This is a genomic window from [Mycobacterium] fortunisiensis, assembly GCF_019050325.1.
GTDB classification, from domain to species: Bacteria; Actinomycetota; Actinomycetes; order Mycobacteriales; family Mycobacteriaceae; genus Mycobacterium; species Mycobacterium fortunisiensis.
This window is the reverse complement of the sequence record NZ_VOMB01000002.1, coordinates 1-114,217: the sequence shown is the minus strand read 5'-3', so window position 1 is coordinate 114,217 and position 114,217 is coordinate 1. Positions and strand designations below refer to the sequence as shown.

Below are 114,217 nucleotides of genomic sequence, written 5' to 3'. Positions count from 1 at the left end.
TCGCAGCCAGCCCGGCCGCCGGGACGACGCCGCGAGCCAGTGCCTTCAGCGTCGCCGCGAAGGCCAGATAACCGCCCGCGGAATCACCGGCTATCACCACCCGGTCCGGGCCATAACCTCGCTGCCGCAACCACGACAAGCCGGCCAGCGCATCGTCAACGGCGTCGGCCAGGCCGCAGGCGGGCAACATCCGATAGCCGACGTTGAGCACCGCGGCGTCGGCCGTGGCCGACAATCGCGCCGCCAGCGCGCGATGCGTGTTGAGCCCACAGGTCAGAAACGCCCCGCCGTGCAGGTACAGAATCGCGGTGCGCGCTGAAGCGCCCTGGGCCCGCACCACTTCGGCGGGACAGTTCGGCAACCTCACCGGGCGCACCGACGCGGTGAGACGACCGGGAACAAGTCCGACGATCCGGTCGATCGAGCCCAGCGGCCAGGCCAGCCCCGGCTGTAATGCCCACGCCCGCACCACGTTCTTCACAGCCACTCGACAGCCGGCTCCCAGTGCCACGGCTTCCACGCTTCGTCTGCGGTGCAGTATCCGCTTGCCTACGACCTGTTCCCCGGTCATGTCAACCATCTCCTGTTGTACGAGAACCGAATACCCGTCACAGGCGTGGCGAAACGCCGCACCGGGTATTCCGGACCCATGGGTGGAGCCCAGGAGTTCGTCCCCGCCACGCATGATCTGGGGGAGCTGGCCGCGGCGGCCCGGCACTGTGAAAGGTGCTCGCTGTACCGCGATGCCACCCAGACCGTGTTCGGGGCCGGGCCGGCGTCGGCTCGAGTCGTCCTGATCGGCGAGCAGCCCGGCGACCGCGAGGACCGCGCCGGGGCGCCGTTCGTCGGTCCGGCCGGCCGGGTGCTGGACAAAGCGCTGGCCACCGCACAGATCGAGCGGGACGAGCTGTATCTGACCAACGCGGTCAAACATTTCAAGTTCACCGCCGCCGAACGCGGCAAGCGACGCATCCACAAGACCCCCCAGCCGTACCGAAGTGGTGGCCTGCCGCCCGTGGATTCTTGCTGAATTGGACTCGGTGGCACCGCAAGCCGTGGTGCTGCTCGGTGCCACCGCGGCCAAGTCCCTGCTGGGCAACGACTTTCGTCTCACTCACCATCGCAGCGAGATCCTGCACGCCGACGGGCTGGAATCGTGCGGGGATCCGGCGCTGGTGGCGACGATTCACCCGTCCGCAGTGCTGCGCGGGCCCGCGGAAACTCGAGAGCAGGCCTTCGACGGGCTGGTCGCCGACCTTCGGCTGGCCTATGCGGTGACCCGAACGGTGCGCAACTCCGGATCGGCCGGATCCGGCAAATTCATCCCCGCCGCCAGCCCGGTACACAGGTAATCCAACACGGCCTGGTTGAGCCGTTCACCGGGGACCACCGCCGGGATGCCCGGCGGATACGGGGTGATCTGCTCAGCAGAATTCCGGCCGACGGCCTGCTGCACCGGAACGTCCTCGACCGGGCCGAAGAATGCGTCGCGCGGCGCCATCACCGATTCCAGTTCCAGCTCTTCGGGAGTGGGCAGATCGATCCGGGGTGGCGGATCGAAATCATGTGCGGCCTTGCGCCACAGTTTGAGTGCCTCGACCAGCCGGCCCGCGGTGTCGGGCCCGTCGGCCAGCGACATGGTGGCCAGCACCCGGCGGTGGTCGGACATCCCCAGATCGAGCTGGCAGTACTCCCGCAGCCAGTCGGCCGCCTGATACCCGGAGCATCCGGTGCCCGAGACGTCGATCAACACCTGCAACCGGTCCAGATCATGAGACGCCTGCTCCCCCAGCAACTCGTCGTCCAGCACCTCGATGTCGTCGATCTCCTCGATCTCGCGTCGGGTATCGCGCGCCAATTCCAGTGCGGCGCCCATCAATTCGTGACCATACTGCACCATTTGGCGACGCCATCCGTCGATCGCGCTGTACACCAGGACATTCGGGCTCGTCGTCATCAACAGGTCGGCGCAGGCCGACAACCGGTTCTGGTCCACCAGGTCGCCCTGCAGGTGGAAAACCGAACCCGGACCTTATCAGGCGTTAAATTCTCAAAACACGCCTTAAAGGTGTGTTGAAGTGCAGTTTTATCCACGCATACATGTAACCTATTAGGTATGAGCAGCCAAAATTTTGCCGACCGGCAGCGGCGTGGCGCGAGGTTGAGTGTGGGATACCGGGGTAAATGTTTACCCCATGGAACTACACGACGATCCTCAGCAGTTGGTGGAGGAACTCGTCCGGCAGCATGCTCAGGTTTTGGGCGAGGCGCATGGGGATCTGGCTGCGCGGCATCCGGAAGTCCCAGATCGTTTTGTCGATCAGGGCAGCAATGTGCGACCGATCACGGTGTCGTGCTCGGTGTTGGAAACGTTTCTGCTATCGCGGTTACGGCGGGAGACTCCCGATTCGACTCTAAAAGTCAAGGCGGGCAACGGGATGGGAGTTCTTCTGCTCGACGGGAAGGGCTCGCGGATTTATGTGCGCAAGCATCCGCGCAATCGGCGGACTGGTCAGCTGATCGAGACTGTGCCGTTTGTGCCGGGTGGGGAGCAGTACAGCATCGAGGAGGTGCTGGGTCACCCGATCGGTGGCGAAGAGGGTATTCCCGAGCCGCAGAAGTATCGGGAATACCTGTTGTGGTGGCCGGACGGTCGCGGGTTTTTCGGCGGCGCGGTCCTCGCGGCGGGACTACTCCTCGACAATGTGGAGGTTCTTTACGGTCGGACACCGTTGCCGCCGCCGATCATGGAGGACCGCTCATTCAATGTTGGTCTCGGCGGGAGCCGTCGGGAGGGCGCGGGACCGGGGACTTTCGGGACACGGCGCCGCGACGACGACTTCGCCGAGGTCGACGAGGACGCTGCGAGCGATCAGGACGAGGAGGACGGTCCGCCGAAATCGTCGTAGCCATCGTGCACAGTGTTGGGTGCATGTGGGTTTCCCAACCCGGTGACGTTGAATTGAGCGCACGATGATTGAGGTTTTTGGTGCACGGGTCCGGCAGGCCCGGTTGTTGAGGCGGATGACGGCACGGTCGGTGGTGGAAGCCACAGGCTGGAGTACGTCACGGCAGTCCCAGATTGAGAAGTCGCTGACGGTGCGGCTCGACGACGGCGATGTTGCGTTGCTGGCGGGGTTGTTCCGGTTTCCTGCAGCGTTTTTCAGCTCGGAGCCGCGGACACGGATCACCGCGAACGAGTTGCTGTTTCGGGCGCCGAAGTCAATGACGTTGGGTGAGCAGGAGTTTCTGGCGACGTTCGCGTCGTTGGCAGGCGATTTTCTCGGTGAGCTCGATGGCCGGTCGAAGCTGCCTCCGGTGAAGGTTCCGACGGTCAGTCCCGATGAGCTGGCACACAGTTCGATCACGGTGGCCGCAGCACGTCTGCGTGAGGCGATGGGACTGGAACCCGATGAGCCGCTTGACGATTTGATGTATGAGGCCGAGCGGCTGGGTGCTCCGGTGATTGTCCGGCGCCGGGTCGCCGGTGAATGGGAAAGCGAATTCGCCGCTACCGGTGGGCGTTCTCGTGATGAGCGGCATTTGGGGTATTCGAGTTGGGTGGGCCGGTTACGGGACCGGCCGCTGCTGGTGTTGAGGGATAGCGACTCGTGGGAGCGGACCCGGTTCACGGTCGCCCATGAGCTCGGTCATTTGGTGTTGCACAGTCACGCCTATTGCTCGGTCAGTGCCGCCGACGAGTTGGAGGCAAACCGGTTCGCGACCGAGTTGTTGGCCCCGGCAGGGGTCATCGCCGGTGAGTTGCCGCGGGTGATGTCGCTGTTGAATCTGCGTCCGCTCAAAGCCAAGTGGGGTCTGTCGTTGGGGTCGTTGATCATGCATCTGCGGGATTCGGGGCTGATCGCGCCGGATCGGGCGAAAATGTTGACCACCCAGCTGCATTCACGGATCAACCCGGATACCGGGCACACGTGGGGTATGACGGAACCGGGGTGGGCTGACCGCGTCCCGGAGCGGCCCCGGCTGCTGCGTAAGTGGGTGGAGCGCTGCTACGGCGGCGCGTCGGTGCGGATGCTGAGCGCCCGGGATTCGATGATCTATCCCGCTGATGTGCTGGATTGGTTTTTGGCCACGCAGCGGCCGGCGCCGGCGGCCGAGCATAATCCGGTCGCGGCCAGTGTCGGCCATGGCCGCACCGCGGCCCCACCGGCCGATGGCGGCTCCCAGGTGATCCGGTTGGACGATTTCCGTAAGGGCAGGCCATCGTGAATGTGGTGGGGTGCGGCTGACGGTGGCACAGGTGCAGCGGGTGCGCTTTGAGGACCGGCCACCCACCTACACGGTGGTCGGCGTCGACAAGCTGCCCGTGGCCCCGGCGCGCGAGTACCTGACGTTTCTGCGCAACCAAGGGGGCTCACCGAACACGCTGCGCGCCTATGCCTATGGGCTGGCGGCGTGGTGGACGGTGCTGGAGGGTACCGGTACCGCGTGGGATGACTTCCCCACCAGTCTGTTTGGCCAGTTCCTGGCTTATCTGCGCACCGGGGATCTGCCTGGGGTGGCCCGTATCGGTGAACCGGAGCAGAGATTGGCCGAATCCTCGCTGCTGCCGCGCAGTGCGGCGGTGTTGTCGATGTACCGGTATTTCGCCAATGCCCATGACCTGGTGCGCCCCTACCGGCGGTTGTACGCCAGTCATGCTCGTACGTCCCGGCGGGGCCGCTATGCACCGTTTCTGGCCGGGGTCGGCCCGAAACGCGAGCAGGACGGGCCGATTCACCGGCTCCGCGGCCTGCAGCGCGCCGAAACACCGGTGCTGCTGCCGGTGCAGGTCAACGCCATCTTGGATGCGTGCAGTGTCCAGACGGTCTCGGGTGAATGGTCGGGCGGCGGGGCGGGGCTGCGTGACCGGTTGTTCTTCGCGGTGTTGGCCGAAACCGGGATGCGGCTCGGTGAGGCGTTGTCGTTGCGCCACAGTGATTTTGATATTGCCGGTGGCGGTACCCCATCGGTGATGGTGGCGGGCCGTGATGATCATCCGCACGGGGTGCGCGCGAAATCGGGCCCGCGCCGGATTTACATCGGCGACGATCTGGTCGCCCTCTACACCGAGTACGTGTGGCAGTTGGTGGCCGCCGGCGCGGATGTCACGGTCGGCGATCTGGCGTCGTGTTTCGTGTTTGTCAACCTGGTGCGAGGCGTGCGCTATGCCCCGCTGCGACCGGAAACCATCTACGACAAGGTGGATCTGATCACCGCGCGCCGAACCGGCGTGCTGCCTGAGCAGTGGACGCCGCACTGGCTGCGCCACACCCACGCCACCGCGTTGTTGCTGGCTGGGGTGGATGTGCATGTGGTGATGCGTCGTCTCGGTCACGCCGACGTGCAGACCACGTTGTCGACCTACGGGTGGGTGACCGCCGACGCCGAGATGCGCACGCTGGCCGAATGGAAGAACTATGTCGCTGGGTGGAAGGTGAACCGTGACGGGCAATGACAGTCCTGCACCAGCGCATACCCCACCGACGCGCGGTGCCGCCGGGGATCGGTGGACACAGCAGTGGCAACAAGTGCCGCCGCAGTGGCGCAGGCTGGTCTATCACCTGGATACCGGCCCGGCCAACACGGTCTTTCAGCGCAACCCGCGCTACCGGCCCACCCCGGACGGCCACGACTTCACCCCGCAGGGTGTGCCGCAACGGTTGTGCGAGGAGCTCGCGTGGTGGGTGTGGCTGTGTGGACACGAAGAACGTCGCAAGATCGAACCGTCGCTGCTGAAATGGACCAGCGGTGCACTGAGCATCGCCGCCGCCGACTACCACCAACGGCACCGGCGTTACCCGGTCAGTGTCGCTGATCTGAGCGCCGAGGCCATCGTGCGTCACGGGGTACGCGAGTTCGAGCGCCGCACCGGTCGGCTGCCCTCGGCCGGGTTTCGGCGCAACGTGGCCAGTTTCATCGAGCACCTGCACCTGTACGTGTCGGTCCGCTGCACCGACCGGCCATGGTGGGCTCATGACATCTGGGATCTGGACGCTGATCCCCGCATCCCGCAGCGTGAGCACGAACCCTGCCATGACCAGGTTGCCCGCCTCGGAGGGATCGAACCGGTCTGGCTGCGTGAAGGGGTGCGGTTCTGGCTGCGCACCTGTTTGACGGCTGAACTGCTGCGCTGGTCGTCGGTGATCGGCCGCACCCGCGGCATCACCCGCCATCTGGGTCCATTCTTGGTCGAACGCGGGATCGATGATCCGGTGATCAGCACCGACCGGGCGGCGCTGCGGCTGGTGTTCACCGAGTTCACCGAATACCTCAAATCACCTGCCGCGCGGGCCAAACCGGAGCGTCCGCTGTCGGCGGCGACGATCGCGGTCGTCCAGTCCAAGATTCAGATGTTCTACACGTTCATGGTGGACCATGCCGAGGAAGCCGCGGCAGCGACCGGAGATCCTCGCTGGAGCCGGTTGACCGACACCCATACCCGGTTGTGGGGTGCGGCGTTTCGCAGCCGACGCCCTACCGGCGGCCGGGAGCTGACCTGGTTTTCGACCGCCGAGCTGCAGCGGATGCTGTGCTATCTCGACGTGCTGGCCGCCGATGCGGGCAAACCGGTGGTCATCACCCATCCCGATTCCACCATCTCGGTCGTGGCTGGTCTCGGCGATCCGCAAGCGGCCCGGATCTGGCTGCTGCAAGCGTTGACCGGGCGCCGGGCCTCGGAGATTCTGATGCTCGATTTCGACCCGCTGCAGCCGATCCCGGGGCATGACCGCCCCGCGGGAGCCACCGACGTTCCCGATGGGTTCGTGGCCAAACTGCGTTACCAGCAGACCAAAGTCGACGGGGTGGTGCCCACCATTCTGGTCGAGCAGGCCGTGGTCAACGTGATCAGCGAACAGCAAGACTGGATCCGGCGGCGTTACCCGGATTTGGAGACGAAGTACCTGTTCCTCGGGGTGCGCTACCAGCACCAGGGCCAACGACCACGCAGCTATGACTCCTACAGCCGGATCCTCAATCGGCTCGACAACATCCACGGTCTCACCGACACCGCCGGCCACCCGCTGCGGTTCTCCCAGACCCACCGGCTGCGCCACACCCGGGCCACCGAGCTGCTCAACGACGGCGTCCCGATCCATGTGGTGCAGCGCTATCTCGGACACGCCTCCCCGGCGATGACCCTGCGCTATGCCGCCACCCTGCAAGCGACCGCCGAAGCGGAGTTCCTGCGGCACAAAAAGATCGGCGCCCATGGCACCGATATCACCATCAGCCCGTCCGACATCTACGACATGACCCAGCTCTCGGCCCGCACCGACCGGGTGCTGCCCAACGGGGTATGCCTGCTGCCACCGGTAGCCACCTGCGACAAAGGCAACGCCTGCTTGTCATGCGGGCATTTCGCCACCGACGCCACCCACCTCGACGAACTGGTCGACCAACGCGCCAGGACCCTGAAACTGATCGACGTCCGCCGCGAACAGTACCGTGCCCGCACCGGGCGCGAGCTCACCGACGACAACGTGTGGATCCATGAGCGTCGACGCGAAATCGCCTCCCTGGACGCCATCCTCGACCGGCTCCACCGCGACGACGTGACCGATGACGGCGCAAACAGCGTCGCCGGTGCGGGTACCGCCAACCGGGCACCCACGATGCAGACTGCTGCCCGCGGAAGCCACGAATCAGTGTTGCGCAAGGCTGACCCGGACACGCCGCGATGAGTCGCCCCAAGCCGCCGCCACCCACCCAGAAAGCACTGAATGCGCTGGCCGAATACCGCGACGGCCGCAGCGATGAGAAGCGGCGTGCCGTCGAAAAAGCGATCGCCTACCTGCGCAAGACCAACGCCGACATCAACTTCTCCACCGTGTCCCGCCGCGCCAAGGTGTCCCGCAAGACCATCTACAAACACGACGACCTGGTGGCCCTCATCAAGCAGTACCGCGACCGCCCCGCCGCCCGCCAGCCAGCACCGGCCGGCCGCGAAACCAGCATCGACGCTGCGCTGCGCCACCGGCTCGCCGCCAAAGACAAAGAGATCGCCGCACTCAAAGCCACCGTGGCAGAACAACAATCAACGATCGAGCTGCTCTACGGCCAACTCGACACCCTTCACGAACAGATCACCTGATCATCTCACCGTGGGGCGGTCATTCCGGAGCATCCCAGCTGACCCGCGCGCGCGGCGACGGTGTCCAGCTCACCTGTCGGCTAAGTGCAGCAGTCGGGGTCGAGCACCACGCAGAGTGCTTGGAGCGCTTCGGGTTTGACGCGGTGAAAGACGTTCATGCCGCGACGGTCGGAGATCACCAGCCCGGCTTTGCGGAGTTGGCCCAGGTGGTGGCTGACGGTGGATTCGCTCAAGTCGAGCGCCCCGGCCAGTTCCCCGCTGGTCTCCTCGCCGGGGCGCGAACTGAACAGTAGAGACATGATTTTGACCCGCATCGGGTCGGCGAGCGCCTTCAGGCGCATCGCCACCGCCAGGGCGTCGTCGTCGCTGATCGGGCCCGCGGCTACCGGGGCGCAGCATACCGGCGCGGACATGTCGATCACGGGCAGCGCTTTGGGCATGACCCCATCCTGCCACCAATCTTGACATATATCAAAAAGGTGGCATCCTGAGGTCGACGCGTCAATTCGATATATGTCTCAGCCCTAGAGGAGGCGGATTATGTCCCGTGTTCAACTCGCCCTCAATGTTGATGATCTCGATGAGGCGATCACGTTCTACTCCAAGCTGTTCAACACCACTCCGGCGAAGGTGAAGCCGGGCTATGCCAACTTCGCCGTCACCGAGCCGCCGCTGAAGCTGGTGCTGCTGGAAAACCCCGGTAAGGGCGGCACCATCAACCACCTCGGCGTCGAGGTGGAGTCCAGGGAAGCCGTCCATGCCGAGATCGCCCGGCTGACCGGCGAGGGGCTGTTCACCGACGAGGAGATCGGCACCACCTGTTGCTTCGCCACCCAGGACAAGGTCTGGGTGACCGGCCCGGCCGGGGAGAAATGGGAGGTCTACACCGTGCTGGCCGACTCCGACACATTCGGCGCCAGCCCACAGCACCTCGACGAATCCAGTGAGGGTGACGGTGATGTGTGCTGCGGCGGCGCATCCAAGGAGTCAGATCAAGCCGCAGCATCCTGCTGCTAGCCGACCGTTCGCGACCTGCCGCGGCCGTGGCCACACGGGCCGCGGTAGGCGCATGATCGGGGCATGGACCGCGACGCCATCGCTGCCGATCTGGAGCGCGCGCGTGTCACGTTTCACCAGCTACTGGCGGCCGCCGGTCCCGACGACTGGGGCGCCCCGACGCGCGGAACCCGTTGGACCAACGAGCAATTGCTGTTCCACATGGTGTTCGGCTACATGGTCGTGCAGCGACTGCTGCCCCTGGTGCGGGTGATGGGCCGACTGCCTGACCGCGTCAGCGTCACCTACGCCCGGGTGCTCAACGCCGCGACCACGCCGTTTCATCACGTCAACTACTACGGATCGTGTGCCGCCGCCCTGGTTTACAACCGGGTCAGGATGGGCGCCAAACTCGACCGGGTCATCGCCGCGCTGCAACAACGACTCGCCCGAGAAACCGACGACTCCCTGCGCCGCGGCATGCACTTCCCGCCGGGATGGGATCCGTTCTTCTCCGATTACATGACGCTCGAAGACGTCTACCGCTACCCAGGGCGCCATTTCGACTTCCACGCGGCCCAGCTCATCTTCACCTGACGTTCATTTGCCATCTGATTCGATAGCTGTCAATATCGATGTATGTCGAAGTCCCGGGAGATGTTGGCCGATCAAGTGTGTTGCCCTCCGGGCGCCCTGCTGCACGAACCCATATCGGCGGCGGTGGCGGCGGATATGGCGGTCAAGCTCAAGGCGCTGGCCGATCCGGTGCGGCTGCAGCTGTTCTCGGCGATCGCCAGCCACGCCGGCAGCGAGGCCTGCGTCTGTGACATCTCACCCGGGCTGGAAGTCTCCCAGCCGACCATCAGCCATCACCTCAAAGTGCTGCGGGACGCTGGATTGCTGACCTCGCAGCGCCGGGCGTCGTGGGTGTATTACGCCGTGGTGCCCGAAGCGCTGGCCAGCCTGGCCGTGCTCCTCGGCGCGACCACCGCCCACACCGTGGCGGGAGTATCGGCATGACCGACACCACCACATCCCCTCCAGCGGTCGTCGGCAAGCTCTCCACCCTCGACCGGTTCCTGCCCTTATGGATCGGCGCGGCCATGGTCGCAGGGCTGCTGCTGGGCCGCTGGATCCCCGGCCTGAACACCGCTCTGGAAAAGGTTCAGATCGACGGGATTTCGCTGCCGATCGCCCTGGGCCTGTTGATCATGATGTATCCGGTGCTGGCGAAAGTCCGCTACGACCGCCTCGACACCGTCACCGGCGACCGCAAACTCCTGCTCTCCTCACTGGTCCTGAACTGGGTGCTCGGACCCGCGCTGATGTTCGCACTCGCCTGGCTGCTACTGCCCGACCTGCCCGAATACCGCACCGGCCTGATCATCGTCGGACTGGCCCGCTGCATCGCCATGGTCATCATCTGGAACGACCTGGCCTGCGGAGACCGCGAAGCCGCCGCCGTCCTCGTCGCGCTCAACTCGATCTTCCAAGTCATCATGTTCGCCGTGCTGGGCTGGTTCTACTTGTCGGTGTTGCCCGGCTGGCTCGGCCTGGAACAAACCACCATCGACACCTCACCGTGGCAGATCGCCAAATCCGTACTCATCTTCCTCGGCATCCCGCTATTGGCCGGCTACCTGTCCCGCCGCATCGGCGAGAAAACCAAGGGCCGCGACTGGTATGAGGCCAAGTTCCTACCGACGATCGGCCCATGGGCCCTCTACGGTCTGCTGTTCACCATCGTGATTCTCTTTGCCCTGCAAGGCGATCAGATCACCCACCAACCCTGGGACGTCGCCCGCATCGCCCTACCTCTGTTGGCGTACTTCGCCGTCATGTGGGGCGGGGGCTACCTGCTCGGCACGCTGTTGGATCTGGGTTATGAGCGCACCACCACCCTGGCGTTCACCGCCGCCGGCAACAACTTCGAACTGGCCATCGCCGTGGCGATCGCCACCTACGGCGCCACCTCCGGCCAAGCGCTGGCCGGGGTCGTCGGCCCGCTCATCGAAGTCCCGGTCCTGGTCGGATTGGTCTACGTCTCGCTGGCGCTACGTAATCGGTTCAGCCACCACACCTCCCAACACCTGCCCACCGGCTCGACGACGAGAACGGAACCAGCCGATGACTGACAGCCCCGTCACCCACCAACTGCGCCACGACCTCTCCATCGACCAACAACTCGCCCTGAAAACCGCGGCGAGCCGTCTGCACGGCGAGTTCGACGGCACCTTCGGCACCGAAACCATCGAACGGTTCCTCTGCTCGTCCTACGACCAGTTCGCCGGCCGCGCCACCATTCCCAACTTCCTGCCGCTGCTGGCCGAACGGTTCGCCCGCCAGCGCCTCCACGCCCTGGCCCGGGTGGAAGGCAAGATCAGCGACGGCAAACCGACCGTCCTGTTCCTATGCACCCACAACGCCGGCCGCTCCCAGATGGCCCTCGGCTTCTTCACCCACCTGGCCGGCGACAACGCGATCGCCTGGTCCGGAGGGTCAGAACCCGGCAACGAGATCAACCCCGCCGCCATCGAGGCCATGCACGAAGTCGGGATCGACATCACCGGCGAATACCCCAAACCCTGGACCGACGAAATCGTGCAAGCCGCCGACGTCGTCATCACCATGGGCTGCGGCGACGCCTGCCCCATCTTCCCCGGAAAACGCTACGAAAACTGGGAACTCCCCGACCCCGCCGGCCAAGGCCTCGACGCGGTCCGCCCGATCCGCGACGACATCGAAGAACGCATCCACCGACTCCTGACCGATCTGAACGTGCCCATCACCCGCTAATCGCGAAAACCCAAGGAAAACACCGATATGGCCGACAGATCCGTGTTGTTCGTCTGCGTCAGTAACGCCGGCAAGTCGGTGATGGCCGCCGGGCTCATGCGGCAGATCGCCGGCCCGCACATCCGCGTGACCTCGGCGGGCACCCACGCCAAGGGTGCAGTCAACCAACAATCGGTGCAGGCATTGGCCGAAGTCGGCGTCGACATCAGCGACCATCAGCCCACCCAACTCACCGAGCAGATGCTCGACGAGGCCGATCTGGTCGTCATCGTCGGCACCCAAGCCCAACTCGAGGACCATCCCGGCACCACCATCCAACGGTGGGACACCGACGAACCCTCCCTGCGCGGCATCGACGGCATCGACCGCATGCGAATCATCCGCGACGACATCACCACGCGCGTCCAGGCCCTGGCCGCCAACTTGTCCACCGCGGCCGCACCACCCGCCGGCCAGTCAACACAATCCGACCGCCGAGACGGTTGAGGGCCACCCCGCTGCCGTTCGCCACCGATTGAGGGTTGCATTCCGTACCTAGGTACGGGTTTATCGTCGACGTATGGCCAGCGAGGAAACTACGGGTTGGGTGCCCGATTCGTGCTCGTTACCCACGGTTGATCGGCCGTTGCGGGTGGCCGAGTTCGACGGGCTATTCGGTCAATCGGTGCTGCGGTCGGTACGGGTGAGTGCCACACGGTTGGATCTTGTGCTGGCCGCCGACGCCGAGGCCGCTGCCCGCGACCTGGCGGCACGCGAAGTCGGCTGCTGCTCGTTTTTCCGCTTCGACTTCGACACGGCCGGTTCGGATGTGGTGATAAGCATCGGCGTTCCCCCGTCGCACACCGACGTGCTCGACGCCCTCGCACAGCGGATCGGTGACATGACGACGGGGCAGACGCGGTGAGCGACAGCGGATTGCGCAGCGGGCAGGTCGCGGCCGCAGCCGGGGTCAACACCGAGACGCTGCGCTACTACGAGCGACGCGGCCTGCTGCGCCAGCCGCAGCGATCACTGGGTGGACACCGCCTATACCCACCGGAAACCGTGACCATGATGCGGGTGATCAAGGCCGCGCAACGGTTGGGCTTCACCCTCGACGAAGTCGCCGACCTGTTGGCCGCCACCCGACTCGGTAGCCGCTCCGAGGCCGGACTACACACCCGGGCGGCCACCAAACTGGCCGAGGTCGACCAGAAGCTCGCCGAACTTACCGCCGTGCGCGACACGCTGCGTGCTGCGCTCGCCGCGGGCTGTGACGACCTCCTCGCCTGCGCCGAAAGCCCCTGCTGCCCACTACCATTCACCGCAGAACCCGACAACGAGACGAAAGGCGGCACCGGTGGCTGCTGCTGACGACCGCGCCCGCAAGGCGTGGTGGGCATCGATCGGCGTCGGGGCGCTGGCATGTGTGGGCTGCTGTGTGGTCGTGCCACTGCTGGCCGCGGCCGGCATCGCCGGCGGTGGCATGCTGCTCGTCGGTTCCCGGTGGCTAGAGCCACTCGGATTCGCGCTCATCGCCGTCGGAGTCGTCGGGGTGGTCGTGTCACAGATCCGCGCCTACCGCCGACGCGGAGCCGACACCTGCCAGTGCACTCGTCCGAACACGAACACCAGTTGCCGGTGCCGACGATCACAGCCGGCAGCGGCCCCAGTGCCCGGCCAGGTCTCCTAGGGTCATCACCATGGTGATCCGTTCAATCCTGTTGTTCGTGTTGGCCGCGGTCGCCGAAATCGGAGGCGCGTGGCTGATCTGGCAAGGTGTGCGCGAGCAACGCGGCTGGCTATGGGCCGGGCTCGGCGTCATCGCACTCGGAATCTACGGGTTTGTCGCCACCCTGCAGCCGGATGCGCATTTCGGCCGGATCCTGGCCGCCTACGGCGGCGTGTTCGTCGCCGGCTCACTGGCCTGGGGCATGGCGCTGGACGGGTTTCGACCCGACCGCTGGGACATCATCGGCGCCCTGGTCTGCCTGGCCGGCGTCGCCGTGATCATGTACGGCCCACGCGCGCACTGACACTTCCCCAGGAGGGGCATGCTGTGATCGAGTTCCTGTCCTGCAGCACCGGCAATGTCGTCGGAATCCGGTTCAGCGGCAAGCTGAACCGGCAAACCTACCGCGACGTGCTCGGCCCACGAATCGACTCCCTTCTGGAGCAGTACACCACGTTGCGGGTGCTGATCCTGATCGACGAATCCTTTGAAGGCTGGACCCTTCCCGCGGCCTGGGCCAACACGATCTTCGACCTCAAACATCGACGTCACTTCGACAAGATCGCCATGCTGGGCGCCCCGAAATGGGAAGAATGGTGCGTCAAAATACCCGCGGCACTGCTCATCCGCGGTCAACTGAAGACGTTTCCACGCGATCAACTCGAACCCGCATGGGACTGGCTTCGCGCATAGCGCCCGCTGAGCGGTCAGGCCAGCGTCAGCCAGCAGCGCCACCACTGGTGGTGGGCCTATGTGTGCGTTGCAGCCGCCGTCGGCGCTTCGGTCGTGGCACCAGCGGCCAGTGGTGTGGTGCGTCCGGCGCGCACACCGTTGGCGATGACGACGATTTCGTGCACCGTGCCTATGTCAACCTAAATTGGCTCCGCCTGGGCGGTGTCAGTTGGCCCCGCCTGGAGGCGTGCAGAACTCGCGCGGGTTGAGCGAAGCTGGATGTATGCGTGTGGAGCTTCTCACGAGCCCGGGGTGTCCGAATGCGGCGGCGGCTCGGCGCTTGCTCGCCGAGTGTCTGTCTGAGGTGGGTATCGCTGACGATGTGGTGGTGGAAAGGGTCGGTGCATATCCATCGCCGACGGTGCTCGTTGATGGTGTGGATATCATGAAGCCGGGCACTGAGTTGGCAGCTGATGCATGCCGATTGGACCTTCCGACCAGGGATCGCGTGCTGGCGGCGCTGCGGAGTGCGACACCGTTGACCTGATCGATCCGGGGTTTCACCCCGTTGCTCGGCCGACCCCTCTTGGCTGTGACGTGATCCTGTTGCGCCCCGAGTTCAACTGGCTGTCGTGGTTTCCTGGGTGCGGGTGTGTGCCAGCCGGTGGGAGTCGGTTCCGGTTTCGATGATGGCGCCCCGGAGGGGTTTGGTGCGTCCGGCGCGGACCCCGTTGGCGATGACGACGATTTCGGCGAGTTCGTGCACGGCGACGACCGCGGCCAACCCCAGCATCCCGGTGAGGGCGAGCGGAATGAGTACCGTGATCAGGCCCAGTGAGAGGCCGACGTTTTGCAGCATGATGCGCCGGGCACGGCGGGCGTGGGCGAAGGCTTGGGTGAGGTGGCGCAGGTCTTCACCCATGAGGGCGACGTCGGCGGTTTCGATCGCCACGTCGGTGCCCATTGCGCCCATGGCGATGCCGAGGTCTGCGGTGGCCAGGGCGGGGGCGTCGTTGACGCCGTCACCGACCATGGCCGTCGAGGAATGTTGGCGCAGTTGACTAATCAGCGCGGCCTTGTCTTCGGGCCGCAGATCAGCATGCACCGTATCGATCCCCACCTGCTTGGCCAGGGCGGTCGCGGTCGCTTGGTTGTCACCGGTCAGCATCGCCACCTGATAACCCCCACGGCGTAACGCCTCGACGACCCGGGCGGCTTCGGGCCGTAGTTCGTCACGCACCGCGACCGCCCCAATGACCTGACCGTTGTCTTCGACCAGCACCGCGGTCGCCCCGGCGGCCTGCATCTTGGCGACCTGTTCGGCCAGCGGGCCGGGATCGAGCCAGCCGGGCCGACCGAGCCGCAACCGGCGGCCGTCGCGATACCCGGTGAGGCCGGCGCCGGTGACCGCCTCCACCTCCTCGGCGGGTCGGACCGGGCCCTCGGCGGCGGCGAGGATCGCTGCAGCCAGGGGGTGTTCGCTGCGGGCCTCCAACGCCGCCGCGACCTCCAGCACATGCTCGCGGGTGGCGCCGTTGGTGGTGGCGACGTCGATGACGGTGGGCTTGTTGGCAGTCAATGTGCCGGTCTTATCCAGCGCCACGGTGCGGACCGCGCCCAGGGCTTCCAGCGCCGCGCCGCCCTTGACCAGGACGCCGAGCTTGCTGGCCGCGCCGATCGCGGCGACCACGGTGACCGGCACCGAGATCGCCAGCGCGCATGGGGAGGCCGCCACCAGCACCACCAGGGCGCGTTCGATCCACACCAGCGGATCACCCAACACGCTGCCGATGGCCGCGATGAGGACGCCGGCGATCATGATCGTCGGGACCAGGGGTTTGGCGATGCGGTCGGCCAGGCGCTGGGCTTCGCCCTTGCGGGACTGCTCGGCCTCCACGATGGCCACAATGCGGGCCAGCGAGTTGTCGGCGGCGCTGCTGGTGACCTCGACCTCGAGCACCCCGGTGCCGTTGATCGACCCGGCGAACACCTCATCACCGGGCCCGGCCTCCACCGGCACGGATTCGCCGGTGATCGCCGAAACATCCAGCGCGGTACGGCCTGAGACGATGACCCCGTCGGTGGCGACGCGTTCACCGGGTTTGACCAGCATCCGGTCACCCACCCGCAATTCGCTTGGCGGGATGATGGTTTCGGCGCCGTCGCGCAGGACGGTGGCCTCATCGGGCACCAGCGACAACAGGGCGCGCAGGCCGCGGCGGGTGCGGGCCAGCGAGTATTCTTCGAGACCTTCGCTGATGGAGAACAGGAACGCCAGCATGGCGGCCTCGCCGACCTCGCCGAGGATCACTGCGCCGACCGCGGCGATCGTCATCAGCGTGCCGACCCCGATCTTGCCTTGGGTCAGCCGGCGCAGCGTCGAGGGCACGAACGTGTAGGCCCCGATCGCCAACGCCAGCGCATACAACCCGATTTCGACCGGGCGGGGCCCGCCGGCCCCGCCGACCACATACCCGGCCAGCAGCACCACACCCGCCACCGCGGCGGCGCGCAGTTCGGTGATCTCCCAGAGCCGTTCGGGTTCGTGCTCGTCGTCGCTACGTTCGTCGCTGCCGCAGCCACACGCCTCACTCATCGAGCAACCTTCTTCCGCTGATCGGGGAGGCCGTAGTTGGGGCACAACGCCACCGCGTTGCCGGTGGCCTCCAGCACCGCCTCGGCCGCGCGCAACATCTCCAGCAGCTCCGGGCGGGCCAGCCGATACACCGAGGCGCGGCCCTGCGGCCGGAAATCCACCAACCCGCAGTCACGCAGGCAGGCCAGATGCGCCGACACCGTCGACTGCGCCAACCCCAACTCGCCCGTCAGATCCACCACCCGGGCCTCACCACCCGCCAGGCGGCGCAGGATCGCCAACCGGGTCGCATCCGAGAGGCTGTGAAACAACGCCGTCGCCGCATCCACATTCCCGCACACCGCGGGATCGACCGAACCACTTTTCATCGCCACATAACGATGATAGCGTCCAATGCTATTGATCGGTCAACCTCGCCAACATCGATGCCATGCGATATAGCCGCCGATCCCACGAAAGAGGTATCTGAATGGCGCGCGCCAGCCGCATGTTGCTCACCGCGTTCGTCATCGCCGCGATGGCGATCGGTGCGCTGGTCTACCTGTCGGTGCGCGACCGTGACTCGACCGCCCCAGCGCAGTCCGATACCAGCGAGATCGGGCAGGTGGTGCGGGAGAACAGTCACCGGCTCAACTCGGTGCCTGAGAGCAAGGTGACGTTCGTGGAGTTTCTCGACTTCGAATGTGAGGGTTGCCGCGCGGTTTACCCGGAGATCGAAAAGTTGCGGGCTGAATACGGGGACCGGGTGAATTTCGTGATCCGCCACTTCCCGCTGCCAGCGCACGTCAACGCCGAGCGGGCCGCCCGGGCCGTGGAAGCCGCCGCCCAGCAGGGCCAGCTGGAGGCGGTGTATCGCAAAATGTATGACACCCAGGCTCAGTGGGGTGAAAAGCAAACCCCGGCCGATGACGTATTCCGTGGATTCGCAGCAGAACTCGGCCTGGATATGGCCGCTTTCGACGCGGCCTACGCCGATCCCGCCACGCTGGAGCGCATCCGGCTCGACATGGCCGACGGCCGGGCCTTGGGGGTGCAGGGCACGCCGACGTTTTTCCTCAACGGCACCCGCATCCAACCGCACAGCTATGAAGACCTCGCCAAGGCCCTTGATCAAGCGCTCGCCGAGAACTAACCGCGCCGTCCCACGTCCATCGGCTTTAACGCCCATCTCCACATCGGCACCTATCCCAGTCCCGGCCAGGAGGTTTCACCCATGCCCGCCACCGCGCTCATCTTCTACGTGATCTTTGCCGTCTTAGGGTTCGGCTGGCGCAGTTGGACCCAATACCGCCACACCGGATCCACCGGATTCCGCGGCATCCACGGTCGGCCCGGGTCGCTGCAATGGTTGGCCGGTGTCGGATTCATCGCCGCCATCCTCGCCGGGGCGGCCGCGCCCCTGCTGCAACTGCTCGACATCCTCACCCCGATGGCCGTGCTTGATGCGCCGTGGATCCAGACCACCGGCATAGTGCTGGCCGTCGCCGGGATCGCCGCCACCGTCCACGCCCAACGCGACATGGGCCCATCGTGGCGCATCGGAGTGGACCCCAGCGAAACAACCACATTGGTGCGCCACGGCGTGTTCGCGCTGGTACGCAACCCCATCTTCACCGCCATGCTGATCTTCGCCGCCGGCATCACCCTGATCACCCCAAACCCGCTTGCCCTGGCCGCCTTCGCCGTCTTGTGGGCCACGATCGAACTGCAGGTACGAGTGGTCGAAGAGCCCTACCTCAACACCATCCACGGCCAGGCCTACCGGGACTACTGTGGGGCTGTCGGCCGGTTCGTTCCCTACATCGGACGCCGCCTGACCGTCTGACCGCCGACGCGAGGTGAACCATGCCCACCGATGATCGCACCGCCCGCTGGAACCGGTACTGGGACAAGAAATCTCGCACCTATGACCGTGAGATCGGGTTCTTCGACCGCCACCTGTTCGGCGACTCCCGCCAATGGGTCTGCAGCCAAGCCACCGGCGACGTCCTGGAGGTCGCGATCGGCACCGGACTCAACCTTGCCTTCTACCCCGAGAACGTCACCCTGACCGGGATCGACTGGAGCCAGCAGATGCTCGACATCGCCCGCCAACGCGCCGCCGACCTCGGTCACCCCGCCACCCTGCAACAAGCCGACGCGCATCACCTGCCGTTCGACGATGCCAGCTTCGACACCGTCGTCTGCACCTTCGGGCTCTGCGCCATCCCCGACCACACCCAAGCCCTCACCGAAATGACCCGAGTCCTGCGCCCCGGCGGAAAACTCATCCTCGTCGACCACATCCGCAGCAGCACCGCCCCAGTCCGAGCCGTGCAGCGGGGCCTCGAACTATTCACCATTCCCCTCGGCGGCGAACACTTCCTACGTCGCCCCCTAGAGCACCTGCGGGCCGCGACCGACCTCGCGATCGACCATCGTGAGCGGTTCACACTCGGCCTCGTCGAACGCGTCGTCGCCCACAAAACCCCTGCCACCTGACCTGCCCTGCAGCCAAGGGGTCCGAGCGGGACACCATCACGAAAGCAGCCGCACATGACCGAATTCACCAGACGCGCCGCACTTGCCCTACTCAGTGGGGCAGGGGCGATCGCCGCACTGGGATACCTGTTGCGCACCAACAGTATTCGCATGCCCACCGGGAACGCCAACGGTCCCGGCATGATGGGCGGAGTCTCCGGCACCGACATGGATCGCTACATGACCATGTTCGCCCGCCACACCGAACTGCGCCGCACCGTGGAAAACATCCCCGGAGGCATCCGTACCACCACCGAATCCGACGCCCCCGATCTCGTCGCGCAACTGCACGCCCACGTCTCCTCGATGTATCAGCATCTCGACCAAGGCGCCGAAGTGAGCTGCATGAGTCAAAGCCTGCCCACCCTGTTCCGCCATGCAACCGACTACCAGCGGCGAATCACACTGACACCTAACGGAGTTATCGCCACCGAGACCTCCTCCGACCCCGAGCTCACCAACACCATCCGCGCCCACGCACACGAAGTCACCGGCTTCGTCACCGACGGCATGCCCGCCATGATGGGCCCGATGATGGGCGGCCGCGGAATGATGGGCTCCTGAATCGTCGCGTCAACCAGAACGCACCAACCAACCCCTAACCGGAAACACCAACAGCCTAACCTGTTTCCGATCAGGCCCGACTAGATCAGATCGCCTCAGCGGGAACAACAGTAAACATCAGAATCTGACCCCAGATAACTGCTCAAATCCGGCGCCCATCTTGTGCACGCTCACCACGCACACGTCGGCGCCGGCGTTCATCGCCCAGGTCGGCAGGTCCTCGTGGAACGGCAGATGCGCGCCCCAGGCCTCGTCGACGATCAGCGGCTTGCCCCGGACGTGGCAGACGTCCGCGATGCCCTCGATGTCGGCACAGGTGCCGTAGGGGCTGGGGCTGACGATCAACGCTGCCGCGGCATCCGGGTGTCGTCGCCAGCCCTCCTCCACCTGCTGCGGCGACGGCGGGTGCGACAGGTGCCGGTCGGCATCCCACTGCGGAGTTATCCAGCGCGGCCGCAGGCCCGAGAAGATCAACCCGGCCACCACCGACTTGTGGCTGTCCCGGCTCAGCAGCAGGCTGCCGTCGCACCCGGCCACGGCCATCATCGCCGCCTTCACCGACAACGAACTGCCGCAGGTCGAGAACCAGGCCGCCTCGGCTCCCACCGCCTCGGCCATCAGATCCTCGGCCTGCTGCAGGTAGCCGTTGCGCATCCGGCGGTCGTCGAGACCACCGCTGGCCAGCAGATCACTGAAGAACGGTTCGCGACCCAGAACGTTCAACACCCGCTGATCGACCCCGCGCCCCTGGCGATGCCCGGGCGGTGAAAAGCCGTACCGGTTGGAATGGTGGTAGTCGTACAGCGCGTCGAGCAGCGGCGCCGCGCTCTGGTCCATGCGCGTCATGGCGCAGATATACCCACATCGGGGCGGTCCCCACACCCGCCCGCCGTCAGCGCTCGAACACCACCGTCCCGCCGACGATGGTGGCGGCCACCAGATCGGCGTCCAGTGCCTCAAGTACCCGCTGTGGCGAGGCCGCCAACAGGCACAGGTCGCCGAGTTCTCCGGCGGCGACGCGCCGCGGCCGGGCCGGAGCAGTGGCGCTCCCGAAGAACAGCTGCAACGCACGGTCCCCGGATATCTGCTCGGCGGGGCCCAGCACCACCCCGCGCGGGCTGCGGCGGTGCACCGCGGCGCGCATCGCCGCCCACGGATCGGCCGCACCGAACGGCGCGTCGGTGGACAGCGCCACCGGGACCCCGGCTTCCAGCAGCGAGGCCACCCGCCACAACTGGTCCTGTTCGGCGGGGGGCACATCGGTGCGGTACTCGTCGCCGCGCTCGGCCACGAAGTTGGGTTGGGTCACCACCGTGACCCCGAGCGCGACCAGGTCGCCGATGACGTCCGCCGGCACCATCGCGGCGTGTTCGATCCGGTCGCCGGGGTGGGTGCCGACGGCACGCAGGGCGGCGACGGTGACGACGAGTTGCGCGGCGGTCACGCAGTGCACGGCCACCGGGCTGCCGGCCCGGTGCCGCTGCGCGATCCACGCCGACAGCCCGTCGAGGTCGAGCCCGTCGTCGTGCAGGATTCGCTTGCCCGGCGCCAGGTAGTGCACGCGTTGCCGCAGCCCGACCGGCCGGTCTTCGGACTGCAGGTCCGGCGTGGCATCCGTGATGCCAGTGACGCCGTAACCGGCGAGCCGGGCACTGAACTGTGCGACTGCCGCGGGCCGCCGCTGCACCGCGTCCGACCAGGTGTGGTCCGCGCTACGCAGAATCCCGTCCGGGTGGTCGGCCAACCCCAGCGCGACGAGCCCCGCCGAGTTCAGTGTCCACACCACCCCGCTGCGATGTTGCACCCGCACCGGGACATCGGGAGACAACCGGTCCAGCAGTCGTCGGTCCAGCGGACCGGCCACCGCATTGTGATAGGCCACGGCGCGGATCCAGCCATCCGGGCCCACCGCCGCGGTGCCCAGCGCCCGCGCCAGCCCGGCCTCATCACGCACCTCGGCCGGGCCGACCCGAATCGAATCCTGTTCAGCGGCAGCGGAGTACACGTGCAGATGGTGATCGTGCAAGCCCGGGATGACGGTACCGAACGCGGCGTCGAGGACGCGTTCGCCCGGGCGGCCGGCGAGCTCTGCGGCCACCTGCTCGATGGTCTCGCCGACCCGGATGTCGTGCACTGTCCCGTCCAACAGCGTCGCGCGGCGAATCAGCATGAGTCGGCACTCCGCTGCGCCACCAATCGGCGCACGGCGGCATTGTCGGCGCCGAGTTCCCGACCGGCCGACGTGACTGAGGGCGGCACGGCAGAAACCTCGACCTCGTCACCCGGTGAGCGGTAGCCGGCGGCCACCGCCGCCATCGAGAACTCGATCAGTTCGCCGCCGCCACGGGCGCGGGCGGCCACCGCGGTGGCCGCCGCCTGCAACCCGGTGAGCGGATCGGCGATCGCGTCACCGACGAATACCGGTGTGCCATCGCGGTATCCGACCAGTCCACCCGACACCGCGGCGTCGTCGCCGAACGCCACCCACTCGGCCCGCTGTCCTTCGGTGCCGTGCCCGGTGATGCGCAGCCAGATCCGCCCGGGCCGCACCGCAACGGTGTCGGGTCCCAGACCGCGCCGGGCCAGTGCGGCCGGGCGGGATGCCTCGATCACGACATCGGCCACGTCCAGCAACGCGGCCAGGTCAGCGGGCTCATCGAAATCCGTGGCGTAGGAAAGTTTTCCACCGTTCATCCAGTCGAAGAACACCCGCTCGCCGGCTCGGGTACCGTCCGGGCGGGAGCGGCTCTCCACTTTCACCACCGTGGCCCCGGCCCGGGCCAGCAGATGCCCGCACAGCGGCCCGGCCCACATCGACGACAGGTCGGCAACCAACAACCCGGCCATCGGGCCCGGCCGCGTTGGGCCCGAAGGCCGCACCACCGGGGGCGCGGGTGCGGTCTCACCGACAACGGCCACCGGCAGTCCCAGCAGCCGCGCCCGGTCGGCCAGCTGCCCGGCAGTGCTGTCCGCCGCCCAGGCGCCGATCTCCGGCCAAGGGTCGGTGTCCACCGAATCCGACTGCAACAACGCCGGAATCATCGCGACGTCGTCGGGACGCGACAGGGTCAGGGCACACCATCGGTCGCGGGTGGGCAGCAACCGGGTCGCCCCGCCCGCCGACACCCACCCGGCGGGCGCGATGTCCAACAGCGCGGCACGGCCGGTCAGCAGTTCGGTGGCGTCGACCGCGACACCGGTGTGGGCGGCGAAGTCGTCGGCGACCGCCTGCGCCTGCCTCAGCAGGGCCCGCGGAATCGCCAACGCGTTCATCAGAACTGCAGTGCGCTGAACCGCCAGTCCAACACCTGGCGGTCAGAGCCGTCGGGTCCACCCGCCGCATACACGAGGGAACGCAACCTCAGCACCCCGGCCTCGGCCGAGTCGATGTGCAACTCGCTGAACAACGTATCGCCTTCGTGCACCGGGCCGGTGTGATCACAGGACTCCCACCCCAGCACGGTCACCAGGTTCGGTAGCAACCGACTGGCCTGGGCCAGCGCGAGCCCGATCGTGTGGCCGCCGTACACCAGACGCTGCCCGCCGGCACGCCAGTCATGATGGGTGGCAGCGATGTTCAAGGACAGCCGGGCCAGTTCGGGGGCGCTGCTCACGACGTCGGCGGTGCTGTGCAACACCGTGCCGGCCAGGGCCGGGTCGAAATGCGGGCCGGGCACCCGGGCCCGGAACACCTCGCCGTCCCAGCCGGCAGTGGGGTCTGGGGCTGCGGCGTCGGCGCCGATCGCCGACAGGTCGTCGGCGTGGCCGGTATCGCCGGCACCGTCGGACAGCGGCAGCATCGCGCAGCGGTAGAAATCGAGGACCTTGCGCTCCTGCTGGTCGACCGTGGTCATCCGCAGGGCGGCGAGCCCCGTCGGAGCCCGGCCCGGTTTACTCGAATTCTGCTTGAGGCCAACGACTTCGGTTCGGGTGTACAGGGTGTCACCGATCCGCGGACACCGATGGAACGCCAACCCGCGATAGAAAAGGTTGGCCTTGACCCGCTGGGTCACCAACGTGCTCTGCCCGATCGCGACATCACAGACCAGGGCCGGGTGCGCCAGCAGACCCGGTTCACCGGTGACCGCGGCGGCGAGTTCGGCATCCAGCGCCAACCGCAACCGATCGCCGAGGATCGACTGATGGACGGCGGCGGCGCCGTCGGTCAGCGTCATCGATGGCGCGGTGTCAAAAACCTGTCCGACCTGCAGGTCGTCGAAATAGGGGCCACCGAATGACCGAGGAGGCGCTGTCATGGAGTGCATGCTAGTCGTGGCGCAAACCCGTGCGGTCCTCACACCATCGTGGCCAGGTTGTGCCAGAAATTTCGGAGGCTTTCGGTGCCACCGAACAGCGTGGTGAAGTTGGTGGAGTCGACCAGGACGATGTTGCCTGCCCGCGCTCCGGCGGGCGGCATCCAGATCAGGGCGTTGAGCTCGGTTTCGCCGGCCGCGGTGAACGGATGAGGCCGGTTCGGGTCGACGCGCTGGCGACCGAGGACGTGCAGCTCATGACCTTCGGGCGCCGTGAGCTCATAGTGCGGCAGGTGCGGGTGGAAGTTGAACGTGGTGACGTTGTCCAGCAACCGCAGCCGGTCGAGATCTCGCGACATGGTCAACGGCGCGATCTCGCCGGTGCCGGGCGCCACCGCCGGTCGCAGGCCCCAGATGTTGCGTACCGGTACGTCGAGCGCCGCCATCAGGGATCGGGTGTAACCGCCGAACCGTTGCCGGCGCGGCACCAACGGATCACCGTGGTGCTCGTACTCGACTTGGCGTTGGGCGAGATCGTCGGTGAACCCGACGTCGTGGTGCGGGGCCAGCACCAGGCAGGTGCCCTCACGTTGCAGCCAGGCCCGTAGCGCGGCGATCTCCGCTGTCGCGGCTTCCTGCCCGGACGGCAGGTGGTCGAGGCCGAACACCATCAGGGTGTCAGTGTCGTCCAGGATTCGTTCGTCGATACCGAGCCGGTAACCCGCCTGGTCGATGCGCTGGAAGACCGCGACCGGGTGTCCGGTGACCTCCTCGGCGAGTTCCTGGAACGCCAGGGTGGAGCGGTGGAACAGCTCCAACGTTCCCGCCACGCCCTGCAGGAAGTTCGCTGCGTCATAGTCGGGCGTCTCGTACGCCGGCCACAACGCGTTGCGCACTTCGGTCATGGTGGAGAACCGGTTGTACATCTCGGCAGAGCTGCGTTGGGATTCCCAGGGATAGCTCCACGTCCAGTAGATGCTGATCCGTCGCCCACCGGAATGCGGTCGTGCCACGTGGCTCTGGTTGTAGGTACGCGCCCGTCTGAGGATGCTCATGCCTGGCCGTCCGCAAGGTGTCGCAGCGCGTTGATTCCGGGGAGGAAGAAGTAGGCACCGCCCAACACCGTGGTGAACGCGGGCAGGCCTTTGAACACCTTGCGGATCGGCCGACGCGGCACCGTGAAGTCGAGGGTGCCGTCTTGCGTTCCGCAGATCGGGTCATGCTCGTTGCCCAGCTCGTGGAACGACGCATCGTTGATCCACACGTTCTGGGCGAACTCGAATTGCCGAACCAGGCTGGCACAGATGATGAATGCGGCGATGCCGCGATCCAGACCGTCATCTGACTCATCGTCCGGCAGGGCCGGGCCGTAGGTCGCGCCACGGCGGATCATCCTGTGGCGGTTCATGTTGTGCGCGGTATCGCGTGGATTCAGCCGCCGCGCGTGGGAACCGAGCGGGACAGCGTAGCCGTGCGGGTCCATTTCCTTGTAGTTGAAGTCGTTGTTGCGCATCGGATCTGCACCCAGCTGGGGGTCATCCCGTTGCGGTGCCAGCACCAGCGGAGCCCCGCTGCGCCAGCGGCCCATTAGTTTCGCGGCAAGCAGCTCCTGAGCGTCGGCCGTGTCGGCGTTGGCGCGCAAGAAATCACGGAACGCCCCGACGTGCTCACGCAGCCGCCGGTAGGCCAGATAGCTTCCGTTGTGCGACAACACCTCCGGCTGGGGTAGGCCGGTGGGGGGACCGTTCTCGTCGGGATAACCCAGAATGAACTCCCCCGGCTCCAGCGCCGGACCGGAACCCGGCGTGGGCTCCTCACCGGCGCCCTTGACTGCCGGCTGTGACAGCCGATCCCGGAAGCCGAAGTGATCGTGTGCGTAGTTGAAGGGTGGATTCGCGTTGAGATCAAGATGGGAAAGGCTCCGAACACCCGGGAAACGGGCCAGGTGCTTGTCATGTTCGCCGACACAGCGGGCATGTTCGTCCGCGTCACGCGCGAAGAGTATGGCGATGGCATGCACGTCGGCGCCGGAGAGACCGCCCACCCAGTGGTCCGGGCTGTTCATCCCGGTATCGCCCAAGATGTCAGCCCGCGCTGCCATGCCTTCACGGAACTCATCGGGAAAGGTCGCCAGTGATTCGTCGGACACGCCCAGCGCGCGCAGCCCAGTCCACGTGAACGCCAGGCTGATCCAGCGGCGGGTTCCGTCCATCGAATCGCGGGCTTCGGTTACCGACGCGACCCGATCCAGCAGCCCACGTAACCAGCCGCAGCCGTCGGCGGCATCGTCGAACGACAGAAATTCGTAACGGCCCGTCAAGGCCGGTGTTCGGGTCAACACGATGTGCTGAATGTCGTCGAGCTCCAGGCCGGCCTGCATCCGACGGCCTATTGCATCTGGTCGAGCGCGGTGGAGAAGGCCGCCTTCAACCGCAGCGCCTTTTTGATCTCTTCGGCAGTGACATAAGGGTATTCGCCGTACTCGAGAAAGCTGGGGCACTGATGTGCGCGGACGAACTCCACGAACGCCTGCGGGTTCTCCTTCCAGTCCTCCGGAAAACCCTCCAGGTTGGTGAACACCGTGGTGATTCCGGTCTGGCTGAACAGCGCCACCGCATCCTCGGTGTACTTGTCGAAGTCGGTGTCGAAGATGCCCTGGTACTGGAAATGCAGTCCGGACCCCACATCGAAAAGCTGCCATCGTAAGTAGTGGAGCCGAAGCGGGGCGAGAACATCGGGACTGGCGGCGATCGCCTCTTCGATCTGCTTGCCGTAGGCGCGGATCGCTTCCTCACGCCCCTCCTTCACCTTGGCGATGATGGAGAATCCATAGCAGGCCGGGGTCTTGGGATAGATCGGTCCATACCGACCACGCTCTAGCTCGAAATAGCCCTCTTTCGGAATGGCCTTGGCTGCCGGCGTGGTCCATGCATGCTCACTCGACGACATCAGACCTCCCGTGGCGAAACCGGACGCCAGATAGTTGGTGGCTTCATCCAAGCACACACCAGTCCGGTTGGACGGCCCGTCACTTGTTTTCGAAGCCAAATACATTGCGGCTCCGCTGTTCAGCTTGCCGGAAGAACCTGCGAATTTTCTGTTCACGTCCTTTACGCTCACAAGCGTCAAGGAGTACCGGCGGAAGGCGGGCAATGTCAGTCCTGTACCGTTTCTTGCTCGCAGCCCTGGGCACCACGGCCGTGCCGATCGCCATCGCCGGCGCACCCCCCGCCGCCGCCGAATGCACCAATGCCAATGGCGTCACCGTGTGCGCGCAAGGGGAAGTCCGTGGCGCCGACGGCGGAAGCGGGCCCGGATTTTCCGGGCCAGTCGTGCCCTACCCCTGCGAATACGACTGGTATTGCGACTCCGACTGGGATCTCGACATCGGGATCGACCCAGGGCCACCGCCCGGCGGCGGCATCGACATCGGACGTCCGGGCCGGCCCGGGATCGGCCCGCGTTGAGTAACCCGCTGTCCCCGACAGGTATTTGTTCAATGCCGTTCAGGTCGCACACGTATCGGTGAGGAGCCGCACATGACAACACCCTTTTCCCTGCACCTCCCCCTGCACCGACTGACGGCCGGGATTGCCGGTGCCGCGATCGCCGGCGCCGCACTGGTGGGCACCGCCGCAGGCGCAGCCGCCGACCCGCCACCGGACTGCACGTCCGCCGACCTGGCCAGGGTCATGTCGGGCGTGTCGGCGGCCACGTCGGACTATTTGTTCGCCCACCCCGAGGTGAACACTTTCATGACTGGCCTCAAGGGCCTACCCAAGGACCAGATCCGAGAGAAGATCCGAGCCTACGGTGACGAGAATCCCCAGGTACGTGCCGACTTGCAGGGGATCCGCCAACCCGCCGTCGAATTCCGTGACCGCTGCGGCTGATCAGGTCGCGGGCACCGCGGCGATCTCGTCGACCAGGCCCCAGGCCAGCGCCGTGGCTGCGTCGATCGTCTGCCCCGACAGCACGAGATAGGCGGTGCGCCACCGCCCGATCCGTCGGGTGATGCTCACCGTGCCGCCGGCTCCGGGGATCAATCCCAGTGCCAGTTCGGGCAGCCCGATGACCGCGTCCGGGTGGCAACTGACCCAGCCGCAGTAACACGCCATCTCCAGCCCGCTGCCGAGCACCTGGCCGTGCACCTCGGCGCGGCAACGTCGTCCCAGCCTGGCCGTCAGTTCGTCGAGGGCCAGGGCCGGGCTGTGCCGGGTGCGGGCCAGATGGGCGCTGGCCGGATCGGCGAACGAACCGAACTCGGCCAGATCTCCACCGCTGCAAAAGGATCGGCCGTTGCCGCCGAGCACCACCTCGTCCACCGAGGGATCCAGCCGGGCCACCTCGAGCGCCTCCAGCAGCGCCCCCCGGGCGTCGGTGGAGAACGCATTGTGCCGCTGCGGCCGGTTGAACCGCACGTGCAGGGTGTTGCCGTCGCGGTGGGCCTGCACCGGTTCGGGCAGCTGCGGCACGGTGGCCGGGCCGCGCTCGGACAACCACCGGGCGAACTCGTTCCCGGACTGCAGCGTCGAGTACGCCAGCGATTCGGTGACGATCCCACCGAACGCCGGGGCGCTCACGTCGACGCTGCGCAGCACGTCGACGCAGATCGCGGCGGCCTGCGGCCACATCTGGCAGCGCTCGGTCAGCGCGGCCACCGCCAGGTCGACGGAGCCCACGGTGACCGCCCGCCGATCCTCGGTCGGGCGTGTGGTCAACGTGAACGTCGCGGGATCGGTCGGGGTCTCGACCCCGACCCGGATCCCTGCCGGCAGCTCCAGGACGGTCACGAGTACTTGTTTATCAGCCCCTGCTTGAACAGCTTGCCGGTGTCGGTGCGGGGCAACTCGGCCTCGAACGAGATCGACCGCGGGCACTTGTAGTGCGTCAGGCGCTCACGCAGCCAGTTGAGGAGCTCACGCTCGAATTCTGGGGTGGCGTCGGCCGGATCCACCGTCTGCACCACGCCCTTGACGCTCTGCCCCATCTCTTCATCAGGGATGCCGAACACCGCGGCGTCCATCACCTTGGGGTGGACGACGAGCATGTTCTCGGCTTCCTGCGGGTAGATGTTCACCCCGCCCGAGATGATCATGTGATGGCGACGGTCGGTCAGGTAGAGGTAGCCCTCCTCGTCGACATATCCGATGTCGCCCACCGTCTTCCAGCCGTGCGAGTCCCTCGAAGAGGCGGTCTTCTCGGCGTCGTTGAGGTACTCGAAATCGGCACCGCCCTCGAAGAAGATCTCACCGGCCTGACCGGGTGGCAGTTCCTTGCCGTCCTCATCGAGGATGTGCACCACACCGTTCATCGGCTTGCCCACCGAGCCCGGGTGGGTCAACCAGTCCTCGGCGAAGATCACCGTCGCGCCGATGGCCTCCGATGAGGCGTAGTACTCGTCGACGATCGGCCCCCACCAGTCGATCATCTGCTTCTTGATCTCCACCGGGCACGGTGCGGCGGCGTGCATCACCCGCTCCAGGCTGGAGATGTCATACGAATTACGCACGCTCTCAGGCAATTTCAGCATCCGGGTGAACATCACCGGGACGAACTGGCCGTGCGTCACACCGTGCTTCTGGATGGCATCCAGGGTGCCCTCGGCGTCGAAGCGCTCCAGCACCACCGTGGTGATCCCGGCGGCCAGGGTCTGCATGGACCACACCGACGGTGCGGTGTGGTACAGCGGGGCGGGGCTCAGGTAGACGGCGTCGGGATGCATCCAGAAACCGACGAGTGGGGCCATCATGCCGGGAGTTTCCGACGGTGGCACATGCGGCAACTCACGCTTGATGCCCTTGGGCCGACCCGTCGTTCCCGACGAGTACTGCAGCAGATCGCCGTCCAGCTCATCGTCGATCGGGGTGACCGGCAGGTCCGCGACCGCCTCCGGGTAGCGCTGCCAGCCGGCCAGGTCGCCGGAGGCGCTGGTCGCCGACGATTCGGCTCCGTCGGCGATCAGCAGGGTGTCGGGCAGGCCGTGCGGCAGTTCCTTTTCCAGGCCGCTCAGGACGTCCTTGAGCGCCGCCGAGCCGATGATCGCCTTGGCCCCGCTGTTGTCGATGATGTAGGCCGCCTCGGCCGCGGTCAGGTGCGTGTTGATCGGCACGTAGTACAGCCCGCTGCGCCGCGCCGCCCACATCGCGGCATGGATGTGCTGGTTGTTCTCCATGAGGATCGCGACCACGTCGCCCTCCCGCAGCCCCTGTCGGCGGAAGTAGTGGGCCAGCTGATTAGCGCGGGCTTCGAGCTCCCCGAAGGTGACGACGGTGCCGGACGGGTGAAGGATGATCGCCGGCTTTTCGGGCTTGGCTTCAGCATGCTCGCGAATCTGCATGAGGGCACTGTAACCGGCGCCACTTGACAGGTGTCAATTGCGGGTTGGTTACGTCGGCCGGAATTGACGTGGGCGGGTGCTTGAATTCAGAAACACCCAGGTCACCCGCACCGCCAATCCCCTGTCCGGGCGCCTCGGTCAGACCTACGATGTCCGAACGCAGCGGATCGAGCGTGGGGAGCGCCGATGCGATTCACCGAAACGCGCTGAGAACGGCGTCGACATGCCGCCGGGCATCGCCACGTTTCTGTTCACCGACGTCGAAGGTTCCACCCGACGGTGGGAGACCGATACCGAGGCGATGCGCGACGCGTTGGCGGTCCACGACGAGGTGCTGCGCCGGGCGGTGGCCGAGCACGCCGGCGCGCTGTTCAAGCACACCGGCGACGGCATCTGCGCGGTGTTCTCCTCACCCTCGGCCGCCGTCAACGCCGCGGTGGCCGCGCAACGGCACCTGTCCCTGCCAGTGCGCATGGGCCTGGCCACCGGGGAAGCCGAACTGCGCGACGGCGACTACTTCGGGCCCGTGCTCAACCGGGCCGCCCGCATCATGGCCGCCGGGCACGGCGGACAGATCCTGCTCGACGGCGTGACAGCCGAGCTGATGAGTGGCGTCGAGCTGCTCGGCCACGGCCCGCGTCAACTTCGCGATATCGCCAAACCTGTTGAGTTGTATCAAGTCCAGGCGACAGGCTTGCGCACCGAATTCCCACCGCTGAAAACCGAGGATTCGGCGCCGGGAAATCTCCGAGCGCCCACAAACAGCTTTGTTGGCCGTGAAGCGGTGTTATCCGACCTCGTAGAAGCCGTGACGACACACCGGTTGGTGACCCTGACCGGGGTGGGCGGCGTGGGAAAGACTCGGCTGGCCCACGAAGTCGGCGTCCGGACGGCGGATCTGTTCAGTGACGGTGTGTGGCTCATCGAGCTTGCAGCAGTCACCGATCCTCGCGCGCTACCAGACGTCGTGGCCGCCACGCTCGGCATCATGCAGCAGCCGGGACTCAGCGTGGCCCAGAGCGTCGCGGCAGCTCTGACCGGACGCCGACGACTATTGATCTTCGACAACTGCGAACACCTGTTGGATGCCGTGGCCGAAATGGTCGACGCCATCCTCGCCACTTCGCCAACCGTGAAAATCCTTGCCACGAGCCGGGAAGGACTGCTCGCGGTCGGTGAACAGCTGTGGCCGGTCCCCTCGCTGACCACCGGTGCCGGTTCGGCGGCGGTACGCCTGTTCTGCGATCGCGCTTTGGCCATCGCGCCCGGAGTCCCGCTCGACTCACCCGCCCAGGCGTCTGCTGTGGTGGAGATCTGTGAACGTCTCGACGGGATCCCACTGGCCATCGAACTGGCTGCCTCCCGCATGCAATCAATGACCGTGGCGGAGATCCGCGACCGGCTCGACCACCGGTTCCGGTTGTTGGTCGGATCCAGACGGGGCCTGGAGCGCCATCAGACGTTGCATCAGACGGTCGCGTGGTCCTACGAATTGCTCAGCGCGGCAGAACAGGTCGTCCTGGAGCGATGCTCGGTGTTCGCCGGCGGCTTCGGCCTGGCCGACGCTGCGGCAGTAGCCACGGACGGCGACGAGTTCACGGCGCTCGATGTGCTCGACGCTCTGGTTCGCAAGTCCCTGGTGGTGGCCGACCGCGCCGGTGGACGGACCAGGTACTCGATGCTCGAAACGATCCGCCAGTTCGCCGAGGAACTGCTCGCCGCGCGCGGCAGCGCCGAGGAGTGCCGCGCGGCGCACGCCGCTCACTACGCAGCGATGGAGACCGACGTGATGGCGTTGTGGGACAGCCCGCGCCAGCGCGAAGCTTACGAATGGTTCGCGGCGAACCTGGCCAATCTGCGTGCCGCCTTCCGGTGGGCGACCGACGAACAGGATCTCGACACTGCCGCAGCGATCGCCTTCTACACTTCGATGCTCGGCTGCCTGACCGAGCAGTCCGAGCCGACCGGCTGGGCCGCCGAACTCATCGAGCCGGCACTTGAGGTCGGGCACCCGCGCCTGGCTCAACTCTTCGTCGGAGCCGCACAGTGTTACGCCACCGGCCGCCTCGACGACGCGATGCGCTATGCGGTGACGGGTGAGGCGATCATCGAGAGCGGTGACTTCGACCCGGTCCCGTTCGGCTTCGAAGCCGCCTTGTACGCCGGACACAGCATGGCGGGCCGGCCACTGGAAGCCGCGCGCTACGTGCACAACGTGATCGCGCGCCGCCCGCATACCCTGGCGCAGGTATGCCTGGTTCTGGCGTTGGCCAACGCGAGCGCCTACGACGAGGCCCGAACCGCCGCCGACGGGCTACTCGAAGCCGCCGAAACCACAGGTAATCCCAACACCAAGGTGCTCGCTCTGACTGCCTACGGCTGGAGCCATTTCGCCACCGATCCGGCCGTCGCCTACGACATGCAAAAGCGCGCACTCGCGCTCGCCCAAGACAGCGGAAATCGCTTCAACGAAGCCACCGCGATCATCGGGCTGTCCCGCCTCGCGGTCATCGGCGGCCGCGCCGCGGAGGCGCTCGAACTGCTGACGCACGTCCTCCACTCGTTCTACGATTCCGGCGGCTACGAGCTGATCCGTGGACCGCTGACCTTGCTCGCCATCGCCTTCGACCGCCTCGGGCGCTACGAGCCCGCCGCCGTCCTGCTAGGTTTCGCCGCCGATCCGGTCCCCATCACCACCTTCGTCGAGGCCGAGAGTGTCGTCGCACATGTTCGCGACAGCCTCGGCGAGTCCGCGTATCGGTCGTTACTGCGCCGCGGCAAGGGCATGGCGCACGCCGAGGCCGTGACCTACGCATTCGATCAAATCTGCTACGCCCGTTCAGCTTTGACGGCTGACAAGGGCGACGCGGATGGCTGAGAGCCTTCGATGTCGGTGAACAGGAATGTGACGACCCCCGAGGGAGGATCGCTGCGTGACGAGCGGCATCGTCCGGGGGTTCGGCAGCACGGGCAGCGTGATCACCACGGCCGGTGTGGCTTTCGCGGTCACGATGTTCGCGTTGACGAGTGGGACCGTGCTCAACCTCGTCCAGATCGGCTCGACCGTCGGCATCGGCCTGCTGCTCGACATCACGGTGGTGCGGACCTACCTGGTTCCCGCCGCGATGAGTCTGCTGGGTGAACGGACGTGGTGGCCGGCCCGCGCGTAATGCCTTGGGCCACTATGCAAACGCGCACCCTCGTCGTTGACGAGGGTGCGCGTAATGCTTACGCGTGGCGGCGTGGCTACGGGCAGACACGCACGCTCGCGGTGCTAGGCCTCGGACAGGCGGTGCTTGAGAGCATCGAACTCGTCCTTGATACCGGTCGGCAGCTTCTCGCCGACGAATTCGAACCACTCCTCGATCAGCGGGAGCTCGGCCTTCCACTCCTCGACATCGACGGCCAGGGCCTCGTCCACGTCGGCGGGATCCACGTCGAGACCGGACAGGTCCAGGTCGGCCGCAGTGGGAACAATACCGATCGGGGTGCTCTTGCCGTCGGCCTTGTGCTCGATGCGCTCGATCGCCCACTTCAGCACGCGGCTGTTCTCACCGAAGCCCGGCCACAGGAACCGGCCGTCGTCGCCGCGACGGAACCAGTTCACGAAGAACACCGCGGGCATCTTCGACTCGTCGGCGTTCTTGCCGATGTTGATCCAGTGCTGGAAGTAGTCGCCGACGTTGTAGCCCAGGAACGGCAGCATGGCCATCGGGTCGCGGCGCACGGTGCCGACCTTGCCCTCGGCGGCGGCGGTCTGCTCGGAACCCAGGGTGGCGCCGATGAACACGCCGTGCTGCCAGTCGCGGGCCTGCGTCACCAGCGGGACCGTGGTCTTGCGACGGCCGCCGAACAGGATCGCCGAGATCGGCACGCCCTGCGGGTCGTCCCACTCCGGGGCCAGGGTCGGGCACTGGGAGATCGGGGTGCAGTAGCGCGAGTTCGGGTGTGCTGCTTTGGTTTCCGCCTCGCGCAGGTTCCAGTCCTGACCCTTCCAGTCGATCAGGTGATCGGGCTCGCCCTCCAGGCCTTCCCACCACACGTCGTTGTCGTCGGTCTTGGCCACGTTGGTGAAGACGGTGTTGCCGGCCTCGATGGTCTTCATCGCGTTCGGGTTGGAATCCCAGTTGGTGCCGGGCGCGACGCCGAAGAAACCGAACTCGGGATTGACGGCGTACAGCCGGCCGTCCTTGCCGAACCGCATCCACGCGATGTCGTCACCCACGGTCTCGGCGCGCCAGCCTTCGATGGTGGGCTGCAGCATGGCGAGGTTGGTCTTGCCACAGGCCGACGGGAACGCCGCCGCGATGAAGTACGCCTTGTTCTCCGGGGAGATCAGCTTGACGATCAGCATGTGCTCGGCGAGCCAGCCCTCGTCGTGGGCCATGGCCGAGGCGATACGCAGCGAGTAGCACTTCTTGCCCAGCAGCGCGTTGCCCCCGTAGCCGGAGCCGAAGCTCCAGATCTCGCGGGTCTCGGGGAAGTGGGTGATGTACTTGGTGTCGTTGCACGGCCACGGCACGTCCTTCTGGCCGGGCTCCAGCGGCGCACCGATCGAGTGCAGCGCCTTGACGAAGAAGCCGTCGTCGCCGATCTTCTCCAGTGCCTTGGCGCCCATCCGCGTCATGGTGCGCATCGAGACCACGACGTACTCGGAGTCGGTGATCTCCACGCCCAGCTTGGGGTCCTCGGCGTCCAGCGGCCCCATGCAGAAGGGCACCACGTACATGGTGCGGCCACGCATCGATCCGCGGTACAGGTCGGTCATGATGCCGCGCATCTCGACCGGGTCCATCCAGTTGTTGGTGGGGCCGGCGTCGATCTCACGCTCGGAGCAGATGAAGGTGCGTGACTCGACCCGGGCGACGTCCGAGGGGTCAGAGAGCGCCAGGTACGAATTCGGCTGCTTCTCTTGGTTCAGCTTCTGGAAGGTGCCGGCCTCGACCAGCTGCGCGGCCAGCCGGTCGTACTCCTCAACGGACCCGTCGGCGAACACCACCCGATCCGGCTGAGTCAGCTCTGCGACCTCCTGGACCCAGGTCAGCAGTCCCTGATGCTTCGTCGGTGCGGTGTCCAGACCCGGAATGGTCGCTGAGGTCATGAAATTCTCCTGCGTAGGTTTGCGGAACCCAAGCCACGTAACAACGCGGTCACGGCTACCCCTTGGGTAGAGGTTAACGCGGGTGACATACCCGCGGTAAACCAGTGGTATGTCCGATTGTTCACAGGAACGATTCAGTTGACCGCTATCGGCTGGTTACTCGCCAGTAGCGATGCCGTTTCCGTACAAATCGGCCCGGACCGCGGTCAGCGCCCGCTGTAGCGGCGGCGTGCGCCGGTCCCGCTGAGCGGCCGCCCGCGCCGTGGCGATGGCATGTTCACGCAGCTCCGCGTCGATCTCGGCGATCTTGTCCGCCGCCACCAGGCTCTCGGCCTCTTCCCGGGCCGCCAACTCCGTGGTGAGCGCGGTCTCGGCGGCCAGCACCCGCGTCGCGACGAGCTCCTCGACCGTCGAGCGCAAGGTCGCGGTGATCTCACCGACCCAACGGTCCAGTACCGCCCGGTCGTGCAACAGGCCCCGGGTGCCCACCACCCAGACCGCCAGCAGCAGGCCCACCACCGCGCCGACCACCAGCCCGGCAACCGCCAGCCGCGGCGCGGCCCCGGTCAGCAGCCGGCTGACCGCCACCGCGACACCCAGGCCGAAACCCGACCCCAGCACCAGCATCAGCCGGGTCTCCAGCACCCGCGACTTCAACGGTGGCGAGGGCAGGTCGGGGCCGCCGGACGTCAGGGCCCGGCCCGCGGGCATCGACAGTTCCAGTTCGGCCGCGACCCCACCCAGGTGTTCCGTGACGCCGGCATCGACCTCGTCGACCACCTCGTCGGCACGCCGGCGGGTGTAGTCCTCGAACGCCGCGATCCGGCGACGGGTGATACCGGCGACGTCCTCCTGCAGTTCGGTGCGCACCGAGTTGCACCGGTTGCGGGCGAAGTAACCCAGTTGGACCCGCGCCTGCTGCAGTTGGCTGCGCAACGCGATGCTGCGCTCGGTCCGGGTGATCCGACGCGCCCGGGACAGCTCGGTGCGGCGTTCCCGCAGCACCTCGACCCGGGCCGCACGGTCTGCACCCGACCCGTCGGCCTCGTATCTGCCGATCACCGCTTCCAGTCGAGTTTCCCAGGCGCGCAATCTGTTTCGACGAGCAACATCGGGGTTGGCAAGTCGGTCGTGCAGCAGTTCGATGAGCTCGTCAAGTTGCGGCTCACCGAGGTCGGGGGCGGCCGCCACACCAACCCAGGGCATGCGCTCGTACCGTGGATCGCGTTCGGCCAGGATCGCGGCGTCGGCATCGCGAACCTCCCGCCAGTCGCAGTGCGCATCGATCTTCGACACCACCCCGACCACCAAATCGGTGTAACGCGACGCCAAATCGGCCAGGGCGCAATCAGATTCCGTGATCACCGCCGCGGCCGACACCACGAACAGCACCGCCGCGGGTGCCTCGCCGGCCACCAACTCGGTGGATTCGACGAACACGGTCTGCGGCATCCGCTCCCGCAGGACCGCCAGCACGCTGGTCGAACCGGCCAGCCACGGCCCGGCCACCAGCACCACATCGCGGGTCTGGACACCCGGCGAGTTCAACCCGGGATCGATCGCCGCCACCACGGCGTCCGCGGCGGCGATCGGGTCGTCGTCCACTGTGTCGCCACGCACCGCGTCCACGTCGGTCATCGGTGCTCCCCCGCCGCCGCCAATCGCAGCGACCCCCGCACGATGTCGTTCCCGCAGCTGCGGTGCAGGGCGTTCACCGGCCCGTCACGATAACGCCGCCACTGCCGGGCCCGGCACAGATGCGCCTGCCGGCCGGTACCCGGATCCACGGCCAGGCCGGCCGCCTGCACCACCTCGACCGCCGCGGCCATCACCGCGATCACGGTGCCGTCAGCTGCCAGGAAGCGCCCTACCGCCGAGCCACCGACCGCCCGCAGCTCGGCCAGTGCCCGCCGCAGCCGCCGGTAGCGCACCGGCGCGGCGGCGGCCTCGATCGCCGCCTGCACCCCGTCGAGCCCACTGAGCCGACGCCACAGCGCCGGCAAGGCCTCGACATCTGCACCGCGGCTCAACGCCAACGTGGCATGGGCGATGCCAAACCGGTCCAGACGTTCCAGCAGGTCGGTTCGCACCGACACCGACAGCCGGTGCGAACCGGTCACGAAGGCGTCGGCGGAGGTCAGATCGGCAGGCTCGGCCACCAAAAGCTGCAGTGCCGAGACCAAGGGCGCGGGCAGCGCCGCAACGGCCGGCACAGCCAGTAGGGCGATCATCGGCACCACCGGTACGCCGGCCAACTCCTGCAACCGCCGCGCCCTGCGGTGTGCGGTGGCCACCGGTCCACCCGGCCCCGACCCGGCCAGATCGGCCTTGTTCAACACCACCACGACGGGCCGGCCGGCCCGCTCCAGCTCCGCGAGCAGCGCTTCGTCCTCGGGTTTGAGCACCTCGGCGATCACCACCACCGCCACGTCACCACACGCGGCGGTCTCGACACCGGCGGCGTCCAGCGCGGCAGCCACCGTGCCCACTCCGACCCCGCGCCGCCCGTGCACCTCGACGCTGAGCGGCGCCGACAATCGCGCAGCGATCTGAGCCAACCGCGCATCACCGTCACGGTCGGCAAAGCGTGTGAGCTCGTCTGCGAAAATCTGGCGGCCTTCCCTGTGCTGACGGGGGTGCTGACGGGCACGGTCGGTTGCCTCACGAAAAATCGTGACATGGCCCGGATGGACTCGCGCACGGATGTTTGAGCACCAACAGTTAGAGGCAACTGTTGAGTATCAATCTCTACCACGATGCGGGCGCAATGCCGGAGATAAGAGACGATGGACGGATGCACCCGTCCAGGTCCGATGTCGATGGGCCGGCCTCGGCCGATGAAGCGGCCGCCGGGCCGCCCGCCCAGCCGCACCGTTTTCCGCGGGTGACCAGCTTCCGCACCCGGCGGTCGACACTGTCACCGGCCCAGCAACAAACCTGGGACCGGCTGTGGCCTGAGCTGGGCATCCAGGCGCGGGACGAGAATTCCCACCCGGTGGTCGACCTCGACACCGCGGCCTGGTTCGGCCGCTCGGCGCCGCTGATTCTGGAGATCGGTTCGGGGACCGGTACCTCCACCCTGGCGATGGCCCAGGCCGAGCCCGACTTCGACGTCATCGCGGTGGAGGTCTACCGCAAAGGCCTGGCCCAGCTGCTCAGCGCGATCGACCGCACCGCGCAGACGTCGTCCCCGGTGACCAACATCCGAATGGTGCGCGGCGACGGTGTCGACGTGCTGGAGCACATGTTCGGAAGCGAAACGCTGACCGGGGTGCGGGTGTTCTTCCCCGATCCCTGGCCCAAGTCGCGGCACCACAAGCGCCGACTGCTGCAGCCGGCCACGGTGGCGCTGATCGCCGACCGGTTACGGCCCGGCGGCATCCTGCACGCGGCGACCGACCACGCCGGATACGCCGAGCACATCGCCGAGGTGGGCGACGCCGAACCGCTGCTGCGCCGGGTCGAGCCGGGCGCGACGCTGCCGATCTCGGTGCACCGCCCCGTCACCAAATACGAGCGCAAAGCCCTGGCCGGCCCCGATGTCACCGAGCTGGTCTGGGAGAAACGGCCATGAGTGTGACCGAAGACATGCGCGACGAAAGCGCGCAGGTGGCAGGCCAGGTCGGCACGGAAACCGAATCCGTGGCCGCCATCCCGGCCCGCCGGGTTCTGCTGGTGTGGGACGCCCCCAATCTCGACATGGGACTCGGCGCGATCCTCGGCGGACGCCCGACTGCCGCGCACCGTCCACGCTTCGACGCACTGGGCCGCTGGCTGCTGGGATACACCTCGGAGCTGGCCGCCCAGGCCGGCGATGCGGGCGACGACACCGACGTGTCCCTGGAGCCCGAGGCCACCGTGTTCACCAATATCGCCCCAGGTAGCGCCGATGTGGTACGGCCGTGGGTGGAAGCGTTGCGTAACGTGGGATTCGCCGTCTTCGCCAAGCCGAAGATCGACGAGGACAGCGATGTCGACAGCGACATGCTGGCGCACATCGCCCTGCGTCGCAGCGAAGGGTTGGCGGCGGTCCTGGTGGCTTCCGCCGACGGACAGGCGTTCCGGCAACCGCTGGAAGAAATCGCCCGTGAGGGTACTCCCGTGCACGTGCTTGGATTTCGCGAACATGCGAGCTGGGCGCTAGCGTCGGATACCTTGGAGTTTATCGATCTGGAGGATATTCCCGGTGTGTTCCGGGAACCGCTGCCACGGATCGGCCTGGACTCGCTACCTGAGCAGGGCGCATGGCTGCAGCCGTTCCGGCCGTTGTCGTCGTTACTGACCGCGCGTGTGTAACAACTGAAGACCCTCGTCCAGTCGCAGCGCGGGTCACCACAAGTTTTAGAGCGAAGTATCAAAGCGTTAGGAGCCTAAGTGTTCGCCTGGTGGGGTCGAACGGTGTACCAGTTCAGGTACATCGTCATCGGTGTCATGACGGCGCTGTGCCTAGGTGGCGGCGTCTACGGAGCCAGTCTCGGAGAGCACGTCACCCAGAGTGGCTTCTACGACGAGGGCAGCCAGTCGGTCCACGCTTCGCTGTTGGGCGACGAGGTCTACGGCCGTGACCGGACCAGCCACATCGTCGCCATCCTGACACCACCGGACGACAAAAAGGTCACCGACAAGGCCTGGCAGAAGAGCGTCACCAAAGAGCTGGATCAGGTCGTCAGTGACAACCCCGACCAGATCCAGGGCTGGGTGGGCTGGCTGAAGGCGCCGGATGTCGCCTCCCTGGCCGCGATGAAGACCGAAGACGAGCGGCACACGTTCATCAGCGTGCCCCTCAAGGGCGACGACGACGACGCGATCCTCAAGAACTATCAGGCCATCGAGCCGGCTCTGCAGCAGGTCAACGGCGGCGACATCAAGCTGGCCGGCCTGAACCCGCTGGCCAGCGAACTCACCGGCACCATCGGAACGGATCAGAAACGCGCCGAGTTGGCGATCGTGCCGCTGGTGGCCGTGGTGCTGTTCTTCGTGTTCGGCGGTGCCGTCGCCGCGGCTCTGCCGGCCATCATCGGTGGTCTGACCATCGGCGGAGCGTTGGGCATCCTGCGGTTCACCGCCGAGTTCGGGCCCGTGCACTTCTTCGCCCAACCGGTGGTCACCATGATGGGCTTCGGTATCGCGATCGACTACGGCCTGTTCATCGTGAGCCGGTTCCGAGAAGAGCTCGCGGAAGGTTATGACGTAGAAGCTGCAGTGCGCCGCTCCGTCATGACCTCCGGCCGGACCGTGGCGTTCTCGGCAGTGATCATCGTGGCCTCCTCGCTGCCCCTGCTGCTGATCCCGCTCGGGTTCCTCAAATCGATCACCTACGCGATCATCGCGTCGGTGATGCTGGCGGCGTTCCTGTCCATCACAGTGCTGCCGGCTGTCCTGGCCATCCTCGGCCCCCGGGTCGATGCCCTCGGCGTGACCACACTGCTGAAAGTGCCGTTCCTGGCCAACTGGCCGTTCTCACGGAAGATCATCGACTGGTTCGCCGAGAAGACGCAGAAGACCAAGACCCGCGAAGAAGTCGAGCGGGGCTTCTGGGGCAAGCTGGTCAACGTCGTGATGAAGCGGCCGATCGCGTTCGCCACGCCGATCCTGGTCGTCATGACGCTGCTCGTCATCCCGATCGGCTCACTCACGCTCGCGGGTATCAGCGAGAAATACCTGCCCCCGGACAACGCGGTGCGCCAGTCCCAGGAAGAGTTCGACAAGCTGTTCCCCGGGTTCCGCACCGAGCAGATCACCGTGGTGATGCAGCGCGAGGACGGCGAGCCGATCACCGACGCGCAGATCGCCGACATGCGGGCCAAGGCCCTGACCGTGCCCGGGTTCACCAATCCGGACAACGATCCCGACGCCATGTGGAAGGAACGCCCGGCCACCGACAGCGGGTCGAAGGACCCGTCGGTACGGGTGATCCAGAACGGCCTGACAAACCGCGGCGACGCCGCCCAGAACATCGCCGGGCTCCGGGCGCTGCAACCACCGCACGGCATCGATGTGTTCGTCGGCGGTACCCCGGCCCTGGAACAGGACTCGATCCACAGCCTGTTCTCCAGGCTGCCGCTGATGGTGACGATCCTGGTGATCACCACCACGGTCCTGATGTTCCTGGCCTTCGGCTCGATCGTGCTGCCGGTCAAGGCCGCGTTGATGAGCGCGCTCACCCTCGGTTCGACGATGGGCATCCTGACCTGGATGTTCGTCGACGGCCACGGGTCCGGGATACTCAACTACACGCCTCAGCCACTGATGGCACCCATGATCGGCCTGATCATCGCGGTGATCTGGGGCCTGTCCACCGACTACGAGGTGTTCCTGGTCTCCCGCATGGTGGAGGCCCGCGAACGCGGCATGTCCACCGCCGAGGCCATCCGGATCGGCACCGCGACCACCGGTCGTCTGATCACCGGCGCGGCCCTGGTGCTCGCGGTGGTGGCCGGGGCGTTCGCGTTCTCCGATCTGGTGATGATGAAGTACCTGGCCTTCGGCCTGCTGATCGCCCTGCTGTTGGACGCCACCGTGATCCGGATGTTCCTGGTGCCGGCCATCATGAAGCTGCTCGGCGACGATTGCTGGTGGGCGCCACGCTGGATGAAGAACATCCAGGAGAAGATGGGCCTCGGCGAGACCGAACTGCCCGACGAACGCAAGCGTCCGATGGCTCGGGATTCCGGTGAAGACGAGCGCGCCCTGGCCGGTGTCGGCGCCCTGCCGCCGGCGCCGCCGCGGCCACACGATCCGACCCATCCCGCGGTCGAGCCCATGCGCCCGCAGATGCCGCGCGCCAATGCTCCGTCGGCGGCTGGTACGGCACGGATCGCCCCGCCTGCCAAGCAGGCGCCGCAGCCGCCGGCCCCGCAGCCGCCGGCCCCGCCCGCGCCGGAGCCGGCCACCACCCGGTTCGCGATGGCCCGCAACGCCGTGCGCAACGCCGTCAACACCGCGGTGAACACGGTCAACACCGCGACCGGAAACACCAACGCCCCCACCGAGCGCACCGCACGACCCACCGGCGCACCGGCGGCTCCCCCGCAACGCGAAGATCGGGAGATCGAGTCGTGGCTGGGCGCGCTGCGCGGCGGACCGGCCCAACCGGGGCCGTCCAACGGGACTCCCCCGCCCCCGCCGCCGCGTCCGTCCACCGACGCCACCCGGGCGATGCCGCAACCGCCGCAGCGTCCGCCCGCCGGCGCCGAGAACGCCCCCACGACGGCGTTCCGGGCGCAGCGGCCCGAACCGGGCCCGAACCCGGCGCCGCGTCAGCGGGATTCGGACCCGGCCACCCAGAAGTTCAGTCCCCGTGACGCGCGTGACGACGAGCCACCGCGTCGCGGCGGCGGGATGAGCGCCCAGGATCTGCTGCGCCGCGAGGGCCGACTCTAAGGTCCCTCGGGCTCGCCGGTCACTCGTCCTCGGCGGACAGATCGTCGGAGGGGGCTTGGATGAGCACCTCGTCCGCCGCCTCCTGCCGAGCTTCCTCGGCGTCCGGGTCCTCGGCCAGCAGGACCCGTGCCGCGCTGTTGATGAACGCCACCGTGGGCACCGCCAGCAGCGCGCCCACGATGCCGGCCAGCACGCCACCGCCGGCGATGGCCAACACGACCGCCAGCGGGTGAATCGACACCGCCCGCCCCATCACCAGCGGTTGCAGCACGTGGCCTTCCAGTTGCTGCACCGCGATGATCAAGCCGAGGGTGATCAGGGCGTAGACGAACCCCTTGGCCAACAGCGCCACCACGACCGCCAGAAAACCGGCGACGACCGCACCGACCAGTGGGATGAACGCACCGAGAAACACCAGCGAGGCCAGCGGAAGGGCCAGCGGGATACCCATGATGGCCAGGCCGGTACCGATGCCGACCGCGTCGACCAGGGCCACCAGGAACGTCGCCCGCATGTAACCGCCCAGCGAGTGGAATCCGGCGCGCCCGGCGTCACGTACCCGCTCACGCACGTGACCGGGAAACATCGTGGTGACGAACGTGAAGATGCTGCGGCCGCCCTGCAGCAGAAAGATCAACGTGAACAGCACCAGTAACGCCCCGGTGACCAGCTCGGTGAGGGTGCCCGCGGTGGACAGTGCCCCCGAGGTCAGCTTCTCCTGATTGCGCTGCAGCGCCTCGATCGCGGTGTTGCCCGCCTGGTCGATCTGCTCACGGCTCAAGTGCAGTGGCCCGCTGATCAGCCAGTTGCGCACCCCGTCGATGCTTCGTGTCACCTGTTCGACGAGTTGCGGTGTGCCCTCGATGAATTGGGAGATGACAAAGCTCAGGATGCCGCCCACCACCGCGATGCTGGACAGCAACACCAGCGCCACCGAGGCCCCGCGCGGCGCGCCGCGACGGTCCAGGAAATCGACCGCAGGTAGCAGCAACGCCGCCAGCATGGTGGCCAGCGCCACTGGCACCACGATCACTTCCAGACGCTTGACCAGCCAGAGCAACGCCACGATCGTGGTGCCGATGATCAGCAGACGCCATGACCAGGCCGCGACCTTGCGGACAAATGGCGTGACGGCCTCGTCGGCAACGGAATCCGGTGACATGTCGGTAGCCTAATCCGGCGCGCCGCCGGCAACGGTGATGTCGATGCGACCTGCGCGGCTACCCTGTAGTGCGTGTCACAGGACGCGCTGGCCGACACGAGCCGGGGCCGGGCCGGATCGACGCGCGGTAGGTACTGGTGGGTGCGCTGGGTGGTCATCGCCCTCGCGGTCACCGTGCTGGCCGTCGAGATCGTCCTGGTCCGGGACCAGTTGGCCAAGGCCTGGCAGAGCCTGCTCACCGCCAACGGCTGGTGGGTGCTGGCCTCGGTGGGCGCCGCGCTGGCCTCGATGCACAGCTTCGCCCAGATCCAGCGGACCCTGCTGCGTTCGGCCGGGGTGGCGGTCAAGCAGTGGCGTTCGGAGGCCGCCTTCTACGCCGGTAACGCCTTGTCGACGACCATGCCCGGCGGTCCGGTGCTCTCGGCGACGTTCGTCTACCGGCAGCAACGCATCTGGGGTGCCTCACCGCTGGTGGCGTCCTGGCAGCTGGTGATGTCGGGCGTGTTGCAGATCGTCGGTCTGGCGCTGCTCGGGCTCGGCGGGGCCCTGTTGATCGGGGCGAGCAAGAACCCCCTGTCGCTGATCTTCTCGCTCGGCGCGTTCCTGGCCATCATCGTGTTGGCCCAGGCGGTGGCGACCAAACCGGAATTGATCGACGGCATCGGGGTCCGGGTGCTGTCGTCGGTGAATTCGTTGCGCGGCAAGCCTTCCGATGCCGGGCTGGGGAAGTGGCGCAAGATCCTGCAACAGCTGGAATCGGTCAGCCTGGGCCGCCGCGATCTGACGACGGCGTTCAGCTGGTCGATGTTCAACTGGGTTGCCGACGTGGCGTGTCTGGCGTTCGCCTGCTATGCCGCCGGCGGACACCCGTCGCTGGCCGGTGTCACGGTGGCCTATGCGGCCGCGCGGGCAGTCGGGTCGATCCCGTTGATGCCCGGCGGGCTGCTGGTGGTGGAGGCGGTGCTGGTTCCGGGGCTGGTGTCCTCGGGAATGACGCTCGCGGCGGCCATCTCGGCCATGCTCATCTACCGGCTGTCCAGCTGGATCTTCATCTCGGCGATCGGCTGGGTGGTGTTCTTTTTCATGTTTCGTACTGAGAAGGACATCGATCCCGACGCCGGCGAGCCGGCAATCCAACAAGGGGTCGGCGAGCCGGCAATTCAACGCGGGGCCGGCGAGCCGGCAATTCAACAAGACGCCGGCGAGCCGGCAACCGATATTCCGAAACCCGAGCACTAGGAGACCGCCATGCGCATCTGGACCCTGATCGCTGTGCTCGTCCTGACGCTGGCCGGATGTTCGTCGAAATCCGCCCCCGAGTCTGAGTCCACCACGACCAGCACTCCGCCGGCGGCGGTCACGCCGGTGGTGGGATCTGTTCTGGCAGCACCGATCCCGGTGGCCGCCACGGATGGACGCACCCATCTGGCCTATGAGCTGATGCTGACGAACACCTCACCGGGCAACGTCACGCTCGACTCGCTCAGTGCCACCACCGGTGACCGCAAACTGCTGACCCTGTCCGGCGACAACCTCCGCTACTGGACCAGGGCGGTCGGCAACACCGCCGCCGGCACCAACGTGCTGGGCGCCGGTCAGAGCGCCTACGTCTGGCTGGACGTGGTCGCCGACGATCCGTCGCAGGTGCCCACCGAGCTCACCCATGAGCTGGGGATCACGGTGGCCCGGCCGATGCCGCCGCTGGTCGGACCGAAGCTGACGGAGTCGGTGGCGCCGGTCTCGGTGCAGACGCGCAAGCCGGTGTCCATCGCACCGCCGCTGGTCGGCGACAACTGGGTAGACGCCAACGGTTGCTGCGATATGACACCGCACCGGATGGCGCTCAATCCGATCAACGGAAAGCTCTGGGCGGCCGAGCGGTTCGCGATCGACTACGTGCAGCTCGGCGCCGGCGGCCGGATATTCAGCGGGGACCGGGCCAAGGTCGAGAGCTATCCATATTTCGGCTCCGAAGTCCACGCCGTCGCCGACGGTCCGGTGGTGGCGGTGCTCGACGGTCTGGACGAGCAGGTGCCCGGTGTCGCACCGCGCGGCCTCACCCTGCAGCAGTACGGCGGCAACCACATCGTGCAGGACATCGGCGACGGCAACTACGCCTTCTACGCTCATCTGCAACCGAACAGCCTCAAGGTCAAGCCGGGCGACAGCCTCAGCGCCGGGCAGGTCATCGGCGCCCTGGGCAATTCTGGCAACTCCGACGCACCGCACCTGCACTTCCACGTCATGGACGGGCCGGATCCGTTGGCGTCCAATGGTTTACCATTTACCTTTGGGTCGTTCCGGCTGGATTCCCGGCTCACCTCGCTGGCTGCCGCCGACGCCCTCTTCGACAACAAGCCGGCCGCGCGGCAACCGGGCTTCGCCGTGCGCGACCAACACGACGTCAGCCCACTGGTATTGGATGTGATGACCTATGCGACGAGCTAGCGCCGCCGCCCTGCTGACCGACCTGGTCTGCGTCGTGGTGTTCTGCACCCTCGGCCGACGCAGCCACGCCGAGGGCCTGACGGTGGCCGGCGTGGCGGAGACGGCGTGGCCGTTCCTGACCGGGACGCTGGTGGGCTGGGCGCTCTCGCGCGGCTGGCAGCGGCCGACGTCGTTGGCGCCCACCGGAATCGTGGTGTGGATCAGCACCGTGGTGGTCGGCATGCTGCTGCGCAAGCTGACCTCGGCCGGGGTTGCGGTCAGCTTCATCGTGGTGGCTTCACTGGTCACCGCGGTGCTGTTGCTGGGGTGGCGCGCCGTGGCCGCCGGGCTGCGGCGCCGTCAGTCCGCCTGAGCCGCATCCGCTGTCGGCGACATCGCTATCGTCAATGTGGCACGCAGACCACCGAGCGGGCCATCGGACAACCTGATCTCGCCGCCGTGCAACCGGGCCTGCTGGGCCACCAGCGCCAAACCCAGCCCGGAACCACCGGCCACCGCGGTGCTGCCCCGGCGGAACCGGCCCAGCACGGTCTCGTGCTCCTCGGCCGGTAGTCCGCGCCCGTCGTCATCGACGACGATGGTCAGAAACCCCTCGCTGCGGTGCGCGGTCAACACGACCCGGGTCGCCTCACCGTGGATGATCGCGTTGCGTACCAGGTTGTCCACCGCGATGCGCAACCCGCCGGGCCAGCCCAGCACCGGCCCGAGATCCTCGGCGACCTGCACCTCGATCCGGACGTTGCCGCTGCGGCTGTTCTCCCGCACCACCCGGTCGAGCAGATCGGTGATGTCGATCAGTTCACGGTCTTGTTCCTGGGCCAGTTGGCCCGAGGCCAGTTGACCCAGGGCGGTGATGGTGGCCTCGACGCGGCGTTGCGCCCGGGACAGGTCGGCAACCACTTCCTCGCGTTCATCCTCGGGCAGGTCGTGTATCCGCAGGGTGTCCAGATCGGCGCGCATCGCGGTCAGCGGGGTGCGCAGTTCGTGGGCGGCGTTGGCAGCGAAATCCTGGGCCGCCTGAAGGGAATTCGTGGTGGCGCGCTGCGCGGCGGCCAGCCGGGTGAGCATGCCGGCCATCGCCTCGGACAGGTCCTCGGCTTCGCGCACCCCCCGCACCTGCGGCATCGTCTCGGTGCCGCTGTCCAGCTTCGAGGTGTGTTCGGTGAGTTTGCGCAGCGGACGGATGGCCGGCCCGGCCAGCAGCCAGCCCAGTCCCCCGGCCACCAGCACGGTGGCCACCCCGATGCCGATGTACAACGGAATCCTGTTGGGGCTCAACAAGATACCGTCGGCACGGATTCCGATGGACATCAGCACCCCGCCCTGCTGGTGCATCTGAATGGTGCGTACTCGGTAATCGACCCCGTTGACCTCCACGGTCTCGGTGCCCGGCGGAAGCTCGGGCAACTGGAAACCGCGCTGGAACACCACCTGTCCGCTGGCGCCCGAGCGGCCGGTGGTCAGCACCCCGCGGTGCGGATCGCCCAGGTGCTCCGGGTTCATGCTGGCGTCGACGATCGCATCGAGCCGGCGGTCCAACTGCGCAGAGTCATTGTTGGCCAACACCACCGAGGTCAGCATCGTGAACACCGCGACCACCGCCGCGGCCGCCAGTGCCGCGGCCACCGCCACCCTGGTCCGCAACGATGCCGAACGGACGAACCCGAAGAACCGCACCTATCGCTTGTCCCTCACCGAGCCCATCAGGGCGCCCTCACCCGTCTTCTCGCAACACGTATCCGATCCCACGGACAGTATGGATGACGCGTGGCACGTCGGGTTTCTCGAGCTTGCGCCGCAGGTACGAGATGAACACATCGGCCACGTTGGTGTCGACGTCGAAGTCGTACCCCCAGACCAGTTCCAGCAGCCGCTGCCGGGACAACACCACACCGGCGTTCTCGGCGAGCACGGCCAGCAGATCGAACTCCCGCTTGGTCAGATCGACGCGGTCGCCGGCGACGAACACCAGGCGGCGGGCGGTGTCGATGGTCAACGGCCCGACCGTCATGGTGTCCGGCGGTCGCTCGGTGTGAGCGGTCCGGCGCAACAGGGCATTCAGCCGGGCCACCAGCTCGCCGAGGTCGAACGGTTTGGTGAGGTAATCGTCGGCGCCGGCCTCCAGTCCCGCGATGCGGTCGTTGACCGTGTCGCGCGCCGAGAGCACACAGATCGGAATGTCGTTACCCAGCGCCCGCAGCGCGGTGACCACGGCGACGCCGTCGAGTTCGGGCATCTGGACGTCGAGGACGAGCGCGTCGTGCGACTCGCTCGACAGCAGGCGCAGCGCCTCTTTGCCGGACGCCGCGACCCGGACGTCGAACCCGGAATGCCGCAATCCGCGGGCAACCGAAGTCCGCACATCCGGGTCGTCGTCGACCATCAGCACCGTGCGATTCACGGTCTCAGGCGTGGAGGGTTCTGCGCCGCCGGCGGGGGTTACTTCCACCCGCACGCGGTTACGGGACTTCGGGAGCCGGTGCGCCGCAGCGGTTCTTCAGGTCGACCAACGGCTGGCGGATGCCCGTCAGTTCGGCCTTCGTCTGCGGATTCGCCTCCAGGTAGTCGTGCACCTTGGTCTTGACCTCTTCGCGGGGCAGGCCTTCCAGGCTGGTGAAGAAGTAGTTCACATCCGGGTGCGTGAACAGGTAGGCCGACGTGGAGGCCGACACACCCGAGGCCACACCGGCCAGGTCGGCGGCGCTGCAGTTGGGCGGGTTGTCCGCCGGGTCGGCCAGCGCCGACGGGATGGCGCCGAACAACATCGCACCGGCTACCGCGCCGGCACCGGCCACACCAGCTACCACGCGGCGCGCATTTCGGGCCGAGAGCAACATGGTCACGCTCCTTCAATCGGATGGGGACGGCCGTAACCCCAAACGGTTAGCGGCTCAAGAAAGCTAAGCAGAATCCGGCACGAGTTTCCTGCCTTGTGCGCAAACTGTCACGCCGAGCGACGAACCCGCAGTTCAGCGGCGCCACCACCGACGGCGCGAAACTGGCGAGATCAGCGCGTCGAGGCAGCGCCGGGCCCGGGCAGCGGGCCGGCACCGGAACTCACCGCCGAGGCCGGCGCACGCTCCGCCGGCGCCGCGGCACCGGGGATCCCGACGTTCTGCGCCGACGGCAGACCGGCCGGCAAACCGGCACCACCCTGCTGTGTGGCCTGCACCAGGCCCAACAACTGCGGCAGGCTGATCGGCAGCTTGCACCTGGAGCCCAGAGTGGCCAGCGGCTGCTGCAGCCGTTGGATGTCCTTGGCGGCCTGCGGGTTGGCATCGAAGTAGGTCTTGAGCGCCGCGAGCGATTGCGCCCCGCCCTGCTGCTGGCTGATCGCGGTCAGCGCCTGGTTGGTCTGCGGGTGGGTGTCCAGATAGTTGCCGATGTTGGTGGCCACTCCGCCCGCCGTGCGGGCGACCTCGCTGGCCGCGCACGGATCGGTGGCGGCCGTGGCCGACGGCACCATCAGTGCGGCCACCGCCGCACCGGCCGCTCCGGTCACCGCGAGGGCGACCGTCAGGCCGCCCCGAAAACCACCGCGCCGTAATCCGGCGTTGCGGCGCAACGCACCGTCGGTCGGTTGCATGGAGAACTCCTTAGGACGTGGGCCCCGGCCCATCCACCGGCCGGGGTCGTTCCTCAGCTATGTCGTCGCGCCGGGCCGAGGCGTTAGCCGGACACCGATGAAACGGTACGGATGTTGGCTGTGGATGTCGCTGTGAACATCTCAGAGGCATCTCAGAAACCCGAAGTCAGCGGGCCGCGTCACACCGTTGCGGGTACGCTCTCGCTCACTGGGAGCACACTCCCGGCCATGGCGGACGGAGAAAGCGGGGACCTCGCATCCAGCAGTTCATGATGCGCTTGAGCAGCTATCTGCGCAGATTCCGCTGGGCGGTTTTCGCGACGTGGTTGTTGCTTCTGGTGCCCTCGATCTACCTCGCGATCAACCAGTCGTCGAACCTGACCGGCGGCGGTTTCGATGTCGAAGGTTCGCAGTCGCTCCACGTCCAGCGGCAACTCGAGGAACATTTCCCAGACCAGGGCGCGTCCCCCCTTGCCCTGATCGCCTCGCCCCGCGCCGACGCCTCGTTCGAGGACATGAACGCGGCGGTGGCGTGGCTGGAGAAGGTGGCCGGCGAGGTACCGAGCGTCAAGATCGTGCCGAACCCGCAGCAGCCGGCGCCGCAGCCGGACCGGCCCTACGTGCTCACGTTGCAGCTGGACTTCAACAACACCGGCGCGGTCGACGTCGCCAAACAACTGCGTCAGAAGGTAGGGATCCACGGCGAGGATCCCGGCGAGAGCGAGAACGGCAAGGTCAAGTTCTACGTCATCGGGCAGGGCGCCCTGGGCGCGGCCGCCACCCAGGCCACCAAGCACGACATCGCCGCGGCCGAGAAGTGGAACCTGCCGATCGTGCTGGTGGTGCTGCTGGCCGTGTTCGGTTCGCTGGCCGCCGCGGCCCTGCCGCTGGTGCTCGGCATCTGCACCGTCGTGGTGACGATGGGGCTGGTCTACCTGTTGTCGATGTACACGCAGATGAGCGTGTTCGTCACCTCCACGGTGTCGATGTTCGGCATCGCCCTGGCCATCGACTACTCGCTGTTCATCCTGATGCGGTTCCGCGAGGAACTGCGCGCCGGCCGTGACCCGGCGGACGCGGTCGACGCGGCGATGGCCACCTCCGGCCTGGCGGTGGCGCTGTCCGGGCTCACCGTGATCGCCTCGGTCACCGGCATCTATCTCATCGACACCCCGGTGTTGGTGTCGATGGCCACCGGCGCGATCCTGGCCGTCGCGGTGGCCGTCCTGACCTCCACCACACTGACCCCGGCGGTGCTGGCCACGTTCGGCAAGGCCGCCGCCAAGCGCTCGTCGTACCTGCACTGGTCCCGCCGCGCCGAGGCCACCCAGTCCCGGTTCTGGACCCGGTGGACCGGAGCGGTGATGCGACGGCCGTGGGCCTCGGCCGCCGGCGCAGCCGTGCTGTTGCTCATCCTGGCCGCACCGGCGTTCGGCATGGTGCTGGGCAACAGCATGCAGCGCCAGTTCGACCCCACCCACGAAATCCGCGGCGGGGTCAACGCCGCCGCCGACGCGCTGGGTCCCGGGGCGCTGGGCCCGGTGCGGGTACTGGTGACGTTCCCCTCCGGAGACGCAGCCGGCGACGCATCGTCTTCCGGGGCCACCGCCACCATCGACGCGGTGCGTCAGGAGATGACCAGGGCGCCGCACGTGGTGACGGTGCAGCCGCCGGCGTTCTCCGACGACAACTCCAGCGCGCTGCTGTCGGCGGTGCTGTCGGTGGACCCCGAAGATCTGGCTGCCCGCGAAGCCGTCGATTGGATGCGCGAGAAGCTGCCCCCGGCCGCCGGATCGAACGCCCTCATCGACGTGGGCGGTCCGACCGCGCTGATCAAGGATTTCGACGACCGGGTATCGAGTACCCAGCCGTTCGTTTTCCTGTTCGTCGCGCTGATCGCCTTCCTGATGCTGCTGGTGTCGATCCGGTCGGTGGTCCTGGCGCTCAAGGGCGTTCTGATGACCGTGCTGTCGGTGGCCGCGGCCTACGGCAGCCTCGTCGTGGTGTTCCAGTGGGGCTGGTTCGAGGAGCTGGGGTTCCAGAAGCTCAGCTCACTCGACAGCACCATCCCGCCGTTGGTCCTGGCGATGACGTTCGGCCTGTCGATGGACTACGAGATCTTTCTGCTCACCCGGATCCGGGAACGCTTCCTGCAGACCAACAACACCCGTGACGCCGTCGCCTACGGGGTGAGCACCAGCGCCCGCACCATCACCAGCGCCGCCCTGATCATGATCGCGGTGTTCATCGGCTTCGCCTTTGCCGGCATGCCGCTGGTGGCCCAGCTCGGGGTGGCCTGCGCGGTGGCCATCGCCGTCGACGCGACCGTGGTCCGGCTGATCCTGGTGCCGGCCCTGATGGCCATGTTCGACGAGTGGAACTGGTGGCTGCCGCACTGGCTGGACCGGCTGCTGCCCGAGGTGGATTTCGAGAAGCCGCTGCCCAAGGTCCAGGTCACCGACCTGGTCATCATTCCCGAAGACATCTCCGCGCAAGGCCCGACCGGATCGGACCTGCGCACCATGGTGCGCTCCGCCGCACGGATGAAAAACCTTGCCCCACAGACGATCATCGTCACCGACCCGTTGGCGTTCAGCGGGTGTAGCAAAGCCTCCACCCGGTTGGCCGCGCGGCGGCCCGGCGGCCCCAAGCGGTGCGCCGGGGTGCACCCGGTGACCATGTGGCGCGGCCGGCTCTCGGTGGCCCTGGATGCGTTGGAGACCGAGGCCGACGCACCCAACGCACCGGTGGAACGGCTCGGCCCGGTGGAGACCACCAACGTGCAGCTGCCCACCGGCGACCGGCTGCAGATCCCGACCGGTGCCGAAACCCTGCGGCTGAAAAGTTATCTGATCATGTGCCGCAACAGCGCCAAAGACTTTGAAGAGTTTGCTGATCTCGTCGAATCGATGGAAACCGAGACCGCAGCTCTGGTGTTGTCGGGCATGGACCGGTATTACTGTGGGCAGAACCCGAAGAGCAGATGGGTCGCCACCCAGCTGGTGCGCCGGCTGGCCGACCCGCAACCGTCCGATGAGCACGATTTCGCGCTGTCGGACCCGGATGCGGCTGCCGAATGGGAAAAAGTCAGGCAGCGCTGCCTGTCGGTTGCGGTAGCAATGCTGGAGGAGGCGAAGTGACGTTGGCCCCCGATGTCCGGGGATCGAGGGACGCGCGGATTCCGCGACGCGAGGAGGCTCAGCCGAGCCCGTCCTCGGCCCGCCGACCCGCCGGACAACGCGCCCAGGGACCCCAGGCTCAGCGCACGTCGGCGCAACGCACTTCGGCGCCCCGCGCCGCGGCGCAACGGACCTCGACGCCCCGCACCGCTCCGGCCCGCCCCTCGGCACCGCGCTCGTCTGCGGCCCGCGGTTCTGCACCCCGCCCTTCTGCGGAACAGACTTCGGCACAACGCCCCCAGAAGCAGGCTGTCCAGGTACAACGGACACAGGAGCAAAGGACTCCGGCACCGAGCACAAAGGGACAGCGCACGCAGACACCACAGACACCGGTACCGCGCACACCGGTACCGCGCTCGCAGCAGGCGCCGCCGCGCCAACCCCGTCAGGGGCAGGCCGCGCCGCCGCAGCGGCAGCCCGCCTTCGACGACCGGCCGGTCGAGTACTGGCCGACCGCCGCGATCCGCGCTGCGCTGGAAGCCGACGACATGGCGGTGTGGCAGCGCATCGTCGCCGCTATCAAACGTGATCCCTACGGCCGCACCGCCCGACAGGTCGAAGAGGTGCTGCAGACCGCGCGCCCGTACGGGGTGTCCAAGGCACTCTCGGAGGTCCTGGTGCGCACCCGCGAACACCTGGAGGCCACCGAGCGCGCCGAGGTGGCCCGCCAGATCCAGTCCATGCTGCGCCGATCCGAACTGCAGGCACCCGAATTCGCGTCCCGCGTCGGGGTGTCCAACGAGAACTTCGCCGACTATCTGGAGGGCACCACCAGCCCGCCGGCCTCGCTGTTGCTGCGCATGCAGCGGCTGTCGGACCGGTTCGCCAAGCTCGCCGCGCAGCGCTCCGGGAAGTAGTTTTTCCGGGCTCGATCCGGTCGGGGCCGACCCCTAGCGCGAGTGCAACGGGGTCACATTGTCGACGAGCCAGCGGCCGTCGGTCTTGCTCAAGGCAACCCGCAGCGCCAGCACCGCGTTGTCGGTGGGTTTGCCCGGGGCACTCTGGGTTCCGCGCATCACCACCGCGACGCTGGCCACCTGCGGTCCCAGCGCCTCCACCCCGGCCGAGATCGTGGCGGCGGTGGCAGACACGCTCTTGCTGGTCAATTCCTTTGCCACCGCGGAGAATTCGTTCTTGAACTGCTCGGCGCGTTCCGGTGTCATCATCGCGGTGGCGCGGTCGATGGAGGCCGTCGGACTCTGCGGACTGAAGGTAGCGGTAGCCTCCGAGACGCTGCTGGCGATGCGCACCACTTCCTCGCGGTCGTTGTTGAAGGTGCGGTCGGGCACGGTCCAGCGCAGGTATCCCACCGTCACCGCGGCCACCAGCGCGGCGGCGGCCACACCGGCCACCGCCAGCCGCAGCCCCGGCGCGTCGTCGTCGGTGCCCAGCGTCACGCCGTCACGGCGGGCCAGCACGACGTTGACGACGACGCCCTGCACGATCAGCAGACACAGGACCGAGCACAGCGAGACCCACCACAGCGGCCAGCCCAGCGCGATGCCGAGGTAGACAAGCGCGGCGATCGCCGCCAGTGGGGCGGCGATGTCGAAGGCCGCCACGCGCAACCGGTTCCTCATCGGATCGGCTCCAGCCGCGAGATCATCAGGGTGCCGTCGACGTCGGAGACGTCCAGGCGCAGGTTCCAGCGCACGGTCTGAGGTTTGTCGGTGCCGGCGTTCTCGCTGACCGACGTGGCCACCACCAGCACGGTGTCGGTGCGCGAGACCATCCCGGCCAGTTCCTTCTTCGGAGCCGGGACCGGCCGGCCGTCCGGGCCCGGTGGCGGATGGTAGAGCGATTCGATGGCGACCGAGTCGATCCGCCCGGTGGTACGCGCCTTCAACCGCTGCACCAACTCGCGGTAGGGCTGCACGGCGGCGTCGAAGTCCGCGTTGAGCTGCCCGACAGTGCCCTCGCGCAGCTTCTGCATGCCGGCGTCGACGCTCTGGGAGTTGATGTTGATCAACACGTTGGTCCAGTCGGCGGCGGTGCTGAGCACCCGCGTCTGGTACGCACGTTCGCCGGCCTCGTCCCGGTGCTTGGACCACACCATCGCGGCCAGGACGACCGCGACCACCGCAATCAGGCCTGCCACCGCCGATCCGAAGCCGAAGCCGGTGATGACGCCGCTGGGATGGTCGGCTGTGCTGTCCTTGCTGGGCGCCTCGGGCATGGCCGTGAGGGTACCGGCCGCGAAACCCGCCCAGCGCACCCGCGGCCTTCTGGAAGAATGTCGGGGTGACGGTAGAAGCGATCAAGTCGGGTATCGACCTGAGCCATGTCGACCCGCAGGCCCGCCCGCAAGACGATCTGTTCGGCCATGTCAACGGCCGTTGGCTGACGGACTACGAGATTCCGGCCGACCGGGCCACCGACGGTGCCTTCCGGCTGCTGCATGACCGGGCCGAGGAACAGATCCGGGACATCATCACCGAGGCCAGTGAAAAGGCTGCGGCGTCGGCCGTCGAAAAAGGCACCGACGAGCAGCGCATCGGCGATCTGTACGCCAGCTTCATGGACGAGCAGACCATCGCCACCCGCGGTCTGGCCCCGCTGCTGGCCGAGCTCGCCCTGATCGACGGGGCCGCAGACAGCGATGCACTGGCCGCGGTGCTGGGCGGGTTGGAGCGCACCGGGGTGTCCGGCGGCGCCGGCGTGTACGTCGACACCGATTCCAAGGACTCGACCCGCTACCTGCTGCACATGAGCCAGTCCGGCATCGGGCTGCCCGACGAGTCGTACTACCGCGACGAGCAGCACGCCGAGATCCTGGCCGCCTATCCGGGCCATATCGCGCGGATGTTCACGCTGGTCTACGGAGACGCCGGCGGCGATCACAGCGACACCGCCGCGCGCATCGTGGCCCTGGAATCCAAGCTGGCCGCCGCGCACTGGGATGTGGTCAAGCGCCGCGACGCGGACCTGACCTACAACCTGCGCCGGTTCGCCGATCTGGGCACCGACGCCCCGGGGTTCGATTGGTCGGGCTGGCTGGGCGCGCTCGGAAGCACCCCGGAGAAGGCCGCCGAGCTGGTGCTGCGCCAACCCGATTACGTCACCGCCTTCGCCGCACTGTGGGCCGGTGCAGACCTGGAGGACTGGAAGGCCTGGGCCCGCTGGCGCGTCATCCACTCGCGCGCCGGGGTGCTGACCGACGAGCTGGTGGCCGAGAACTTCGACTTCTACGGCCGCACGCTCAGCGGCACCGAGCAGAATCGCGACCGCTGGAAGCGGGGCGTTTCGCTGGTCGAGGGTCTGATGGGCGACGCGCTGGGCAAGCTGTACGTGCAGCGGCACTTCCCGCCGGAGGCCAAGGCCCGGATGGACGAACTGGTGGCCAACCTGCGCGAGGCCTACCGCGTCAGCATCAACAAGCTGGACTGGATGACGCCGGAGACCAGGGCCAAGGCGCTGGTCAAGTTGGACAAGTTCACCCCGAAGATCGGTTATCCGGCCCGCTGGCGGGACTACTCGGCGCTGGTGGTCGAACGCGACGACCTCTACGGCAACTACCTGCGCGGCCATGTGGTGAACACCGACCGCGAACTGGCCAAGCTGGGCGGTCCGGTGGACCGCGACGAATGGTTCATGACGCCGCAGACCGTCAACGCTTACTACAACCCGGGGATGAACGAAATCGTCTTTCCCGCAGCCATTCTGCAGCCGCCGTTCTTCGACGCCGAGGCGGACGACGCCGCCAACTACGGCGGCATCGGTGCGGTGATCGGGCACGAGATCGGCCACGGTTTCGACGATCAGGGCGCCAAGTACGACGGCGACGGCAATCTCGTGGACTGGTGGACCGACGCCGACCGTGCCGAATTCGAGGTCCGGACAAAGGCTTTGATCGACCAGTACGAGAAGTTCAGCCCTCGTGCGCTGGACGGCTCCCACCATGTGAACGGCGCCTTCACGGTCGGCGAGAACATCGGTGACCTCGGCGGGCTGTCCATCGCGCTGCTGGCCTACGAGCTGTCGCTGAAGGGGCAGGAGGCCCCGGTGATCGACGGGCTGACCGGGGTGCAGCGCGTCTACTTCGGCTGGGCCCAGGTGTGGCGCACCAAATCCCGTGACGCCGAGGCGATCCGGCGGCTGGCAGTGGATCCGCACTCACCGCCGGAGTTCCGCTGCAACGGCGTCATCCGCAACATCGACTCCTTCTACGAGGCCTTCGAGGTGGGCGATTCCGACGAGCTGTACCTGGAGCCGGGTCAGCGCGTGCACATCTGGAACTGACGCGCATACGACAAAACCCCTGCCCAGCGGGCAGGGGTTTTGTCGTATCGCTTGGCTCTAGAACATCTGCCAGTCGGACGCACCGTCTGGGGTGTTGTACCAACCGCCGCCGGTGTTCTTGATCACCACCGGATCACCACTGCCGAAGTTGTCGTAGAACCACTTGGCGTTCTCCGGGCTGAGGTTGATGCAGCCGTGGCTCACATTGCTGTTGCCCTGTGCCGCCACCGACCACGGCGCGCTGTGCACGAAGACGCCGCTGTTGTCGATCCGGACCGCATCCTTCACCTTGAGCTTGTAGCCCTCCTTGGAGTCCACCGGGACCCCGTAGGTGGAGGAATCCATGACGATGTCGGGGAACTTCTCCAGCACGTAGTAGGTGCCGTTCTTGGTCTCATGCTTGCCGTCGGGCTTGCCCATCGACACCGGGAAGGTCTTCTCCAGCTTCCCGTTGCGCATGACTTCCATCTTCTTGGTCTTGTCGTCGATCGTGGCCACCAGGTAGTCGCCCACCCGGAAACTCGACTTGGTGCCGGCCGCGTCGATGTTCACCACGGTGTTGGACGGCCAGAAATCCTGGGGACGCCACCGCAGCTGGGTGTCGGTCACCCAGTAGAACCGGCCCGCGACCGGCGGGTTCGACGTGATGCGGATGGCGTCCTGGGCCATCTGCCGGTCGGCGATCGGCCGCTGGAAGTTGATGTAGATGGGCTTGGCCACACCCACCATCGACCCGTTGACCGGGTTGAACGACGGCGGCAGGAACGGTGCCTCGCCGGTGAACGGAACGGAACTCTGCCCGGGCGCGTCACCGTCGGTGAACGGGATGGTCGGGGAGCCGTAGTTGATGATCGGCGCGGGAGCCGTGGGTGCGCCCGGCACGGCGGCGGCCGGAGCCGCCGGGTCGGCCGGCAGCGGCGGGATGTAGGCGCCCGGCGGGGGGCCCGGCACCGCCGGGTCGACGGGCGCCGGCGGTGCCTCGGGATCTGCGGATGCGGATGGGCTGAACACCAGCCCGCCGACGACGCCGGCGGCCATGAAAGCGGTGATCAGACGACGTGTTGCCGATTTCGGCATGTGTAACCTCCAGACAGCACAACTCGCTCCAGTGTCGCATAAGGCAATGACCAGCTACTGCCGCCAGGAGCCGGCATTCTTGGTCAGCACCCGACTCCATGGGCGCTGAACTGCGATGTTTATCGGTTGCGGGCGCCGGGGTGTTACTTGTCGCTGCCCCCGCAGGAAACCGTGAATACGCCGCGAGACAGCGCGACGCCGCACATCGCGACCACGATCAGCGCCGCCGCGGCACCGACGGTGACGGCTGGGCCGCCATGATCGTAGATCGCACCGCCGATCAAGGCGCCGCCCATGATGCCCACCTGGAACGCCGCCACGTACCGACCGGAAGCTCCGTCCGGATCGTCCGGGGCGGTCCGCATCGCCGAAGCCTGCAGCATCGGCGGAAGCGCCGTGGACGCCGCACCCCAGAGCACCACCGCAACCACGCCAACAGCCACCACCCACGCCTCCGGCAGGCCCACGATGGCCAGGGCCGCCAGGGTCAGCAGCGCGGCGGCCAGCGCGCCGAGGCACCCGAGCACCGAGGCCTTGGGCCACAGGTCCAGGGGCCGGGCCATCGCGGCCATCGCGGCCAGGCCTGCCAGGCCGAAGCCGGCGAGCAGCCAGGCCAGGTGTGGTCCATGGACGCCGACCACGTCGCGGATGATCACCACGATGAACGTGTAGGCCAGGAAATGCCCGGTGACCCCGATCAGGGTCAGCCCGGACAGCGTGAGCAGCCGGCGGTTGCGCCGGTGGTCCCGCGGTGCGACCGCGGCGCCGGCCGTGGCTGCCACCGTCGGCAACGGCGGGAGCAGCATCCACGCCGCCAGCGCCACCAGCGCGGCTGCCGTGCCGATGACAGCCACCGCAAGCCGCCAGCCCCACAGCTCGCTGAGCGCGGCGCTGAGCGGGTTGCCCACCACCAACGCCAGACCGGTGCCGACGTAGACCGCCGCGGTGGCCCGGCCGGCGTGGCTGGCCGGCACCAGCCGGGCGCCGATCGGGGCGATCACCGACCACATCAGCCCATGGGCCAGCGCGCACAGCACCCGGCCGCCGGCGAGCACGGCGAAGTTCGGCGCCAGCGCGGAGATCACCTGCGAGACCGTCAGGCAGACCAGCGTCGCGACCAGGGTCCGGCGACGTGGCCAGCGGGCGGTGAGCCGGACCAGTGCCACCGTGGTGAGCGCGGCGACCAGGGCGTAACTGGCCATCAGGGTGGCGACCAGGCCTTCGCTGACCCGGAGGTCGGCTGCGATCGCCGGCAGGGCACCGACCGGGAGCATCTCGGCGGTGACGTAGACGAACGCCGCCGCTGCGAGGACGGCGAGTTGCGTGGCAACACGCGGTGTCCACGGGCTGGTGTGGGCGGAAGGCGATTCGCCGGTGACGCTGAAGGTCATGCTGGGATGCCACGGTAGTGCCATGACGTTGCCGTGCGTGGTTGCCGAACCGAGAGGATGCCTGATGGTTGCACGACGGCCATGAGGACCATCCCTACCCCTGGCCGCCCGACGCATTTCAGCAGGCATGAGTTCGTCGGTTACTCCCAGGCCTACGCACGCGAGCGCACAATCGATTCCGTGATCGTCGCCTTCAGCATCAGCCCGTCCGGTGGGGATGAAACCGGAAGTGTCAGCACCGCTGTGGCCGAAGCGGTGCGGGTGGTGCGGGCTTCGGGCCTGCACAACGAGACCAATGCCATGTTCACCAACATCGAAGGTGAATGGGATGAGGTCATGGCCGTGGTGAGACAGGCCGTGGATGTGGTCGCGGCGGTGTCCCCGCGGGTCAGCCTGGTGCTCAAGGCCGATATCCGCCCGGGCTATACCGGTCAGCTCACCGCGAAGGTGCAGCGCATCGAGCAGGCCTTGGGCGATTAGCTCGGCGTCGCTTCGCCGAAATCGACACCAGGGTCGTCACGAGCGCGCGGGCACAGCCCTGACGTAGATCTCGACGAAGCTCACCGGGCCGACGTGCTCAGGAGCGGACCAGACGGGCAATCGCCGCCGACGCCTCGGCCAACTTGGCCTCGGCCTGATCGCCACCTTCGGAGACCGCCTGGGTGACGCAGTGCCCGAGGTGCTCGTCGAGCAGGCCGAGCGCCACGGACTGCAGCGCACTGTGCACCGCGCTGATCTGGGTGAGGACGTCGATGCAGTATTTGTCCTCGTCGATCATCTTGGCGATGCCGCGGACCTGGCCCTCGATCCGGCGCAGCCGTTTGGCGTAGTTCTCCTTCTGCGCCGAGTAGCCATGTGCCCCCGAGCCGTCAGACACGTCCATAGCTCCAGCATACCGGTACCCCACCGGGGTATGTATATCTATTTGGCCGGGAGAAACGGCACGGGCATACTGCATGCATGCCCTCAGATTCTCCCGATATCAAGCCGCGCAGTCGCGACGTCACCGACGGCCTGGAGAAGGCCGCAGCCCGCGGAATGCTCCGCGCGGTAGGTATGGGGGACGACGACTGGGTGAAGCCGCAGATCGGTGTGGGCTCGTCGTGGAACGAGATCACGCCGTGCAACATGTCGCTCCAGCGGCTGGCCCAGGACGTCAAGGCCGGCGTGCACGAGGCCGGCGGCTACCCGCTGGAGTTCGGCACCATCTCGGTGTCCGACGGCATCTCGATGGGCCACGAAGGTATGCACTTCTCCCTCGTCAGCCGGGAGGTGATCGCCGACAGCGTCGAGACCGTGGTCCAAGCCGAACGCCTGGACGGCACCGTGCTGCTGGCCGGCTGCGACAAGTCGATCCCCGGCATGCTCATGGCCGCCGCCCGACTGGACCTCGCGAGCGTGTTCTTCTACAACGGCTCGATCATGCCCGGTGTCGCCAAGCTCACCGACGGCACCGAGAAGGAAGTCACCATCATCGACGCCTTCGAGGCCGTCGGCGCGTGTGTGCGCGGACTGATGTCGCGCGAAGACGTCGACATCATCGAGCGCGCGATCTGTCCCGGCGAAGGTGCCTGCGGCGGTATGTACACCGCCAACACCATGGCGTCGGCGGCCGAGGCGCTGGGCATGTCACTGCCGGGCAGCGCCTCACCGGTGGCCGTCGACAAGCGCCGCGACGAGTACGCCCGCAAATCCGGTGAGGCCGTCGTCGAGATGCTGCGTCGTGGCATCACCGCCCGCGACATCCTCACCAAGGAGGCCTTCGAGAACGCCATCGCGGTGGTGATGGCATTCGGCGGCTCTACCAACGCGGTGCTGCACCTGCTGGCGATCGCCCGCGAGGCCGAGGTCGACCTGACGCTGGCCGACTTCACCCGCGTCGGCAACAAGGTTCCCCACCTGGCTGACGTGAAACCCTTTGGCCGCCACGTGATGAAGGACGTCGACGAGATCGGTGGCGTGCCGGTGGTGATGCGCGCACTGTTGGATGCCGGTCTGCTGCACGGCGATTGCCTGACCGTGACGGGACAGACCATGGCCGAGAACCTGGCCCACATCGCTCCCCCGGACCCGGACGGCAAGGTGCTGCGGGCGATGAACGACCCGATCCACCCCACCGGCGGCATCACGATCCTGCACGGTTCGTTGGCCCCCGAGGGCGCCGTGGTCAAGTCCGCGGGCTTCGACTCCGACGTGTTCGAGGGCACCGCAAGGGTTTTCGAGCGTGAGCGGGCCGCACTCGATGCGTTGGAGGACGGCACCATCACCCACGGTGACGTCGTGGTGATCCGCTACGAGGGCCCCAAGGGCGGTCCGGGCATGCGCGAGATGCTGGCCATCACCGGCGCGATCAAGGGTGCCGGCCTGGGCAAGGACGTACTGCTGATGACCGACGGCCGGTTCTCCGGCGGGACGACGGGCCTGTGCGTCGGGCACATCGCGCCGGAGGCGGTCGACGGTGGACCCATCGCGTTCGTGCACGACGGCGACCGGATCCGGCTCGACGTGGCCAACGGCACGCTGGACGTGTTGGTCGACGAGGCCGAGTTCGAAGCGCGCAAAGCCGGTTTCGAGCCACTGCCGCCGCGCTACAAGACCGGCGTGCTGGCCAAGTACACCAAGCTGGTGCAGTCGGCCGCCGTCGGCGCCGTCTGCACCTAGTCCCCCCGGCGGTTCAGCGCGCTCCTTTCGGGCCGCGCCGGATGATGGCGGCCAACTCCTCGCGGGTGTTGGCCCCCACCCGCTGGCAGGCCCGGTACAGGTGGCCCTCGACGCTGCGGACGGACATCACCAGGCGCTCGGCGATCTGTTTGTTGCTCAACCCCGCCACCACGAGCTCGACGATCTCGCGCTGCCGGTGGGTCAACGGCTGACCGGCCGGGTTGCGCAGGGCCGGGGTGCACAGCCCGCCGCACTCGTCGGCACACTCCTGGGCCATGGCCGCCAGATAGGCGCTGCGCTTGCCCTGCCCGTGTCGGCCGAATGCGACGGCGGCCTGCGCGATCGCGTCGGTGGCGGTCGCGCGGTCACCGAGGCCCCGGTACCCGTCCGCGGCGGCGAGCAATCCGGCGCCGTCGTCGGCGGCCAGCGCTTCGGTGTGGCGCGCGACCACGTCGGCCAACGGCAGCCCGAGCGTGTCGGCGAGTTCACCGGCCCGGGCCGCCCCACTGGGATCGCCCCACTGGGCGGCCGACTGCAGGCAGGCCAGCTCATGCGTCGGCTGTCCCCGGCGCGCGGCATCCCGGCCGGCTTCGCGCACCACGTCGATCGCCTCGGCCAGTGCGCCGCCGGCGGCCAGCGTCCAACCGGTGGCCACGGAGCGGGCGGTGTCCATGAACACGTAATCCTCGGGCACGTGCTGGTCGGCACAGGCCAGGGCTTCCGTGGCCGCGGTGGCCTGACCGAGCTTGGCGTGCGCCTCGGCCAGTGAGAAACAGCTGGCCACCCGCAGGCCGGTGGTGATCTGATGTGTCGCGGCGCCGGCATACGCCTCGTGCAGATGTTTGACGGCGTCGTCGAGATCGGCCCGGATCAGTGCGGCGTGCCCGAGCAGGTGGGCGAGGTTGGCGTAGACGAGGCCGGGCATGTCCCGTGCCGACTCGTCCAATCGCGCTGCCATCGCCTGACATTCGTCGATACGGCCGGTCAGCCGGCAGGCCCGGCCGTGCACCGCGCCGAACCAGAATCGCATCGGCGAGGACTCGAACGACGTGGTGGCCCGGGTGAGAGCCTGTTCGGCGGCGGCGTCGATCTCCTCGACGTGGCCGAGGGCCCCGAGCGCCATCATCAACGCGATCGAGGCCATCATCGCGTGCAGATCTGGTAACACTCCGGAATCCAGCGCCACCTTGGCGGTTTTCTCGGCGCTCTGGCAGTGCCCCAATACCGCATCGACGCAGGCCTGAATGGCCAGGCGTTCCACCCGCTGCTGTTCGGATTCGCTTGTCGCAGACAGTGTTCCCAATATCTCCGCGGCGTCGCGCGGCCGGCCGAGCATCCAGGCCAGGTTGGCGGCACGCACGGTGGACCAGTGGTGGGCATCCGGCCGGTCCTCGGCACTGATTTCCCGCAGGACGCTCTCCGCCTCCTCGCCCCGGCTCAGCAGAAACAGTGTCATCGCCCGCATCGGAGCCGCCTCCGGGGCACCGCATTCGGTTGCGGCGGCGGCGAATCGGTCGGCGGCATCCGGGTCGAGCAGCACCGCGGCGCAGCGCGCCGCGGTCAGGTACAGCTCCGGGTCCGGCGCCAGGTCGGAGTTCAAGGCCAGCAGCGCCCGGCGGACGGTCGCGTGCATATCGGGGTCGGGTTCGTCGGCCAATCGCCGTGCCAGCCGGCCACGGATCTTCGACAGGTACATCTCGCCTGCGGTGGCGCGACGCAACTCGCCGAAGAGCGGATGGGCCAGGGTGGCGACGAGATCGCGCCCGGCACGTTCGACGCAGACCAGATGCATCCGCTCGGCGGCCTCCAGATCGGCGGGTTCGACCAGGTCGGTCAGGATGTCGACGCGCAACGGCTCGCACTGTGAGAGCGTGTCGAGCACCAGGGCCATGCCGGGCTCCAGTTCGCCGAGCCGACGCCCGAGCATGTCGGTGATGCTCTGGGATACGGCCACGTCGCCATCCCACATCCACACCCCGGCAGATTGGTGCATCCGGCCGGCGGCGATCTGGTCTTTCACCAACTGCAGCAGGTACAGCGCGTTGCCGCCGGTGAGCTTCCAGAACCGGCGCGCACTGCGGCCGTCGACCGGCCCGCCCACCGCTGATTCGACCAACGCCGTCGCCGCGGCAACCGACAACGGTTCGAGGTCGATGCGGTCGAGCAGGCTGTCCTTCCACAGGGCCGTGACCGCGTCGGGTTCGGCGCCGCCGGAGCGCGCCGTGACGACCAGGCGCACCCCCTGCGTCTGTGCGAGTTGATGCACCACGTGCGCGGACAGCGCGTCGAGCAGGTGGGCATCGTCGATGCCCACGACCACCTTGCCCACCCGCTGTTGGGCCACGAAGGAGTCGATGAGCCGCCGCACGTCGGGCAGCGGGTCGCACATGCTCTGGCTGATCGCCCCGGTGAAGGCACCGAGCGGGATCGTGCGCGCCGACTCCGTGCCGACGAACCAATTCGTCCGGTGTCCCGCGGCGGCGGCGTGGCTGATGGCCTCCCGCGCCAGCCGGGTCTTGCCCACCCCGGCGTTGCCGACGATCAGCACCCCATGGCGAATTCCGGATCCGGCAATGACACGACGGATCGCCGCCAGTTCTTCTTCCCGCCCCGCCAGCTTCATCTCAGCAGCTCGTACCCGCTATCCCCGTCACCGCATGCGTTTGCCCAGGATATGGCGCGCAACAGCCGCTCGGGTGGAAATTGACGCATCCTGCGAAAACGCACAAAAGCCCTCGCCAGCCGGGCTACGGCTGGTCGACCGGCGTCACCTGCCGGTGGGTACCGGCTAGGCGTGGCGCACTTCGGAATTACGTGCCCGCATCCCGAAGTACATCGCGTTGAAGCCCAGCACCATCACCAGCGCACCGCTGATCACGTGCGACCAGATCATGCCTGCAGTCGGTCCGCTGACGAACACCCACGGCGAGATGATCAACCACACACCGAAGATCGGCAGTGTCCAGGTCATACCGTGCGCGCGGTCCAGCGCGAAGCTGAAGCACATCGACAGAAACGCGATCGTGCCACCGACGATCAGATCGTTGACCGTCAGCCTGCCGAAGGTGTCGTAGCCGATGATCCACGGCGACAACGCGACGTACATCGCCGTCAGCAACGTCAGGCCGAAGGTGACCTGGGCGCCCATCGATTCCGCGACGCGGTCATACCCGGCCCGCAGGGCCAGGATGTCCGGGTGCTGGTCGATTGATGAATGGACTGTACTCATTTCTTGTCCTTTCCGTTACACGGCAAGGCGTTTGGGCCCTGCCGCACCCATCCATCGCCTCTCAGATTACGCCGCGAACGGGCGGGTGGCGGCGGTCCGAGAAGACGGCTCTTCCCGAACCAGTAAGGTGTTCTCAATGCGGTGGCGCAGCAACGCGCGGAACCACGAAACCACCGGTGCGCGTGAACAACTCGGCTGGTTCAGCACGCTCTTCGCGATGGGGTTGGTGTTCCACTACTCCGACAGCCAACCGCTCGCCATTCTCCCGGTCCTGGCGGCGTGCCTGCCTGCGGTGATCTTTCCCGGCTCGATGGTGGCCGCCGGCCTGGTCATCGCGGCCGGCGCGACGGTGGCCGCGCTGAACCTGCCCGCTGCGGCGAACCATCTGGTGCTGAGTTTGCTCGTGGCTCTCGCGCTCGGCACCGCGGCGCTGTGGGCAGTCGCCGTCCGGAGCCGCGGGACCGGCTTTGCCGAACGCTGGCTCGACGCGGGCCGCGGCCCCGTCGGCCTGGTCTTGCTCGTGGTGTACCTGTTCACGGTGTTCGACAAATTGAACACGGACTACTTCACCCCGGCGACCTCGTGCGGCGGCGAACTGCTGAGCCAGCTGATCTGGCTCAACGGCCTCGGCGACGTGGTCCCGGGCCCGGCTGTCGGACAGTTCGTCGCCGTCGCCACGGTGGTGATCGAGGCCGCCATCCTGGTTCTGCTGGCGGTGCCGCGGCTGCGGTACCACGGTGTGCTGCTCGGCGTGGCCTTCCACTCGATCCTGGCCCTGGCCTCGTTCTACGACTTCGCCACGGTGGTCTTCGCGGTCTACGTGCTGTTGGTCCCGACCGAGGCGTTCACCGGGCCGGGATCCACAACCGCTCCGCGACGGCTCGGACTCACCGGGTTCGCGGCGCATGTGCTGCTGAGCGTGGTGTCCAGCACCGCCGATTCACCGACGAGCCCGGTCGGACTGCCCTGGCACACCCTGCTCGTGCTCACCTGGTTCGTCGCGGTCGGGCCGTACATGTATGCGCTGTTGCGCAGTTACCGGGTCGCGCTGCGGGCCGGCATCGGATCACCGGCCTGGAACCTGCGCCCGGTGCTGCTGGCGGTCCCGTTGCTGGCGATGCTCAACGGGTTGACGCCCTACCTCGGGCTCAAGACCGTGGCGAACTACTCGATGTTCAGCAACCTGCGCACCGAGGAGGGCACCACCAATCACCTGCTGCCCGGCGTGACGGCCCTGGAAGTGGCGGGCTATCAGCGCGACACCGTGGCGGTGATGGGACTGGAGTTCCCGGAGCACGCGGGCGACACCACAGCGTTGCCGTACCAGGCCCGCTGGATGTCCGAGGATCCCCCGGTGCGAATCCCATGGCTGGAGCTGCGACGGGCGGTGCTGGGCTGGCAGGGCGCCGGGATCGACGGAATCCGTATCGCCTATCTGCACGACGGGCCGCCGCGCGTGACCGACGACGCGATCGCCGACCCCGTCCTCTCCGCGCCGCTGCCGTGGTGGCAGCGTCACCTGCTGGCCTTCCGCGCCGTCGACTCGGGCTGGGGCCCGGGCGCCTGCCGCTGGTGAACGTTCGAGGGGATTCCAGTGAAGGAGTGAGCCGACCCCGGTCGCGCAGTACGCTTCGCTCAAGGCCGAGCGGGACGGGCCCCATCACGAGACATTGGCGCCGGGCGGAAGAGGGCGAGTTGAGATGAACGAGACACAGATCGACGAAGCCCTCGAACAACTCACTGAGGGTGAAAAGACCTGGGGTTCATTGTCTTTGGCGGCGCGGCGAGGGTTACTCGACGAAATGCGCACCCTCACGGTGCGCCACGCCGCCGAGTGGGTCGAGGCGGCTGTCGGGATCAAGCAGCTCGACCCGTCTTCACCGCTGGTCGGCGAGGAATGGATGTCCGGTCCGTACTCGCTGGCAGCCGCGCTCGGCGCGCTCTCGGCGACGTTGGCGAAACTGGACGAGGGCAAGAGCCCACTCGACGGCGTCGGATTCGGCTACGCTCCCGGTGGCCGAACCACGGTGAAGGTGTTGCCGCTCAACGTCTTCGACCGGTTGCTGCTGTCGGGGTTCAGCGCCGAGGTGTGGCTGCAACCCGGGATCGAACGATCCGAGGCCCGCCAGTCCGCCGGGCTGACCCAGCGTGATCCGGGCCGTACCCACGGGGTGGGCGTCGTGCTCGGGGCCGGCAACATTTTCTCGATCGCCCCACTGGACACCATCTACGAGCTGTTCGCCAACAACCGGGTGGTGGCGCTCAAGCTCAACCCGATCACCGACCCCCTGCTGCCGGTGCTCACCAAGGTGCTGGCCCCGTTCCTCGCCGTGGGGGCGGTGCGGATCCTCACCGGTGGACCCGATGTCGGTACATATCTGGTGCGGCACAAGCTTGTCGACCACGTCCACATGACCGGCAGCGCCCTGACGTACGACGCCATCGTGTTCGGCACCGGCGAGGAGGGCGCCCGGCGCAAGGCCGCGGATGACCCGGTGCTGGACAAGGAGATCACCGCTGAGCTGGGCGGGGTGTCGCCGACGATCGTGCTGCCCGGCGAGTGGAGCAAGTCCGACATCGAGTTCCAGGCCAATCATGTGGCCACCCAACGGCTGCACAACAACGGCTACAACTGTGTGGCGGCGCAGGTGGTGGTGCTGCCCAAGCATTGGGCCCAGCGCGAGGAGTTCGTCGCGGCGTTGCGCAAAGCGGTCGACGACGCCCCGCCGCGCGCGGCGTACTACCCCGGCTCGGATGCCCGGGTTTCCGGTGCAGACGCGTCCTATCCGGACGCACAGCACCTCGGCAGTAACGGAGCACGCGTTCTCGTGGTCGATCCGGCCGACCGGAATGCACTGCTGCGCACCGAATATTTCGGCCCGGTGCTCGGTGTGATCGAGCTCGACACCGAAGACGACGATTCCGGTGAACGCTTTCTGAGCGAGGCGGTACGCGTCGCCAACGACGAGTTCGTCGGCACCCTCGGCGCGAACATCATCGCCCACCCGGACACCCTCGCGGGCCTCGGGGACACATTCGAGCGTCTCGTCGCGACGCTGCGCTACGGCACCATCGCGATCAATGCCTGGACCGGCGTCGGCTACCTGACGCCGACGGCGACCTGGGGCGCCTTCCCCGGACACCGGCGCAACGACATCCAGAGCGGAACCGGCGTGGTGCACAACGCGTTCCTGCTCGACCGGCCCGAACGCACGGTGGTCCGGGGGCCGTTTCGGCCGGCCCCTCGCTCGATCCTGCGGGGCGAGTGGTCGTTGTCGCCGAAGCCGCCGTGGTTCGTCAACAACCGCACGTCGGCCACCACGGGCCGGCTGCTGGTCGATTTCGCCGGGGCGCCGGGCTGGGCGAAGCTGCCGGCGATCTTCGCCTCCGCGCTGCGCGGGTAGCGGTCAGGCCTTCACCTTGGACGCGGCGGGCAGCACCCGTTGTGCGCAGTCCAGCAGCACGCGGTGCAGGTCTTCGTCGGAGACATCGGCGAGCGCGGGATCGGTGGCGCTGCCGTAGACACCCGATGCGAGCATCGACATGCAGATCCGGCCGGCGTCGTCGGGCTCGGGTCCGAGCAGGATCTCGGTGAGCCGCTCGATGGTGTCCTGCAGTTCGGCCCGGCTGTGTACCAGGCCGTCGATGACCGGGTCGCCGTGGAAGACCGCGCTCACCCGGCGGTGCCGTACCGCCATCTCGACCATGCCGCTGATCGCGGCCTCCCGGCGGGCCTCGGGCGTCGACATCGCCTCCGCAATGCGGACCAGCCGGATCATGTCGTCGAAGACCGGTTGGATGACCGCGAGCGCGATCTCGTCCTTGGAATGGAACTGGTAGTAGACGGCTGCCTTGCTGACGCCGAGCCGATCGGCGATCATCTGCAACGACGTGCCCTTGACGCCGTGCTCGGCGAACAAGCTCAGGGCCGCCTCAAGCACCCGCTCGCGCGCAAAGCCGCGCGGCGACACCGCCTTCGCCACACCCGTCCCTTCATCGCGCTGTACATGACCGAACGCGGTCTAGATCACAACGTCAATAGCCCAACTAACTTGATTCTCAGTTAGCCAAGTGTATAAGTTCTACTTTACATCCGGCAAGGAATTCTGCGGGGAGGAGCGGTGATGCCCAGCTCGTGCACGGCGCACCCGACACACCCTCTCGACCACTTCCTGCTGACCTCGGTCAGCTCCGGAATACCGCAGGTGGTCTTCCTCGCCTCCGACCTGGACCCGCGGCCCTACCAGCTGGACTGGCCCGCCGACACTGCCGTGTATGTGGTCGATGATCCGGCAATCCTCGAGGTCAAGACCGCTGCCGTGGCCGACATCACTCCCACCACCGCGGTGTGCGGTGTCCCAGCCGGGATCAGCGACAACTGGACTGCGGCCCTGGCTGCGGCCGGATTCGACGCCCACCGGCCCACCCTGTGGAGCGTGGAAGGCGTACTACCCTTCATTCCGATGGACGAGCAGCGTCGGCTCGTCGCCGACATCACCGCGCTCAGCGCGCCGGCCAGCAGGCTGATCTCGGAGATTTCGGTCAGTCCCTTCGGGGACGCTGCCGAGGGGGACGACGCCGAGGTTCTCGACGTAGAAAGACGTTGGCGGGAAACCGCCGACGCCGACACGATCATGAAGTGGCAATGGAGCTTCTCAGCTAGCCCGTACGTCACCGCGTACCTGACCTCCGAAAGGCCGACCAGCGAACATGAAGCTGTTGAGACGGTTCTGGATCCCGTTGATCATCGCCGCGGTGGTGCTGGTCGGCGGATTCACGGTGATGCGGGTGCGCACGTTCTTCGGCACCGGCGACGGGTCGGGCATCTCCAGCGCCAAGGTCGATGACACCAAGCCGTTCGACCCCAAGGTCGTGGTCTATGAGATCTACGGCGAGCCGGGTGCCTACGCCGACGTGAACTACCTCGACCTCGACGCCCAGCCGCAACGCATCGACGGGGTGACCCTGCCGTGGACGTTGCGGCTGGAATCGACCGCGCCGTCGGTGTTCCCCAACATCGTGGCCCAGGGCAACGGCGACACGATCAGCTGCCGCATCACCGTCGATGACGAAGTCAAAGACGAGAGAACCTCCAACGGCGTGAACGCCCAAACCTTCTGCTTGGTGAAATCTGCATGAGCAACTACGACACCCCGACGGACTCGATTCCGGTCACCCCGGGACCGAAGCACCACAACCATGGCGGCATTGCCAAGTGGATCCGGCGGCTGTCGATCCCGCTGATCATCGGCTGGGTCGCCCTGATCGCCGTCCTCAACGTCATCGTGCCTCAGCTCGAAGAGGTCGGGAAGATGCGCTCGGTGTCGATGACGCCGGACGAGGCGCCGTCGATGGTCGCGATGAAGCGCGTCGGCGAGGTCTTTCAGGAGTTCAAGTCCAACAGCTCGGTAATGGTCGTGCTCGAAGCCGACCATCCCCTCGGTGACGACGCGCACAAGTACTACGACGAGATCGTCGACAAGCTCGAAGCCGACAAGAAGCACATCGAGCACGTCCAGGATTTCTGGGGCGATCCGCTGACCGCCTCCGGCGCCCAGAGCTCCGACGGCCTGTCCTCCTACGTGCAGGTCTACACCGCGGGTAACCAGGGCGAGGCGCTGGCCAACGAATCGGTCGAGGCCGTCCAGAACATCGTCAACAGTGTCCAGGCGCCCGAAGGCCTGAAGGCCTACGTCACCGGGCCGGCCGCGCTGTCGGCCGATCAGAACATCGCCGGTGACCGCAGCATGCGCATGATCGAGGCGCTGACCTTCACGGTCATCATCATCATGCTGCTGATGGTCTACCGCTCGATCATCACGGTGATCCTCACCCTGGTCATGGTGGTGCTGTCCCTGTCGGCGGCCCGCGGCATGATCGCGTTTTTGGGCTACTACAACATCATCGGCCTGTCCACGTTCGCCACCAACCTGTTGGTGACGCTGGCCATCGCCGCGGCCACCGACTACGCCATCTTCCTGATCGGCCGATATCAAGAGGCCAGAAGTGTCGGCGAGGATCGAGAACAGGCCTACTACACCATGTTCCACGGCACCGCCCATGTGGTGCTGGGCTCGGGCCTGACCATCGCCGGCGCCACCTTGTGCCTGCACTTCACCCGGCTGCCGTACTTCCAATCGCTGGGCATCCCACTGGCGATCGGCATGGTGACGGTGGTGGCCGCCGCCCTGACCATCGGGCCGGCCATCATCACCATCGCCAGCAGGTTCGGCAAGACCCTGGAGCCCAAGCGCGCTTCGCGGACCCGCGGCTGGCGCAAAATCGGTGCGGCCGTGGTGCGTTGGCCCGGCCCGATCCTGATCGCCACCATCGCCATCTCGCTGGTCGGTCTGCTGACCCTGCCCGGCTACCGGACCAACTACAACGACCGCGACTACATGCCGGCCGATCTGCCGGCCAACAGTGGTTACGCCGCGGCCGACCGGCACTTCTCCCCAGCCCGGATGAACCCGGAACTGCTGCTGATCGAAAGCGATCACGACCTGCGCAACTCCGCGGACTTCCTGGTGATCGAGCGGATCGCCAAGCGAATCTTCCAGGTGCCCGGCATTTCTCGGGTGCAGGCCATCACCCGCCCGCAGGGAACGCCGATCGAGCACACCTCGATCCCGTTCCAGATCAGCATGCAGGGCACCACGCAGACCATGAATCAGAAGTACATGCAGGACCGCATGGACGACATGCTCAAGCAGGCCGACGACATGCAGGTCACCATCGACACGATGGACCGGATGATCGCGCTGATGGAACAGATGCGCGAAGTCATGAACAGCATGGTCGGCAAGATGCACGGCATGGTCGACGACGTCAAGGAACTCCGCGACAACATCTCGGACTTCGACGACTTCTTCCGCCCGATCCGCAACTATCTGTACTGGGAACCGCACTGCTTCGACATCCCGATGTGCTGGGCCATGCGTTCGGTGTTCGACACCCTGGACGGGATCGACACCATGACAGCCGATTTCGAGCAGATCGTGCCCGACATGGATCAGATGAACGCACTCATCCCGGTGATGATCGCGAACATGCAGCCGATGATCACGACGATGAAGTCGATGAAGACCATGATGCTGACCATGCAGGCCACCCAGGGCGGCATGCAGGATCAGATGGCAGCGATGCAGGACAACTCCACCGCCATGGGCCAGGCCTTCGACAAGGCCAAGAACGACGACTCGTTCTACCTGCCGCCGGAGACCTTCGAGAACCCCGACTTCAAGCGCGGCATGAAGATGTTCCTGTCGCCGGACGGGCACGCGGTGCGGTTCATCATCAGCCATGAGGGCGATCCGATGAGCCCCGAGGGCATCTCGCACATCGATCCGATCAAGAACGCCGCCAAGGAGGCGATCAAGGGCACCCCGCTGGAGGGTTCCAAGATCTACCTCGGCGGTACCGCGGCCACCTTCAAGGACATGCAGGAAGGCGCCAACTACGACCTGCTGATCGCCGGAATCGCCTCGCTCTGCCTGATTTTCATCATCATGCTGATCATCACGCGCAGTGTGGTGGCCGCCGCGGTCATCGTCGGCACAGTGGTGGTCTCCCTCGGCAGCGCGTTCGGCCTGTCGGTGCTGATCTGGCAGCACCTGATCGGGCTGGAGTTGCACTGGATGGTGCTGGCGATGTCGGTGATCATCCTGTTGGCCGTCGGCGCGGACTACAACCTGCTACTGGTCTCCCGGCTCAAAGAGGAGATCCATGCCGGGCTCAATACCGGCATCATCCGCGCGATGGGTGGCAGTGGTTCGGTGGTGACGGCCGCCGGCCTGGTGTTCGCGTTCACCATGATGTCGATGGCGGTCAGCGAGCTGGCCGTGATCGGTCAGGTGGGCACCACGATCGGCCTGGGCCTGCTGTTCGACACCCTGGTGATCCGGGCCTTCATGACCCCGTCGATCGCGGCGCTGCTGGGCAAGTGGTTCTGGTGGCCGCAGATGGTCCGGCAGCGGCCGAAGCCGGAACCGTGGCCCAAGCCGGTCCAGCGGCAACCGCAGGACTCGCTCACCTGATCAGCGCCACGGCGAAGCCATCCCAGCCCTTGGTCCCCACGGTCTGGATGGCCGCCGTGTCCAGGCGTGGGTCGTCGCCCATCATCTCCAGCATGTCGCGCACGGCCTGCGCCTGCGCATCGTCGGCGGCGGGGTGCAACACCCGGCCCATCCGGGTCACGTTGTCCACCACGATGATCGACCCCGCACGTCCGAGTTTGACGGCCCACTCGACGTAGCCGACGTTGTTCTCCTTGTCGGCGTCGATGAAGATGAGGTCGAAGGCCTGCGTGTAGCCCCAACCGCGCTCGGCCAGGTGCGGCAGGGTGTCCAGGGCCGGGCCGACGATGATCTCGACGCGGTCGGCGACACCGGCCCGCTGCAGATTGGCCCGGGCCACCTCGGCATGCCGTGGCTCGTATTCGAGCGTGACGACGCTGCCGTCCGGACCCACCCCGCGGGCCAGGTTGATGGTGCTGTAGCCGGCCAGCGTGCCGATCTCCAGCACACTGCGCGCACCGGAGATGGTGGCCAACAGCGACAACAGCTTTCCGTGTTGGGCCGACACCTCGATCGCGGGCATGTCAGCGGCCTGCGCCGAGGCCCGCGCCGCGCGTAACGCATCGTCCTCGGTGTGCAGCACGTCGGTGAACATGGCGTCGACATCACGGGGTTCGGTCACATGGCTCAGGCTAGACGGGGCCGCCGTCAGACCACGCCTTCTTTCGCATAGACCATGCGCAGCACCAGTCCCACTTCCGGACCCATGATGGTCTCGCACAGTTCGCAGTAGGTGGCCACGAAGCCCGGGCCGTGCGCCGGACCCTCCGGGCTCAGGTGATGCGCCAGCTCGTGCAGCACCACCAACTCTCGCAGTGCCCAACTGGTCCGCTCGGGCACGGCGATGACGGCCCTGCCGTCGGTCGACTGGTAATGCGCCGCGGTCACTCCCCGACGGGCCCGCACCGCGACCGCGGCGCCACCCACCCGGGCGAGCACCTCGTCGACGTAGCGCTGCACCGCCTCGACCGACCCGAACTTCGCCTCCGGCGGCAAGGTCAGCGAGGTGCCGAAGAAATCGATGGCCCGTGAACTGTGTTGGGCGGCACGGTCGAACATGGTGCGCACGAACTGCTCGGCGGCATACACCTTGGCGCGCTGGGTGTCCCGGCTGCTCATCGCTCCAGGGCGCCGCGCGCGCCGGAGATCTCCGGGTCGGTCCCGAGCCGCGCATGGCGGCCGGCCCGGTCCCCGGCCCGCCGGGCGGCCGACGAATAACCCGCCGTGGCGTTGGTCGCCCGCCACGTCCCGCGCGCCTGTGAGGCTTCGCGGTAGAAGCTGCGCAACTCGATATCCTTGTCCCGCAGTGCGATTGCGGTACCGGGCTGGTCCGCCTCATCGACCTCGCGCTGGGCTTCCTCGCGGGCCTGGATCAGCCGTTGACCGATGCGGGCACCGAAGGCCAGCTGGAAGTTGAGCCGGGCGGTGATCGTCGGGGTGGGTCGGTGCGCACCCGAGGCGATGTAGGCCTGCGACGCCTTGACCATCTGCAGCAGCAGGCTGGTGTAGAGCGCGTGGGTGGCATCGATGTCCTCGGCGAACCCGTAGGCGTAAACGAACGTCGAGTTCGACGCCACATCGCATTTCACGTCGTTGGCCTGCCCGATCACCACGAACAGCTGCACGTAGGTGCGCAGGCCCTTGGTGCCGGCCGCACCGATGGTGATGGTGCGTTGCACCGGCATCTGCGCCCTGGTCCGTTCGGCCGAATGCGCGCGGGCCCGCGCCAGGTCGATCGACGTGGCGGTGGCCAGCCGTTGGGCGGCGGCCATGAACGCCTCGGCCTCGTGGGTGTTGTCGGTGCCCTCGGCCTGACGCAGCAATGCGGCGATCCGCACCAGCATCTTGTCGTCACTCATGCGCGATCCGCTCCGCTACTCGCTGGGAACTCATGGCGCGATCCTAGAAACCCACTCCGACATCACTTGTCGACGAAGCTCCCCACGGCGTCCACCACCTGCGGTGACAACGGGCCCGGCTGGCCGTAGTGGGCGATGCTGTCGCTCGGGTCGTCGCGCAGCACATGGTTGACACCCTTGAGTTCGACGACCGTGAGCGCGGTGTGGCCGAGCGCCTCGATCAGCGGGCGCTCGATCTCGCAGCTGGCCTGGGCGTCAGAATCCGAGCAGGTGAGCAACACCGGCATGCCGTCGGGCAGGGCGGCGGCCAGCCGTATCGGGTCGATCTTGTCGGCCTCGACGATGGCCTTGACGTTGTCCTTGTTGACGATCGCGCTCAGGCCCTCGGGCAGGTCGGCGGGCACGGTGCCGTTGGCGCGGATCTCCTCGACCGCGCGCAGCCAGGACGTCAGTACCTCCGGCGTGGCGCCGGCGCGCACCCGGTTGGTGATCATGTCCAGGTAGCGGCCGGACAGTGGCTGAAACAGTACCAGCGAGTGCACCTTTGGATCTGCGGCACCGGCCACTGTCATAGCGTGGATGGCGCCTTCGCCCACGGCGTAGATCGACAGCTTGGCCGCGTCGGTGTCGGCCCGTTCGGCCAGGAACTTCAACGCGGCGGTCGCGCCGGCGGTGTAGACGCCGCTGACCACCTCGGTGGGCTTGCCGGCGTACGGGCCGAGCTTGGTGGCACCGGTGCCGATCTTGTCGTAACGCAGGCTGGCCACGCCCTTGTCCGACAGCGTCTCGGCCAGCTGCCGCATGTTTCCGACCGGGCCCACGACCTTGTTGTCCCCGTTGCGGTCGGTGGGCCCGCTCTCGGAGATCAACAGGGCCGCCGGGCCTGATGCGTCGCGATGCCGGTAGGTGCCGTGGATCGTGAGGCCGTCGGCGTCGAACGTGACCTCGTCGTCGGCCCACGTCGGCGGCGGCGCCTCGGCGGACCCACAACCTGCGATCAACAGCACCGAGAGCAGTGCCGCCACAACCCGTCTCACAGATGCGTCTCGATCCAGGCCGTGACGTCGTCGAGCACCAGCTGCTTCTCGGGCTCGTTGAACACCTCGTGATAGAGCCCGGGGTACACCTTGAGATGCACGTCTTCGGAAGCCACGCATTCGACCAGTCGGTGGCTACCCTCGACGGCCACCAGGCGGTCCTTCTCGCCGTGCACCACCAGCAGCGGAGCGGTCAGGGCCGAGGCCCGCTGCGGCATGGTCTCCCCCACGATGATCAGGGCACGGGCGATGCCGGCCGGGACTTTGCCGTGCCACACCAGGGGGTCGGCCTTGTAGGCCGCGACCACCTCGGGGTCGCGCGACACCGCGTTGGCGTCGAGGTTCTCCACCGGCAGTCCGGGGGCGACCTTGCCGAGCGACTTGGCTACCACCGCCAGCACCGGGGACACGGCCGCCTGCGCGGCCACCGCGGGTCCGGACAGCACCATGGCGGTGTATTCGTCGGGGTACTCGACGCCGTAGCTGAACACGATGGCACCGCCCATGCTGTGGCCGAGCACGATGCGCGGGAGTTGTGGGTGCGCGGCGGCGGCGATGCCGACCAGGGTGTGGAGGTCGCCGACATACTCGGACATGTCCCGCAGGTACACCCGCTTGCCGCCGGAACGGCCGTGACCACGGTGGTCCAGGGCGTAGACGAGCACCCCGGCCTGTCCGAACCGCTGCGCGACGTGGTGGTAGCGCCCGGCGTGTTCGCCCAGGCCGTGCGAGAGGATGACGACGCCGCGCGGTGCGACGTCCGGAGTCCATACGTCGTAGACGATGCGGATCCCGCCGACGCCGTCGAAGGTCTGTTCACTGCGGGTGCTGGTCACTCTGGGGAGCGTAGCCGCGCCGACGGATTGTTGTCGGCGGTGCTGCGTAAGCTCGCGGATGTGACGGTCCTCGCTCACCGCCTCGATGACGGCAATCCGGCCGATGCGTTTCTGGCCGAGGCTCAGCGCTACCGCCGTGAGCTGTTGGCGCACTGCTACCGGATGACCGGTTCGTTGCACGACGCCGAGGATCTGGTGCAGGAGACCTACCTCCGCGCCTGGAAGGCCTACCAGGGCTTTGAGGGCAAGTCCTCGGTCCGTACCTGGCTGTACCGGATCGCCACCAACACCTGCCTGACGGCCCTGGAAGGCCGGCAGCGCCGGCCGCTGCCGTCGGGGCTGGGTACGCTGAGTTCGGCCCCCACCGACGAGATCGCCGAGCACCACGAGATCGCCTGGCTGCAGCCTTTGCCGGATTCCAGCGACGATCCGGCGGATCCCAGCACGATCGTCGGGACCCGGGATTCGGTCCGGCTGGCGTTCGTCGCGGCGCTGCAGCATCTGTCCGCACGGCAACGCGCGGTACTGGTGATGCGTGAGGTGCTGCAGTGGAAGGCCGCCGAAGTCGCGGGCGCGATCGGATCCTCCACTGCCGCGGTCAACAGCCTGTTGCAGCGGGCCCGGGCCCAACTCGACGCGGTCGGCCCCAGCCAGGACGATGCGATCGAGCCACCGGATTCCCCGCACGCGCAGAACCTGCTGCGCAGCTACATGGCCGCCTTCGAGGCGTACGACATCGACAGGCTGGTCGAGCTGTTCACCGCCGAGGCCATCTGGGAGATGCCGCCGTTCGACAGCTGGTATCAGGGGCCGCAGGCGATCGGGGATCTGGCGCGCTACAAATGCCCGGCGGAAGAGGCCGGGGACATGCGGTTCATCGCGACGTCGGCCAACGGCCAGCCGGCCGCGGCGATGTACCTGCTGAATCGCGAGACGGGCCGGCACGAGGCCTTTCAGCTGCATGTCCTGGACATCACCGCCGGCGGGATCTCGCACGTGGTGGCGTTCATGGAGCCCACGCTGTTCGAAAAGTTCGGGCTGCCGGCTGTGCTTTGAGCCGACCGGGGCGCGAGCGGCCAGTTATGCCACGCGAGCTTCCGAAATCCGTGCAACAACTGGCCACTGAGCACCTCGAGCCCGCAGTGCCGCACAAACCCGGGCCACGATCACGTGTGGTCGGTGATTCAGCAGATCGGCACCGACCCTGACGATGAGCCAACCCTGCGCAGCGAGTTCGGCATAGCGGTCGATGTCGTTCGCCCGCACCCGAGGATCGGTCCAGTGCTGGGCACCCTCGTATTCGACGCCGACCTTGAACTCGGCGTAGCCCATGTCGATGCGCGCAGACCGTCTGGCACCGAAATTCCCCCGCACCACGATCTGCGTCTGCGGCTTGGGCAGACCCGCGTCGACGAGCACCAGGCGAGTGCGGGTTTCCGGCGGTGATTCGGCACCGCCATCCATCAGGTCGAGGACCTGGCGGAGTTGCACCAGACCCCGGATCCCCGGGTGCCGCTCGAGCAGTGGCGAAATATCGTCCGCGCACACGTGGGTGGCCTGCGCGAGAGCGTCCACCTGGATGACGGCCTCCTCCCGGCCCGGTTGTCGTCCCAGATCGAACGCCGTCCGGGCTGGCGTCGTCACCGGCAGACCCCTGAGCAGGCGGATCTCGTCGGGAGGCAACTCGCCGCGATGGATGCGGATTCCCTCGGTCGGCTTTCCATTGCGGCGGTAGAGCTCGGCGGGTGTGGTCGGGTCGATCCACCGCGTGCCGTAAAACGCAGACGCCGAGAGGCCCGCCAGCGTCGCCCTGGCGCCCGGACCACAGCCACGCGGCCACCGCACGCGTCGCCGCCGTCATCTCGGCATCTTTGGCGAGATAGACGTCGCGGTAGGCGGCCTCATAACGACGCGCAAGGCCCCGTCGGGTCACCGTCCGCGCGGCCAGCGCCTCTGTCCCGAGGAAGGGCGCTTCTGTCGCGAGGAACGGTCTGTCCATGCCGCCACCCTCGCGGTGCCCGCCGACGCACAGCGCCCGCTCCGGGCTCATCCGTCGCCTGTTGTGGATCAAGTCCGCACTGGGGATATCGCGGTGAAGTCGAGATCGAGCGGCCGGTTATGCCACGCGAGCTTTTGAAATCCGTGCAACAACTGGCCGCTCGCCAGCCCTCACGAACCGTCGTAGGCCGCCTGCAACGCGGCGATGTCGAACTTGCCGAACGTGCTCAGCACCGCCGACATCAACCGGGCTCTGGCAGCGTCGTCTCCCTTGGTCACCATGTCGTAGTAGTCGGTCGGGGTGATCTGCCAGGCCAGCCCGTATTTGTCCTTGAGCCAGCCACAGGGCAATTCCTCACCGCCCTCGCTCAGCGCAGCCCAGATCTGGTCCAGCGCCTCCTGGCCGCTGACCCGCACCTCAAGGGACACCGCCTCGGTGAAGGTGAACTGTGGTCCGCCGTTGATTCCGACAAACCGCTGCCCGGACAACTCGAACTCGACCACCATCGGCACGTCCTGCGGAGACGGGGCATCCGGGTGCGCGGCGACGGTGTGGAGGATGCGGCCGTTGCCGCCGAACGCCGCGATGTAGTGCTGTGCAGCCTGCTCGGCCTCCCGGTCGAACCAGAGGTTGGGGACGATGTCGGCGTGGATTTCGGTCATGTCAGGTAGACCGGCGGTGGGCCGCGAACTCATCGTCCACCCCACGCCCACAAACCTGACACGTGTCACAACAATGAGCGCCACAACGAAATGAAGCGCACATTTCCGCAGTTCAAAGGCCAGTTACTGGACAGTACTGCAACCTGTTCTATTATCGCGTTCCATGAAGACCAAGGGCGCTCTGCTGTGGGAAGTGAATTCACCGTTCAAGGTCGAGGAGATCGACCTCGGTGACCCCGTCGCCGACGAAGTACAGATCCAGATGCATGCCGCCGGCATGTGCCACTCCGACTACCACCTGACCACCGGGGCCACCCCCATGCCGCTGCCCTGTCTGGGCGGGCACGAGGGCGCCGGCGTGGTCACCAAGGTCGGCAAGAACGTCACCGGCATCGAGGAGGGCGATCACGTCATCCTGGCGTTCATCCCGGCCTGTGGCAGCTGCCCGCCGTGCATGAAGGGGTTCCGCTCGCTGTGTGACCGCGGTGCGGTCCTGCTCGGCGGCAAGGCCATCGCCGACGGCACCAACCGGATCCACACCTCCGGTGGCCACGAGGTGGCGGCGATGAACCTGCTGGGGACGTTCGCCCCGTACATGACGGTGCACAAGGATTCCGTCGTCAAGATCGACAAGGACATCCCGTTCGAGTCGGCGGCCATCATGGGCTGCGCGGTGCCCACCGGCTTCGGCTCGGCCACCAACGTCGCGCAGGTGCAGGCCGGCGAGACGGTCGCGATCGTCGGCGTCGGCGGCATCGGCATGAGCGCGCTGCAGGGCGCGGTGATCTCGGGTGCCAAGCACGTCATCGCCATCGACCCGAACCCGTGGAAGCGCGATCAGGCGCTGAAGTTCGGTGCGACGCACGTGTACCCGTCGATGGCCGAGGCCATCGCGCCGATGATCGACCTGACCTACGGACTGATGGCCGACAAGGTGATCATCGCGGTCGGCGAGATGAAGGGTGAGTACATCGAAGAGGCCATGATCCTGACCGCCAAGACCGGCACCTGCGTGGTGACGGGCATGGGGTCGATGATGGACGCCGACGTCAAGCTCAACCTGTTCCTGTTCACCATGCTGCAGAAGACGTTGAAGGGCAACATCTTCGGTGGCGGCAGCTCGCACATCGAGACGCCGCGACTGGTGGCGCTGTACAAGTCCGGTCTGCTCAATGTCGATGACATGGTCACCCGGACCTACAAGCTCGAAGACCTCAACCAGGGCTACCAGGACATGTTGGACGGCAACAACATTCGTGGTGTCATCAAGTTCGACGAATCGGACTGGTAACCCTTTCCGCCCAGCAGACGCAAACCCGTACCTTTTCGCCCAAATTGGTACGGGTTTACGTCTGTTCGCGGGGGATCATGCGACGCGGTCAAATGCCCGGTAGATCCTCGCGCACAGTTCGTCTCCGTGCCGCCGCACGTCGTCGACCACGGCCGGCACGCTGACCCATCCGGCCTCGTGCAGGCGCGCGGATTTCATCCGATCATGCTTGAACGCATCAGCATTCGCATGCCAGTCGACACTGTCGTATTCTGCTGCCACCCGACGTTCCGGCCAGGCAAAGTCGACCCGCCACAGCCTTCCGTGCAGGTCACGAATCTCGTACTGCAACTCCGGGGTGGGCAGACCCCAATCGAGGAAAACCAGCCGCATCTCGGATTCCATCGGCGATTCCGCCCTGGCATCTGCGTGGGGCAACAACTCACGTACTTTGACGACACCTCGCCGACCACGCTGCTCCTTGAGTGCCGCCTCGAGATCGGCAACCGTGCAGGTCTCGCTGCGCAGTGCGGCGTCGAGCGTGGCCAACGCACGCGGGCGGCGCAACACCCGAGCCATCTCGACCGCCGTCCAAGCCGGAGCCGTCAACAAGCGACCGCCAACCTTTTTGAGCGGAGCGCCAATTCGCTGATGCACCATCAGATTCGGTGACGGACGCATACGCACACCCGGGTCAAGGATGTGAACGCGGGCATCAGGGTCGGTGTCAAAGCCATAGATCTGCGCGGCGGTGTTCATGCAGGCTACGATCGGCTGGTCCGTCAGCAGATCGAGTGCACGAAGTCGGCACGCTGTGTCCGGCGGCCGGGACGAGTACACGCCGTGCCAGACACGGAACAATGTCCCGGCCCGCACGCGGCTGGCGAGAGTTCGGTCGTTGATCGCGGCGAGCAATTGCTGCGTCGTGGCGATTCCGCCATGGACAGCGAACACATCGTCAACCCCCATGGCATTCGATGCTCGCGGCCGCTACGCAATACCGCCACCATCTGCCCATTTGCCCTGTGGATAACCCCGCCAACAGACACAAACCCGTACCTTTTCGGACGAAAAAGTACGGGTTTGTGTCTGCTCGGCAGAAAGGTTACTTGGGTGGCATCCGGATGCCACCGTCGACGCGGACCACCTCGGCGTTCATGTACGAGTTGGTCAGCAGCTCCACGACCATGGAGGCCAGCTCCTCGGGCTTGCCGAGCCGGTGCGGGAACAGCACCGACTCACCGAGCTTGGCCTTGAACGCCTCCGACGCCTCGCCTTCGCCGTAGATCGGGGTGTCGATCAGACCCGGCGCCACGGTGTTCACCCGAATGCCGACGGCCGACAGGTCACGCGCCACCGGCAGGGTCAGGCCTACCACGCCGCCCTTGGACGACGAGTAGGCCGCCTGGCCGATCTGACCGTCGAAGGCCGCCACGCTGGTCATGTTGACGATCGCGCCCCGCTCGCCGGTGTCGGTGAGCTCATTGCGGCTCATCGCGGTGGCGGCCAGCCGGATGCAGTCGAACGTGCCGACCAGGTTGATCGCCAGCACCTTCTTGTACGCGTCCAGGTTGTGCGCCGAAGCGAACTCGCCGTCCTTGCCGATGGTGCGCTGGGCCCAGCCGATGCCGGCCGAGTTCACCAGAGCGCGCAGCGGGCCGAGTTCGACGGCCTTGTTGACCGCGGCCTCGATCTGCTCGGTGCTGGTCACGTCGACGCTGGCGAAGACACCGCCGATCTCCTTGGCGAGGGCCTCACCCTTTTCTGCCTGCAGGTCGGCCACGACGACGCGGGCTCCCTTGGCGGCCAACTGGCGGGCGGTTGCCGCGCCGATGCCTGATGCGCCACCAGTGACGATGGCGCTCGCTCCCTTGATATCCACGCCAACAGACTAAAGGCCTATCCACCGGTCGGTCGGGCCCGCCCTCGGTAGGCTGGCGCCATGGCTTCCAGGGTTGATGTCCGGCGCGCCGCGGACCGTGGCATCAGCCGGACCGACTGGCTGCAGTCCCGGCATTCGTTCTCGTTCGCCGACTACTACGACCCGGCCAACACCCATCACGGCCTGTTGCTGGTGAACAACGACGACATCGTGGCGCCGGGCGCCGGTTTTGGCACCCACCCGCACCGCGACATGGAGATCGTCACGTGGGTGCTCTCGGGCCGGCTGGCGCACGAGGATTCGATGGGCAACTCCGGAGTGATCTATCCGGGTCTGGCACAACGGATGTCGGCGGGCACCGGGGTGCAGCATTCGGAGATGAACGGATCCGGCACCGAGCCCGTGCATTTCGTGCAGATGTGGGTGCTCCCGGACACCGCCGGGGTGACGCCGGGCTATCAGCAGCAGGAGATCGAACTGGGCGCCGCGCTCAGCCCGATCGCCTCCGGCGCGCTCGACGCCGCCGTCGCCCTGCACAACCGCAACGCCACGCTCTACGGCGCCCGGCTGCAGCCGAGCGACTCGGTGACGCTGCCCGAGGCTCGCTACGTGCACCTGTTCGTCGCCCGCGGGACCGTCACGCTGGAGGGCTCCGGCCCGCTGGCCGACGGCGACGCCGCACGCCTGACCGATTCGGCCGGTCAGCGCGTCACCGCGGACACCGAAGCCGAGATCCTGGTCTGGGAGATGAATGCGGGTTTGGGCGGCGCGTAGCGCGACGGCACTGATCACCGCGGCCGCACTGGCCGCGTGTGGCACGCAGTCCGACACTGCCGCGCCGCCGTCACCGTCACCGTCGAGTTCTGAACAGCCGCCCGCGGGCCTGGCCTCGGTTCTCGTGCAGGTACCTGACCAGTTCGCCCAGGCTCCACTCGACGAGCCGCGCCGCGCCCAGATCCCGGCCGGGTGGACCATCGAGGTGATCGCCCGGGTGCCCAAGGCGAGGATGGCGGCGTTCGCCCCGGACGGTGCGTTACTGGTGTCTGTGCCCGAAACCGGCGACGTGTTGACGGTGCGTCCCGACCAGCACACGTTGCTCGACGGGCTGGAGCAGCCGCACGGCCTGTTCTTCGCGGGGTCGACGCTGTACGTGGCCGAGAGCAACCGCATCGATTCCTACGACTACATCGACGGACAGGCACGCAACCGCCGCACCGTCGCCGAAGGCCTCCCCGACGCCAAGAGCCCCGACCTGCACGGCGCCTACGCCCATGCACTCAAGAGTGTGGTCGTGGGATCCGATGGTGCGGTGTTCTTTTCGATCGGGTCGGCCGGCAACATCACCGCCGAGGACCGCACCGCCACCCCGCCCCGGGCGACCATCATGCGGGTGCCGCCCGGCGGTGGGCCGGCCACGCCGTTCGCCACCGGGGTGCGCAACGGGACGGGCCTGGCCTTCGCGCCGGACGGCTCGCTGTGGACAGCGGTGAACAACCGCGACAACGTGGCCGACCCGCAGGGCCGGGTACGTCAGGACTACGTGGACGACCACCCGCCGGAGTCGGTCGCGAAGCTGACACCGGGGCGCGAATTGGGTTGGCCGTATTGCAATCCCGACGGCCCACCGCCGGCCGGTTTCCTCCGCGACCTCCAGACCAACGCCGACGGCAGCAAGCTGGACTGTGCGGCGCTGCCCCCGGTCGAGCAGACGCTGGGCGCGCATTCGGCGCCGTTGGGCATGAGCTTCGCCGAGTTGCCCCAGCCCTACGGGGCGGGCGCGTTGATCGGGGTGCACGGCTCCTGGAACCGGCAGCACCCGCAGGCCCCCGAGGTGTCGTTCTTTGGTTGGCGCAACGGCACATTGGGCCCGCAGCAGACCTTGGTCGGGGGATTCCAGGCCGACGACGGCAGCCGCTGGGGACGGCCGGTGGCCGCGGTCGCCGGGCCCGACGGTGCGGTCTACATCACCGACGACTACGCCGGCGCGGTGTATCGACTGTCGCCTTGACCCACCCGAGCCGTACGATCGCGGTTGTGGCCGACCAACAGCTAGCCGATCTCAAGCTGCTGCGCCGGGTCCGGGACCGCATCGACCGCGAGTACGCGCAGCCGCTGAACGTCGAAGCGCTGGCCCGCGGGGTCAACATGTCCGCCGGGCACCTCAGCAGGCAGTTCAAGATCGCCTACGGCGAGTCCCCGTATTCCTATCTGATGACCCGTCGGATCGAGCGTGCGATGGCGCTCCTGCGCCGCGGCGACATGTCGGTCACCGAAGTGTGCTTCGCAGTGGGTTGCTCGTCGCTGGGCACATTCAGCACCCGGTTCACCGAACTGGTCGGCATCCCACCCAGCCGCTACCGCGAACAGACCGCCGGCGTGGCCGACGGCCTGCCGTCCTGTCTGGAGAAGCACGTCACCAAACCGATCAGGAATCGAGAAGCGGCGGCCGTGGGCCTGCACCTAGCGTCTACCCCATGACCATCTCAGATATCAGAATTCACAACACGTTCCTGCCGCATGACGATCCCGAGGCATCTCTCGCCTTCTACCGTGACGTGCTCGGCTTCGAGGTCCGCCTCGACGTGGGCGGCGGCAAGATGCGCTGGATCACCGTCGGACCGGCCGGCCAGCCCGACACCTCCATCGTGCTGCACCCGCCTGCCGCCGACCCGGGTATCACCGACGACGAGCGCCGCCTGATCGCCGAGATGATGGCCAAGGGCACCTACGCGATCGTCGTGCTCGCCACCAAGGATCTGGACGCCACGTTCGAGAAGTTGCAGGCCACCGACACCGAGATAGTCCAGGAACCGACCGATCAGCCCTACGGCGTGCGTGACTGCGCCGTTCGCGACCCGGCCGGAACCATGATCCGCATTCAGGAGTTGCCCTAGCCGATGAGCACCGCCGACATCCATCCCGCCGACAGCCACGATCTGATCCGGGTCACCGGTGCCCGGGCGAACAACCTGAAGAACGTCGACATCGAACTGCCCAAACGTCGGCTCACGGTGTTCACCGGCGTCTCGGGTTCGGGTAAGAGCTCGCTGGTGTTCGACACGATCGCGGCCGAATCGCAGCGCCTGATCAACGAGACGTACAGCGCGTTCGTCCAGGGTTTCATGCCGAACCTGGCCCGCCCCGACGTCGACGTGCTCGACGGGCTGACCACCGCGATCATCGTCGATCAGCAGCGGCTGGGCGCCGATCCACGCTCCACGGTGGGCACTGCCACCGATACCGGGGCGATGCTGCGGATCCTGTTCAGCCGGTTGGGGACACCGCATATCGGTTCGCCGCAGGCGTTCTCGTTCAACGTGGCCTCGGTCAGCGGAGCTGGTGCGGTGACGCTGGAGAAGGGCGGGCGCACCGTCAAGGAGCGGCGTGAGTTCAGCATCGTCGGCGGTATGTGTCCGCGCTGCGAGGGACGCGGGGCGGTCAACGACATCGATCTGTCGGCGCTGTACGACGACACCAAGTCGCTGAACGACGGGGCGCTCACCATCCCGGGCTTCAGCATGGATGGCTGGTACGGCCGGATCTTCCGGGGCTGCGGCTTCTTCGACCCGGACAAGCCGATCAACAAGTTCACCAAGAAAGAACTCGACGCGCTGCTGTACAAGGAGGCTACAAAACTCAAGATCGAGGGCGTCAACCTCACCTATCTCGGGCTGATCCCGCAGATCCAGAAGTCGTTCCTGTCCAAGGACGTCGAGGCCATGCAGCCGCACATCCGGGCGTTCGTGGAGCGCGCGGTCACCTTCACCACGTGCGGCGACTGCGACGGCACCCGGCTGTCGGAGACCGCGCGCTCGTCGAAGATCAAGGGCGTCAACATCGCCGAGGCCTGCGCGATGCAGATCACCGACCTGGCCGGGTGGCTCGGCGGCGTCAAAGACAAATCGGTGGCCCCGCTGCTGTCGGCGTTGCAGCACACCCTGGATTCGTTTGTCGAGATCGGACTCGGCTATCTGTCCCTCGACCGGCCGGCGGGCACCCTGTCCGGTGGAGAAGCCCAGCGCGTCAAGATGATCCGACACCTGGGCTCCTCCCTGACCGATGTCACCTACGTCTTCGACGAGCCGACGATCGGCCTGCACCCGCACGACATCGCCCGGATGAACGCCCTGTTGCTCGCCTTGCGGGACAAGGGCAACACCGTGCTGGTCGTCGAGCACAAGCCGGAGACGATCGCCATCGCCGACCATGTCATCGACCTCGGCCCCGGCGCCGGCGCGGCCGGGGGCGCGGTGGTCTTCGAGGGCGACGTGGCGGATCTGCGGGGCAGCGACACCGTCACCGGACGCCACCTGGGATACCGCGCCACCCTGAAGGAAGAGGTGCGGGAACCCCAGGGCGCGTTGGAGGTTCGTGGCGCGGCCAGCCACAATCTGCGGGACGTCGACGTCGACATACCGCTCGGGGTGCTGGCGGTGCTGACCGGTGTCGCGGGCTCGGGTAAGAGCTCGTTGATCGACGGCTCGGTGGCCGGCCGCGACGGCGTGGTGGTGGTCGACCAGAGCCCGATCCGCGGTTCGCGTCGCAGTAACCCGGCAACCTACACCGGGCTGCTGGACCCGATCCGCAAGGCGTTCGCCAAGGCCAACGGCGTCAAACCGGCGCTGTTCAGTTCGAACTCGGAAGGGGCCTGCCCGGCGTGCAACGGCGCCGGGGTGATCTACACCGACCTCGGGGTGATGGCCACCGTGGAGACCACCTGTGAGGAGTGCGAGGGCAAGAGGTTCGGCGCCTCGGTCCTGCAATATCGGCTCGCCGGCCGCAACATCGCCGAGGTGCTGGCCATGCCGGTTGACGAAGCCCAACGGTACTTCGCCGAGGGCGATGCGAAAGTCCCTGCCGCGCAGAAGATCCTGTCCCGGTTGGCCGATGTTGGTCTGGGTTACCTGACGCTCGGTCAGCCGCTGACCACGCTGTCGGGGGGCGAGCGGCAGCGCCTCAAGCTGGCGGCGCAGATGGCCGAGAAGGGGGACGTCTATGTTCTCGACGAGCCCACCACCGGCCTGCACCTGGCCGATGTCGAGCAGCTGCTCGCGCTACTGGATCGCCTGGTGGAGGCGGGGAAGTCGGTGGTCGTGATCGAGCATCACCAGGCAGTCATGGCCCATGCCGACTGGATCATCGACCTGGGGCCCGGCGCCGGGCACGATGGCGGTCGCGTCGTCTTCGAGGGCACCCCGGCCGATCTGGTCGCCAAGGGCGAAACCTTGACCGGCCGGCACCTCGCCGAATATGTGGGCCACTGACGCAGATTTGTCAGGACACCCGAACTTTCTCGTGTCAGATCCCAAACTTATTGGCCGATAAGCTCTTTCGGCGCGAGAGGGTTTGCGCCACCTCGACGGTCTGCGTATGGTGGACCGCAGCGAAGGGGAGTAGCCCCCAATCGGATATTCGACATACTGGCCGCGCGGCAATGTGAGACGACGCGAGACAACGGCCCGGCTATCCGAACCGGTCATCGGCCGGTGGGCGAGACCTTCGGCCGTAGACCGATTGGTTTGCCGGCCGGAGGCATCTGTTCAGCCCCCAGCGGCAGCCAACGACCGAGGAGTTGGTGCGTGCTCGCTGCGCTGTTCTTGAGCTTCGCCGTCATCTTTGTCGCCGAACTGGGCGACAAGTCCCAGCTGATGGCCATGACGTTTGCGTTGCGCTACCGCTGGTGGGTGGTTCTGGTCGGCATCACCGCGGCCACCACCGCGGTGCACTTGATCTCCGTCGCCGTCGGGCATTACCTGGGCGCGGCACTGCCGACGCACCTGCTGGGCATCCTCGCCGGGATCACCTTCGTGTTCTTCGGGCTGTGGACGCTGCGCGGGGACAAGCTGTCCGAGGACGAGGCCACCCGGGCCCAGCGCTCGAACGCCCCGGCGTTCCTCACCGTCACCTCGGCGTTCCTGCTCGCCGAGCTGGGCGACAAGACAATGCTGGCCACGATCACCCTGGCCGCCGACAACGACTGGGTGGGGGTGTGGATCGGCTCGACGATCGGCATGGTGGCCGCCGATGCGTTGGCCATCGCGGTCGGGGCGATCGCGGGCAAGCACCTGCCGGAACGGGCCATCCAACTCGGAGCCGCCGCACTGTTCGTGGTCTTCGGCGTCTCGATGCTGCTGGAGGGCGCGTTGCCGTCGGCCCCGGCCCTGGTGGTCACGGCGGCCGCGGTGGGCGTCACGGCGCTGGCCGCGGCCTGCCTTTATGCCCTGCCCGCCGCTTTGCGCCCGGCCGCGCTGCGGAAGCCGTCGGCAAGCAGCCCAGCTAATCTGGACGACTCCGACGCGATAGCCCCTTGACCCCGCCGTGACCTGGCTGTTACGCATGTTGACAGAGTTTCCTGTGTGGTTATTGTGTAATTCGTGCCAGGACTGGCAAAACTCCTCAAGCGTGCGGTCGCGAGCGTGGCCACCGTTGCCGTCTGCGCCGCCCTGGCCACCACCGGCTCCCCGGTAGCGCGGGCCGAAGATGCCAAGGCCCTGTTGCTCGGCGCGATCGCCAACACCAAAGGCTCCTACCTCGTCTACAACTTCGGCGGCCAGTTCGCCGCACCGTTCCTGGCGGCCGACGGACGCGCGTACACGCTGAACAACGGCGGCCACCTGATGGTGATGAAGAACGCTTCCGGCCGGCTCAACCCGCGGCTTCTGGTCGACAGCCATCAGGGCTACCAGTCCCGGTGTGAACGCACTCCCGGCGCGCGGACCAGCGAAGGGCTGTGGCAGGCGTCGGAAACCTATGCCCCGCTCGCGGCCTGGCAGGTGCTCGGCCAGCCGACCATCGCGGTCAACGCCAACTTCTTCGACGTGCGCGGCCAGAAGGCCGGATCGTGGCGCGACACCAAATGCTCCTCCCCGCTGGGCGCCTACGTGGACAACACCCGCGGCCAGGGCCGGGCCAATGCCGCGGTCACCGGCACCCTGGCCTACGCCGGCAAGCAGGGCCTGTCCGGTGGCGACGAGCGCTGGGCCGCGCTGGCCACGATGATCCTGCCGATGGGCGGGGCTCCCTACGTGGTGATGCCCAAGGGGCCGGACGACTATGACTCGGCCTCACCGGTGATCCAGCGGCTGCTGGATCAGAACGCCCGATTCGTCGCGGTGGCCGGCCTCGGGCTGCTCGCCCCCGGTGACACCGGCCAGCTCAACGATCCCGGGCCCAGCGCGGCGCGCACCGCCGTCGGCTACAACCGGGCCACCGATCAGCTCTACGTCTTCCAGGGCGGCAGCTACACCCCGGACAACATGCAGGACATGTTCCGCGCCCTCGGTGCCGACAACGCGCTGCTGCTCGACGGCGGCGGCTCGTCGGCGATCGTGTTGCGCCGCGACACCGGCGGCATGTGGAGCGGCGCCGGTTCCCCCCGCGGCAATTGCGACACCCGTCAGGTGCTGTGCGATTCGCGCGAGCGGGCACTGCCCAGCTGGCTGGCATTCAACTGAGGTTCAGTTCTCCAGCCAGAGATCGACGCCCTCGGTGGCGAAGATCGTCAGCACGGTGCGCCACGTGTCCTCCCCCAGCGCGTCTTTGACGTTGCGATAGGAGGTCATGACGAAACGGAACTTGTGGTCCTCGGGAGTGCCGAAGCCGCCGCGCAGGCAGTCGGCCAACGCATCGAGGTTGGATCCGAAGTAGCCGCCGTCGCCGTTGACCGCACGACCGATCTCGGTGAAGAAATCCGCCCTGGACGCCACCTTGGTGCCGTCGATCCGATACGTCTTCACGTGCCTCCGATCAGGCAGAAGGACTCGTAATGGTCGCCGGTGTAATAGAACTCGGCAGGATCGGTCGGCGGCTGGCCGCCGGTGACGATGCGTCGCTTGCCGCGGTGTTTGATGCCCGGCGTCGGCACCGTGTACTCGTGGTAGTAGCCCCGTTCATGCTGGGGCAGCCGACCCTCGTAGTTTCCGAAGACGACGCCGTCGTTGCGCGGGTACGGGAACGGCCCGCCGGATTCGATGAGCTGCACCGTCTTGTCCGCTTCGGGTGGAAGGCCGCTGAGGTCACAGGTGCCGTCGGCCGCAGGTTGCGTCGGCGCGCAGCAACCCGACAGCAGGCCGCACAGCACTGCCAGTACCGCCAGGCGTGATCGTCCCATCGGCACGAGGCTAGCAATTGGGCCCGCAAATCCCGGGTCACCGCTGATTGTCGTGCGACCATCGTTACTCGAGTGAACAGAGTGATCACGACCGAAATGTCCCCACCCCGCCGTGCCGGCACCACGAGCGGGCGGAAACTGCTGTCGAACAAGCAGTTTCGGCCTGACATCGAGGGGTTGCGGGCGGTGGCGGTGCTCGCGGTGGTGTTGTTCCACGCCGGCGTGCCCGGACTCGGTGGCGGCTTCATCGGCGTCGACGTGTTCTTTGTCGTGTCGGGCTTCCTCATCACCGGAATGTTGTGGGGCGAAGCGTCGTCCACCGGCACCGTGCACCTGGCCACGTTCTACGCCGCCCGAGCCCGACGGCTGCTCCCCGCGGCAGCCCTGGTGCTGGTGGCGACCTCCGCGGCGGCCACTGCCCTCCTGCCCCCGCTGCAGGCCCGCTCGGTGCTCGCCGACGCGATTGCCGGCGCTCTGTATGCCGGCAATTACCGGTTCGCCGTCGAGGGCACCGACTATCTGGCGGCCGATGCCGCTCCCTCCCCGCTGCAGCACTACTGGTCCCTCGGCGTCGAGGAGCAGTTCTATCTCCTGTGGCCGGCCCTGATCCTGGCGACGGCCTGGCTGCTGCGCCGCACCGGGCGCGACGGCCGGTCGGCGTGGGCGTTTGCGGGCGTCTTGGCGGTGGTGGCCGCCGCCTCCTTCATGGTGTCGCTGGCCTGGACCCGGACCCTGCCGGCGTGGGCGTTCTTTTCGCTTCCGACCCGGGCCTGGGAGTTGGCCGTCGGCGGTCTGATCGCGTTGACCGCGGTGCACTGGCGCCGGCTGCACCCGGTCTGCGCGGCACTGGTCGGCTGGGGCGGCCTGGTGCTGGTGGTGGTCACGTGCACCCAACTCGGCGCGGCCACGCCCTACCCCGGCTCGGCGGCACTGCTGCCGGTGCTGGGTACCGCACTCGTGATCGGAGCCGGTTGCGCGATACCCGATCTGGGGGTGGGACGGCTGCTGTCCAAGCCGATGCTGCGCGGCATCGGCCGAGTGTCGTATTCGTGGTACCTGTGGCACTGGCCGGTATTGCTATTGGCGCCCGCGCTGTTCGGCCACGGGCTGGGGCTGAGCGGTCGGCTCGCGATGGTGCTCATCTCGCTCGGCCTGGCGATCCTGACGTTGCACCTGGTCGAGAACCCGGCACGGTTCGCCGCCGCACTGCGGGGCTCGTCGTGGCGCAGCCTGGCCATGGGGGCCACGGCCACCGGGATCGCCGTCTGCGCCGGGCTGGCACTGTTGGCGGTGCGGCCGGTCCCCACCGGATCCGGCCCCGCGGCGGTACCGGTCGTCGCGGTCGAAACGCCCGGCCCTCGTTCTGCTGAGCCGACGTTGACGCCCGAGCAGCGCGTGCAGGCGGCCGTCGCCGCCGCGGCGGACCTGCACGCGGTACCGGCGAATCTGTCTCCGCCCCTGGACAACATCACCAAGCCCGAGGCGTTCGTCAACGGATGCGTGCTGTCCTGGCAGGACATCGCCGTGCCGGACTGCGTCTCCGGCGCTGCCGCCGGACCAACCACCGTCGCCCTCATCGGGGATTCCCATGCCGGTATGTGGCACCCCGCGCTGGACCTCGCCGCACAGCAAAAAGGCTGGCGCCTGGAGACTTTCGCCAAGGTGACCTGCCCCCTGATGAAGCTGCCGATCCTCAGCCCCTACCTCGACCGCGAGTTCACCGAGTGCAAACAATGGCGAGCCGAGGTGCTGAGCCGGATCGCCCAGGAACGCCCGCACCTGATCGTGGTGGACATGGTGCGCCGTTACGGCGCCGATTTCGGGTTCGTCAGCTACGACCCGGCCTGGGTGGACGGATTGCGCCAACTGGTCTCGCAGTTGCGCGGAACCGGGGCGCGGGTGCTGGTACTGGGCCCGGTGCCCGACCCGCACACCACGGTGCCCACCTGTTTGTCGGCGCATATGGACGACGCCACCGCATGCGCGCCGGAGCGCTCGACGGCGATGAACGACAAGGGTATTGCCGCGGAGATGGCGGCGGTGCGGGCCGGCGGCGGTCAGTACGCCCGTCTGGACCAGTACTTCTGCACCGACCGACGCTGCCCGGTGATCGTCGGCAACACCTTGGTGTTCCGCGACGACAACCACATCACCGCCGAATACTCCGAGCTGTTGTCTCCGGTGCTCGCGCATCTCGCCGAGAGTGCCTTGGCGCCCAACTGATTCACTGCCCGGCCACCCTGCTGGTGAACCCACCGTGGTAGCTCATCGGGAGGTGAAATGGCAGCCACGCCTCGGCGATCGGCCCGTGATCGAGGTGCGGCGCGTCGAACACCATCAGGCGGCTGCGGTGCTGCGCCTCGTCGTAGCCCACGCTCAGCACCCATCCGTCAGCCTCGGCGGTGCTGCCCGGGCGCGGCACGAAGATCGGCTCGACCAGCTTGTGGCCGGGCGGGCAGTAGGTTTGTACGGTGCCGTCGACGTGGTCGAATCGGCCGATCCCCTCCCCGCTGCCCTCGCCGTCGCTCGGCACGGTGACGTAGGTGACGGTGTGCGGTTGGGTAGAGCGACGTTGATCGATCTGCGGGAACTCGCAACCCATCGGGGCCAGTGGCTCGGTGTGGACTCGGTCGTCGGCGGTGATGCGAAAGCGGGTGAGCCGCACGGTGTCCGGTAGTGCTTCCGGGGCGACGTTCTCGTACAGCCGGGCCATGTCACTACGGGTGTCGGCGCCCCAGGCCTGCATGCCGCCGAAGGTTTCCGGGGCGAAGCGGGGCAGTTCCACCACCACGTCGGCGCCGTCCTCGTAGGCATTGGCGTAGTGCCACATGTAGAACGGGTCGGTCTCGATCACCCGGACCCTGCCACCGTCACGCGGGGCGAGGATGAAGTAGGACGGTTCGCCGTGCTTGAACCGCATGGCATCCCAATAGGATTTGTGTCCCAGTAGCGCCCATGGGTTGATCCGCAGCGGGGACAGCATGAAGATCGCGTAGCGCGGGGTCAATGCCATGTCATGGATGAGGCCCATGCCGGGCAGTGGGACCGCCCGCAGGTACCGGGTGACACCGCGGGCGTCGGTGTCGTACAACCGCAACCGGACTCGCGTAATCGCCTCGCCCACCAGTTCTTTGAGCCGCCTCAGCTTCTCCTCTCTGGTCGGCGCACTGCGGATGTGTCGCAGGTCGAATCTCGGAAAGTAGGGTTCGAACCCGAAGTTCACTCGTGACCCCGTCGTGGCGTCGTAGGTGTGATGCGCCGAATAGGCGCCGATCGGGCCCTTGAGCACGCCGTCGAGGCTGCACATGCCGATGGTGTTGAGAGTGTCCAGATCCAGGCCGTGCGGGCGCCCACCCTCCCAAAGCGCCAGCAGTTGATCCGCTCCGATCATCACGTTGGTGTTGGCGGTGTTGGCCGGCAGCCGAAATGCGTTGGCCCGGATACCTCCCGGGCGCTGGTGGGCGAATCCGCGTTTCACCATCCGCCCGGCCGCAGTGGTGGTCACGTAGTGCTCGGTGCGCACGAACCGGTTCTTGAAGCGCACCCCGCTGCCGTCGATCGCGAAGGCGACCACCATGCCGTCGGCGTCGAACAGACTGTCCACCTGCGATGCGCCGATGTTCCAGCGGCCCGATCCATTGCGATAGAGCGTGCCGGTGAGCCCCGGCGGGATGGACCCGGTGATCTCGGTGAGCGTCAGGTCGTATTCACCGGGCACGCTTTCCCAATACATAAAAGACATGGTGTCTTTTATGGCGGGCTGCTGTCAATAGCCGAGACGTCGAAGGGACTGAACGGCAGCGCCGAGCCACCGTCCCAGCACAAGGTGGTCAGGTGTTCGACGAGCTCGGCCCGAGGCATCGTCGAATCCCGGATCCACCATTGGGCGCTGACCATGGCGGAACCGACGATCGCCCGCGCCCACGGCGCCGCTGCCGCGGCATCGGCGCCGCCGGCCTTCATCGATGCCGCCAACATTGCCTCGACCGCTGCGGCGAGTTGATCAAAGATCCCCGGCGTCTCGTGACCGCCGGCGGCATGCACGCTCAGCGCGCGATACAGATCCGGATCGTCCTGCATCCAGCCGCAGATCACGTCGAAGAACAACGACATCCGCTGCCGCAGATCGGTCGAGCCGTCGGCGCGTTTGGTGATCTCGATCAGCAGCCGTCGAGCCTGACGCTTGCCGAGGTCGGACAACATCGCCGTCCGATTCGGGAACACCGCATAGACGGCCGAGCGCACAAAGCCGGCCTCTTTGGCCACCTCGGCGAGACCCACATCGGCGCCGTGGGTCCGGATGGCACGTTCGGCGGCGTCGAGCAGGTCGTTGCGCCGTTGCTCGACGTCGACGCCAGGTCCGGCAGGTCTGCCGCGCCCACGCCTTGCCGAAGTCACCGGACAATCGTAGTTTCCGGCGGCGCCTGGGCCTGCCGCTACGCGGCGTCGCGCTTCTTTGCTCGCTTTTTCTCGTGCTTCTTGTCTTGCTTCTTGTCCTGCTTTGCCGCTTGCTTCTTCTCTTGCTTCTTCTCTTGCGTCGTCTCCTGTTGCTTCTCAGTCTTGACCGGCTCAGCAGCCTTTTCGGCACCGCCCCTGAGGCCATTGACGGCAGACCTCATCTGCTTGCGGCCGTTCTCGGCAAGCGAATTGAGTCGATCCTGCGCATCCGTGACCGCCGCGGCGGTGCGTTCCCGCGCCTTCAGGGCCGAGGTGCCGATCTTTGTGGCCTCCCGTTTCAGGATGATCGCCTTGTCTCCGGTCTCCTTCTCCACCTTCTCGGTGTCAGGCTCCGGTTCGGCCGCGAGGTTCAGCACCTTGGCGTCACCGGCCACTGGCGGGGTATCTGTGATGCCCTGTGGTTCAAACTTCGTAGTCGTAATATTTTGTGGTGCAGGCAGATCCAGTGGGGATATGCCAGTTTCACTGCCCACGCCGAGCAAACCGAGCAGCGTCTGAATCGGGCTCGGCACGGGGTTCTGGTTGATCAGGCCGTCATCGATGGCCTTCTGGATGCCCGTGACGAGGTTGTCGACCAGATGCCCGGGAACCTGAGCCCAATCGACATCGGCCGGAAGCGTCCCGAAAGCGGTTGGGATATCGGCTTCGTCGAGGGTGCGTTGATAGACGCCGGTGGCCGGGTCGTACTCGACGTCGGTGTACCCGAGGTTGACGAGGCTGGTGAGCACCGGGCTCAGCGCCGTGCCGATCGGGTTGTTGAGGTTCGCCCCGGTCAGCAGGTTGATGGCGTCTACCGCTAGATAAGTGGGTTCCAGCAGCGGCAGGCTCTGCGCGTCCAGTGTGTAGTAGATGTTGAGCTTGGGCCCCTTGGTGGGATCCTCGCCGGGGTTGGCCGTGTAATCGGCGAGGTCGGCAACAAGCTGGCCCACCACCTGGGTGGTCAGGCCCCCGAGAATCCCCGCGACGGTTTGATTTCGCAGGATGTACGTCGGGAACATCCCTGCTGCAACGTTATTCGCCATTGTGAACGGGTTGGGCCAGGCAGCAAAGTCCGACAGCGGCAGGTACTCCGCCGTGGCGTCGACCTTGATCGGGATCAGATTGGCACCACCCAGAGTCAGCCCAAACAGCTGTATGCCGTTGAGCAGACCTTCCCCATCAGTGCTGCTCTGCACCTGGGTATCGGGCGTCACGGTGTCGATACCGAGCAACCTGAACAGCGGATAGGCCCGGGCCAGGATGCCGCCGTTGGCGCGGCCCGGGTTGTCGATCAGGAGCATCGGCAGGATCGTGAAGCTGCCCAGCAGTGGATCGCTTCCGGTGAAGTTCGCTCCGCCAGGCTGATTCGGCAGGTCGTCGACCACTTGTTGATAGGCCGCGCCGGCGGCGAATGCGCCGAGGCCGACTCCGGCCACGATCGGCACTCGCAAGGAGACCAGGTCGGGGAGACCATTGAGCACGTCGTCCACGTCGACAGTCGGGGCCAGGACGTTCAGAAGCGACGTCAACTGGTCGATCACCGGGAGGTCGCCAAGTAGGCCTCCGATACCAACATCCAGATAGTTGGTGTTGTTGATGTCGGCGGCGACCGAGTTGGGGAACGGTGGGACCCAGCCGAGGTCGACGCCGATCAGTTTCATCAACGTGAACGGCCAGCCGGTGGTGACGACGTTGAGGCCGGGAACGTCGACATCGGACAGGTCGAACGGGTTGTCCAGGTTGAGGCCGAGCGCTGCAACGAGTTGACCGAGGTTGTCGACGTCGTCCAGCCCGAGCACCTCCGCAATTGCCGGGGCCAGTAGCGCTGCAACCTGGCCCGTCACCAACTGGCCGAGCCCCAGGGGCCCGAGGACCTCCGCCAGCACGGGTTGAAGGACCGGAGCCACAAGACCATCGACATCGATGGGAACCTGGCCCAGCACGCCGCCCACAACGCCGTTGACCGCATTGTTCAGCAGACCGGTGACGACGCTCTCCGGATCCAACCCGGCGGCCTGTGCCAACGCTGCCAGATTGACGTTGTCGACGATCGCCGTGAGCAGCTGCGCGCCGATGTCCTGGGCCACGTTGTATGCCGCCGCGCCCAGCCCACCCGTGAGGTCTGGGATCTGATCCGGCGGCGGGAAGATCTGCGCTCCGGATTGCAGCCACACGTCCCGCTGGACCGCGGCGGCCTGAGCGGTTGGCGGAGCAACACCGACGGTGAGTGCGGTGATCGTTGCGGTCGCCGCACCGATGCTCGCCACCTTCTTGACGCGCCGCCGCTGCCTACGGTGTTTGACTGCCATCTGACCAGTCCCTTCGGCCGTGTTCTCAGGTTGATCTCAGGCAACGTAACACTACTGTGACCCCCATCACTACATTGCTGGGAAAATTTCCATATTTGCCTTCACAGTTTGTCGCAAACTTGGCGAAAGCGACCCGATGAATGCTGTACTGGGCAGAGGCATATCGTTGCTTGCCAGAGGCAAGCGTCAGATTTATTGCGGATATATCCATGCAACGTTGCTGTGCGCCATTGGCGCATGCCTTGCCATTGTCAAACGTCCGCTGATCTGTCAACTACTCGATCCGTAGTTTGCTGGCAGTTACCAGGACTCGCCGGGCCGCCGCCTCAGCGTGGCCCGCGTAACCTCGGCCGAACAGCGCCAGCATCGCCAGATCAGTCTCCCGATGTCCACCATGTGCGGCAGGGTCGACAAGGACCGCACCGTCGGCGGTCCACATCACGTTGCCGCTCCACAGGTCACCGTGCAGCCTGGCCAGACGGTCGTCGTCATGGAACAAGTCTGCGCGGCACAGATCGGCCACCGCCGCGATGGCGCCGAGCGCCCCGGCACTGAGCCGGCCTGCCGCCAGTTGCGTCATCGGACGCAACCGCTCATCGGCCTAGAAAGCGCCCCAAGAATCGTGGGGCGCCAACGACATTGGCAACGGCTGTGCCATCGGGCCGAAGAACCCATCCCCGCCGTAACCGGCCGGCCCGGCGCCATAGGCCGACGCGCCGGCTTCGTGGGTGTGCGCCAGTTGCTCGCCGAAGATTCGAGCGGCCTGCGCCGTCGGCGCCACCGGGTGCAATCACTGCAGCGTCAATGAGGTTGAGTCGTAGGCGATTACCGGAACACACGGCACACCGCCCTCGACGGCCAGCCAGTTCAGTCCGGCGGCCTCCGCAGCGAAGAACCCAGGCGGCGCCGACACATTCCGCTTGACGAAAACGTCGGCCCGATCCACGGCACTGGGCATATCGGTCAGGTTACCGGCGCGGCCTGGCAGAATTCTCCCGTGTCGTGGGGGAAATCGTTGATGCGTGCCATATCGGCAGTAAGCCTGGGATTGGCGCTTGCGCTGCTCATATCCGCCGTGGGCCTCGCCCTGACGAGTTGGCTGACCGGGCAGCCGTCACCTGCGCTCGGTGCATGGGGAGATTTCCTGCCGCCTGAAGCGGCATCGCTGGGTGCCCACACCCCCCAAAGCATCGCGGTAGCCCTTTGTTGGCTTGTCGGCCTGCTGCTGGCGACCACCGTCATTGCCTGGTTCGTCGGCAGAACCCATCCGGGTACATGGATCTTGCCGGCCGCGGTGGGCGTGATGGTCCTGTTGTTCATGACCTTCTACGCCGACCGGCTTGGTCAGTTTGTTGGCTGGATGATGTTCTATCCACGCACGGCACAGTTGCCGGTCATGCTGTCCGCCTGGCGGTTGGGACTGATCGGCGTGGTGGCCCTGATCATCGGCAGCTTCGCCATCCCCCGCCGGGCGCATCGCGGCTGGCGCGTCCCTGTCGTGGTCGGAATTCTCGTCGGGCTCGTGGTGTCAGCCTCGGCGGCCAACCTAGCGGTCCGCGCCGGTGATGACCGCCGATTCGTCGACGCGTCGATCGCATCATCACCATCCGCGGACCTCCCTATACCGGCCACCCTCGGCACAAAACGCTTCACCCTCAAGGTGTCCGACTGGACAAACTGGGACCAGATCGAACACAACGGGTGGTACGTCGAACCCATCGCCGGCGGCTTCGTCACCTACGGCAATGGGAAGGTCACCGCCTATGGGCCCGATTCAGCTGAGCGATGGCACTATTCACGCTCCGGCCCCGGCGAATCGCTGGTGACATCGCTGCACGTGTTCGACGGCGGACAGACCGTTGTCGCCGGGATCGGTTCGTATCCTTCGATATTGGTGGGTCTCGATGCACCCACCGGCCGCCGGCTGTGGTGGTCCTCGAACAAGTCATTGGTCGACACCTACCGGAGGGTGATCGATCATCGTCTGCCACCGGGCCTCACCTACCTGGTCGACGAAGACCCGGACGCCCTCACCTGGACCCGGTTCGACACCAGGACCGGAAATCGCCTCTGGACGGCGCCCGCGCCCGGCTCTCACTGCCCGGACTGGGGCGACGGATTCGCACGTTTCCTCCAGAGTGCAGAGCGGTGCCCGGGCAGTGACGGCACGGACATCCTGTTCGCCGTTGCCGATCCGGCTACCGGCACCACCACGTGGGAAGCCACGGTTCTGCGTGGGCTTCCCTATACCGCAGAGGATTTCAAACGCCACCGCGTGGCGCTGTACGCCTCACATGCGGGCGACGGCGCCGCCATCCTCACCGTGGGCCCTGATGATGGTGAACGCCGCACGGTGTTCGCCAACGCCGCACGCCGGTCCTACGAGGATCTCGGCAGCCCCGTGTATCCCATCCTTACCACCGACGGCTCCGATGCGGCCCTCACTCACGACAATGATCGGGCTACCTTGCGCAGCCCGGACGGACGAGAGCAGTGCTCATTCAACGACCGTCCCGCCAATGCCACCGGGCGCATATCCCCTGACGGCATGGCTTTGATCCTGGACAGGCAGGTCGTGTTCGGTACTCGCGACGCGCTCGCGACCTTCGACCGAAACACGTGCGCCGAGACTGAGAGCGTCCCGACTCCGTCGCGAGCGGCCGCATTGATGGCGGCGCCAGGAGTCAACCTCGTCGTCCGCACGGATGACACCGGCACATGGGTGGACGGATACGCCTGATCCATAACCACCCTGCGCTATGCGGCTGTTGGTGGTGGTTGGGGTTCGAATGGCGGGTACCACCACCATTGGGCGCGTTCCCCTGTCGGCCCTGGGTAGGGCGGAACATCGGGCGGGGGCATCTTGGGTGACCGGGCCAATGATCCACCGAGTAGTGGTTCCCCGGTGCGGTCGGTGACCCGCAACCGATCGGCGGGCCCGGTGATGGTGATGCCACCCCGGTGATGCAGCCGATGGTGATACGGACACAGCAGCACCAGGTTGTCCAGTTCGGTCGTGCCGCCGTCCTCCCAGTGCACGAGGTGGTGGGCGTGCAGGCCGCGGGTGGCGCCGCACCCGGGCACCACGCAGCACCGGTCGCGATGCTCCAGCGCCCGGCGGAGCCGGCGGCCGATAGTGCGGGTGGTCCGCCCGGAGCCGATCACCTGCCCGCGCTGTTCGAACCAGACTTCGCAGGTGGCATCACAGAGCAGGTAGCGGCGATCCTCGTCGGTCAACACCGGACCCAGATGCAACGCGGCGATCCGCTGCTCGATATCGAGGTGCACGATCACCGAGGTGTGCTGCCCGTGCGGGCGGCGCTCCGCCTCAACATCCCACCCGGCCTCGACCACACTCATGAACGCATCGACGGCGTTGGGAAACGGTCGCACCTGATCATCACCGGTGTCATCGACATCGGTGTCGTGATCGTCGATGTCGTGATCGCGTTTCCAGTCCGCGATCAGCGCATCCTGGTGGGCCTGGCGGGCGGCGTCGAATTTCGCCGCCTCCACCCGCGGAAGGGTGATCCGGTAGGTGGTGCACTCATCTTTCTCAGACTTGGTGAAGGACCGTTGCGGTTCGGGCCGCGGATCGGGTTGGGGGCGTGGTTCCAGCTTGACCGCGGTCCGCAACTGGCGGACGGTGGCGACCGCCGCCAACTCGGCGTAATGCTCATCGGATCCGTCGGCGGCCTTCTCGGCGATCACCCCGACCTGATCCAGCGACAACCGTCCTTCGCGCAACGCTTCGACACAGCACGGGAATTCGTCGACCCGCCGCGCGACGGTCACCACCGTCTCCGCGTTGTGGGGTGTCACACCGGTCTTCCACGCCACCAACGCCTCGATCGAGCGGACACCGGTAGCCCCGCACAACTCGTCACGGTCCATCTCGGCCACGATCTGCACGATCCGGCCATCGATCGCGTTGCGCTGACCGCACAGCTCCGACAACTCCTCGAACAACCTCTCCAACCGCTGTGCAGGGCTCACCTCAACATCGAAAGAGGCTGCGGCCGAAGACATAACCCCATCATCGCAAAGGGGTACGACAAATTTTCGGACCGGAAACGACGGCAACCGCGCCCATCCGGCAAGATGGCTGTGATGGGGATCAGCCTGTTGCCTTTCACCCGCCTCTCCGACGCTGATGTCGCCGGGGCACTCAACCGTGCGGCGGCGGTGATCAACCCGGCGCTGGATCTGGCCACCCGGTTTGACCCGCTCGGCCTGAAGCAGCGCACGCATCGGCAGTCCCCCGCCGTGAATCCGGTGGACAGGACGTTGGACCGCGCTGCGGCGATACTCAATTTCGCCGAACTGCCCGGTACTCAAGCCTGGGATGACATGACCCGAGACGGCCACGTGAAATGGTGGGTGCGGCGGGTCGGGACGGTGACCACGGTGGCGGTCGCGTTTCCCGGCGCCTTCGGGTTCATTGCCGATCGTCTCCCGGTCCAGGACGCCCTGGGATTCGCCAACCAGGCAATCCTGCTGTGGGCGGTGGCCCGTGAGGACGGCGTCACCGACCGCGACGACCAGGTGCAGTTGCTGGGCGCGGTGCTGTGCAACCGTGATCTGGCCGACCCGCTACCCGAGGATGCCGATACCGCGCATTCGTTGCCCGGCAAACTCTGGGAGGTCGCCGGCACCCTGCGCGCAGTGGGCGCCGAACTCACGAAACGGCCACAGCCGCAAAGGGTGTATCACTACCTCGGGATGCTGCCCGGAATCGGCGCGATCGTCGACTACGTCGGCGAACTGACAGCGTTGCGGCACGCGGCCGACGAAGCCGCCACGTGGATCAGTGAGCACTCTGCGCCGGCGGCGGCCCAAACCTGAAGATCAGGGCGCTGATCGCCACCACCACCGCCGCCAGCCCGATCACCGGCGAGACGGTGAACTGCGACAGCGTCGCACCCAGCACCGCCCCCCCACACATCGTGAGCACCACTCCATAGCGCAACTTCTCGCGGTCGCCGGTGCCGCCGGCCAGCCGGCTGTCGAAACCGAGGCCCACGATCGTCTGCGTCAGCACCGTGGTGCTCAATTCCTGGATGCCGAACTGACGCGCGGTCGCGTTCTGGATACCGAACGTCATCGCCAGAACGGCGAGGATCGCCTTGCGGTTGTCCTGATAGGACAGCACTCCAGCCCCGGCGAGACTCGAGAGCACGATCAGCAGAACGACTTCCACGGACAGCGCGGTGGTCAGCCAGAATCGGACCCGCCCGTCGAGGTGGCGCCGCAGCCGGCCGCCCACGACGGTGCCCAGCACGAAGCCGGCGAAAGCCACCAGCGCGCCGGTCACATCGACAGCCGAGTGAGGTACGAACCAGAAGCCCAGGAAGATCACGTTCCCGGTCATGTTCGCGACGAACACGTGGCCCAGTACCAGCACACTGATCGCATCGACGACACCGGTGGCGAACGTCAACAACAGCAGGGCCACGACAGTCCACCGCTGCGATACCGGTGAGGCAATGGCCATGCCTACATCCTCGCCGCTAAAGCTGCGGTGTCAGGTCCAATTGGGTCAGTGTCGGCATCTCCGTGATACGCCAATCCCCGTCGCTTCGATGCAGTGTCAGCCGAAACGACAGATACCGCAGCGACGGGATGTTCTTGGTCACCGGACTGGTCGACACCGTGTTGGTGTAGACGATCGCAGTGGCCTCATCGCGGCTGATCGACTCGACCGCGGTGCCCATCACCTCGGTGTCGTTGCTGACCTGCGCCTGCTTGTTGCTCGGCACGATCGTGTCGATGAACTGCCGGTACTCGGCCGCAAAATCATTGGACAGGAACCTCTCGGCCCGGTCCGGCAGGGTTTCGATGTTGTCCGGGTTGTACGTCCACAACGTGGTGATGGCGTCGGCCGAAGTCCGCGCCACATGCAACTTGGTGGCCACCAGCGCGCGGTCGGCAAGGTAGGGCTGCAGCATGGCACCGCCGAAGGCCCCGGCCGCCACGAACAACACCGCAGCGCCCGCAGCGACGTACGTCAGCCGCTTACCTGCTTCGCGGTGCGGAACGAGGACCTGCTCTGCCTCTGCCTCTGCCTCTATCTCTGCCTCGGCCTCGGGTTCCGGCTCCGCGGCTTTGCGGCCCGCCTTGCCCGTGGGCATCCGGGGTTCCGGTGTGGCGTCGCCACCTTCGACCTCGTCGGCCTCCACCGGTTCCACCGGCTCCACCGGCTCCACCGCTGCCTCGGCGCGGCGCCGCCGCCCGAAGAGTTTGCGGCGCGGCTTGTCAGGCTCGCCGGTGGTCAGATCACCTGAATCAGCTGGCTGATCTTCCACTGCTGTCCTTCCCGAATCGTCGTCGCAACCCAACGACTACCGCTCTCGATCACTGATTTGCCGTCGGCCGTGCGGGTGCTGGTTTTGGTCGCCACCAACACGTCGGCGCTGCCGTCGTCGTTCCAGCGCTGGATCCCGGCGGCCATGACGCTGCCTTCGGTGGGCTCGGCCCGCGCCACCTGAACGACGATCTCGTTCAGCTTGTCCTGGAACATCTTTCGGAAATCGCCCGTGGCCTGCGCCTTGATCCGGTCGGCGTAGTCGTTGGCGTGGAACGGATCCACCGTCGTATATCCGGTCATGAACGCGGTCACATAGCCGAGCGCGTCGGCTTCCTTGATCTCGGCCCGGCGATCCGACAGGTGGCGCACCAAGATCACGGTGCTGCCCGCGATGGCGGCCGCGATGAGCAGCGCCGACACCATCGCGACGATCGGCAGCCCCCACCGGATGGGTTCCTTGGGCTCGACCGCGAAGTAGTCACGCTCGCCGGCGTCGATCCGGCGCCGCGGGCTCATTGTCCGCCCCCGTTCAGCGCCGGCCGCTTGAGCACCGTCAAGTTGTCGACGAGCCAGCGGTCACCGGACTTCGTGAAGTCCACCTGCACGGTCGCGGTGATGAACTTCAGCTCCTGCGGGTTGGTACCGCGTTGGCCCTGCAGCGCCATCAACATCGACGCCTCGGTCGCGGTGGGTTCCGGGTTCGACAGCACCGCGCTGCTCACCGCCCAGTAATCGTTGGTGGTCGGCCCGGCCTTGCGGACGGCGTCCTGCTGGGCGATCAGTTGTTGCCGGTAGTTGTCGGTGGCCAGGGACTGCGCCTTGGCGAAATCCTCGTCGACGGAATCCACGCCGTAACTGAGCAGCTCTTCGACAATGCGCGGGCCCTGCTCGGCGATCTGCGCACGGGCCTGGTCCACCGCCCGGTCCTGGCGGTACACCGCGTAGTAGCCGAGACCACCGGCGATTCCGCTGAGCACAGCCAGCACCAGCAGCACCGCGCCGGCACGGCGACGCACGCCCTCGCCGGCGGATTCGACGCGCCGCACCTCGGTGTGGGCCAACAGATCGGCGAACGTGCGGTTGCGGGCGTCCCACAGCGGCCACAGCCAGCCGACGAACACTGCCGCGGTATCCAGCAGATGGGCCACGTCGCGCAGCAGCAGCCGCAGCAGACCCGCATCGCCGGCCGCGGACACCACCCGGATGCCGAACACCGACCGGCCCAGCGACCAGCCGGTGAACGCGGGCAGGCCGATCCGGTTGACCAGCACCGCCACGCCCGCGAGGGCAGCCGCCACGGTGCACACCCACCAGAACCAGCTGTACAGCGGCGCTGACAATGCCAGCAGCGCCAACGTGACGATCAACCCGGCGCCGGCCAGGACGTCGATGGCGAACGCCCCCGCCCGCTGCAACCACGAGGCCGGTGCAGCCTGGTCCAGCACAGCGGTCACGACGTGACCTGGTCCAGTCGTGCCACCTTGTAGGTGCCGTCCTCGGCGCGGGCCATCTTCACCCGCAGCCGGTAGCCCTGCTCTTCGTCGGACTTCTCGGAGTTCGTGACCAGCACCCGCACCGCGACCAGCAGGTCCATCGAGCCGTCGTCATTGTGCTTTTCCACCGCGGCCCGCAGATCCGAGACCTTCACCTGCACGTTCGCCGCCTGGTAGGCGTCCAGCAACATGCCGCTGTACAGGCCGGCCTGCGCCCCGAAGTCACCGGTCGCGCATTCGATGATCTTGGTCTGGGCGGCAATCATCGCCTGGGTGTCGGGAGCCTGGGTGGCCGTCACGCAGTCTTTCGCCGCCTGCAGGGCCTCGGCCTCGTCGTGGGCGATCCGTTCGCTGACCTGGTGTGCGCGCAGCGCGAAGTATCCGCCCACACCGAGACCGACCGTCAAGACCAGAAGCCCGACCAGGATCGCCGCCATCGCGCCGCGGCCGAGGCGCGATGGGCGCGCGGCAGCCTGCTCGTCCGGTTCGGTGAGGTGAGGGTCCTGCTGGTCGGCGAGGTTCAGCTGGCTGGCGCCAGCATCTCCTTCCATCCGTCATCTCCTGGTTTATTCGAGTTGGTGACGGAGTACTTCACACCGCCGGGACCGACCACCTCGCCGCTGGACGGGCTGTAGGTGGCAGTCGAACCTGCTGCCGGAGTGTAGATGCAGGGGTTCGGCTGCTGTCCACTACAACTCACACTGCCACCCCGGGGCGCGGTCAGCGGATCGCTGCGCGGCGCCGTCGACTCCGGTGGTGGCAGCTGACTCGCCGGCAACGGGTTCAACCCATTATTGACCGAAGGCGCGGGGATCACCCGGCCCGGATCGACGGGCTGATCGCAACGGGCACCCGGAGCCGGGCAGTTGCGGATCTGGTTCGGGTCGCCGTACCAGGGGTTTGTGCCAAGCGGCTGGTAAGGCTCGTCGCTGTGGCATTCCCTTGGTGAGGCGGCCCGCTTGCCGGGCACATCGGCACACGGATAGTTACGTGCACCACGCACCGCATTGGGCGCGTCCTTGGGGATCTTGCAGTACAGGCCCTCCGGGATGGGTGCAGACGACGTGTCCGCCGGCGAGCGCCACTGATCGGCGGGCAGGAACCCGGTCAGGCACGGCGGCGGCATGTTGATGCCGAGACCGAAGTGCAGCAGACCCTTGGGCGCAAAGATCGTCGCGGTCTGCGCGACGGCTCCACCCTGGGGCAGTGCCACCAACACCTGCTCGACGTTCTTGTTGTACCGCTTGAGCATGTCGATGACGATCTCGAGGTTGGCCAGCGTCTGCGGCAGCGACTCGCGGACATCACCGAACACCGAGTTGAGCTGATCGGCCGTCGGTGCGGCCTGCTGCAGACCACCGCGCAGCGCCGCATCGTTCTGGGCGCTCTGCGCGGCCAGGGTGTTCAGGTTCTTGGCCCACCGGGAGATCGCGTCACCCGAATTCACCTGGCTGTCGATGATCGGCCCGGAGTTCTCGACGATGTCGTTGATCGGGTCGAGGTTGTCCTTGAAATCACCGGCGATGGCCTGGGTGGAATCGACCAGCCGCTGCAGTGACGGCCCGAGGCCGCCCACCGCCTTGGAGGTCTCGTCGAGCAGGACCGCGATCTGCTCCTTCGGCAACGCCGCCAAAGCATCATTGGCGGCGTCGAGGGAGGGGCCGACCTCGGCGGGCACAGTGCCCTTCTCGATCGTGTCGCCGTCGCGGAAGTACTCCTTGGTGGTGCCCTCGGACACCAGGTCGATGAACTGCTCACCCACCGCCGACACCGAGTGCACGTTGGCCGTGGCGTCCCGCGGGATCCGGAACTGGTCGTAGATGTTCATCTCGACCCGGGCGCCCCGCTCGGTGGGCTCCACAGACGTGACCTTGCCGATCGTGGTGCCGCGGTAGGTGACATTGGCCGTCGCGTACAAGCCGCCCGAGTTCGGCAGGTTGGCGTTCAGGTTGTACATCCCCATCCCGGCCCACGTCGGCAACCGCAGGTACACCAGGGCCAGCACGACCAGGGCGACCACGGTCAGCACGGTGAACAGGACGAGCTGCAACTTGATGAAGCGTGTGAGCAACATGTCTCACTCCCCCCTTTCCACCAGCGGGCCGCCAGGTGCGTCGTGCGGATTCGGCGTGAACCGAATGTCGGGGATCATCGTGGCCGGATCACGGCCCCACGCCTGCTCGAGCGCGCGCAGCATGCCCGAAACACCCGTACCGGACAGGAATGCGTTGTCCACCGAGCTGAGCGTCAGGTCGATGGTCAGCGACACGTTGATGTAGTCGCCGCGCACTGCCTTCGGAATGTTCTCGATGTTGAACGGCACCGTCAGGATCAGCTTGAGTGCCTCGACCAGGTACGGCGCCGAGCGCGACAGCTGCTTGAGCGGGCGCTGCAGGTTCTGCAGGTTGGTGTGCAGGTTGGCGTTGCTGTTCGACAAGGTGTCGTCGGCCGCCTTCGACAACCGGCCCAGGGCCGTCACCGCGTCGGCGAACAGATCGCGGGTGTCCGCGAAATGCTGGATCAGCGGCGGGAATTCCGTCAGCACCCGGTCCAGCGTGTCGTTGCGGGCGGCCACGATGTTCAGCAGCCGGTTGGTCGAGTCGATCGCGCGGGTGATGTCGTTGCGCTGCTGGTTGAGCTCGTCGGTGAACGTGTCGAGCCGACCCAGGAAGTCGCGGATCTCATCGGCACGGCCGTTGAGGATGTTGAACACCTCGGTCTGGATCGTCTCGATGTTGGGGATGCCACCACCGGTGAGGATGCCCGAGATCCCGGCCAGGGTCCGCTCGATCGTCGGATACGCCGACGACTGCGCCAGCGGGATCGTGTCCCCGTCCCGCAGCTTCTCCTCGGACGGCTTCTCCGGCGGGTTGAGCTCGACGTGCTGCGAACCCAGCAGGCTGGTCTGACCGATCTTGGCCAGCGTGTTCTTGGGCAGCTCGATGCCCGGCTGCAGGTCGATCGTCAGCGTCGGAACCCAGTTGATCAGCTCGATCTTGCGGACCCGGCCGACGAACACATCGCGCACCCGCACCCGGCTGTTGGCGTTGAGCGCCAACGTCTCCGGCATCTGCACGTACAGCGTGGTGTGCCCGCCCTCGGTTCCCGGTCCACCCGGCAACGGCACGTTGGCCACGCCGCGCCACTGCCCGCAGGACGTGAGGATCAGAGCGGACGCCGAGAGCACCGCAACGCGACGCCCGAGGCGACCCCACTTGCGTGTCTTCGTCATCGGAGTTGTCTGTTCTTCGCGCAAGCGGTTCATCACGGCTGCCCTCCGACCTCGGCAGGCAGCGCGGGTCCGGCCGGAGCCGGGCCAGGTGCCGGAGCGGGAGCCGGAGCCGACATCGGGTCACCGGGGATCACTCCCGGCGCCGGTGCCGGTGGCGGCCCGGGCTGCGGGTACCACGGCGGTGGCAGCGGATTGTTCTCGTCATACGAGTTCGGCGGCCCGGGCAGGTTGCCGCCCGGCGGCACCCCGAATGCCGGCGGCGCCGGCGGGGCCTGGATGTCGGGCCCACCCATCAACTCGCCCAACGACTCCGGGGTCAGCATCTGCTGGGTGGCCGGCTGCACCTGCACGCCCTGCATGCCCGGCGCCACGGTCCAGCCGGGCTCGTGGTTGCCGTGCGAGAACAACGTGTCCCGCGACCAGATACCGGGCACGGTGGTGTCCTTGTACCCGCCCGGCGGCTGCAGGCGCGGCTCCGAGTAGGAGATCTGCTTGGGCAGCGTCATCGCGGTGTTGGCCATGTTCATCCCGAACGGCAGGAAGTTGAACTTGATCGCGTCCAGGATCGGGGCCAGGTACTGCGCGCACAACTCGGCCGAATCCTGGTACCCCAACCGGCTACCGGCCTGAATCGAACTGCAGATGAACTGCAGCGGGTTGGAGAAGTTGGTCAGGCCGGGCAGCACCGGCAGGCCCACGATGCCACCCTGGTTGGGCGCGACGATGTTGAGCACGTTGGCGGCCAGGTTCGGGTAGGCGTGCAGACCGGTCTCCAGACCGTTGCGCGGCTCGGGCTGCAGGATCGCGGTCGTGGCCTCCGACAGGTTGTCGACGTCGTGAGCCAGCACGCCACCGTTCTTGTCGAGGAACTCACGGGTGGTCTTGAGCACCTTGTTGAGATCCTGCAGGGCCGTCGCCAACTCCTGATCGGTGTTGGTGAACGAGTTGGTGAACTGCGCCAGGTCGTTGTTGAGCGCCACGAACTGCTGATCGCTCTTGTGCAGGGCGTTGACGAACAACGCCAGGCTCTTGACCACCGAGAAGAAGTCACCGCGACCCTGGTTGAGCGTGGTCAACGCCTCCGACAGCCCGTCGAGGGTGCGGTTGAGCTTGTCGCCCTTGCCCTTGAAACCCTCCGCGAAGGAATTCACGATGTCGCCGAACGGTCCCTTCGGCTGTTCGGGCGTGGGCCCCAGATCGTCGAGCAGACGCTTGACCTGATCGCGCAAATCGTCGTACTCGACCGGGATCTGGGTGCTCTCGATCGGGATCACCGCGTTGTTCTGCAGCTGTGGCCCGCCGGTGTAGGGCGGGGAGAGCTGGATGACGCGCGAGGCCACCAGGCTCGGGTTGAGCACAGAGGCCGTCACGTTCTCGGGAACCTTGTAGCGGTTGTTGACGTGGAAAACGACCTTCATCTTGTCGCCGTCGGTCTCGATGCTGTCGATCGCACCGACCTTGACGCCCATGATCAGGACCTTGTCGCCCGGATACAGCGCCAGCACCTCGGGGAAGTACGCGGTGACCGTGGTGGTGGTCATCTTCTTGTACAGGTTGTAACCGAAGTACCCCAGCACCAGGGCAGCCACCACCGCCAGCGCACCGACGATGACGGTTGCCCGAGAAGCCTTGGGCAACTGGATGTTTCGTACGTTGAAAACGGTAGACATAGCTCTCTATACCCCTGCCTATCCCTGCGACCCGGGCGGAAGGAACGGCGGGTTACCCGGCAGCGGCGGCGATCCCGCCGGCCCAGCGTCGGGACCCGGCCCCGGTGGCGCCGGAGGTGCGTTCAACGGCGGCGGGTGTGGTGCGTAACCCGGGATGGCATCGGGCAATCCGGGTTGTGGGGCGATCGGAACCGTGCGGGCACCGGGCGGACCGGGCGCCAACTCGACGGGGGCGCCGGGCTGATCCGGCGGCATCTGACCGGGGATGGCCGCACTGGGCACACCCGGCGAATGGGCGATGCCATCAGGATTCGGTGCCGAGGTCGCCAGATCCGGCGGACCGTATTCGGGGCCACCGAACGGGCCCTGGGTGGCGCCCGCGCACGGCATCGGGTTGCCCGGGGACGGGATTCCGGCCGCGGTCGGCGTGTACGAGCACGGCGATCCGGGCGGGACGGCGGGACCCGGGTGCTCCGGGGTGCCTTCCAGCGGCGTCGGGGCCGGCGGCGGTGCACCGTTCTCGAACCGCGGCTTGTTCGGATCGGGGAAGCGGGCCGACGGCAGGCCGGCGTTACGCCAGAATTCTTCCGGATCGATGCCGCGCTTCTTGAACGCGGCGTCGACGAACGGCTGCAGGATCTGCGGCGGGATCAGGTTGACCAGCATCACCTTGAAGTAGGGTCCGGAGGCCAGGGCCTCGGCCAGTGAGGTGATGAACTTTCCTGCGACAGTGAGGGTGTCGGCCAGGTCCTGCTTGCGCTCCACCAGCAGGTCGCTGACCGTGCGCAGCTGCTCCAGCACGTGGTTGAGGTTCGGGTTGTCGTTGATCAGGCCCTCGACCTGATGCGACACCGACGACACCCGCTCCAGCAGCATGCTCACGGCCTGCCCCCGCTGGTTGACCGCGGCCAGCAGCGTCTGGGCATTCACCAGCAGCTGGTTCACCTGGGTGCTGCGGTCGCCGAGGACCGTGGCCACCTTGTTGGCGTTCGCCAACAGCTTCTTGACGTCCTCGTCGCGCTTGCCGATGGTCTCGGAGAACTTGGCCACGCCGTCGAGCGCGGCGCTCAGGTGCGGGGAGGTCTGATCGACGGTCTCCGACAGGACGTTCAGAGATTCCTTGACCGACTGGGTGTCCCAGCCCTCGGCATTGCGGGTGACCTCCAGGAACGCGTCGTAGATCTGGTACGGCGTGGTGGTCTGGCCCAGCGGCAGCATCCCGCCCGGGGACAGCGTATGGCTGCCCCGCGGCTGGATCTCGATGTTCTTGCGGCCCAGGATCGTATCGGTGCGGATCGCCGCGCGACTCTCGGTGCCGATCGTCTTGCCACCGAGGGTGAAGCCGATCTCGACCTTGTCGCCGTTGATCTCCATGCTCTTGACCGTGCCGACATCCATGCCGGCGATGCGCACCTTGTCACCGGTGTTCAGGCCACCGGTGTCGGCGAACTGGCCGTAGTAGGTGGGCACCGCGAACAGCATCGGCACGCTCGTCAGCGTCGAGCCGACACCGATGATCAGCGCCACCACGATGACGCCCATCAGCCCTTTGCGGAAGCGGTCGGAACCTTGAAGTGTCCTCATCGTGGCGTGCACCTACCCGACGGCTGTGAGCTGAGTCTGACGGTTCGGACGGGACCGCCCGGCTGCAACCCGTTGAGCTTCAACGAGAGGTCACAGGCATAGAAGTTGAAGAAGTCGCCGTAGATGCCGCCGGCGCGGCCGATGATCTTCAACGCGTTGGGGAAGTCGATCAGAATCTGGTTGAGCTGTTCCTTCTGATCGATCAGGGGCTGCTGGATGACCTCAAGCCGGCCGACGGTGTCCTTGAGCAACGGGCGGTTGTCGGAGAGCAGGTCTGCCAGCGATCCGGCCGCGTTGCTGATGTTGGCCACCGAGGAGCCGATCGGATCGGCCCGGTTCTTCAGCCCGGTGATCAGCGTCTCGAAGTGCTTGAGGGTGTCGTCGAACTGCTGCTGATGCGCGACGGTCGTGTCCAGCACGATGTTGAGGTTCTTGATCACCTCACCGATGGCCTGGTCCCGGTCGGCGATGCTCTGGGTGAGCTGCGCGGTCTGGTCCAGGATGTCGCTGATGGTGCCGCCCTGGCCCTGGAAGATCGTGATGATCGACTTGGAGATGGTGTTGACCTTCTCCGGGCTCAACGATTGGAACAGCGGGCGGAATCCACCGACCAACGCGTCGAGGTCGAGCGCGGGTTCGGTGCGTTCCAGCGGAATGGTGCTGCCCGGTTCGATTCTGGTGTTGCTCGCACCGCGTTTGAGCTCCAGGTAGCGGTTACCGATCAGATCCTGATACCGGATCGCGGCGGTGGTCTCGCTGAACAGTGGCAGGGACTTCTCGACGTTGAAGCTCACCTCGGCCTGCTGACCACCGTTGACCAGTTTGACGCCGGTGACCTTGCCGACCTCGACACCGGATGCCCGGACGAACTGCCCGGTGCGCAGACCGCTGACGTTCTTGAAGATCGCCGAGTACTCGGCGGTGCGGTTGAACCGGATCTGGCCGAAGACCACGAAGATGATCGCAGTGAAGGTGAGCAGCACCAGTGAGAAGATGCCGAGCTTGATAAGCGTGCCCTTGATGCTCATGGGTTGATCGTGTTCTCCCCCACTTGGCGGCCCCAGACATACTCTGCCGTGATCGGTTGACCGAGTTCAAAGTGGTTGTAGGGCGCGATCGAGGCACCGGTGTCCATCACCAGGAACGGCATGGGCCACAGGTCCCTGGTGATCGGCTGCCAGCAGCCGGGCCGGCCCTCGGGACCGCCCTTGGCGTTCACCCGCGGCAGGTTGTCGGGATAGACGTACGGGTTGCCCACACCGAGAACCTCTGACTGGGTCTGCAGGGAGTAGCCGTTGCCGCCGAGCGCACCGGCGAGTTTCGGGCCGGCGTCGTGGTAGTTACGGATCGTGCAGAACAACGCCGGGCTGTACTTGTCGAGCAGCGCCGAGGTGGGCAGCAGGTCCTGGGCGCCACGCACCAGATACGGCCCGCCCCGCTCGAAGATGTCCCCGCC

General features: G+C 67.0%; 103 protein-coding genes and 8 pseudogenes (1 of these 111 cut by a window edge). 53 read left to right on the top strand and 58 right to left on the bottom strand.

Annotated elements, in window-relative coordinates:
- Window positions 1-580 (bottom strand): annotated as a pseudogene (locus FR943_RS01020) (alpha/beta hydrolase); it reaches 451 nt to the left of the window's first position.
- A 69-nt stretch (window positions 581-649) separates the two neighbouring features.
- On the opposite strand from FR943_RS01020, the pseudogene FR943_RS01015 reads away from it, so the two are divergent.
- Window positions 650-1,352 (top strand): annotated as a pseudogene (locus tag FR943_RS01015) (UdgX family uracil-DNA binding protein).
- On the opposite strand, the pseudogene FR943_RS01010 reads toward FR943_RS01015, so the two are convergent.
- Window positions 1,268-2,026 (bottom strand): annotated as a pseudogene (locus FR943_RS01010) (Orn/Lys/Arg family decarboxylase); the annotation flags it as partial. The pseudogenes FR943_RS01015 and FR943_RS01010 sit on opposite strands and share 85 nt — an antisense overlap.
- Window positions 2,027-2,195: 169 nt before the next feature.
- Here FR943_RS01010 and FR943_RS01005 point away from each other — a divergent pair.
- From FR943_RS01005 to FR943_RS00985, 5 genes are all read left to right on the top strand, one after another.
- On the top strand, window positions 2,196-2,909 hold the full coding sequence (locus FR943_RS01005) for a hypothetical protein (protein WP_049234150.1): 714 nt from the start codon (window positions 2,196-2,198) through the stop codon (window positions 2,907-2,909).
- A gap of 64 nt (window positions 2,910-2,973) precedes the next feature.
- Complete coding sequence (locus FR943_RS01000) at window positions 2,974-4,230, top strand: helix-turn-helix domain-containing protein (protein WP_070930154.1); 1,257 nt, start codon at window positions 2,974-2,976, stop codon at window positions 4,228-4,230.
- Window positions 4,231-4,252: 22 nt separating this feature from the next.
- Window positions 4,253-5,458: a tyrosine-type recombinase/integrase gene (locus FR943_RS00995; protein ID WP_036435507.1), complete on the top strand. Its 1,206-nt coding sequence runs from the start codon at window positions 4,253-4,255 to the stop codon at window positions 5,456-5,458.
- On the top strand, window positions 5,445-7,685 hold the full coding sequence (locus tag FR943_RS00990) for a tyrosine-type recombinase/integrase (RefSeq protein ID WP_072279042.1): 2,241 nt from the start codon (window positions 5,445-5,447) through the stop codon (window positions 7,683-7,685). The genes FR943_RS00995 and FR943_RS00990 overlap by 14 nt, the downstream gene beginning before the upstream one ends.
- A complete protein-coding gene (locus FR943_RS00985) occupies window positions 7,682-8,095 on the top strand; it encodes a DUF6262 family protein (protein WP_036432609.1) in 414 nt (137 codons plus the stop codon). The genes FR943_RS00990 and FR943_RS00985 overlap by 4 nt, the downstream gene beginning before the upstream one ends.
- Window positions 8,096-8,175: 80 nt before the next feature.
- Here the strand turns inward: FR943_RS00985 and FR943_RS00980 are convergent, their stop codons facing one another.
- Window positions 8,176-8,535 carry an Rv2640c family ArsR-like transcriptional regulator gene (locus tag FR943_RS00980; protein WP_036432606.1) on the bottom strand — a complete coding sequence of 120 codons (360 nt, stop codon included), beginning with the start codon at window positions 8,533-8,535 and terminating at the stop codon, window positions 8,176-8,178.
- A 100-nt stretch (window positions 8,536-8,635) separates the two neighbouring features.
- Between FR943_RS00980 and FR943_RS00975 the strand changes: the two genes are divergently transcribed.
- The 11 genes from FR943_RS00975 (at window position 8,636) to FR943_RS00925 (ending at window position 14,291) form a co-directional block, all read left to right on the top strand.
- Window positions 8,636-9,112: an ArsI/CadI family heavy metal resistance metalloenzyme gene (locus tag FR943_RS00975; RefSeq protein ID WP_036432603.1), complete on the top strand. Its 477-nt coding sequence runs from the start codon at window positions 8,636-8,638 to the stop codon at window positions 9,110-9,112.
- Window positions 9,113-9,175: 63 nt separating this feature from the next.
- Entirely contained in the window at window positions 9,176-9,688 is a 513-nt protein-coding gene (locus tag FR943_RS00970) for a DinB family protein (RefSeq protein WP_036432600.1), read from the top strand.
- 42 nt (window positions 9,689-9,730) lie between these two features.
- Window positions 9,731-10,111 (top strand): ArsR/SmtB family transcription factor, encoded by a 381-nt coding sequence (locus FR943_RS00965; RefSeq protein ID WP_036432596.1) that lies wholly within the window; start codon window positions 9,731-9,733, stop codon window positions 10,109-10,111.
- Entirely contained in the window at window positions 10,108-11,226 is a 1,119-nt protein-coding gene (gene arsB / locus FR943_RS00960; RefSeq protein ID WP_036432593.1) for an ACR3 family arsenite efflux transporter, read from the top strand. The genes FR943_RS00965 and arsB overlap by 4 nt, the downstream gene beginning before the upstream one ends.
- Entirely contained in the window at window positions 11,219-11,887 is a 669-nt protein-coding gene (locus FR943_RS00955) for an arsenate reductase ArsC (RefSeq protein WP_036432590.1), read from the top strand. Before arsB ends, FR943_RS00955 begins: the two co-directional genes overlap by 8 nt.
- Window positions 11,888-11,914: 27 nt before the next feature.
- Entirely contained in the window at window positions 11,915-12,373 is a 459-nt protein-coding gene (locus tag FR943_RS00950; protein ID WP_036432587.1) for an arsenate-mycothiol transferase ArsC, read from the top strand.
- 73 nt (window positions 12,374-12,446) lie between these two features.
- Window positions 12,447-12,791, top strand: coding sequence for a hypothetical protein (locus tag FR943_RS00945; protein WP_036432584.1), 345 nt, complete (start codon window positions 12,447-12,449; stop codon window positions 12,789-12,791).
- Window positions 12,788-13,240: a MerR family transcriptional regulator gene (locus tag FR943_RS00940; RefSeq protein WP_036432581.1), complete on the top strand. Its 453-nt coding sequence runs from the start codon at window positions 12,788-12,790 to the stop codon at window positions 13,238-13,240. The genes FR943_RS00945 and FR943_RS00940 overlap by 4 nt, the downstream gene beginning before the upstream one ends.
- The gene (locus tag FR943_RS00935) at window positions 13,227-13,559 is read left to right on the top strand and encodes a hypothetical protein (protein WP_036432580.1); all 333 of its coding nucleotides are present in this window, start codon (window positions 13,227-13,229) and stop codon (window positions 13,557-13,559) included. The genes FR943_RS00940 and FR943_RS00935 overlap by 14 nt, the downstream gene beginning before the upstream one ends.
- A gap of 10 nt (window positions 13,560-13,569) precedes the next feature.
- Window positions 13,570-13,902 (top strand): YnfA family protein, encoded by a 333-nt coding sequence (locus FR943_RS00930; RefSeq protein ID WP_036432578.1) that lies wholly within the window; start codon window positions 13,570-13,572, stop codon window positions 13,900-13,902.
- A 23-nt stretch (window positions 13,903-13,925) separates the two neighbouring features.
- Complete coding sequence (locus FR943_RS00925) at window positions 13,926-14,291, top strand: SpoIIAA family protein (RefSeq protein WP_036432576.1); 366 nt, start codon at window positions 13,926-13,928, stop codon at window positions 14,289-14,291.
- Between the two features lie 598 nt (window positions 14,292-14,889).
- Here FR943_RS00925 and FR943_RS00920 read toward each other — a convergent pair.
- A complete protein-coding gene (locus tag FR943_RS00920) occupies window positions 14,890-16,866 on the bottom strand; it encodes a heavy metal translocating P-type ATPase (RefSeq protein ID WP_036432573.1) in 1,977 nt (658 codons plus the stop codon).
- On the bottom strand, window positions 16,863-17,234 hold the full coding sequence (locus FR943_RS00915; protein ID WP_047036712.1) for an ArsR/SmtB family transcription factor: 372 nt from the start codon (window positions 17,232-17,234) through the stop codon (window positions 16,863-16,865). The genes FR943_RS00920 and FR943_RS00915 overlap by 4 nt, the downstream gene beginning before the upstream one ends.
- A 101-nt stretch (window positions 17,235-17,335) precedes the next feature.
- Here FR943_RS00915 and FR943_RS00910 point away from each other — a divergent pair, with 101 nt between their 5' ends.
- From FR943_RS00910 to FR943_RS00895, 4 genes are all read left to right on the top strand, one after another.
- A complete protein-coding gene (locus FR943_RS00910; RefSeq protein ID WP_036432571.1) occupies window positions 17,336-17,998 on the top strand; it encodes a DsbA family protein in 663 nt (220 codons plus the stop codon).
- Window positions 17,999-18,079: 81 nt separating this feature from the next.
- Entirely contained in the window at window positions 18,080-18,691 is a 612-nt protein-coding gene (locus tag FR943_RS00905; protein WP_036432568.1) for a methyltransferase family protein, read from the top strand.
- Window positions 18,692-18,711: 20 nt separating this feature from the next.
- The gene (locus FR943_RS00900) at window positions 18,712-19,347 is read left to right on the top strand and encodes a class I SAM-dependent methyltransferase (protein ID WP_036432566.1); all 636 of its coding nucleotides are present in this window, start codon (window positions 18,712-18,714) and stop codon (window positions 19,345-19,347) included.
- 54 nt (window positions 19,348-19,401) lie between these two features.
- On the top strand, window positions 19,402-19,950 hold the full coding sequence (locus FR943_RS00895; RefSeq protein ID WP_036432564.1) for a hypothetical protein: 549 nt from the start codon (window positions 19,402-19,404) through the stop codon (window positions 19,948-19,950).
- Between the two features lie 138 nt (window positions 19,951-20,088).
- Here the strand turns inward: FR943_RS00895 and FR943_RS00890 are convergent.
- The 7 genes and pseudogenes from FR943_RS00890 to FR943_RS00860 form a co-directional block, all read right to left on the bottom strand.
- Window positions 20,089-20,787 (bottom strand): annotated as a pseudogene (locus FR943_RS00890) (aminotransferase class I/II-fold pyridoxal phosphate-dependent enzyme); the annotation flags it as partial.
- 55 nt (window positions 20,788-20,842) lie between these two features.
- Window positions 20,843-22,120 carry an amidohydrolase family protein gene (locus FR943_RS00885; protein WP_217154437.1) on the bottom strand — a complete coding sequence of 426 codons (1,278 nt, stop codon included), beginning with the start codon at window positions 22,118-22,120 and terminating at the stop codon, window positions 20,843-20,845.
- A complete protein-coding gene (locus FR943_RS00880; RefSeq protein ID WP_217154436.1) occupies window positions 22,114-23,223 on the bottom strand; it encodes a CoA transferase in 1,110 nt (369 codons plus the stop codon). The genes FR943_RS00885 and FR943_RS00880 overlap by 7 nt, the downstream gene beginning before the upstream one ends.
- Window positions 23,223-24,206, bottom strand: a complete 984-nt coding sequence (locus FR943_RS00875) for a MaoC family dehydratase (RefSeq protein WP_217154435.1) — start codon at window positions 24,204-24,206, stop codon at window positions 23,223-23,225. The genes FR943_RS00880 and FR943_RS00875 overlap by 1 nt, the downstream gene beginning before the upstream one ends.
- Before the next feature lie 38 nt (window positions 24,207-24,244).
- Window positions 24,245-25,258 (bottom strand): hypothetical protein, encoded by a 1,014-nt coding sequence (locus FR943_RS00870; protein ID WP_217154434.1) that lies wholly within the window; start codon window positions 25,256-25,258, stop codon window positions 24,245-24,247.
- Window positions 25,255-26,583 (bottom strand): Dyp-type peroxidase, encoded by a 1,329-nt coding sequence (locus FR943_RS00865; RefSeq protein WP_217154433.1) that lies wholly within the window; start codon window positions 26,581-26,583, stop codon window positions 25,255-25,257. Before FR943_RS00865 ends, FR943_RS00870 begins: the two co-directional genes overlap by 4 nt.
- An 8-nt stretch (window positions 26,584-26,591) precedes the next feature.
- Complete coding sequence (locus FR943_RS00860; RefSeq protein WP_217154731.1) at window positions 26,592-27,152, bottom strand: hypothetical protein; 561 nt, start codon at window positions 27,150-27,152, stop codon at window positions 26,592-26,594.
- A gap of 203 nt (window positions 27,153-27,355) precedes the next feature.
- Between FR943_RS00860 and FR943_RS00855 the strand changes: the two genes are divergently transcribed.
- The gene (locus tag FR943_RS00855; RefSeq protein ID WP_217154432.1) at window positions 27,356-27,670 is read left to right on the top strand and encodes a hypothetical protein; all 315 of its coding nucleotides are present in this window, start codon (window positions 27,356-27,358) and stop codon (window positions 27,668-27,670) included.
- 72 nt (window positions 27,671-27,742) lie between these two features.
- Window positions 27,743-28,096, top strand: a complete 354-nt coding sequence (locus FR943_RS00850; protein WP_217154431.1) for a heme-binding protein — start codon at window positions 27,743-27,745, stop codon at window positions 28,094-28,096.
- On the opposite strand, the gene FR943_RS00845 is transcribed toward FR943_RS00850, so the two are convergent.
- Together FR943_RS00845 and fadD4 are read right to left on the bottom strand one after the other, a co-directional pair.
- Window positions 28,097-28,987 carry an enoyl-CoA hydratase/isomerase family protein gene (locus tag FR943_RS00845; protein ID WP_218045158.1) on the bottom strand — a complete coding sequence of 297 codons (891 nt, stop codon included), beginning with the start codon at window positions 28,985-28,987 and terminating at the stop codon, window positions 28,097-28,099. It abuts the gene before it with no gap.
- A gap of 5 nt (window positions 28,988-28,992) precedes the next feature.
- Window positions 28,993-30,543 (bottom strand): fatty-acid--CoA ligase FadD4, encoded by a 1,551-nt coding sequence (fadD4, locus tag FR943_RS00840; RefSeq protein ID WP_217154429.1) that lies wholly within the window; start codon window positions 30,541-30,543, stop codon window positions 28,993-28,995.
- Window positions 30,544-30,619: 76 nt separating this feature from the next.
- Between fadD4 and FR943_RS00835 the strand changes: the two genes are divergently transcribed.
- Both FR943_RS00835 and FR943_RS00830 read left to right on the top strand, forming a co-directional pair.
- Window positions 30,620-33,421: an ATP-binding protein gene (locus FR943_RS00835; RefSeq protein WP_308170400.1), complete on the top strand. Its 2,802-nt coding sequence runs from the start codon at window positions 30,620-30,622 to the stop codon at window positions 33,419-33,421.
- 64 nt (window positions 33,422-33,485) lie between these two features.
- A pseudogene (locus FR943_RS00830) lies at window positions 33,486-33,713 on the top strand (MMPL family transporter); the annotation flags it as partial.
- A 104-nt stretch (window positions 33,714-33,817) separates the two neighbouring features.
- On the opposite strand, the gene FR943_RS00825 reads toward FR943_RS00830, so the two are convergent.
- The 3 genes from FR943_RS00825 to FR943_RS00815 form a co-directional block, all read right to left on the bottom strand.
- Window positions 33,818-35,644, bottom strand: coding sequence for a phosphoenolpyruvate carboxykinase (GTP) (locus FR943_RS00825; protein ID WP_217154428.1), 1,827 nt, complete (start codon window positions 35,642-35,644; stop codon window positions 33,818-33,820).
- Window positions 35,645-35,800: 156 nt separating this feature from the next.
- Window positions 35,801-37,282 (bottom strand): hypothetical protein, encoded by a 1,482-nt coding sequence (locus tag FR943_RS00820; RefSeq protein WP_217154427.1) that lies wholly within the window; start codon window positions 37,280-37,282, stop codon window positions 35,801-35,803.
- Window positions 37,279-38,202, bottom strand: a complete 924-nt coding sequence (locus FR943_RS00815; protein WP_217154426.1) for a P-loop NTPase family protein — start codon at window positions 38,200-38,202, stop codon at window positions 37,279-37,281. The genes FR943_RS00820 and FR943_RS00815 overlap by 4 nt, the downstream gene beginning before the upstream one ends.
- A 218-nt stretch (window positions 38,203-38,420) precedes the next feature.
- Here FR943_RS00815 and trmB point away from each other — a divergent pair, with 218 nt between their 5' ends.
- The 3 genes from trmB (at window position 38,421) to mmpL3 (ending at window position 43,027) form a co-directional block, all read left to right on the top strand.
- Window positions 38,421-39,218 carry a tRNA (guanosine(46)-N7)-methyltransferase TrmB gene (gene trmB, locus FR943_RS00810; protein WP_217154729.1) on the top strand — a complete coding sequence of 266 codons (798 nt, stop codon included), beginning with the start codon at window positions 38,421-38,423 and terminating at the stop codon, window positions 39,216-39,218.
- Window positions 39,215-39,940 (top strand): NYN domain-containing protein, encoded by a 726-nt coding sequence (locus FR943_RS00805; RefSeq protein ID WP_217154425.1) that lies wholly within the window; start codon window positions 39,215-39,217, stop codon window positions 39,938-39,940. Before trmB ends, FR943_RS00805 begins: the two co-directional genes overlap by 4 nt.
- Before the next feature lie 78 nt (window positions 39,941-40,018).
- Window positions 40,019-43,027: a trehalose monomycolate exporter MmpL3 gene (gene mmpL3, locus FR943_RS00800; protein ID WP_217154424.1), complete on the top strand. Its 3,009-nt coding sequence runs from the start codon at window positions 40,019-40,021 to the stop codon at window positions 43,025-43,027.
- Window positions 43,028-43,046: 19 nt separating this feature from the next.
- Here mmpL3 and FR943_RS00795 read toward each other — a convergent pair whose 3' ends face one another.
- Entirely contained in the window at window positions 43,047-44,189 is a 1,143-nt protein-coding gene (locus tag FR943_RS00795; RefSeq protein ID WP_217154423.1) for an AI-2E family transporter, read from the bottom strand.
- 72 nt (window positions 44,190-44,261) lie between these two features.
- Between FR943_RS00795 and FR943_RS00790 the strand changes: the two genes are divergently transcribed.
- From FR943_RS00790 to FR943_RS00780, 3 genes are read left to right on the top strand one after another with little or no spacing between them, the layout of a single operon-like run.
- The gene (locus FR943_RS00790) at window positions 44,262-45,428 is read left to right on the top strand and encodes a lysylphosphatidylglycerol synthase transmembrane domain-containing protein (RefSeq protein WP_308170398.1); all 1,167 of its coding nucleotides are present in this window, start codon (window positions 44,262-44,264) and stop codon (window positions 45,426-45,428) included.
- Window positions 45,429-45,437: 9 nt separating this feature from the next.
- On the top strand, window positions 45,438-46,637 hold the full coding sequence (locus FR943_RS00785) for a M23 family metallopeptidase (RefSeq protein ID WP_217154422.1): 1,200 nt from the start codon (window positions 45,438-45,440) through the stop codon (window positions 46,635-46,637).
- On the top strand, window positions 46,624-46,989 hold the full coding sequence (locus FR943_RS00780) for a DUF3054 domain-containing protein (protein WP_217154421.1): 366 nt from the start codon (window positions 46,624-46,626) through the stop codon (window positions 46,987-46,989). Before FR943_RS00785 ends, FR943_RS00780 begins: the two co-directional genes overlap by 14 nt.
- On the opposite strand, the gene FR943_RS00775 is transcribed toward FR943_RS00780, so the two are convergent.
- From FR943_RS00775 to FR943_RS00760, 4 genes are all read right to left on the bottom strand, one after another.
- The gene (locus tag FR943_RS00775) at window positions 46,977-48,269 is read right to left on the bottom strand and encodes a sensor histidine kinase (RefSeq protein ID WP_217154728.1); all 1,293 of its coding nucleotides are present in this window, start codon (window positions 48,267-48,269) and stop codon (window positions 46,977-46,979) included. The two genes, FR943_RS00780 and FR943_RS00775, sit on opposite strands and share 13 nt — an antisense overlap.
- Before the next feature lie 82 nt (window positions 48,270-48,351).
- Complete coding sequence (locus tag FR943_RS00770) at window positions 48,352-49,020, bottom strand: response regulator transcription factor (RefSeq protein ID WP_217154727.1); 669 nt, start codon at window positions 49,018-49,020, stop codon at window positions 48,352-48,354.
- 76 nt (window positions 49,021-49,096) lie between these two features.
- Window positions 49,097-49,474 carry a heme-binding protein gene (locus FR943_RS00765; RefSeq protein WP_217154420.1) on the bottom strand — a complete coding sequence of 126 codons (378 nt, stop codon included), beginning with the start codon at window positions 49,472-49,474 and terminating at the stop codon, window positions 49,097-49,099.
- A gap of 170 nt (window positions 49,475-49,644) precedes the next feature.
- Entirely contained in the window at window positions 49,645-50,223 is a 579-nt protein-coding gene (locus tag FR943_RS00760; RefSeq protein ID WP_217154419.1) for a hemophore, read from the bottom strand.
- A 269-nt stretch (window positions 50,224-50,492) separates the two neighbouring features.
- On the opposite strand from FR943_RS00760, the gene FR943_RS00755 reads away from it, so the two are divergent.
- Both FR943_RS00755 and FR943_RS00750 read left to right on the top strand, forming a co-directional pair.
- Complete coding sequence (locus FR943_RS00755; protein ID WP_217154418.1) at window positions 50,493-53,363, top strand: MMPL family transporter; 2,871 nt, start codon at window positions 50,493-50,495, stop codon at window positions 53,361-53,363.
- A 350-nt stretch (window positions 53,364-53,713) separates the two neighbouring features.
- Window positions 53,714-54,259, top strand: a pseudogene (locus tag FR943_RS00750) (hypothetical protein); the annotation flags it as partial.
- A gap of 33 nt (window positions 54,260-54,292) precedes the next feature.
- Here the strand turns inward: FR943_RS00750 and FR943_RS00745 are convergent.
- Together FR943_RS00745 and FR943_RS00740 are read right to left on the bottom strand one after the other, a co-directional pair.
- Window positions 54,293-54,982: a hypothetical protein gene (locus tag FR943_RS00745; protein WP_217154417.1), complete on the bottom strand. Its 690-nt coding sequence runs from the start codon at window positions 54,980-54,982 to the stop codon at window positions 54,293-54,295.
- On the bottom strand, window positions 54,979-55,578 hold the full coding sequence (locus FR943_RS00740; RefSeq protein WP_217154416.1) for a hypothetical protein: 600 nt from the start codon (window positions 55,576-55,578) through the stop codon (window positions 54,979-54,981). The genes FR943_RS00745 and FR943_RS00740 overlap by 4 nt, the downstream gene beginning before the upstream one ends.
- 65 nt (window positions 55,579-55,643) lie before the next feature.
- On the opposite strand from FR943_RS00740, the gene FR943_RS00735 reads away from it, so the two are divergent.
- The gene (locus FR943_RS00735) at window positions 55,644-57,641 is read left to right on the top strand and encodes a M13 family metallopeptidase (protein ID WP_217154415.1); all 1,998 of its coding nucleotides are present in this window, start codon (window positions 55,644-55,646) and stop codon (window positions 57,639-57,641) included.
- A gap of 57 nt (window positions 57,642-57,698) precedes the next feature.
- Here FR943_RS00735 and FR943_RS00730 read toward each other — a convergent pair whose 3' ends face one another.
- Both FR943_RS00730 and FR943_RS00725 read right to left on the bottom strand, forming a co-directional pair.
- Window positions 57,699-58,718 carry a L,D-transpeptidase gene (locus FR943_RS00730; RefSeq protein ID WP_217154414.1) on the bottom strand — a complete coding sequence of 340 codons (1,020 nt, stop codon included), beginning with the start codon at window positions 58,716-58,718 and terminating at the stop codon, window positions 57,699-57,701.
- Window positions 58,719-58,861: 143 nt separating this feature from the next.
- Window positions 58,862-60,109 (bottom strand): MFS transporter, encoded by a 1,248-nt coding sequence (locus FR943_RS00725; protein WP_217154413.1) that lies wholly within the window; start codon window positions 60,107-60,109, stop codon window positions 58,862-58,864.
- A gap of 180 nt (window positions 60,110-60,289) precedes the next feature.
- Between FR943_RS00725 and FR943_RS00720 the strand changes: the two genes are divergently transcribed.
- Entirely contained in the window at window positions 60,290-60,589 is a 300-nt protein-coding gene (locus FR943_RS00720) for a thiamine-binding protein (protein WP_217154726.1), read from the top strand.
- Window positions 60,590-60,686: 97 nt separating this feature from the next.
- On the opposite strand, the gene ricR is transcribed toward FR943_RS00720, so the two are convergent.
- Window positions 60,687-60,992, bottom strand: coding sequence for a copper-sensing transcriptional repressor RicR (gene ricR, locus FR943_RS00715; RefSeq protein WP_217154412.1), 306 nt, complete (start codon window positions 60,990-60,992; stop codon window positions 60,687-60,689).
- Window positions 60,993-61,069: 77 nt separating this feature from the next.
- Between ricR and ilvD the strand changes: the two genes are divergently transcribed.
- A complete protein-coding gene (ilvD, locus tag FR943_RS00710; protein WP_217154411.1) occupies window positions 61,070-62,770 on the top strand; it encodes a dihydroxy-acid dehydratase in 1,701 nt (566 codons plus the stop codon).
- Window positions 62,771-62,783: 13 nt separating this feature from the next.
- Here ilvD and FR943_RS00705 read toward each other — a convergent pair whose 3' ends face one another.
- Complete coding sequence (locus tag FR943_RS00705; protein WP_217154410.1) at window positions 62,784-65,393, bottom strand: LuxR C-terminal-related transcriptional regulator; 2,610 nt, start codon at window positions 65,391-65,393, stop codon at window positions 62,784-62,786.
- 165 nt (window positions 65,394-65,558) lie between these two features.
- Window positions 65,559-65,999 carry an SPW repeat protein gene (locus FR943_RS00700; RefSeq protein ID WP_217154409.1) on the bottom strand — a complete coding sequence of 147 codons (441 nt, stop codon included), beginning with the start codon at window positions 65,997-65,999 and terminating at the stop codon, window positions 65,559-65,561.
- 136 nt (window positions 66,000-66,135) lie between these two features.
- Here FR943_RS00700 and FR943_RS00695 point away from each other — a divergent pair, with 136 nt between their 5' ends.
- Both FR943_RS00695 and FR943_RS00690 read left to right on the top strand, forming a co-directional pair.
- On the top strand, window positions 66,136-67,575 hold the full coding sequence (locus tag FR943_RS00695) for a hypothetical protein (RefSeq protein ID WP_217154408.1): 1,440 nt from the start codon (window positions 66,136-66,138) through the stop codon (window positions 67,573-67,575).
- Window positions 67,576-67,699: 124 nt separating this feature from the next.
- On the top strand, window positions 67,700-69,403 hold the full coding sequence (locus FR943_RS00690; RefSeq protein ID WP_217154407.1) for an aldehyde dehydrogenase family protein: 1,704 nt from the start codon (window positions 67,700-67,702) through the stop codon (window positions 69,401-69,403).
- A gap of 3 nt (window positions 69,404-69,406) precedes the next feature.
- Here FR943_RS00690 and FR943_RS00685 read toward each other — a convergent pair whose 3' ends face one another.
- The gene (locus tag FR943_RS00685; RefSeq protein WP_217154406.1) at window positions 69,407-69,982 is read right to left on the bottom strand and encodes a TetR/AcrR family transcriptional regulator; all 576 of its coding nucleotides are present in this window, start codon (window positions 69,980-69,982) and stop codon (window positions 69,407-69,409) included.
- Between the two features lie 141 nt (window positions 69,983-70,123).
- Here FR943_RS00685 and FR943_RS26250 point away from each other — a divergent pair, with 141 nt between their 5' ends.
- The 3 genes from FR943_RS26250 to FR943_RS00675 are packed head-to-tail and all read left to right on the top strand — an operon-like array spanning window position 70,124 to window position 74,035.
- A complete protein-coding gene (locus FR943_RS26250) occupies window positions 70,124-70,846 on the top strand; it encodes an SAM-dependent methyltransferase (RefSeq protein ID WP_246584752.1) in 723 nt (240 codons plus the stop codon).
- Window positions 70,755-71,138 (top strand): MmpS family transport accessory protein, encoded by a 384-nt coding sequence (locus FR943_RS00680; protein WP_308170395.1) that lies wholly within the window; start codon window positions 70,755-70,757, stop codon window positions 71,136-71,138. Before FR943_RS26250 ends, FR943_RS00680 begins: the two co-directional genes overlap by 92 nt.
- Window positions 71,135-74,035, top strand: a complete 2,901-nt coding sequence (locus FR943_RS00675; protein WP_217154404.1) for an MMPL/RND family transporter — start codon at window positions 71,135-71,137, stop codon at window positions 74,033-74,035. The genes FR943_RS00680 and FR943_RS00675 overlap by 4 nt, the downstream gene beginning before the upstream one ends.
- Here the strand turns inward: FR943_RS00675 and FR943_RS00670 are convergent.
- The 5 genes from FR943_RS00670 to FR943_RS00650 all read right to left on the bottom strand — a co-directional run bounded on the left by FR943_RS00670 (window position 74,028) and on the right by FR943_RS00650 (window position 77,806).
- The gene (locus FR943_RS00670) at window positions 74,028-74,669 is read right to left on the bottom strand and encodes an O-methyltransferase (protein ID WP_217154725.1); all 642 of its coding nucleotides are present in this window, start codon (window positions 74,667-74,669) and stop codon (window positions 74,028-74,030) included. The genes FR943_RS00675 and FR943_RS00670 overlap by 8 nt on opposite strands.
- Before the next feature lie 53 nt (window positions 74,670-74,722).
- A complete protein-coding gene (locus FR943_RS00665) occupies window positions 74,723-75,193 on the bottom strand; it encodes a TIGR04338 family metallohydrolase (RefSeq protein WP_217154403.1) in 471 nt (156 codons plus the stop codon).
- A complete protein-coding gene (locus FR943_RS00660) occupies window positions 75,190-75,933 on the bottom strand; it encodes a DUF2786 domain-containing protein (RefSeq protein WP_217154402.1) in 744 nt (247 codons plus the stop codon). Before FR943_RS00660 ends, FR943_RS00665 begins: the two co-directional genes overlap by 4 nt.
- Before the next feature lie 62 nt (window positions 75,934-75,995).
- The gene (locus FR943_RS00655) at window positions 75,996-76,970 is read right to left on the bottom strand and encodes an alpha/beta fold hydrolase (protein ID WP_217154401.1); all 975 of its coding nucleotides are present in this window, start codon (window positions 76,968-76,970) and stop codon (window positions 75,996-75,998) included.
- Entirely contained in the window at window positions 76,967-77,806 is an 840-nt protein-coding gene (locus tag FR943_RS00650) for an alpha/beta hydrolase (protein WP_217154400.1), read from the bottom strand. Before FR943_RS00650 ends, FR943_RS00655 begins: the two co-directional genes overlap by 4 nt.
- 30 nt (window positions 77,807-77,836) lie before the next feature.
- On the opposite strand from FR943_RS00650, the gene FR943_RS00645 reads away from it, so the two are divergent.
- Window positions 77,837-78,862, top strand: a complete 1,026-nt coding sequence (locus FR943_RS00645; protein WP_217154399.1) for a sigma-70 family RNA polymerase sigma factor — start codon at window positions 77,837-77,839, stop codon at window positions 78,860-78,862.
- Window positions 78,863-78,886: 24 nt separating this feature from the next.
- Here the strand turns inward: FR943_RS00645 and FR943_RS00640 are convergent.
- Both FR943_RS00640 and FR943_RS00635 read right to left on the bottom strand, forming a co-directional pair.
- Window positions 78,887-79,805, bottom strand: a pseudogene (locus FR943_RS00640) (type IV toxin-antitoxin system AbiEi family antitoxin).
- 170 nt (window positions 79,806-79,975) lie between these two features.
- Window positions 79,976-80,500: a VOC family protein gene (locus FR943_RS00635; protein WP_246584751.1), complete on the bottom strand. Its 525-nt coding sequence runs from the start codon at window positions 80,498-80,500 to the stop codon at window positions 79,976-79,978.
- A 130-nt stretch (window positions 80,501-80,630) separates the two neighbouring features.
- On the opposite strand from FR943_RS00635, the gene FR943_RS00630 reads away from it, so the two are divergent.
- Complete coding sequence (locus tag FR943_RS00630; protein ID WP_217154398.1) at window positions 80,631-81,758, top strand: NDMA-dependent alcohol dehydrogenase; 1,128 nt, start codon at window positions 80,631-80,633, stop codon at window positions 81,756-81,758.
- 75 nt (window positions 81,759-81,833) lie between these two features.
- Here FR943_RS00630 and FR943_RS00625 read toward each other — a convergent pair whose 3' ends face one another.
- Both FR943_RS00625 and FR943_RS00620 read right to left on the bottom strand, forming a co-directional pair.
- Entirely contained in the window at window positions 81,834-82,706 is an 873-nt protein-coding gene (locus FR943_RS00625; protein WP_217154397.1) for a type IV toxin-antitoxin system AbiEi family antitoxin domain-containing protein, read from the bottom strand.
- A 136-nt stretch (window positions 82,707-82,842) separates the two neighbouring features.
- Entirely contained in the window at window positions 82,843-83,619 is a 777-nt protein-coding gene (locus FR943_RS00620) for an SDR family NAD(P)-dependent oxidoreductase (RefSeq protein ID WP_217154396.1), read from the bottom strand.
- A gap of 60 nt (window positions 83,620-83,679) precedes the next feature.
- Here FR943_RS00620 and FR943_RS00615 point away from each other — a divergent pair, with 60 nt between their 5' ends.
- The 7 genes from FR943_RS00615 (at window position 83,680) to FR943_RS00585 (ending at window position 91,073) form a co-directional block, all read left to right on the top strand.
- Complete coding sequence (locus FR943_RS00615) at window positions 83,680-84,393, top strand: pirin family protein (protein WP_217154395.1); 714 nt, start codon at window positions 83,680-83,682, stop codon at window positions 84,391-84,393.
- Window positions 84,371-85,627, top strand: a complete 1,257-nt coding sequence (locus FR943_RS00610; protein ID WP_217154394.1) for a PQQ-dependent sugar dehydrogenase — start codon at window positions 84,371-84,373, stop codon at window positions 85,625-85,627. Before FR943_RS00615 ends, FR943_RS00610 begins: the two co-directional genes overlap by 23 nt.
- A 26-nt stretch (window positions 85,628-85,653) precedes the next feature.
- Window positions 85,654-86,097 carry a helix-turn-helix transcriptional regulator gene (locus FR943_RS00605; protein ID WP_217154393.1) on the top strand — a complete coding sequence of 148 codons (444 nt, stop codon included), beginning with the start codon at window positions 85,654-85,656 and terminating at the stop codon, window positions 86,095-86,097.
- A complete protein-coding gene (locus tag FR943_RS00600) occupies window positions 86,094-86,513 on the top strand; it encodes a VOC family protein (RefSeq protein WP_217154392.1) in 420 nt (139 codons plus the stop codon). Before FR943_RS00605 ends, FR943_RS00600 begins: the two co-directional genes overlap by 4 nt.
- 3 nt (window positions 86,514-86,516) lie before the next feature.
- On the top strand, window positions 86,517-88,883 hold the full coding sequence (locus FR943_RS00595) for an ATP-binding cassette domain-containing protein (RefSeq protein ID WP_217154391.1): 2,367 nt from the start codon (window positions 86,517-86,519) through the stop codon (window positions 88,881-88,883).
- A gap of 315 nt (window positions 88,884-89,198) precedes the next feature.
- On the top strand, window positions 89,199-89,930 hold the full coding sequence (locus FR943_RS00590) for a TMEM165/GDT1 family protein (protein WP_217154390.1): 732 nt from the start codon (window positions 89,199-89,201) through the stop codon (window positions 89,928-89,930).
- Between the two features lie 63 nt (window positions 89,931-89,993).
- Window positions 89,994-91,073 (top strand): phosphodiester glycosidase family protein, encoded by a 1,080-nt coding sequence (locus FR943_RS00585; RefSeq protein ID WP_217154389.1) that lies wholly within the window; start codon window positions 89,994-89,996, stop codon window positions 91,071-91,073.
- Window positions 91,074-91,076: 3 nt separating this feature from the next.
- Here FR943_RS00585 and FR943_RS00580 read toward each other — a convergent pair whose 3' ends face one another.
- Both FR943_RS00580 and FR943_RS00575 read right to left on the bottom strand, forming a co-directional pair.
- Complete coding sequence (locus tag FR943_RS00580) at window positions 91,077-91,355, bottom strand: barstar family protein (protein ID WP_217154388.1); 279 nt, start codon at window positions 91,353-91,355, stop codon at window positions 91,077-91,079.
- Complete coding sequence (locus FR943_RS00575) at window positions 91,352-91,729, bottom strand: guanyl-specific ribonuclease (protein ID WP_217154387.1); 378 nt, start codon at window positions 91,727-91,729, stop codon at window positions 91,352-91,354. Before FR943_RS00575 ends, FR943_RS00580 begins: the two co-directional genes overlap by 4 nt.
- A gap of 84 nt (window positions 91,730-91,813) precedes the next feature.
- Between FR943_RS00575 and FR943_RS00570 the strand changes: the two genes are divergently transcribed.
- Window positions 91,814-93,952, top strand: coding sequence for an acyltransferase family protein (locus FR943_RS00570; protein ID WP_372448061.1), 2,139 nt, complete (start codon window positions 91,814-91,816; stop codon window positions 93,950-93,952).
- Between the two features lies 1 nt (window position 93,953).
- Here the strand turns inward: FR943_RS00570 and FR943_RS00565 are convergent, their stop codons facing one another.
- The 5 genes and pseudogenes from FR943_RS00565 to FR943_RS26815 form a co-directional block, all read right to left on the bottom strand.
- A complete protein-coding gene (locus FR943_RS00565) occupies window positions 93,954-95,471 on the bottom strand; it encodes a carotenoid oxygenase family protein (protein ID WP_217154386.1) in 1,518 nt (505 codons plus the stop codon).
- Between the two features lie 8 nt (window positions 95,472-95,479).
- Window positions 95,480-96,127: a TetR/AcrR family transcriptional regulator gene (locus FR943_RS00560; protein ID WP_217154385.1), complete on the bottom strand. Its 648-nt coding sequence runs from the start codon at window positions 96,125-96,127 to the stop codon at window positions 95,480-95,482.
- A 38-nt stretch (window positions 96,128-96,165) separates the two neighbouring features.
- Entirely contained in the window at window positions 96,166-98,475 is a 2,310-nt protein-coding gene (locus tag FR943_RS00555; protein ID WP_217154384.1) for an alpha/beta hydrolase family protein, read from the bottom strand.
- A gap of 274 nt (window positions 98,476-98,749) precedes the next feature.
- Window positions 98,750-99,265 (bottom strand): annotated as a pseudogene (locus FR943_RS00550) (fructosamine kinase family protein).
- The gene (locus FR943_RS26815; RefSeq protein WP_372448054.1) at window positions 99,266-99,433 is read right to left on the bottom strand and encodes a hypothetical protein; all 168 of its coding nucleotides are present in this window, start codon (window positions 99,431-99,433) and stop codon (window positions 99,266-99,268) included.
- Between the two features lie 39 nt (window positions 99,434-99,472).
- Between FR943_RS26815 and FR943_RS00545 the strand changes: the two genes are divergently transcribed.
- Window positions 99,473-101,215, top strand: coding sequence for a BamB-related PQQ repeat family beta-propellar protein (locus tag FR943_RS00545; protein WP_217154383.1), 1,743 nt, complete (start codon window positions 99,473-99,475; stop codon window positions 101,213-101,215).
- 17 nt (window positions 101,216-101,232) lie between these two features.
- Here FR943_RS00545 and FR943_RS00540 read toward each other — a convergent pair whose 3' ends face one another.
- Window positions 101,233-102,504 carry an HNH endonuclease signature motif containing protein gene (locus FR943_RS00540; RefSeq protein ID WP_217154382.1) on the bottom strand — a complete coding sequence of 424 codons (1,272 nt, stop codon included), beginning with the start codon at window positions 102,502-102,504 and terminating at the stop codon, window positions 101,233-101,235.
- A gap of 81 nt (window positions 102,505-102,585) precedes the next feature.
- Between FR943_RS00540 and FR943_RS00535 the strand changes: the two genes are divergently transcribed.
- A complete protein-coding gene (locus FR943_RS00535; protein WP_217154381.1) occupies window positions 102,586-103,320 on the top strand; it encodes a hypothetical protein in 735 nt (244 codons plus the stop codon).
- Here FR943_RS00535 and FR943_RS00530 read toward each other — a convergent pair.
- The 11 genes from FR943_RS00530 to FR943_RS00480 all read right to left on the bottom strand — a co-directional run.
- Window positions 103,283-103,969, bottom strand: a complete 687-nt coding sequence (locus FR943_RS00530; RefSeq protein WP_217154380.1) for a YoaK family protein — start codon at window positions 103,967-103,969, stop codon at window positions 103,283-103,285. The genes FR943_RS00535 and FR943_RS00530 overlap by 38 nt on opposite strands.
- 16 nt (window positions 103,970-103,985) lie before the next feature.
- Window positions 103,986-104,780 (bottom strand): mammalian cell entry protein, encoded by a 795-nt coding sequence (locus FR943_RS00525; protein WP_217154379.1) that lies wholly within the window; start codon window positions 104,778-104,780, stop codon window positions 103,986-103,988.
- Window positions 104,747-105,298: an Rv1363c family protein gene (locus tag FR943_RS00520; RefSeq protein ID WP_217154378.1), complete on the bottom strand. Its 552-nt coding sequence runs from the start codon at window positions 105,296-105,298 to the stop codon at window positions 104,747-104,749. Before FR943_RS00520 ends, FR943_RS00525 begins: the two co-directional genes overlap by 34 nt.
- Window positions 105,295-106,236, bottom strand: coding sequence for an RDD family protein (locus FR943_RS00515; protein ID WP_217154377.1), 942 nt, complete (start codon window positions 106,234-106,236; stop codon window positions 105,295-105,297). Before FR943_RS00515 ends, FR943_RS00520 begins: the two co-directional genes overlap by 4 nt.
- Complete coding sequence (locus tag FR943_RS00510) at window positions 106,233-106,826, bottom strand: Rv1363c family protein (RefSeq protein WP_217154376.1); 594 nt, start codon at window positions 106,824-106,826, stop codon at window positions 106,233-106,235. Before FR943_RS00510 ends, FR943_RS00515 begins: the two co-directional genes overlap by 4 nt.
- Entirely contained in the window at window positions 106,796-108,349 is a 1,554-nt protein-coding gene (locus tag FR943_RS00505) for an MCE family protein (RefSeq protein ID WP_217154375.1), read from the bottom strand. The genes FR943_RS00510 and FR943_RS00505 overlap by 31 nt, the downstream gene beginning before the upstream one ends.
- 3 nt (window positions 108,350-108,352) lie before the next feature.
- Complete coding sequence (locus tag FR943_RS00500) at window positions 108,353-109,507, bottom strand: virulence factor Mce family protein (RefSeq protein WP_217154374.1); 1,155 nt, start codon at window positions 109,505-109,507, stop codon at window positions 108,353-108,355.
- Window positions 109,508-109,539: 32 nt separating this feature from the next.
- Window positions 109,540-111,177: a virulence factor Mce family protein gene (locus FR943_RS00495; protein WP_217154373.1), complete on the bottom strand. Its 1,638-nt coding sequence runs from the start codon at window positions 111,175-111,177 to the stop codon at window positions 109,540-109,542.
- Window positions 111,178-111,195: 18 nt separating this feature from the next.
- A complete protein-coding gene (locus FR943_RS00490; protein ID WP_217154372.1) occupies window positions 111,196-112,761 on the bottom strand; it encodes a virulence factor Mce family protein in 1,566 nt (521 codons plus the stop codon).
- On the bottom strand, window positions 112,758-113,789 hold the full coding sequence (locus tag FR943_RS00485; protein WP_217154371.1) for an MCE family protein: 1,032 nt from the start codon (window positions 113,787-113,789) through the stop codon (window positions 112,758-112,760). Before FR943_RS00485 ends, FR943_RS00490 begins: the two co-directional genes overlap by 4 nt.
- Window positions 113,786-114,217 (bottom strand): MCE family protein (locus FR943_RS00480; RefSeq protein WP_218045131.1); only part of this gene is annotated, 432 nt, incomplete at its 5' end. The genes FR943_RS00485 and FR943_RS00480, both read right to left, overlap by 4 nt.

Excerpts from the sequence above, each read along its gene's own strand:
- FR943_RS00505 (WP_217154375.1), bottom strand. The coding sequence starts at position 108,349 with ATGTTGCTCACACGCTTCATCAAGTTGCAGCTCGTCCTGTTCACCGTG.
- FR943_RS00740 (WP_217154416.1), bottom strand. The coding sequence starts at position 55,578 with ATGCCCGAGGCGCCCAGCAAGGACAGCACAGCCGACCATCCCAGCGGC.
- FR943_RS00900 (WP_036432566.1), top strand. The coding sequence starts at position 18,712 with ATGCCCACCGATGATCGCACCGCCCGCTGGAACCGGTACTGGGACAAG.
- FR943_RS00555 (WP_217154384.1), bottom strand. The coding sequence starts at position 98,475 with ATGGCAGTCAAACACCGTAGGCAGCGGCGGCGCGTCAAGAAGGTGGCG.
- FR943_RS00595 (WP_217154391.1), top strand. The coding sequence starts at position 86,517 with ATGAGCACCGCCGACATCCATCCCGCCGACAGCCACGATCTGATCCGG.
- FR943_RS00885 (WP_217154437.1), bottom strand. The coding sequence starts at position 22,120 with ATGCTGATTCGCCGCGCGACGCTGTTGGACGGGACAGTGCACGACATC.
- FR943_RS00855 (WP_217154432.1), top strand. The coding sequence starts at position 27,356 with ATGTCAGTCCTGTACCGTTTCTTGCTCGCAGCCCTGGGCACCACGGCC.
- FR943_RS00675 (WP_217154404.1), top strand. The coding sequence starts at position 71,135 with ATGAGCAACTACGACACCCCGACGGACTCGATTCCGGTCACCCCGGGA.
- FR943_RS00530 (WP_217154380.1), bottom strand. The coding sequence starts at position 103,969 with ATGGCCATTGCCTCACCGGTATCGCAGCGGTGGACTGTCGTGGCCCTG.
- FR943_RS00670 (WP_217154725.1), bottom strand. The coding sequence starts at position 74,669 with ATGTTCACCGACGTGCTGCACACCGAGGACGATGCGTTACGCGCGGCG.
- FR943_RS00760 (WP_217154419.1), bottom strand. The coding sequence starts at position 50,223 with ATGCAACCGACCGACGGTGCGTTGCGCCGCAACGCCGGATTACGGCGC.
- FR943_RS00535 (WP_217154381.1), top strand. The coding sequence starts at position 102,586 with ATGGGGATCAGCCTGTTGCCTTTCACCCGCCTCTCCGACGCTGATGTC.
- FR943_RS00625 (WP_217154397.1), bottom strand. The coding sequence starts at position 82,706 with ATGGGGGTTGACGATGTGTTCGCTGTCCATGGCGGAATCGCCACGACG.
- ilvD (WP_217154411.1), top strand. The coding sequence starts at position 61,070 with ATGCCCTCAGATTCTCCCGATATCAAGCCGCGCAGTCGCGACGTCACC.
- FR943_RS01000 (WP_070930154.1), top strand. The coding sequence starts at position 2,974 with ATGATTGAGGTTTTTGGTGCACGGGTCCGGCAGGCCCGGTTGTTGAGG.
- FR943_RS00945 (WP_036432584.1), top strand. The coding sequence starts at position 12,447 with ATGGCCAGCGAGGAAACTACGGGTTGGGTGCCCGATTCGTGCTCGTTA.
- FR943_RS00865 (WP_217154433.1), bottom strand. The coding sequence starts at position 26,583 with ATGCAGGCCGGCCTGGAGCTCGACGACATTCAGCACATCGTGTTGACC.
- FR943_RS00615 (WP_217154395.1), top strand. The coding sequence starts at position 83,680 with ATGGCTTCCAGGGTTGATGTCCGGCGCGCCGCGGACCGTGGCATCAGC.
- FR943_RS00665 (WP_217154403.1), bottom strand. The coding sequence starts at position 75,193 with ATGAGCAGCCGGGACACCCAGCGCGCCAAGGTGTATGCCGCCGAGCAG.
- FR943_RS00520 (WP_217154378.1), bottom strand. The coding sequence starts at position 105,298 with ATGAGCCCGCGGCGCCGGATCGACGCCGGCGAGCGTGACTACTTCGCG.
- FR943_RS00610 (WP_217154394.1), top strand. The coding sequence starts at position 84,371 with ATGCGGGTTTGGGCGGCGCGTAGCGCGACGGCACTGATCACCGCGGCC.
- FR943_RS26250 (WP_246584752.1), top strand. The coding sequence starts at position 70,124 with ATGCCCAGCTCGTGCACGGCGCACCCGACACACCCTCTCGACCACTTC.
- FR943_RS00860 (WP_217154731.1), bottom strand. The coding sequence starts at position 27,152 with ATGTCGTCGAGTGAGCATGCATGGACCACGCCGGCAGCCAAGGCCATT.
- FR943_RS00540 (WP_217154382.1), bottom strand. The coding sequence starts at position 102,504 with ATGTCTTCGGCCGCAGCCTCTTTCGATGTTGAGGTGAGCCCTGCACAG.
- FR943_RS00980 (WP_036432606.1), bottom strand. The coding sequence starts at position 8,535 with ATGCCCAAAGCGCTGCCCGTGATCGACATGTCCGCGCCGGTATGCTGC.
- FR943_RS00905 (WP_036432568.1), top strand. The coding sequence starts at position 18,080 with ATGCCCGCCACCGCGCTCATCTTCTACGTGATCTTTGCCGTCTTAGGG.
- FR943_RS00770 (WP_217154727.1), bottom strand. The coding sequence starts at position 49,020 with ATGGTCGACGACGACCCGGATGTGCGGACTTCGGTTGCCCGCGGATTG.
- ricR (WP_217154412.1), bottom strand. The coding sequence starts at position 60,992 with ATGGACGTGTCTGACGGCTCGGGGGCACATGGCTACTCGGCGCAGAAG.
- FR943_RS00765 (WP_217154420.1), bottom strand. The coding sequence starts at position 49,474 with ATGTTGCTCTCGGCCCGAAATGCGCGCCGCGTGGTAGCTGGTGTGGCC.
- FR943_RS00795 (WP_217154423.1), bottom strand. The coding sequence starts at position 44,189 with ATGTCACCGGATTCCGTTGCCGACGAGGCCGTCACGCCATTTGTCCGC.
- FR943_RS00975 (WP_036432603.1), top strand. The coding sequence starts at position 8,636 with ATGTCCCGTGTTCAACTCGCCCTCAATGTTGATGATCTCGATGAGGCG.
- FR943_RS00970 (WP_036432600.1), top strand. The coding sequence starts at position 9,176 with ATGGACCGCGACGCCATCGCTGCCGATCTGGAGCGCGCGCGTGTCACG.
- FR943_RS00850 (WP_217154431.1), top strand. The coding sequence starts at position 27,743 with ATGACAACACCCTTTTCCCTGCACCTCCCCCTGCACCGACTGACGGCC.
- FR943_RS00920 (WP_036432573.1), bottom strand. The coding sequence starts at position 16,866 with ATGAGTGAGGCGTGTGGCTGCGGCAGCGACGAACGTAGCGACGACGAG.
- FR943_RS00955 (WP_036432590.1), top strand. The coding sequence starts at position 11,219 with ATGACTGACAGCCCCGTCACCCACCAACTGCGCCACGACCTCTCCATC.
- FR943_RS00785 (WP_217154422.1), top strand. The coding sequence starts at position 45,438 with ATGCGCATCTGGACCCTGATCGCTGTGCTCGTCCTGACGCTGGCCGGA.
- FR943_RS00660 (WP_217154402.1), bottom strand. The coding sequence starts at position 75,933 with ATGAGTGACGACAAGATGCTGGTGCGGATCGCCGCATTGCTGCGTCAG.
- FR943_RS00630 (WP_217154398.1), top strand. The coding sequence starts at position 80,631 with ATGAAGACCAAGGGCGCTCTGCTGTGGGAAGTGAATTCACCGTTCAAG.
- FR943_RS00755 (WP_217154418.1), top strand. The coding sequence starts at position 50,493 with ATGATGCGCTTGAGCAGCTATCTGCGCAGATTCCGCTGGGCGGTTTTC.
- FR943_RS00485 (WP_217154371.1), bottom strand. The coding sequence starts at position 113,789 with ATGAGCATCAAGGGCACGCTTATCAAGCTCGGCATCTTCTCACTGGTG.
- FR943_RS00915 (WP_047036712.1), bottom strand. The coding sequence starts at position 17,234 with ATGAAAAGTGGTTCGGTCGATCCCGCGGTGTGCGGGAATGTGGATGCG.
- FR943_RS00700 (WP_217154409.1), bottom strand. The coding sequence starts at position 65,999 with ATGAGTACAGTCCATTCATCAATCGACCAGCACCCGGACATCCTGGCC.
- arsB (WP_036432593.1), top strand. The coding sequence starts at position 10,108 with ATGACCGACACCACCACATCCCCTCCAGCGGTCGTCGGCAAGCTCTCC.
- FR943_RS00695 (WP_217154408.1), top strand. The coding sequence starts at position 66,136 with ATGCGGTGGCGCAGCAACGCGCGGAACCACGAAACCACCGGTGCGCGT.
- FR943_RS00805 (WP_217154425.1), top strand. The coding sequence starts at position 39,215 with ATGAGTGTGACCGAAGACATGCGCGACGAAAGCGCGCAGGTGGCAGGC.
- fadD4 (WP_217154429.1), bottom strand. The coding sequence starts at position 30,543 with ATGCAGATTCGCGAGCATGCTGAAGCCAAGCCCGAAAAGCCGGCGATC.
- FR943_RS00985 (WP_036432609.1), top strand. The coding sequence starts at position 7,682 with ATGAGTCGCCCCAAGCCGCCGCCACCCACCCAGAAAGCACTGAATGCG.
- FR943_RS00930 (WP_036432578.1), top strand. The coding sequence starts at position 13,570 with ATGGTGATCCGTTCAATCCTGTTGTTCGTGTTGGCCGCGGTCGCCGAA.
- FR943_RS00910 (WP_036432571.1), top strand. The coding sequence starts at position 17,336 with ATGGCGCGCGCCAGCCGCATGTTGCTCACCGCGTTCGTCATCGCCGCG.
- FR943_RS00820 (WP_217154427.1), bottom strand. The coding sequence starts at position 37,282 with ATGACCGACGTGGACGCGGTGCGTGGCGACACAGTGGACGACGACCCG.
- FR943_RS00730 (WP_217154414.1), bottom strand. The coding sequence starts at position 58,718 with ATGCCGAAATCGGCAACACGTCGTCTGATCACCGCTTTCATGGCCGCC.
- FR943_RS00495 (WP_217154373.1), bottom strand. The coding sequence starts at position 111,177 with ATGTCTACCGTTTTCAACGTACGAAACATCCAGTTGCCCAAGGCTTCT.
- FR943_RS00510 (WP_217154376.1), bottom strand. The coding sequence starts at position 106,826 with ATGGAAGGAGATGCTGGCGCCAGCCAGCTGAACCTCGCCGACCAGCAG.
- FR943_RS00895 (WP_036432564.1), top strand. The coding sequence starts at position 19,402 with ATGACCGAATTCACCAGACGCGCCGCACTTGCCCTACTCAGTGGGGCA.
- FR943_RS00635 (WP_246584751.1), bottom strand. The coding sequence starts at position 80,500 with ATGAGTTCGCGGCCCACCGCCGGTCTACCTGACATGACCGAAATCCAC.
- FR943_RS26815 (WP_372448054.1), bottom strand. The coding sequence starts at position 99,433 with ATGCCCAGTGCCGTGGATCGGGCCGACGTTTTCGTCAAGCGGAATGTG.
- FR943_RS00745 (WP_217154417.1), bottom strand. The coding sequence starts at position 54,982 with ATGAGGAACCGGTTGCGCGTGGCGGCCTTCGACATCGCCGCCCCACTG.
- FR943_RS00575 (WP_217154387.1), bottom strand. The coding sequence starts at position 91,729 with ATGGGACGATCACGCCTGGCGGTACTGGCAGTGCTGTGCGGCCTGCTG.
- FR943_RS00870 (WP_217154434.1), bottom strand. The coding sequence starts at position 25,258 with ATGAGCATCCTCAGACGGGCGCGTACCTACAACCAGAGCCACGTGGCA.
- FR943_RS00825 (WP_217154428.1), bottom strand. The coding sequence starts at position 35,644 with ATGACCTCAGCGACCATTCCGGGTCTGGACACCGCACCGACGAAGCAT.
- FR943_RS00950 (WP_036432587.1), top strand. The coding sequence starts at position 11,915 with ATGGCCGACAGATCCGTGTTGTTCGTCTGCGTCAGTAACGCCGGCAAG.
- FR943_RS00725 (WP_217154413.1), bottom strand. The coding sequence starts at position 60,109 with ATGACCTTCAGCGTCACCGGCGAATCGCCTTCCGCCCACACCAGCCCG.
- FR943_RS00965 (WP_036432596.1), top strand. The coding sequence starts at position 9,731 with ATGTCGAAGTCCCGGGAGATGTTGGCCGATCAAGTGTGTTGCCCTCCG.
- FR943_RS00690 (WP_217154407.1), top strand. The coding sequence starts at position 67,700 with ATGAACGAGACACAGATCGACGAAGCCCTCGAACAACTCACTGAGGGT.
- FR943_RS00490 (WP_217154372.1), bottom strand. The coding sequence starts at position 112,761 with ATGAGGACACTTCAAGGTTCCGACCGCTTCCGCAAAGGGCTGATGGGC.
- FR943_RS00705 (WP_217154410.1), bottom strand. The coding sequence starts at position 65,393 with ATGAAGCTGGCGGGGCGGGAAGAAGAACTGGCGGCGATCCGTCGTGTC.
- FR943_RS01005 (WP_049234150.1), top strand. The coding sequence starts at position 2,196 with ATGGAACTACACGACGATCCTCAGCAGTTGGTGGAGGAACTCGTCCGG.
- FR943_RS00875 (WP_217154435.1), bottom strand. The coding sequence starts at position 24,206 with ATGACAGCGCCTCCTCGGTCATTCGGTGGCCCCTATTTCGACGACCTG.
- FR943_RS00500 (WP_217154374.1), bottom strand. The coding sequence starts at position 109,507 with ATGACGAAGACACGCAAGTGGGGTCGCCTCGGGCGTCGCGTTGCGGTG.
- FR943_RS00880 (WP_217154436.1), bottom strand. The coding sequence starts at position 23,223 with ATGAACGCGTTGGCGATTCCGCGGGCCCTGCTGAGGCAGGCGCAGGCG.
- FR943_RS00780 (WP_217154421.1), top strand. The coding sequence starts at position 46,624 with ATGCGACGAGCTAGCGCCGCCGCCCTGCTGACCGACCTGGTCTGCGTC.
- FR943_RS00600 (WP_217154392.1), top strand. The coding sequence starts at position 86,094 with ATGACCATCTCAGATATCAGAATTCACAACACGTTCCTGCCGCATGAC.
- FR943_RS00565 (WP_217154386.1), bottom strand. The coding sequence starts at position 95,471 with ATGTCTTTTATGTATTGGGAAAGCGTGCCCGGTGAATACGACCTGACG.